Origin of the sequence: Bradyrhizobium sp. USDA 327, assembly GCF_041262065.1 — a bacterium.
In the GTDB taxonomy this organism is placed as follows: Bacteria; Pseudomonadota; Alphaproteobacteria; order Rhizobiales; family Xanthobacteraceae; genus Bradyrhizobium; species Bradyrhizobium liaoningense.
Genome location: NZ_JBGCCW010000001.1, coordinates 5,335,145 through 5,446,259, shown reverse-complemented (window position 1 = coordinate 5,446,259; position 111,115 = coordinate 5,335,145). Strand labels below are relative to the sequence as shown.

Below are 111,115 nucleotides of genomic sequence, written 5' to 3'. Positions count from 1 at the left end.
ATGATCACCGACCGGTAGGTCGGGTCGCGCTCGACCTCCTCGCCGATGCGGTTCATGGTCGAGACCGCCTCGACCGGGAATTTGCCGGCCGCCGATTCCGCCGACAGCATGATGGCGTCGGCCCCCTCGTAGACGGCCGTGGCGACGTCGGAGACCTCGGCGCGGGTCGGCACCGGCGACTGGATCATCGATTCCAGCATCTGGGTCGCGATCACCACCGGTTTGCCGGCGCGGCGCGCCATCCGCGTCATCTGCTTCTGCAGGCTCGGCACGCGCTCGAGCGGCAGTTCGACGCCGAGATCGCCGCGCGCCACCATCAGCGCGTCGGAGGCCTCGATGATGTCGGCGAGGCGATCGATCGCCTGCGGCTTCTCGATCTTGGCCATCACGGCGGCGCGGCCGCGGATCATCTTCTTGGCCTCGATGACGTCCTCGGCGCGCTGCACGAACGATAGCGCGATCCAGTCGACGCCGGTGACCAGGGCCGCCTCGAGGTCGGCGCGGTCCTTCGGCGTCATGGCGGAGACCGGCAGGTCGGTGTCGGGCAGGCTGACGCCCTTGCGGTCGCTCATCTTGCCGCCGACGACGACACGCGTCACCGCGTGCTCTTTCGAGGTCTCCTCCGCGATCAGCCGCACCTTGCCGTCGTCGAGCAGCAGCGCATGGCCCGGCCGCAGCGCCGCCAGGATCTCCGGATGCGGGAGGTGGACGCGCGTGGCATCGCCCGGCGTCTTGTCGGAATCCAGCGTGAAGGTCTGCCCGTTCTGGAGCTGGACCGCGCCTTCGGCGAAAGCGCCGAGCCTCAGCTTCGGACCCTGGAGGTCCACCAGGATGCCGATCGGCCGGCCATAGCTGCTCTCGACGTTGCGGATCGTCGCCACCAGTTCCCGCATCGTGTCATGCGGGGTGTGGCTCATGTTGATGCGGAACAGGTCGGCGCCGGCCTCGAACAGGCGGCGGATCATCGCGAGGTCAGAAGAAGCCGGTCCCAGGGTCGCGAGAATCTTGATACGGCGAAGACGCCTCATGGCTTATTTCCAGACGGGGGCGAAGGCGCTGGCGGGAGGCCAGGCGCGGCGGGGGGCGTACCACCGGGCGGACCATTGGGCAAACCGGGAACGCCGCCCGGGCCAACCGGGCCGGGCAGGCCAGGTACGCGTTGCTGCGCCGGCTGTTCGTTGGCGTCGGTCAGCTGCACCGTCCAGGCCCGCTGCTCACCGGTGTCGACTTCGAAGTAGCCGGTCCGATCATAGCCGCGCGCGAGGCAATCCTCGGTGCCGCGGATGGTGAACTCCTTGTCGCGCGAGCACATGAAGGCCTGGCCCGACCATTCGCCGCCGCGGTCATAGTCGATGGCGTAGATGTAGTAGTAGCGGGCGACCAGCGTGCCCCGGAGCAGCGTCTCACAAGAGCGCGACGAGATGTTCCACCAGCCCTCGGTGGTCCAGCCCTCGGCATCCTTGTAGCCGAGCGCAATCCCGACGCGGCTCGAAGTGTTGTTGCAGAGGCGGAAATCGGCCGAGGCCGGGCTGGCGCAAAGGCACAGCAGGGCGGCGACCAGCACCGGGACCAACCGGGCAAGCAGGCGAAGCGGGAAGCGGGGAGATTCGGCAATCATTGTCGCGGAAGCTATACCAGATCATTGACGATTTGGCGTTGGGCCGGGGCGCGCCCCGAAGCCGGGCTTTGGCCCGTTTGCGCCGCGATATGGCAAAATCTGTGACAGGACCCACCTGATCCCGTAAGGGTGACCGCTATCGGGACGGGCCCTAGGGAATACAGCCATGGCAATCGACGACAAAACCAGAACGGAGCTCGAGGCGGCGGCTTTCCGGCGCCTGGTCGACCATTTGAAGACACGGACGGACGTCCAGAACATCGATCTGATGAATCTGGCGGGCTTCTGCCGCAACTGCCTGTCCAACTGGCTCAAGGACGCCGCGGACGCCCAGGGCGTGCCCTTGAGCAAGGACGAGAGCCGGGAGGCCGTCTACGGCATGCCCTACGAGACCTGGAAGGCGAAATACCAGGGCACGGCCACGCCCGAGCAGCTCGAGACGATGAAGAAGGTCCATCCCCACGGGCATTGAACGGCCCGACCTCCATCGCCCGAGTCGCACCCAGACAACAGCTTTCTTCGCCTCGGCGCAGGAAGGTGTGGGCGCGCTGTGGACGAGCGCGATGCTTGCTTGAATGCAGCTGGCCCCAACCCTAAGGGTCTACCCAGCACGCGCGGTGAGGGATGCCGGCGTCACCTCGTTTTGCCAGTTCCATTGGGAGTACAAGATGGCCACCTCCGCCGCCGTCCGCGACGACGAGCCCGCGACGAAATTTGCCAAGGACCAGCTCAAGTCCATCATCGAGCGCATCGAGCGGCTGGAGGAAGAGAAGAAGGCGATCTCCGACGACATCCGCGACGTCTATGCCGAAAGCAAGGGTAACGGCTACGACGTCAAGGCGCTGCGCACCATCGTGCGCCTGCGCAAGCAGGACCCCAACGAGCGCGCCGAGGCCGAGACCATTCTCGAGACCTACATGCAGGCGCTGGGGATGATCTGAGGCGCATCGCCCGGGTGTTGCCGCGCAACACGCTTGGGCAGAACCTCCGCGTCTGCTAGAGTGCTCGGTGAAGGGACCGAGCGATGGATGTGCCGGGACCAGAGCGCAGGCTCGCCGCGGTCCTCGCCGCCGACATGGTCGGTTTTAGCCGGCTCATGGAGGTCGACGAGGCTGGCACTCTCGCGCGCCTCAAGACCCATCGGGTCGAACTGATCGATCCAGCCATTGCCAAGAACCGCGGCCGTATCATCAAGACGACCGGCGACGGCATGCTGGCCGAATTCCACAGCGTCGTCGATGCCGTGCTCTGTGCCGTCGAGGTTCAGCGCCGGATGGCGCGGCGCAATGCCGACGTCCCGCCGCCGCGGTGGATACAATTCCGCATCGGCATCAATCTGGGCGATGTCATCGTCGATCAGAACGACATTTTCGGCGATGGCGTCAACGTCGCGGCGCGGCTGGAGGCGCTGGCCGAGCCTGGAGGAATCTGCGCTTCAGGCGCCGTGCGCGATCAGGTCGGCGACCGGCTGGACGGGGTTCAGTTCGATGATCTCGGTGAACAGAGCGTCAAGAACATCGCTCGCCCGATCCGCGTCTTCCGCATTCGGCTGGTGGAGGGGCCTGCAGGCCTGCTCGACGGGTCGAACACTGCGCTGACGCCACCGGGTGTCTCGAAGAAGCCGTCCATCGCCGTGCTGCCATTCGCCAATATGAGTGGCGATCCGGAGCAGGAGTTCTTCGCGGACGGTCTCACCGAGGACATCATCACCGAGCTTTCACGCTTTCACGATCTGCTTGTCATCTCCCGCAACTCAACGTTCGTCTACAAGGGCAAGGCCGTAAAGGTTCAGGACATCGGCCGCGAATTCGGAGTCGACTACGTCATCGAAGGCAGCGTGCGGAAGGCCGGGGAGCGCGTTCGCGTCACCGTGCAGCTGATCGATGCAGAGACCGATCGCCATATCTGGGCCGAACGCTACGACCGCGAGCTCCAGGACATCTTTGCCATCCAGGACGAGATGACCCGCGCGATCGTGGCGACTTTGCCCGGCCGGGTAGAAGCCGCAACGCACGACCGCACCAAGCGCAAGCCGACCGACAACATGCCCGCTTACGAATGCGTGCTGGCTGCAAAGCTCCTGCATCACCGGTCAAACCGGGACGACAACGCCCAGGCGCAGACGCTGCTCAACCGCGCGCTGGCGATGGATCCGAACTATGCCCACGCTCATGCCTGGATGGCATGCGTGCTCGGCCAGTGCTGGATCTATGGCTGGTGCGCCGACCGCGAGGCGACCTTCGAGCAGGTGGCTTCGGAACTCGAGATCGCGCTGGCACTCGATGACAATGACGCGGACGTGCACCGGATTCTCGCCGCACTCAATCTGACGCGTCACGACTACGAGAAGGCCACCTATCATCAGGAGCGTGCGCTCGCCCTCAACCCGAATTACGACCTGGTGGTCGTGCAACAGGGGGAGCTCCTGACCTGGCTGGGTCTGCCGGAGGAGGGCATCGACTGGATCAGGAAAGCGATGCGTCTCAACCCCTATCATCCCGAGCGCTTCTGGAGCCACCTGGGCCGCGCCTACTATTGCGCGGAGAAATACGCTGAGGCCGCGGAGGCGTTTTCAAGGATCACACGACCCGACTATACCCATCATGCGTTCCTGGCGGCGACGTTCGCGCAGATGAAGAATGCGATCGCGGCCGGCGCTCACGCCGCGGAGGTCCTGAAGCGCGAACCAGGTTTCTCGGTGGCAGTTCATCTTGCGACGCTGCACTACAAGCGCGAACTCGACCGGCAGCGCCACGAGTCCGGCCTCATCGCGGCTGGCCTTCCGGCTTGATCGATCCGAGCGAGGGAGAGCAGAAAGAGCCTTGTCGGACCCGGGATTCAGCGCAGCGCGGCGGTGCGCACGACGAAGGACATCGTCTCGAGCTTTGCGGTCGCGCTGCCTGAAAAATTCTCGCAGGACAGGCCATGCATGGGATCGTCGGCAAAACCCATCGCAATCACGGATCGCGGCTTGACGAAATAGGCACGCAGCGCAACCGTGTCGAGCTCGCCCATCAGCGTCACCGACATCGCGCGGCTGGCGCTCGGCGACAGCATCACGATCTTGAGCCAGATGCTTTCGCCGGCCGCGGAGAGGCGGGTGGCGGTGGCGATCCTGCCGTCGATGCTCTTGCCGACCACCATGTTGATCTCCGTCGCCTGAGCCACGCTGCGGGAGGCAGCAGCGGTGCGGGCGGTGCGCGGGATCGGCGCGGAGGCTGCGACGACATTGGCGCGGTCAACCGGGGAGGCGGCCGGCGCGTAAGCCAGTGCCTGGAAGGCTGCGTTGGACACGCTCGCGGTTGCTTGCGGCTCGGTGGCGGCGGCCAGCGCCTGACGCGCCTTCAACGCTGCGACCTGAGCCGGCGTCGCCTGCTGCGGCGCGGCCGGGACATCATCCCAGAAGCCGCGGGCATTGATGATGTCGGCCGGGGTCTCCAGCTTGCCCTCAACAGACTTGCCGGTCGCCGGCTTGTCAGCCACGGGCGCGGGTTTCGGCTTGGCCGGCGCAACGACCTGCGCATCGGCCGAGGCGAGCTGGAGGGTTGCGGCGATCTGCGGCTTTGCGCGCGGCGTCGGCACCGGCTCGGCGGGCCTGGCGGCGGCTGCGACCACGGTCGGCGCGGACGGCTTCGCGGCCGTTGCGGGCGCGCCCTCGTCGTCCTCGTCGCTGCTCGCGGCGGGAGCCGGCTTGCTCCTGAACAAGGCGGCGAAGAAATTCGGCTTGCTGCCGGCGTCGTCGCCGCTGCCGCGCCGCTCGATCTCGGCCTTTGCCAGCTCATAGTTCTTCAGCGGAACGCCGTCGGTCGGCAGATGCACTGTCTTGCCGTCCGGGAAGACGCGGGCGAGCTGGTCATGCGTCATGCGCGGCCAGTGCCGGACGCTGCCGGTGTCCAGATGCACGAAGGGCGAGCCGGAGGTCGGATAGAAACCGACGCCGCCGCGCTGTAGGCGCAGGCCGGCGAAACGGATCTGCTCCAGCGGCACGCCCGGGATGTAGAAGTCCATCGCATGTCCCAGCATGTGCTGGCTGGAGCGCGCCACGCCGGAGGAGCGACGTCGGAGCATGGCGTTGGTGGCGGGGGAGCGATAGGAGGAGATGATCTGGATCGGCTGCTTGCCGTCGACGTCGCGATAGACTTCCCAGAGGATGTCGAAGAGGCGACGGTCCATGACCGTTTCATCCTGGGTGCGCCAGTCGCGCAGGAAATGGTTGAGCTGCTTCAGCGCGGCCTCGTCATAGCGGCCGTCGCGCTTGAAGGTGACGGTGATGTCTTCGCCGGAATGCGTGTGGTGGAAGGAGAGCGTCTTGGTCTCGTTCAGCGCCGCGGCGTCGTGAACCGAGCCTGCGGCGGCAAGCAGCAACACGGAGGCGAGGCCGATCCGGGATCCGGCCTTCACCCCCGCATGGGACAACGACAGCACAACGAATTTGCGTGCGAGACCAGTCAGCACGTATGAGCCCACCCAGTCGACGAGCGTTCAAAATGGACTCTCCCGCCAACCCCGTTAGCAGCGCGAAGAGGATGAACGCTTTCTTAAAGCAAGAAGGTTAATTCGAGGTTGACCTTCCCGCCCCCAAACCAAGTCAGAATACAATCCTAAGCGGTTGACTGTGGCCAAAAAAAGCCCGCTGCCCAGGCCCAGGTTGACGATGGTTAACGTTAAGCGACCCCATCCCGGGGGACGGGGTCGCTGATATCATTGCGGTATTTCCGGAAACGAGGCGCCGAGCCGGGCTCAGCGGGTAAACACCCGCTGCTGCTGCGGGCGGCGGCCGACCGGAGCCGGCGGCGGGGTGGGAGCCGCCCCGAACAGCCGCTCGAAAAAGTTCGGGCCGGACGAACCGAAGCCACCGCCATTGTTGGCCACCGCCACGCCGGAGGGCAACGTCGTCGCTGGCCGCGAATAGCTCGGCTGGGAGTGGGCGACGACGCTCTCCAGGTCCTTGCCGCGGCTGTTCTTCAGGATGTTGATCATGGTCGCATCGCGGCCGTAGATGTCCTTGCGGAATTGCAGCTTGCCGGCGTCATCCACGAACGCAGTCTGATAGGTGATGTTGACCGGGATCGGGGTCGGGAATTTCAGATCGATCTCGCTCTTGCCGTACATGCTGCGCACGCGCTCCGGCGTGTACTTCTCGTTCGGCATGGTGATGTTGAGCAGCACGGAGGCGTATTGATCCGGATTCTGCACGCGCATGCAGCCATGGCTGAATGCGCGTTCGTCCCTGGCGAACAAATGCTTGTCCGGCGTGTCGTGCTGATAGACCAGGAACTTGTTCGGGAAGTTGAAGCGGACGCGGCCGAGCGCGTTGGCTTCGCCGGGCGGCTGCGAGATGTGCACCGAGCCGTCGCGGTTCTGCTCGAGCTTGAGGCCCATGCGCTGAAGCACGGTCGGGTCCTGCTGCAGCGCCGGCAGGTATTCGTTGTAGACGATCGACGGCGGCACGTTCCAGGTCGGATTGACCGTGATGTACTTCATCGTCTCGGTGAGCAGCGGGGTGGCGTGCTGGCCCGGCTTGCCGGTGACGACGCGGGTGGTCCAGACCTGCTGGCCGCGCTGCATCACCTTCAGCGTGAAGTCGGGAATGTTGAGGATGACATAGGCATCACCCAGCGAAGGCGCGCCGAGGTCTCGCGGCAGCCAGCGCCAGCGCTCCATGTTCACCACCACCACGTCGATCTGCTTGTCGCGCTTGGGGGTGTTGAGCGCCTTGACCGTCTTGTCGTCGAGGATGCCGGTCGACTTCATCTCGGCGCCGCTCTGGAATTTGCGCACGGCCTCGGCGACCGCCGCGTCGTAGCGGGTGTCGCTGGCGTTCTCGGCGAGGCCGAGCTTGGCGCGGAGCTGCGGCACGCGCGGATCTTCGACGACGATTTCAGCGTGCTTCTTGCTGGCCGGGGTGTATTTCAGCGCCGGGCCGTCGGCGATCTCGATCACAGGGCCGTTGCCCTGGCCGCGCAGCTCGGCGAGCTTGGCTTTCAGCTCCTTGTAGAGCTTGTGCGGCGGGTTGTAGCTGTCGAGCGCTGCGGAAGCATCCGCGGCCGTCGTGACCTTGGCGAGCACCTCGTTGGGATCGACCGGATGCTCCGGATAGAGAATGTCGCCGCTGACCTGCGACCAATGCATGCGGCCGCTCTGGGCATGGCGCGCGTAGTCGAACATGCTGGCGGTGAGCTTGAGCTCGGCATCCGCCAGCGCATCGGGCGTCGTGGCGGCGGCGAAATCCGGCAACGGATAGTCGGCGGGATTGAGGCCGTCGGAGGCCGCGTCCTTCAGCCGCGCGATCACGCCCTTCGCCGCAGCGGTCGGGTTGCCGCCTTGCGTCCAGACCGGCGCGAAATCGCGTGCGCCGTAAAACTTCTCGATCGCGGCGCGCTCGTTCTTGCGGTCGAAATAGCGCGAGGTCTTGGCGCCGATGATGTCCTTGAGCTTGTCCGCGACCGGCTGGTCGGCTGCGGGCACGTTGCTCGCGGCCTTCACCGGCTCGGCGGCGGGAGCCGCTGCAGCAGGTGCCGCCGGCGTGACGGTCGCGGTGTCAGCCTTTGCAGGCTCGGTGTTTGCAGGCTCGGTTTTCGCAGTCTCGCTCTTCGGTGCTTCAGGCGCCGGCGTGGTGGCGACGTCGGACGGCCTGGTCTCGACCTTGTCCGGCGCCGGCGCGGCGTCCGCCTTGACGGACTCCTTCGCGATTTCCTTGGTGGGATCCTGCACCGTGGCGGTGGTGTCGAGCTTGATGTCGGCTGCGGTGGGGGGCGGGACGTTTGCCGGCTCGGGGCGCGGGATCGCAGCTTCGATCGCGAGTTCGGCGGCGCTGCTGCGCGCCTGGTCCTGCGCCAGCGCCGAGCTGGCGGACACCGCGAGGAAGGTCGCTGCGACCGTCATCAAGACACGGTCAAAGCCCGCACGGTGGTTCAAACAGTCACGCATTGTGTCGCACCCCTCGGGTGAGCTGTCCCCTCGTGGAACAGCTTCGTTATCGCCTATTGATGAGCTTCGGCTAAACCGCGCCGGCCTCTCGAAAGTTGCACGCCTGCACGCAACGATTCTTACGCAGACGATATACAGGCCCCGATTCTGCGGCCAGCGCTACCCGGGACAACTCACGACAAACTGACTTCAAGGCAGCCTCTTGGCAACGGATGGTGCGCTTCTGCCACGCGGTTTTCCCTCTGTCTGTCACTTCCAGGTCACGGTTCAAATCACAGTCGAATTCCGTCGTCATGCGAACGGCTTACAGCTGTCGCGCACCGTCGCGCGAACCTTCCGTTCGCACCCGGCTCAGTGCGTCTCCTCGCCGCTTTTGCCGCCATGTCCGGGAACCCCGGCCTCGTCGAGTTTGCGGTAGAGCGTTGACCGGCCGATCTTGAGGCGGCGAGCCACTTCAGACATCTGGCCGCGATAATGCGAGATCGCGAAGCGGATGATCTCGTTCTCCATGTCCTCCAGCGCGCGGACATCACCGGTCGCGGTGAGCATGGCGAGAGTTCCCACGGCGGGGAGTGGCGCGATCGGTATTTCGTTACCTGATACCACCGAAGGCATCGCCGCCGGCTCGAGCATCAGCGGAGCGGTCGGAATATCCGTGACGGGATGCGGCTGCGAGGCGAGCAGGGGGAAATCGGCAATGTCGAGCTGGTCGCCGTCGCTCATCACCACGGCGCGGTAGACCGCGTTTTCGAGCTGGCGGATGTTGCCGGGCCAGTCGAGCTGGGCCAGATGCGCGACCGCCTCGCCGCTGATGCCGGAGATCGGGCGATTCTCCTCGGCGGCAAAGCGCGCCAGGAAATGCCTGAGCAGATGCGGGATGTCCTCGCGCCGGGCACGCAGCGAGGGGATCGTCAGCGGCAGCACGTGCAGGCGATAGAACAGGTCTTCCCGGAAATGTCCCTGCTTCACCCGCTCCAGCAGCTTGCGATTTGTTGCCGAGATGATGCGGACGTCGACCTTGACCGGCTTGCGGCCGCCGACGGCCTCCACGGCACCTTCCTGGAGCGCACGCAGCAGCTTCACCTGCGCGGTCAGCGGCAGCTCGCTGACCTCGTCCAGAAACAGCGTGCCGCCATGAGCCTCGACAAACTTGCCCATGTGCCGCTCGGTGGCGCCGGTGAAGGCGCCCTTCTCGTGGCCGAACAGGATGGACTCGACGAGGTTGTCGGGAATCGCGCCGCAATTGACCGCGACGAACGGCTTGGCCTTGCGCTCGCCGCTGCCATGGATGGCGCGCGCGAACATTTCCTTGCCGACGCCGGACTCGCCCTCGATCAGCACGGGGATCGCGGAATTCGCCGCCTTCTGCGCGGCTCGCATCACCGGGGTCATTGCCTCAGCGCGCGTGATGATGTCGGAGAAAGTCAGCCGGCCCTCACGGCTGTGACGGATGCGCTGCAATTCGCCCTTGAGCGCGGACGTGTTGAGCGCGTTGCGCAAGGAGACCTGGAGCCGCTCCACGCCGACCGGCTTGACGACGAAATCGGCCGCGCCCGCGCGCATCGCCGAGATCACGTTGTCGATGCCGCCATGGGCGGTCTGCACGATGACGGGGATGCTCAGGCCGGCTTCGCGGATTTTCGCAAGTACGCCCATGCCGTCGAGGCCGGGCATCACGAGATCGAGGATGACGGCGTCGATGGCCGGTGCATCGGGGGCGGTGAGGGTGGCAATTGCGGCGTCCCCGGAGTCCACGACGACCGTCTCATAGCCGCATTTCTGCACCATGTTCTCGACCAGCCGGCGGGCTACAGCGTCGTCGTCGGCGATCAAAATACTGGCAGCCATGGTGTTCCCCGCACGCTACTACTATCTGTCTCGAATCGGGGCACTCTGGCCGAAGCCGATTAACGCATGCTTAAGCCTTGATGCCCCCGCCCGCCGTCGCGATTGTTGAACACAGGTTTTCCACACAATGACTTCGCGCTCCAAGACCGCACTCGCAAAATCTGCACTCCGCAAGCCAGCCACCAAGAAATCCGCCGCCAAGAAAAAATCCTCCGAGCCTTCGCCCGCCAAACCTTCACTCGCCAAACCTTCGCTCGCCAAGCCTTCACTTGCAAAGGCTGCGAGCAAGACCGGCAAGCTTCCGGAGTGGAACCTCGCCGATCTCTATTCCGGGATCGACGCGCCGGAAGTGGCGCGCGATCTCGAAAAGTTGGATGCCGACTGCGTCGCCTTCGAGACGGACTACAAGGGCAAGCTGGCAACAGGGACAGCAAACGAAGATGGCGGAAAATGGCTCGCTGAAGCCGTGCGACGCTATGAGGCGATCGACGATCTCGCCGGCCGTCTCGGCTCCTATGCCGGTCTCGTCCATGCCGGCGACAGCGTGGACCCTGCGATTTCAAAGTTTTACGGCGACGTGTCCGAGCGCCTGACGGCGGCGTCGACGCATCTTCTGTTCTTCGCGCTCGAGCTCAATCGGATCGATGACGATATTTTGAACCGCGCGATGCAGGCGGCCGAGCTCGCCTACTACCGTCCCTGGATCGAAGACTTGCGCAAGGAGAAGCCGTATCAGCTCGACGACAAGCTCGAGCAGCTCTTCCTGGAGAAGGCGCAGACCGGCTATTCCGCCTTCAACCGGCTGTTCGACCAGACCATCTCGGGCCTGCGCTTCAAGGTCGGCTCCAAGGAGCTCGCGATCGAGCCGACGCTCAATCTGCTGCAGGACCGCGACGGCGCCAAACGCAAGAGCGCAGCGGAAGCCCTGGCGAAGACCTTCGAGGCCAACGAGCGCACCTTTGCGCTGATCACCAACACGCTGGCCAAGGACAAGGACATCTCCGACCGCTGGCGCGGCTTCAAGGACGTCGCGGATTCCCGCCATCTCAACAACCGGGTCGAGCGCGAGGTGGTGGATGCGCTGGTCGCCTCGGTGCGCGCGGCCTATCCGAAGCTGTCGCATCGCTATTATGCGCTGAAGGCGAAGTGGTTCGGCAAGAAGCGGCTGGCCTATTGGGACCGCAACGCGCCGCTGCCGTTTGCGGCCACCGACGTCATTGCCTGGCCGGAGGCGCGAAGCATGGTGCTGACGGCCTATCGCGGCTTCTCGCCCAGGATGGCCGATATCGCCGAGCGCTTCTTCACCGATCGCTGGATCGATGCGCCGGTGCGGCCGGGCAAGGTGCCGGGGGCGTTCTCGCATCCGACCACGCCGTCGGCGCATCCCTACGTGCTGATGAACTACCAGGGCAAGCCGCGCGACGTGATGACGCTCGCGCATGAGCTTGGCCATGGCGTGCACCAGGTGCTGGCGGCGAAGAACGGCGCGTTGATGGCGCCGACGCCGCTGACGCTGGCGGAGACCGCGAGCGTGTTCGGCGAAATGCTCACGTTCAAGCGGCTGCTTGCCCAGACCAGGAATGCAAGACAGCGCCAGGCGCTGCTCGCCGGCAAGGTCGAGGACATGATCAACACCGTGGTGCGGCAGATCGCGTTCTATTCCTTCGAGCGCGCGGTCCACACCGAGCGCAAGAACGGCGAGCTCACCGCGACGCGGCTCGGCGAGATCTGGCTGTCGGTGCAGGGCGAGAGCTTAGGACCTGCGATCGAGATCAAGGCGGGCTACGAGAACTATTGGATGTACATCCCGCATTTCATCCATTCGCCGTTCTACGTCTACGCCTATGCCTTCGGCGACTGCCTCGTGAACTCGCTCTACGCCGTCTACGAGAATGCGGCCGAAGGCTTTGCCGAGCGCTATCTCGACATGCTCGCCGCCGGCGGCACCAAACACTATTCCGAGCTGCTGCGCCCATTCGGGCTCGACGCCAAGGATCCCAAATTCTGGGACGGCGGGCTCAGCGTCATCGCCGGGATGATCGACGAGCTGGAGGCGATGGGCTGAGGTAGGGCCGTAAAACATTTGTTGAACGATCGCTCGGGGTCATGTTATACAAGTGTATAACGAGGTGTGGCCATGAACGAGAATGCGGACCCCAAGGATCTGAAGAACGAGTCCACCGTGCTCCAGGTGCGCAAGATAGGCAATTCGATCGGCGTCATCTTGCCGAAGGAGCTCGCGGCTCGTCTGAATCTCAAAGAGGGCGACAAGCTGTTTCCGGTCGAGCAATCGGACGGTGGTGTCTTGCTGACGCCGCGTGATCCCGACTTCGAAAAAGCGATGGAAGTCGCGCGGCGAGGTATGAAGCGTTATCACAACGCCCTCGCCGAGCTTGCCAAATGAGCGAGCCGTTCTGGCTGACGCGTCGGATCATCATTGCGATCCATGACGAACAGCTGGCGACCCATGGCGGTGCAAGCGGTCTTCGAGACGAAGGCATGCTCGAATCCGCGCTCGATCGGCCCAGAAACAAATGGTCTTACGAGAGCGCCGATCTTCCTGAATTGGCGGCGGCATACGCTTTCGGCATCGCGCGCAATCATCCGTTCGTCGACGGCAAGAAACGCACGTCTCTGCTGGCGCTGTACACGTTTCTCGGCGTGAACGGCATCGACTTCGTCGTGCCGGAGGCAGAAGCGGCAGCCATGATCCTGTCGCTCGCTTCCGATGAGGTCAGCGAGGAGAGCCTCGCGCGCTGGATCCGCGACAATTTGGATTCCAAATGACCCGATTTGCGGGAAAACCCCGCCTTGGTGCCGTTGCCCTGTTCAAATCTTTAAGGTATCCCAGCCCGAGAATTCGACTTTCGACTGGGGACATCCATGGCTGACCATAGTGAAGTGGCGTACACCACCGCCGACGGCAATGACTACGTTGCCCACGAGCAGACCTATGAGGGCTTCATCAAGCTGGTGAAGTACGGCACGGCCTCGGTCGCGCTCATCGTGATCCTGATGGCGATCTTTCTCACCTGATCCATCGCCTGCCGCACCGCCAGCGTCGTCGGTGCCCATAAAATTTGCATTCAAGCCGGTCCCAAAACCGGTATCCAACGTTGCGGGAGTAACGCTAAGTTCGCGTGCGCGCTTTTTCCCGCGTCGCCGGAGGCCTCATGAAGATTGCCGTTGCCAAGGAAATCGATCCGTCGGAGCCGCGCGTCGCCGCTTCGCCTGACACGGTGAAGAAGTTCAAAGCGCTGGGCGCCGAGGTTGCCGTCGAGCCGAGCGCCGGTATCAAGTCGGGCCTGCCGGATTCCGAATTCACCGCGGCTGGCGCCACCATCAGTGCCGACGCGCTCAAGGAAGCGGACATCATCATCAAGGTGAAGCGCCCTGAGGCGTCCGAGCTCGCGCAGTACAAGCGCGGCGCGCTCGTCATCGCGATCATGGATCCCTACGGCAACGACGCGGCGCTCAAAGCGATGGCCGATGCCGGCATTTCCGCATTCGCCATGGAGCTGATGCCACGCATCACCCGCGCGCAGGTGATGGACGTGCTGTCCTCGCAGGCGAATCTCGCCGGCTACCGCGCCGTGATCGAGGGCGCCGAGGCCTTCGGCCGCGCCTTCCCGATGATGATGACGGCCGCCGGCACCGTGCCTGCGGCCAAAGTGTTCGTGATGGGCGTCGGCGTCGCCGGCCTCCAGGCGATCGCGACCGCGCGCCGCCTCGGCGCTGTCGTCACGGCCACGGACGTGCGTCCCGCCACCAAGGAGCAGGTCGAATCGCTCGGCGCGAAATTCCTCGCGGTCGAGGACGAGGAGTTCAAGAACGCACAGACCGCCGGCGGCTACGCCAAGGAAATGTCCAGGGAGTACCAGGCCAAGCAGGCCGCGCTCACCGCCGAGCACATCAAGAAGCAGGACATCGTGATCACGACCGCGCTGATTCCGGGCCGGCCGGCGCCGAAGCTCGTCAGCGCCGACATGGTCAGGTCGATGAAGCCGGGTTCGGTGCTGGTCGATCTCGCCGTCGAGCGCGGCGGCAATGTCGAGGGTGCGAAGCCGGGCGAGGTGGTCGATGTCGATGGCATCAAGATCGTCGGCTACACCAACGTCGCCGGCCGCGTCGCGGCTTCGGCTTCCAGCCTCTATGCCCGCAATCTGTTCTCCTTCATCGAGACCATGGTCGACAAGAAAGAGAAGAAGCTCGCCGTCAACTGGGACGACGAGCTGGTCAAGGCCACCGCGCTGACGAAAGACGGCGCCGTGATCCATCCGAACTTCCAGCCGAAGGTTTAAGGAGAGCCGCCATGGAGCATGCAGCACAGCTCGTCGACCCCTTCATCTTCCAGCTGTCGATCTTCGTCCTCGCCGTCTTCGTCGGCTATTTCGTCGTCTGGTCGGTGACGCCGGCGCTGCATACGCCGCTGATGAGCGTCACCAACGCGATCTCCTCGGTGATCGTGGTCGGCGCGCTGCTCGCGGTGGGGGTCGGCATGATTTCGAGCGGCTCGGGCTGGGCGCGCGGCTTCGGCTTCGTCGCGCTCGTCTTCGCCTGCGTGAACATCTTCGGCGGCTTCCTTGTCACCCAGCGCATGCTGGCGATGTACAAGAAGAAGTCGAAGTGAGTGGCCACCTCGGGCTGAAGGGATCAATGGGGACCTGAGATGAGCGCCAATCTCTCTGCATTCTTGTATCTCGTGGCGGGGGTGCTGTTCATCCTGTCGCTGCGCGGGCTGTCGAGCCCGGCATCGTCGCGCCAGGGCAATCTGTTCGGCATGATCGGCATGGCGATCGCGGTCGCCACCACGCTCGCGAGCCATCCGCCGGCCGACGGCGTGGCGTGGATCCTCGTCATCCTCGCGGTCGCGATCGGCGGCGGCGTCGGCGCGGTGATCGCCCGCCGCGTGCCGATGACCTCGATGCCGGAACTGGTCGCCGCCTTCCACTCGCTGGTCGGCATGGCCGCAGTGCTGGTCGCGGCCGGCGCGTTCTACGCGCCAGAGGCCTTCGGCATCGGGACCCCCGGCAACATCCATCCGCAGAGCCTGGTCGAGATGTCGCTCGGCGTCGCAATCGGCGCGCTGACCTTCACCGGCTCGGTGATCGCGTTCCTGAAGCTGTCCGCCCGCATGAGCGGCGCGCCGATCCTCCTGCCGTTCCGCCACATCATCAACATCGCGCTGGCCCTGGCGCTGGTGTTCTTCATCGTCGGCCTCGTGCTGTCAGGCAGCGCGTTCGACTTCTGGATGATCGTTGTCCTCGCGCTGGCGCTCGGCGTGCTCATGATCATCCCGATCGGCGGCGCCGACATGCCGGTCGTGATCTCGATGCTGAACTCCTATTCCGGCTGGGCCGCGGCCGGCATCGGATTCACGCTCGGCAATTCCGCGCTGATCATCACCGGCGCGCTGGTCGGCTCCTCCGGCGCGATCCTGTCCTACATCATGTGCCACGCGATGAACCGGTCCTTCATCTCGGTCATCCTCGGCGGCTTCGGCGGCGAGACCGCCGCGGCCGGTGGGGCAACCGGCGAGCAGAAGCCGGCCAAGCTCGGCTCGGCGGACGACGCAGCCTTCATCATGAAGAACGCTTCCAAGGTCATCATCGTGCCCGGTTACGGCATGGCGGTGGCCCAGGCCCAGCACGCGCTGCGCGAAATGGCGGACATGCTGAAGAAGGAAGGCGTCGAGGTGAAATACGCCATTCACCCGGTGGCCGGCCGCATGCCCGGCCACATGAACGTGCTGCTCGCCGAAGCCAATGTGCCCTATGACGAGGTGTTCGAGCTCGAGGACATCAACTCCGAATTCGCCCAGGCCGACATCGCCTTCGTGATCGGCGCCAACGACGTCACCAACCCCGCTGCCGAAGAGGACAAGTCCTCGCCGATCTACGGCATGCCGGTGCTCCAGGTCTGGAAGGCCGGCACCGTGATGTTCATCAAGCGCTCGCTCGCCTCTGGTTACGCGGGCATCGACAACCCGCTGTTCTATCGCGACAACACCATGATGCTGCTCGGCGACGCCAAGAAGGTCACCGAGAACATCGTCAAGGCGATGTAGCGCGAGGCGCGGACCGTGGCCATCAACAAGGAATGGCACCGGTCCCATCCCATGCCGCCCAACGCGGCGCGCGAGCAGCGCGTCGTCTGGCACGCTGCTCATAAGCAGGCGTGCGGCTGCCGCGATGTTCCGGCGAGCCTTCGGCCCGATGTCATGAAATTGCTGCGGAGTCGTCGCAAGCCGTAAGTCTCGATCGAGAGGCGGGCCGTGCAATGATGACCATCGTCAAGTGGATCGCCATTGCGCTGGTGACCGTCTATTGCGCCGGTCTCCTCGTGCTGTATGTCCGGCAGCGCGAGCTGCTGTTTCCGATCCCGCCCGTCGGCCGCACAGCTCCCGGTGCCGCGGGCCTTCCCGAGGCGGAAGAGCACGTGCTGACCACGTCTGACGGCGAGAGAATCGTCGTCTGGCACGTGCCGGCCAAGCCAGGTCATTCCGTGATCCTGTACTTCCCCGGCAATGGCGATTTTCTCGCCGGCGGCGTCAGCCGTTTCAAGGCGATGACCGCCGACGGCACCGGCCTCGTCGCCCTGTCCTATCGCGGCTATGCGGGCTCGAGCGGGGCACCGAGCGAACGGGGCCTGCTGCGCGATGCCGCAGCCGCCTATGCTTTCACCACTGCGCGCTATGGAGCGGAACGAATCGTCGTCTGGGGCTTTTCGCTCGGGTCGGGCGTGGCGGTTGCGCTCGCATCCGAACACCCGATCGGCAGGCTGATCCTGGAGGCGCCTTTTACCTCGACGGTCGACATCGCCGCACTGGCATTCCGGTTCGTGCCGGTTCGCCTTCTGATGCGCGACCAGTTTCGTTCCGACGAACGGATCGCGCGCGTCAAGGTGCCGCTGTTGGTGATGCATGGCACCAACGACCTTGCCATTTCGATCATGTTCGGAGAGCGTCTGTTCGCGCTTGCGCACGAACCGAAGCAGTTCGTTCGCTTTGCGGGTGGCGGACATGACAATCTCGACGCCTTCGGTGCGGTCGAAAAGGCAAGGCAATTCATTGGATCCTAAACGGCTCGTCACGCGGCTCTGGAGCCAGGCCCCTCGCCGCCATCCTGACATTGTTGCCGCATCAGGCGTGGGCCGCGACCGGGCTCGACGGCGCGGCGATGCGCTGGCCCTATGCGCTGCCCTTTGCCGGCCTGTTGCTGTCGATCGCTCTGGGGCCGCTGCTGTTCGCAAAATTCTGGCACCACCATTACGGCAAGATCGCCGCGGCCTGGTCGCTGCTGGCGCTCGCCTCGCTCGTCATCTTTGCCGGCGGCATGGCGACGCTGGCGGCGCTCGTTCACGCCGTGCTCGCCGAATATCTCGGCTTCATCGTGCTGTTGTTCTCGCTCTATGTCGTTGCCGGCGGCGTCCTCATCACCGGGGACATCAAGGCGACGCCGGCGACCAATGCCGGCATCCTCGCGCTTGGCACGTTGGGGGCGAGCGTCGTCGGCACCACGGGTGCCGCGATGATCCTGATCCGCCCCTTGATCCGCGCCAACCGCCCGCGGCGCCACAACACCCATGTCGTCATCTTCTTCATCATCCTGGTGGCCAATGTCGGCGGCGCGCTGAGCCCGCTCGGCGATCCCCCGCTCTTCGTCGGCTTCCTGCACGGCGTCGACTTCTTCTGGACCACGCGGGCCCTCTGGTTGCAGACCGCGATCGTGGCCGGACTGCTGCTCGCGATCTTCATCGCCGTCGACGTCTGGCATTTCCGGAGCGAGCCGCTCGGTGACACCGGCCCGGCGCAGCCGGTCCGCATCCGCGGCCTCGTCAATCTGGTCCTGATCGCGGCCATCGTCGCGAGCCTGCTGGCCTCGGCCATGTGGAAGCCCGGCGTAGCCTTCGACATTCTCGGCACCAAGCTGGACCTCGAGGACGTCGTCCGCAATCTGGCGCTGCTGGCCATTGCGGCGCTGTCGGTGTGGCTGACGCCGGACGAGCACAGGCAGGCCAACGGCTTCACCTGGGAGCCCATCCGTGAGGTCGCAAAGCTGTTCGCCGGCATCTTCGTCGCCATCATTCCGGTCATTGCCATGCTCAATGCCGGCCATCACGGTGCGTTCGCATGGCTGCTGTCCGCCGTGACGGGGCCGGACGGCGCGCCGCGCGAGGTCGCCTATTTCTGGTTCACGGGCCTGATGTCCGCGTTCCTCGACAATGCTCCGACCTATCTGTTGTTCTTCGAGCTCGCCGGCGGCGACCCGCAAGTGCTGATGCACGAGCTCTCGGGCACGCTTGCCTCGATCTCGATGGGGGCCGTCTACATGGGAGCGCTGACCTATATCGGCAACGCGCCGAACTTCATGGTGAGCAGCATCGCCAGCGAGAACGGCATCGAGATGCCGAGCTTCTTCGGCTATCTCCTGCGCGCGGGTATCGTGCTGATCCCCCTGTTCCTGCTGCTGACGCTGCTGCCGGTCGCCCCGATCCTGCACTGGCATTGAATCTGCCGGCCGATTTGCTACTGCTCGGCCGGCTTGCGGTGAATTTTCATCGCAGCTCGGTTTTTGGGATTGCGCATGATCTTATCGGAAGAACCGCAACACGCTTTTCCGGATCATGCTGGGACTGGAGCCGGTGGATGAGCGCGCACAATTCGATGCCCCGGTCGGCCTGGGTCTTTCCGGTGCTGGCCGTGCTGTTGTTCGCAGCCGTCAGCGCGACGGACTATGTGTTCACGCTGTCGCTCGGCGGGCTCGTCTTCGCCGTCGTCCTCCTGGTCATCCTGTTTGGTACGGTGTTCGCCGCGGTTCATCATGCCGAGGTGATCGCGGAGCGGGTCGGCGAACCCTATGGCACGCTGGTGCTGACGCTTTCGGTGACCATCATCGAGGTGGCGCTGATCACCACGATCATGCTGGGCGACAAGCCTGCCCCGGCCCTGGCCCGCGACACCGTGTTCGCCGTGGTCATGATCGTCTGCAATGGTCTCGTCGGCCTCTGCATCTTCATCGGCGGCCTGCGCTATCGCGAGCAGGGCTTCCAGCTCTCGGGGGCCAACGTCTATCTCAGCGTGCTGTTCGCGCTCGCGACCATCACGCTGATCCTGCCGAACTACACCACGACCACGCCGGGGCCGGGCTATTCGGCGGTTCAGCTCGGCTTCGTCGACGTGGTCACGCTCGCGCTGTACGGGGTGTTTCTCTACACCCAGACCGTCCTGCACAAGGACTACTTCGTTCATGAACGGGCCGAGGGCGAGGGCGGGGAGGTGCACCTGTCGGCCGGGGCGCTCGCGCTCACCGTGGCGCTGCTCCTGGTCTCGCTTCTGGCGGTGGTGCTGCTGGCGAAGAAATTCTCGCTGGTGGTCGATGCCGTCGGCGCCAGGATCGGCGCGCCGTCGGCCTTCGCCGGCCTTCTGGTCGCGCTGCTGATCCTGATGCCCGAGGGCGTCGCGGCGATCGCGGCGGCCCGCAGGAACGATCTCCAGAAGAGCATCAACCTTGCGCTCGGCTCGTCGCTGGCGACCATCGGTCTGACGATCCCCGCCGTCGGCGTCGCCACCTACGCGCTCGACAAGGAGCTCGAGCTCGGCCTCAGCGCCCAGGGCAGCGTGCTTTTGCTGCTGACCTTCTTCCTGAGCATGCTGACCTTCGGCACGGGCAGGACCAATGTCCTGTTCGGACTGGTCCATATGGTGGTATTTGCCGTCTACGTGTTCATGGTTTTCGTGCCCTGAAGTGCAAAAGGAGAGTTGCGATGCTTGCCGCCAAGTCCGAGGTTCAGATCGACAATGAGCAGGTCCGGGTGACCGAATGGCGGCTCGCCCCGGGCAGCGCCACCGGGCATCACACCCACGGGATGGATTATGTGATTGTTCCCGTCGTCGCCGGCGAGATGACCATCGTGGCGCCCAGTGGCGAACGGTCCAAGGCGCAGCTCGCGGCCGGAAAATCCTACTTCCGCAAGGCCGGCGTCCAACACGACGTACTTAACGAAACCTCAACTGAGATCGTGTTCCTTGAGATCGAGCTGAAGCCGTAAGTCCGGCGTTACCCTTTGCCATTGATCCGTCGCAGTTGATCCCTCACAATGCCCTAAAGTTCCCGCATCAGATCACGCGGGGAGTGGCCGAGAAATGCTGAAATACCTCGCTAAAATCTCGATGGATATTTTCCCCTCGGTGCTCGCGACGATCATCGGGGCGTACATCGTTAATCATTACATCAACGCAAAGCCGGCGGCCGATGCCCCCGCGGCCGTTGTTGCGCCCGCCGACGCCGGCCAGAACGGCAAGCCTGCTGATGTCGCCAACCTCCCTGCGCCCGGCGTCAAGGCCAAGGGCATCGCCGAGAAGAGCGTGACCGACAAGCCGGCAGCCGACAAGGCGGCCGATCATCAGCCGGTCGCCGAGCCCAAGGGGTCTGAGAAGGCCGCGGAGAAGGCTCCGGATGTGGCGCCGGCCGAGAGCCCGCGCGCCAAGCCATCCGCCCGTGAAAAGGCGCTCGCCAAGTCTACGCCCAGCCCGGCCGTGACCGCACCTGCCCCGGTTGCGTCGGTGGTGGAGGCCAATTCGGCGCCAGCTGCTGCCGCTCCGGCCGCAACCCCCGATGCCAACGATCTCGTACGTGCCGCGATCGAGCGCCTGCGCAAATCGCCTGAGGGCAGGTCCGCTGAGGCCAGATCTTCCGAAACCAAGCCTGCCGAGGTCAGGTCGTCCGAGGCCAAGCCAACCGAGAGGTCGGCGGAGCCTGTGGTGCGGGAAGCCGCCCGCACGCTGGAGGCGCCGCGGGTCATTGGTACGGAGCCGTCCACGGTCCGTCCGCTGCCGCCGCCGATCACGGTCTCGACGCCCTCATCCGAGGCCTACGGGAATGGCGGCTCCAATCCGCCCTACACGGCCTCAGTCGGCAGCGACGATCCGAATCGGGTGACGCCGCCGGCCGACATTCCCGTGCCGGTCATAGCGCCACCGCTCGACCTGCGTGCCGATGTTGGTGCCTCCATGCCGCGGCCGAGGAAGACCAATGTCGCCGACGAGATGCTGTCGGGCATGAAGTCGATGTTCAACTCCGTTCTGCCGAAGAGCGCCACGCCCGATTAAGACTGGCCCGCGCTGCGCCAGACCGTCAGCCGCCGACGCGGGCGAGGCCGGTGCGGGCGGCGTCATCGCGTGGACGAAGCGCGACGGCCTTGGTGTAGGACGCGGCCGCCTTGGCCCTGTCCCCCAAACGCTCATAAGCCTGTCCGCGCGTGGTCCAGACCTGGGCATTGTGCGGATCCGCCTCGGAGGCTTCATCGAGATCGGCTGCGGCCTCCTTGAGCTTGCCGATCGCGAGATAGCTGGTGGCGCGGCCGAGCAGAGGCTCGACCTTCTGCGGGTTGAGCCCGCTCGCGGCGCTGAAATCGGCGATCGCGAAGTTGTGCTGGTTATTGCCCTGGTAGATCAGGGCGCGGCCATAGAGTGCCTGCGCATTGTAGGGATCGAGCCCGACGGCGCGATTGAACTCGTCGAGCGCTGCCGCGGTCTCGCCTGACTTCGCCAGGGACTGGGCCTTTGCAGTGTGGGCCTGAGCTTCGGTGACGTTGCCGGCGCTCACCGCGCTCTCGGCAGGCGCCTCCGCCTTCGGAGTCTCCTGGGGTTTGTCCTTCTCCGGCATCAGCGATCCCAGATCGAAGGAGCAGCCGCATAGCGCGATCCCCATCAAGCCCAACGCGAGCGGCTGCTGCCAGATCCGGCGTCGCCACGGCAAGCTGCGCTGAGGGAAAGGAGAAGCCATCTACGGTTCGCTCGCGCTAGAGCAGGAGCCGGCAAAGTGTGCCGCGGTTTTCTCTCGCGACAAACGCGGAACGCGTTGGCGCGGAGATCGTGCTCAAACAACTACCTAAAGTGCGATGACCATTCATCCAATCATATCGCGCTTTAACGCCGCATCGGCAGCGCCCCGTCCCGCGAAGGCACCGCTCACAAACAATGACGCGGGCCAAGGGCCCGCGTCATCGAAAACCGAGATCTTAAAGGTTCGGCAAATCAGCGCGGTCCGCGCGGACCTGCACCGGGGCCGCCACGACCGCCGCGATCACCGCCCGGGCCTGCGCCGAACACCGGCTTCGGCTTCATCGGCAGCAGGCCTTCGCGCTGCAGCTTCTTGCGGGCCAGCTTGCGCGCACGGCGCACGGCTTCGGCCTTTTCGCGGGCCTTCTTTTCGGACGGCTTCTCGTAATGACCGCGGAGCTTCATCTCGCGGAAAATGCCCTCGCGCTGCATCTTCTTCTTCAGCGCCTTGAGAGCTTGATCGACGTTGTTATCGCGAACGAGAACCTGCACGCGGCATCCTCTTTAGGTGGATCGGATTTGAATTCTGGTAAGTCAAAGGGGATGGCAAAAAGCCGGGCGCCCTTGGCCTTGAGCGCGCGGATGTATCAGACAAAACCTTGGATGTCCACCGGCCAAGCGGGTTTTCGGGCCAAGTTCGGCCATTAAATGCGGCGAAAATACCTCTGAACGGTCCCAATTTGGGTGGTTTGGCGCCAGAAGGCGGGCCGTTTCCGGAAGTTGATCCGGAGCTGAAATCAGGGGAGATGCCACATGGACATGAAGAAATACGCCGCCGAAGCCATCGGTACTTTTTGGCTTACATTCGCCGGTTGCGGCAGCGCGGTGATCGCGGCCGGTTTCCCGCAGGTTGGCATCGGCCTGGTCGGTGTCTCTCTCGCATTCGGCTTGAGCGTCGTCACCATGGCCTATGCGATCGGGCATATCTCCGGCTGCCATCTCAATCCGGCCGTCACGGTCGGCCTTGCCGCCGGCGGCCGCTTTCCGGCCGGCCAGATCCTGCCCTATGTGATCGCCCAGGTGGCGGGCGCGGTCGTTGCCGCGTGGCTCCTCTATGTCATCGCGAGCGGGGCGCCTGGATTCGACGTCAGCAAGGGTTTTGCCTCCAACGGCTATGATGCGCATTCTCCTGGCCAGTACAGCATGATCGTGTGCTTCCTCACCGAGGTGGTGATGACCATGATGTTCCTGTTCATCATCATGGGCGCCACCCATGGCCGCGCACCGGCGGGCTTCGCACCGCTCGCGATCGGGCTCGCGCTGGTGATGATCCATCTCGTCAGCATTCCCGTCACCAACACCTCGGTGAACCCGGCGCGCAGCACGGGCCCGGCACTGTTCGTCGGCGGCTGGGCGCTGTCGCAGCTCTGGTTGTTCTGGGTTGCACCGCTGATCGGCGGCGCGCTGGGCGGGGTGGTCTATCGCTGGCTCAGCGAGGAGCCCGCCGGCGTCGTTGCGGGCGTGAAGACGGCGTGATCGCAAAACGGGATCGCGGCCAAAGCATGATCCGGAAAAGTGCGTAGCGGTTTTCCGAAAAGATCATGCTTAGACAACAACCGAAAGCGCGATGACGATTCATCCCAATCGCATCGCGCTTTAGCAGCCGCGGTCCCCTCATTCGCCCTTTGGCGGCCGGACTTCGGTGACATGGCCCATCTTGCGGCCGGGGCGCGGTGCGCCCTTGCCGTAGATGTGCACGGTCGCGCCCGGCACGCTCAGCCACCTTTCGTAATCGTTGATCTCGTCGCCGATCAGGTTGGTCATGGTGACGACTTCGCCGTGGCGCACGGGCTTGCCGAGCGGCCAGCCGGCGATGGCGCGGATGTGCTGCTCGAACTGCGAGACCGAGGCGCCATCGAGCGTCCAGTGCCCGGAATTGTGCACGCGCGGAGCGATCTCGTTGACCAGCACCTTCGGTCCGGTGCCATTGGCGAGCACGAACATCTCGACAGCGAGCACGCCGACATAGTCGAGCGCGCCTGCGATCTTGCCGGCGATGCTGCGCGCTTCCTCGGCGAGCGCATCCGGAACCGCCGCGGGCGCGCGCGATATCTTCAGGATGTGGTCGCGGTGCTCGTTCTCGGTGACGTCGAAACACTCGACCTCGCCTGCGGCCGAGCGCGCGGCGATCACGGATATCTCGCGTTCGAACGGCACGAAGGCCTCCAGGATCGCCGATTTGGTGGCGAGGCTGGTCCACACCTTGGCGATGTCGTCGCCCTCGCGGATGATGACCTGGCCCTTGCCGTCATAGCCGAAGCGGCGGGTTTTCAGCACGGCCGGAAGGCCGATCCTGGCAATCGCCTCGCGCAGGGAGGGGACGGAGGTGACGTCGGCATAGGCTGCGGTGCCGATGCCGAGCCGCGTGACGAAATCCTTCTCGGCAAGGCGGTCCTGGGTGGTCTCGAGGATCTTGCGGTTGGGCAGCACGGGGCGGCGCGCATCCAGCACCATCGCGGCCGCTGCGGGCACGTTCTCGAATTCATAGGTGATGACGTCGACGTCGTTCGCGAACAACTCGAGCGCTTCGACATCGGCATATTCGGCGCAGGTCGCGTTCAGGACGACGTCGAAGGCCGGCGAGTCCGGATCGGGCGAGAACACCTGGCAGCGCAGGCCAAGCCGGGCCGCAGCCATGGCCAGCATCCGGCCCAATTGTCCGCCGCCGAGGATTCCGATGGTGTCACCGGGCTTCAGCTTCACATGCCTGGTGTCGGTCACGCCTTGTCCTCCGGACGCTCGGCGACCGCCTCAGTTTGCGCCTTGCGCCAGGCGGCGAGGCGATCGGACAGGGCCGGGTCGGACAATGCCAGCACGGCGGCCGCCAGCAGCGCGGCGTTGATCGCACCGGCCTTGCCGATGGCGAGGGTGCCGACCGGGACACCCGCCGGCATCTGGACGATCGAATAGAGCGAATCGACGCCCTTGAGCGACTTGGATTCGACGGGAACGCCGAATACCGGGAGTTCCGTCAGCGCCGCCGCCATGCCGGGCAGATGTGCAGCCCCACCGGCGCCGGCGATGATGACCTTGTAACCGGCAGCCTTGGCGCCCTTGGCGAAAGCAAACAGCCGGTCGGGCGTGCGATGTGCCGAGACGACGCGACTGTCGGCGGCAATGCCGAGCGCATCAAGCGTGTCGGCGGCATGCCGCATCGTGTCCCAGTCCGACTGGCTTCCCATGATGATGGCGATCGGCGCGGTCATGACGTCAATTGTGCCCGGAAAAACAGAAAGATAGGCCAGATCTACGGTTCCGGCCGGCGGCTCGCAAGGCGGTGGCAAGGAGAAGGGAATCCACTATCCTGTCTTGGTGAATCCTCGCAAGCCTTCATTGAGCAGGATGCCCATGAAGAAACCAAGAAGGGCGAGCGCTGCGAAGGCCAAAAACGGCCGGAAAACCAGCGCCGGCCGATCCGCCCCCAAACGGCTGACCAAGCGTCCGGCGAAACCGCCGCGGCGCGCCGCCTCGGGCGATGGTGGGGCCAAGGAAGCCAAGGAAAACGTCAGGGCGACAATCCGGGGCCTGCGAGCCAAGCTCAAGGAGGCGCAGCTCCGGGTCGCGGAACTGGAAGCTGTGGCCGACACCGATTTCCTGCTCGAGATTCCCAACCGGCGCGGCTTCGAGCGCGAGCTTTCGCGCGCCATCGCCTATATGAAGCGCTACCGCGCCAGCGGGGCCCTGATCGTGCTCGACGTCGATCGGCTCAAGCCGATCAACGATTCGTTCGGTCATGCCGCCGGCGACGAGGTGCTCAAGGCGATCGTCGCCACGCTGACGCGACAGGTCCGTGCCTCCGACGTGGTCGGCCGGCTCGGGGGCGACGAGTTCGCCCTGCTGCTTTGGAATCTCACCGGGACCGACGCCAAGGCGAAGGCCGCGGCCTTCGAGCAGGCGATCGACGAATTGTCCTTCGTCTTTCGCGGCCAGCACGTGACCGCGGGCGCTTCCGCCGGCGTCGCGCTGCTGGGGGCGCAGTCGGACGCAGGCCGCGCCCTGGAGGAGGCGGACGCCGCCATGTACGTGCGCAAGGCGTGCCGGCGGCACGAGCCGCGGATCAGGCTGGTCAGCAGCTGAACTTACAGTGTCCCCAGATCTTCCGGCACGTTGCCGAACTTGCGCAGCAGCCTGGCGTCGCCGAATTCGCCGGTCACGGGATCGCCGCTGCGGCTGAATGCGACCGCGCCGATGTGGCCGGCACCGTGGGCCAATATCTCGGCGCGCCGCAACGCGGCGGTCGAGGTCTGGCATTCTTCGGCAGTGCCCGCGACCGGCGAGCCGTCTGCATCGATCAAAAAGGGCATTGCAACGTAGTAGGTCACATCCGACATGGCGTTGCTCCGGTTGTTGAAAATCAGGCGGCGCTGCTCTTGCTCCGCATCTTGCTGCGCGAGGTCTCCGGAATGCAGCCGGCGGAAATCGCCGCCTGCAATTCCTCCAGCTCGGCTTCCAGATATTCATTGGCCATAATCAGCGCCTTGATGGTGCTGCGCAGATTGCCGTCGCACATCGCGATCGCCTGATCGCAGGCCTGTTCATAGTGGCTGTTGTCGAGAAGGGGTGTTGCCGACATCTGCGTTGTCCTCGTGTCGTGGGCTTGGGCATTTCGGAGGTTTGGGCGCTCCGAAAATGTTCCTATTTTGTTCTTGTCGAGTCAAGCGGATTCATGTGGGCGAGCCGCAGTGCAGGCAGCGCTCACGGATCAGGCGATGATATCGGGGGTAATCTGGTCTTCGATGAACGCGATGCGGTCGCGCAACAACAGCTTGCGCTTCTTCAACCGCTGTAACCGCAATAGGTCGGGGGCGGGCGATTGATGCAATGCATCGATCGCGGCGTCCAGATCTCGGTGTTCCTGCTGCAACCGGGTGAGCTCGGCTTCGAGCTCACGCTCGTCTTCATTGGTCATGTCTGCGGTGGCCGAAAACCGATAAGCGTGAGATTAAGGCTGTGGATGCCCTGTGGAAATTATCGTCCTTGCGCGGCGTGATCGCAAGCGATCTGCGATCCTCGCTCGCCAATCTCCCGCAAGATATTTCCGCAGGCTGGTGCGACGTCGCGCAGACGCATTGATATCACGGATTTTTCCCGCGCGGTTCCCCTAGTCACGCTTCGTTACATATGAACTTTCAAAAATGACACTGCGACGACGGATACCCATCGACAGAACGAATCGCTGATGTAGACTTGCTTGTCCGGATCGAATCCTAAGGTTCAACCCTACCGAGGAGGTTTCGAATGACAATTCAGGCACATCTTGTTGAATTGGAACGGAAGCACAAACTTCTCGAAAACGAATTGCACGAAGCTCTCGTGCACCTTTCAACAGACGACCTGCAAATTGTTGAGTTGAAGCGCCGGAAGTTGATGGTCAAGGACCAGATCGAGCGTCTGAAGCACGGCGATACGCTCCACTAGCGACCCCCGTAACATCGTAGAGTTGATCACATCCTTTCACGCAGGGATGAGGGCATTCGTGCTCATCCCTGCTTCAAGCTGGCGCAAGACGTCTGTCTGGCGCCAGCTTTGTTGGGACCGTTTCTCGACGCCAACCGTCATCCACCTCGCGCGAAAACGCGCTAGATGTCTGCGAGCTCGGCGACGTGATCGGCGATCGCGAGCGACGACGTCAGTCCCGGGGATTCGATGCCGAACAGGTTGATCAGGCCTGCGACGCCGTGATCGCGCGGGCCCTGCATCAAGAAGTCCTGCGTGGCCACAGCCGGCGGCACGATCTTCGGGCGGATGCCCGAATAGCTCGGCATCAGCGCGCCATCGGGCAGCGTCGGCCAGTATTTGCGGATCGCCGGATAGAAGCGCTCGGCGCGTGACGGATCGACCTCGTAGTTGATCGTCTCGATCCATTCGACGTCGGGCCCGAAACGTGCCTGCCCCGCCATGTCCAGCGTCAGATGGACCCCTAGCCCGCCGGGCTCGGGCACCGGATAGATCAGACGCGAGAACGGCGCCTTGGCGTTGCAGCTGAAGTAATTTCCCTTGGCGAGATAGGCCGGAGGAATCCGGTCCAGCGGCATGCCGTCGACGTTGCGCGCGACATTCGTCGCCGACAGCCCCGCGGCGTTGACGAGGAGGCCGCATTGCAGCGTCATCGGCGCCTCGCCGCCGGCCTCGACCTCGATGACGCCGGCATTCGCCTTGGCGCGGATCAGCGGGGTGTGAAACGCGAAGGCCGCGCCAGCGTCCTCGGCCTCGCCGCGCAGCGAGAGCATGTAGGCGTGGCTGTCGATGATGCCCGTTGACGGTGACAGCAGCGCAGCATCGCAGGCGAGCGCCGGCTCCAGCGCCCGCGCGGCCTCGCCCGTGAGCAGCTGCATGTCGAGCACGCCATTGGCCTCGGCATGCGCCTTGATCGATTGCAGCTTCTCGGTTTCCTTCGCACTGGTCGCAACGATCAGCTTGCCGCAATTCTTGTGAGGGATGCCGCGCTCGGCGCAGTAGCGGTAGAGTGCGTGCTTGCCGCCGACGCACATGCGCGCCATCCAGCTCCCGGCGCGATAGTAGATGCCGGCATGGATCACCTCACTGTTGCGCGAGGAGGTGACGGTGCCGATGGCCTCGGCTGCCTCGAGCACGATGACCTCGCGCCCGGCCTGGGCGAGCTTCCGGGCCACCGCGAGCCCGACGACGCCGGCTCCGATGACGATGCAATCGACCCTATCCATGGTTGTGCAGAATGTCCGCTGGAAGTGCCGGTGGCATTGGAGCCGAGAACGAGGGCGCGGGCCTATTTTCCATTAAGCAAGCATTTATCATGTCAGGGCAATTGCCGCATTTCGCGTCACATTTTTCTGTTGCGCCTACAGGCGTTTACCCGATCCAAACCCGCGAGGCCAGACAATCCGACGTTGAAATCGCGGGTGGCTGATGGCTGAGAAGAACTGGCACGCGGGCAGCACGCTTCCGATTGCTGTGCAGGCCGTCGCATGCCTGGCCGGTGCGGTCACGCCTGCGCGTGCCTTTGCGCTGTCGGACAGCTTCGCCGCTCCGGGCGATCTCACCAAGCTCGATCCCAACGTGATCTGGGAAGCCCTGATCGCGGGCATCGTCGTGTGCTCGTTCCTCGCCGCGATCGCGCTGTGGATCCATTCCTCGCTGCGCCGGACCAGACGTTTGCAGTTGCGGCGCAACGCCTTCGTCTCCTCCGCCATGAACAATCTCAATCAGGGCGTGGTGATGACGGATGCGCAGCGCCGCGTCATCTTCTGCAATGACCGCTATCTTGAGATCTATGGCCTGACGCGGTCGGATGTCCGGGCCGGCATGAACGGCCGCGAGCTCCTCGCGCTTCGGCGCAAGCGCGGGGTGCTGGGCGCCTCCGACGACGAATTTTACGACAAGGCGGCAAGCGCCAATGGTCTGATCACGGAACTGCCCGACGGGCGGGCCATCCTGGTGAAGTACTTCGTGCTGCCGAACGGCGGCTCGGTGGCGACGCATCTCGACGTCAGCGAGCAGCGCAGGCTGTCGCGGCAGCTCGCCTCCACCAAGCAATTCCTGGAATCGGTGCTGGACCATGTGCCGGCCTGCGTGGCAGCCAAGAGCATCGAGGACGGTTGCTACATCTTCGCCAACAGCGCCTATGAACGGTTCTGGGGATTGTCGCGGGACTTCGCCGTGGGCAGGAAAGCGCGGGAGCTGTTTGCGCCGAGTTCGGCGTCCAGCATCGAGGCGGCCGACCGGGCGGCGCTCAATTCGCCGGATGGCCAATACCGCAATGAGTTCGAAGTCGACCGTGCCGGTGCGCGGCGGCATGGTCGCCTCGATCCGGATCGTGGTCCGCAACGAGAGCAACAAGCCCGAATTTCTGCTCATCGTGTTCGAGGACATCACCGATCGCCGCTCGCTGTCGCAGGAGTTGGAGAGCACCAAGAAGTTCCTCGAGCTCGTGGTCGACAACATCCCGGTCGCGCTGATCGTGGAACAGGTCAAGGACGGCAGCTATCTGCTCGCCAACCGCAGCGCGGAGACGATCCTCAACCGCAGGCGCGAGGAAACCACCGGCCTGACGGCTTCCGACATCTTCAATCCCAAGGAAGCCAGGCTGATCATCGCCCGCGACGAGGCCGCGATCAAGAAACGCGGGATGATCACCGAGGAGCATCCGATCTCCACCAAGGACGGCCTGCGGCTGTTCCTGACCCGCCGCGCCACCGTGCTCAATGATGCCGGCGAACCGCAATACCTGATCAAGACCCACGAGGACGTCACCGACCGCCGGCAGACCGAGTCGCGCATGGCGCACATGGCCTATCATGACGGCCTGACCGACCTGCCGAACCGCGCCGCCTTCCTCCAGGCGCTGACCCAGATGATCGAGGCCTGCGAAGGCACCGGCGAGGAGTTCGCCGTGCTCTGCGTCGACCTCGACGGGCTCAAGGAGGTCAACGACGTCTTCGGCCATGCGCTGGGCGACAAGCTCCTGATCGAGGTGGCCCATCGGCTCCAGGACTCCGCGCGCGGCGGCGTGGTGGCGCGCCTGTCCGGCGACGAGTTCGGCCTGATCATCGACGGCAAGCAGCCTGAGGCAGGCCTCGCATTGGCGCGGCAGATCGGCGAAGCCGTCGCCCGGGAGTTCCAGATCGACGGCCGGCCGGTCCGCGCCGGCATCACCACCGGCATGTCGGTCTTCCCGCACAATGGCACCGATGGCGCCTCGCTGCTTGCCAATGCCGGTGCGGCGCTGTTCCGCGCCAAGCAGAAGTCGCGCGGCACGATCAGCCTCTACCAGCCGGAGATGGACCAGCAGATCCGTGATCGCCGCGTGCTGCATCAGGACCTCTCGATGGCGGTCAAGAACGGCGAGCTCTCGCTCGCCTTCCAGCCACAGGGGATCGCGGGCCACAGCGTCGCCGAGAGCGAGATCATCGGCTTCGAGGCATTGGCGCGCTGGCAGCATCCGGTGCGCGGCCAGGTTTCGCCTGCCGAATTCATTCCGATCGCCGAGGAGAGCGGCCTGATCGTCGAGATGGGTGAGTGGATCCTGCGCGAGGCCTGCCGCGAGGCGGCGTCCTGGCCGAAGCCGCTCCAGGTCGCGGTCAATCTGTCGCCGGCGCAGTTCATGCACGGTGACGTGGTCGGACTGGTCCATTCGATCCTGATCGAGACGGGCCTTGCACCGGGCCGGCTCGAGCTCGAGATCACCGAGGGCGTGCTGATCGAAGATTTCGATCGCGGCCTTGCGCTGCTGCGCCGCCTGAAGGCGCTCGGCGTGCGCATCTCCATGGACGATTTCGGCAGCGGTTACTCCTCGCTGAGCTACCTCCAGGCGTTCCCGTTCGACAAGATCAAGATCGACCGCGGCTTCATCATTAATCTCGGGCGCAATCCGCAATCGGCGGCAATCGTGCGCGCCGTGATCGATCTCGGCCACGGCCTCGAAATGTCGATCATCGCCGAAGGCGTCGAGACGGTGGACCAGCTCGCCTTCCTCGCCAAGGAGGGATGCGACGGCGTGCAGGGCTATCTGCTCGGCAAGCCGCTGCCGATCGGGAAATATGCCGGCCTCGTCGGTCGCGCCGAAGCCATGGAGCTTGCGCTGAAGACCGGTTAGTCATGGGAGTGCTTCGCTCCCATTCGACGGCTTCATGGCGGATTACGACCTCGCGATCATCGGCGGCGGCCTGAACGGTGTCAGCCTCGCCCGCGATGCGGCGGGCCGCGGCCTGCGGGTTATCCTCTTCGAGCAGGGCGATCTCGCAGGCGCCGCGTCGTCGGCGACGCCGCGGCTGATCCATGGCGATCTCTCGGTGCTGGAGCGCCGCGGTTTTTGGCGGGTGCGCCGGGCTCTGGCCGAGCGCCGGATCTGGCTCCGGATCGCGCCGCATCTGGTCCGGCCGATGCGTTTCGTGATTCCTGCGCATGCGGACGAGCGGCCACCGTGGCTGCTGCGCGGCGCTCTGTTCCTCTATGACAGCCTCGCCAGCCGGAGCGGCCTGGCCCCATCGAAGACCCTCGACATCACCCACCATCCGGTCGGCAACGCGCTAAGGCGCCCATTCGGCACGGCGTTCGAATATTCGGACTGCGTCGTCGACGATTCCCGGCTCGTGGTGCTCACGGCGCTGGATGCGGCCGAACGTGGCGCGGCGATCCGAACTGGGGCACGCTGCGTCCGTGCCGATAGAACCGAGACCTGGCGGCTTGCGGTGGTTGATCGTGGCCACCGCCGCACAATCACGGCCCGGGCCCTGGCCAACGCCAGCGGGGCCTGGATGCCATTGGTTGCGGAGACAGTGCTGCGGCAACCGCAGCCCGCCATGGCCGCCACACAGATGAGCCAGATCATCGTGCCGCGGCTGTTCGAGTCGGACAACGTCTACGTCTTCCAGAACAACGACGGGCGGTTGATTTTCGCAAGCCCGTTCGAGCGGGAGTTCACGCTGATCGGCACCGTCACGCATGATTTCACCGGCGATCCCGCCATCGTCGCGATGACCGGAACCGACGTCAGCTATCTCTGCGAAGCGGCCAGCCGCTACTTCCGCGAGCGCATCGCTCCGGCCGACGTGGTCCGGACGGTTTCGGGCGTCAATTTAAGGCCGGCGTCCGTGCGGCGGGGTGACGGCACGACCCTGTTCCACGCGCGCCGGCGCAAGGCGCCGCTGCTCACGATGTTCGGCGGCGACGTCACCACGTCGCGCCTGCGCGCGGAGCGTGCGGTGACGAAGCTGACGACGTTCTATCCGATGTCACCGCCCTGGACCGCGGGCGCGGCGCTGCCCGGCGGCGATTTTGCCTGGGATCGCTTCGACACCGCGGTCGACCTCGCACGCGAGCGCTGGCGGTTCCTCTCGGAGCCGCAGGCGCAGCGCCTGGTTGCGGCCTATGGCTCGCGATTGCCGGCAGTGCTCGGGGACGCCAGGACCCGCGACGATCTCGGCCCTGCCTTCGGCCCCGAGCTGACCGGCGCCGAGGTGCGTCACCTGATGAGCCGCGAATGGGCGCGCTTCCCGGACGACGTCCTGTGGCGTCGTTCCAAGCTCGGCCTGACCATGCCCGCGGCGGACCGCGATGCGCTGGCAGCGTTCATGGCGGATGTGAACGATTCATCCCGAACTGGTTGAGCTAGGGACGATCGGCCGCTAGCGTGCAGCGGAATCGGGGTTGGCGGGGACCATGACGGACGAGTTGCCCAGAACAGACACCACGGCCAATGCGGCCGGTGGAGATCCGTATCCGGCCGCAGGGCAGCCGTTGCTGCGGATCGAGGGCGTCGCCAAGACGTTCGGGACGTTCCGCGCCGTGGATGGCGTCTCACTCGACATCAAGGCCGGCGAGTTCTTCGCGCTGCTCGGTCCCAGCGGCTGCGGCAAGACCACGCTCTTACGCATGCTCGCCGGCTTCGAGGCGCCGGACGAGGGGCGCATCCTGCTCGGCGGCAAGGACATCGCTCAGGCGCTGCCGCACGAGCGCCCGGTCAACATGATGTTCCAGAACTATGCGCTGTTCCCGCATCTGTCCGTGCGGGACAACATCGCCTTCGGCCTGAAGCGCGCCGGCATGCCCCGCGCCGAGATCGCCACCCGCGTGGCCGAGATGGTCGCACTGGTGAAGCTCGAAGGGCTCGAGAAACGCAAGCCGGATCAACTCTCGGGCGGCCAGCGCCAGCGCGTGGCGCTCGCCCGCGCGCTGGCGCGCCGGCCGCAACTGCTGCTGCTCGACGAGCCGCTCGCCGCCCTCGACAAGAAGCTGCGCGAGAGCACGCAAGGCGAGCTGATGGAGCTGCAGCGGCGGCTCGGCATGACCTTCATCATCGTCACCCACGATCAGGAGGAGGCGATGACGATGGCGAGCCGGATCGGCGTGATGAAGGCCGGCAAGCTCGCTCAGGTCGCGAGCCCCCGCGAGCTCTACGAGGCGCCGCGCTCGCGCTGGATCGCGGAGTTCGTCGGCGACATCAATCTGTTCGACGGCGAGTCCAAATTGCGCGATGGTCATCGTCTGGTCATCGGCACGCGTGATGCGGGTGCGCTGGTGGTGGCCGAGCCGCGCGAGCCGGTCGGAGCGGGAAGATTGGCGGTCGCGATTCGCCCCGAGAAGGTCAAGCTGTCGCGCCGCGGTCCGGTGAGCGAGGCCGGTCGTGAAACGGCGATCAACCGGCTGGACGGCGTGGTCGCGGACATCTGCTATCTCGGCGGGACCACGACTTACAAGGTGAAGCTCGACACCGGCGGGATGGTGCAGGCTTCGGTCGTCAACAGCGCACGCATCGACGTCGACGCCTACAGCCTGAACCAGCACGTCGTCGCCTGGTTCACGCCAGACGATTGCGTGGTGTTGCCGTCATGAGCTCCCGCCGCATCTTCGCGCGACCGGCGCGCTTTGCCGCGATCGCACCCTATGTCTGGATGGTGCTGTTCTTCCTGGTGCCGTTCGCCTTCGTGCTGAAGATCAGCCTGTCGCAGACGGCGATTGCACAGCCGCCCTACGCGCCGGTCTTCGACCTGACGGCGGGATGGGACGCGCTCAGGGGCGCCTTTGCCGCCCTCTCGGCCGACAATTTCAAGCTGCTCGTCTCCGACGACATCTATGTGTTTGCCTATATGCGCAGCCTCACCGTCGCGGTGACCGCGACCGCGCTGCTGCTTCTGATCGGCTATCCCATCGCCTATGGCATGGCGCGATTGCCGAAGCGCTGGCAGGCGGTGGCGATGGTGCTGGTGATCGTGCCGTTCTGGACCTCGTTCCTGATCCGCATCTATGCCTGGATCAACATCCTCCAGCATGACGGCCTGCTCAACCAGATCCTGCTGGCGCTGCATCTGGTCAGCCAGCCCGTGGTGTGGCTCTCCACCGACACCGCGATGTATGTCGGCATCGTCTATTCCTATTTGCCGTTCATGATCCTGCCGCTCTACGCCACGCTCGCCAAAATGGAGCCGGCGCTGGAGGAGGCGGCCTCCGATCTCGGCGCGCCGCCCTGGCAGGTGTTCTGGCTCGTCATCTTTCCGTTGTCGCTGCCCGGCGTCGGCGCAGGCGTGCTGCTGTGCTTCATCCCGATCGTCGGGGAATTTGTCATCCCGGATCTCCTGGCCGGCTCCAACTCGCTGATGATCGGCCAGACCCTGTGGCTCGAATTCTTCACCAACAAGGATTGGCCGGTTGCGTCCGCGGCGGCCATCGTGCTGCTGGTGGTGCTGCTGGTGCCGCTGCTGCTGTACGAACGGCTGCAGAAGCGGCAGCTCGAACCGGGGCGCTGAGGCGATGCACAAGCTCTCCCGCCTGTCCCGCTTCAACATCGCCTCGCTCGCGCTGGGGCTGGCATTCCTTTATTTGCCGATCCTGATCCTCGTCATCTATTCCTTCAATGGCTCGCGGCTGGTGACGGTGTGGGGCGGCTGGTCGCTGCGCTGGTATCACGAGTTCTTCAATGATCGCGCCATGATCGAGGCGGCCTGGATGAGCCTGCGGGTCGCGGTTGCCTCCGCGACGATCGCGACGCTGCTCGGGACGCTCGCCGCGGTGGCGCTGTCGCGCGGAGAGAGGTTCCGCGGCCGCACGTTGTTCTCCGGCATGCTCTATGCGCCGCTGGTGATGCCGGAGGTGATCACCGGCTTGTCGCTGCTGCTGCTGTTCGTCGCGCTGAACGCCGAGCGCGGCTTCTGGACGGTGACGATCGCCCATACCACGCTGACGATGTGCTTCGTCGCCGTGGTCGTGCAGTCCCGCCTCGGCTCGCTCGATCGCTCGCTGGAGGAGGCGGCGATGGACCTTGGCTGCGACCCGATGCGCGCCTTTCTCTCGGTGACGCTGCCGCTGATCGCGCCCGCGATCGTCGCGGGCTGGATGCTGGCGTTCACGCTCTCGCTCGACGATCTCGTGATCGCGAGCTTCACCACCGGCCCCGGCTCGGCAACGCTGCCGATCAGGATCTATTCGGAGGTGCGTCTCGGGGTGAAGCCGGAGATCAACGCGATCTGCACGCTGGTGATCGCCCTGATCGCGGTTGTCATCGTCGTCGCTTCGCTCGCCTCGAAACTATCGAGTTCGCAGGGCGAGAGCGCCGCGCCGCTGTAGTGTTATCGGAGAGCAACGATGAATCGTGCCGAAGAATGGCGTAAACTGGAAGAGGCTCTGACAAACCTCGTAGGCTCGATGTCGTCTCAACTCTCTATCAGAGACTGCGCGCTACTGGCGGAGTTTATCGACAATCGAGAATTTGGTGTCGCGCTGGAATGGCTGCACTCTTCAGTCGTGGAAAATCGTCTCCAGCCCTCAGCGAGCCAGAAACTTGAGGTTCAACGATTGGCGAAGATGATGGACATCGACCTGCCGTAGCGGTTGCTACGACAGGTATGTGGAATGACGTACGGCGAGATCGAGACTACGACTTCACCGCGCCCGCCGTCAGCCCGCCCACCATGTAGCGGCGGAAGGCGTAATAGACCGCGGCCGGCGGCAGCGCGTAGATGAAGCCGGTGGTCATGAGCAGCTCCCACGGCGAATCGTCGGCGGCAAGGAAGTTGCCGAGTGCGACGGGGAGGGTGATCTCGCGGTCGTTCGAGAGCAGCAGGAACGCGTAGAGATATTCGTTCCAGGCCAGCAGCACCGCATAGGTGCCGATCGCGACCAGCGAGGGCATCATCAGCGGCAAATAGACCAGGCGGAAGATCTGCAGCGTCGTGGCGCCGTCCATGACGGCGGCCTCGTCCAGCTCGACCGGCAGCTTGTCGGAGGCCTGCTTCAGCACCCAGATCGCGTAGGGACTCGCGATCGTCACCATGGCCAGGATCAGCGACCAGTGATTGTTGAGCAGGCCGTAATTGCCCATGGTTCGGTACATCGGCACGGCGAGGAACGCCGCGGGGATGAAATAAGTGAAGAGCGCGAGGTTCAACACCGTGCGCCCGCCCGGCACCTTCAGCCGCGAGATCGAGAACGCCGCCGCGGTCGCGATGAACAATGTCAGCACGCCGACGGAGACCGCGATCACGGTCGAATTCCAGAACTGAATGTAGAAGTCGCGAAGGAAGTAATGCTGCTGCTTGAACACGATCTCGAAATTGTGCAGCGTCGGGTGATCCGGCCACAGCTTGCCCGAGAACGCGTCCTCCTTCGGGGAGATCGCGAACAGGAACATGTGATAGATCGGGATCATCGTCCACAAGAAGACGGGGATGCCGATCAGCAGCAGCCGCGCTTCGGTTCCGACTTCGCGCAAGGAGGGGAGCTTCATCGCGACAACCGTTTCATCATGAAGTACACGAGCGGCAGGACGAACGGCATCGCGCAGACGATCGATGCCATGGCCAGCGAGAGCTGGTCGAGCCGGAGATAGCGGATGCCGAGCGTCGCCAGCACGTGCGTGAGGTCGGCCGGGCCGCCGCCGGTGAGCAGGTAGACGCTGTTGAAATCGCCGAGCGTCCATATCATCGAGAGCAGCGTGCAGGTGACGTAGAGCGTCTGCATCGACGGCCAGGTGATGTAGCGGAATTTCTGCCACCAGCTCGCGCCGTCCACCTCGGCGGCCTCGAACAGATCGTGCGAGATCGCGAGGCGCCCGGTGATCAGGATCAGCGTCCAGAACGGCAGCGACTTCCAGATATGTACGGCGATCGCCATGGTCAGCGCCACCGTCGGATCGTTCAGCCAGTTCGGGCCGTCATCGCCGGTCAAGGAGAAGATATAGTGGTTGATCATGCCCCATTCGGGATTGAGCATGAAGCGCACCGACAGGATGGTCGGGATCGACGGCACCGCCCAGGGCAGGATGAAGATCACCGAGAGCCACTTGATCCAGGTGCGCTGCTGGGCGAAGAAGCCGGACAGGAACAGCGCGATCAGCATCTTGATGTTGATGCCGATGACCAGGAAGATCAGCGTGTTGACCGCGGCGCGCGCAAAGATCGGATCATTGTAGAGCGCCACATAATTCGACGGGGCCCGCGCCAGCCACAACCCGTAGCAGACGGGATAGACGACGAAGGCAAGGAAAACGAGCAGATAGGGCGCGAGCAGCACGATGCCCCAGACCTGCGCCGGGGTCAGCCGCGACGACAAGGGCGGGCCGGGGATTGCCTGATCGCCAGAGAGCGTGATCGCCATTCTTTTCGGACTCTTCAAAGAGAAGCCGGCCGCGTAACGCGGCCGGTATTGTTCTTACTCCTCTCCCCGCACAGCGGGGAGAGGGAAGGTTGGCTTAACCCGCGACCTGCTTGATGCGGGCGATCAGTTCGTCGACGGCCTTGTCGACCGGAACCTTCTCGCTGACCACGCGGTTCATCGCCTTCGCCCACACGTTCTCGTTGTTGAGGATCGTGAACTTCCAGTTCTTGGTGAAATCGAACGCGGCGGTGCCGCCCTTGAACTGCGCGTAGACGGCCTTGCGGTGCTTGTCAGCCTGCCAGAACGGGCTTTCCTGGCTTTCCTTGGTCACCGGGAACCAGCGGCCGAGCGCGCCTTCGATGTAGGGACGGACGTTATCTTCCTGGAGCAGGAAGCTGATGAACTGCTTGGCCTCGGCCTTGTTCTTGGCCGCGGTGAACACCAGTCCGGTCTTGACGTCCGAGCGGTAGCGGATGGTCGAACCATCCGGCGCCTTTGGGAAGGATGCCGTGATGATGTCCTGCTCATAGGCCTTCTTGCCGGCGTCGCGCTGCTCCTGGGTGAGCGCCTGGTTCTGCGAGTCCTCGAACCACTTCGCCGCGATCGAGATCGTGAAGTTGTGAGTCATCACGATGGTCTTGTTGTGGAACGCGACGTTGTTGTCGGGATCCTTCCAGGTGGTCGAGGAGGGCGGGGTGCAGCCCTTGATGTAGGTGTCGGTATAGTCCTTCATCGCCTTGATCAGGCCGTCGCGGACCTTCGGGTCGTCGACCAGCAACTTGCCGTCGTCGTCGACCAGCTTGACGTGGTAGGCATCCATGAAGGTGTAGAACGACTGGAAGGAGTCGGTGGATTCCACGCCCATCGGCTGGCCGACGGCGTAGATGCGCTGGCCGGTGGCCTTGCGGATCGCCGGCTGCACCTTGTCGCACCAGAACGTCCAATAGCCCGTCCAGTCGTTCGGGATGTCGCTCTGCTTGAAGCCGGCCTTCTCCAGCATGTCGTTCCAGATCTGGACGTGCATGCTCTGCTGCTTCAGCGGAAAGCCGTAATAGGCCTTCTTCTTGGCGACGTCATTGTAGAGGATCGACGCATCGAGCGTGTTCTGCACGAACCGGCCCTTGATCGGCTCCATGACGTCCGTGAGATCCTCAAGCTTGCCCTCATAGGCCCACTTGCCCTGCGCCTGCACGTCGTAGGAATCGGAATAGGCGACATCGGGAACCGTGCCGGCATCGAGCGCCGCGACCGTCTTCGGAATCATGTCCTGGATCGCGTATTGCGACAATTCGACCTTGATGCCGGTCTTGGCTTCGAATTTCTTGATCGTCTCGATCAGCGCGTCGTCTTCGGAGCGATAGAAGCCCTTGCCCCACCAGACCGTGATTGTCTTCTGCTGTGCAAAGGCGGGTGCAGTGGCAGCAAAAAGCCCGGCCGCAGCGATTGCCAATGATACTGCGCCAATTACCTTGGATCTCACGTTTTTCTCCCTCAAACGGCCGGTGTTTTTAACCGGTCATATAAAACACTAGCGCAGGATGGTAGCGCAATCAACGCATCTTGTCAGACCTGGGTCGTGGGGTGTTGGGCCAGAGCAGATGCTCAACGCGTGGATCGATCCAATCGCCGCATCAATTCGGCCGGATCAACTCGCGATGGTCGGCCAACACCGGAGAGGCGCCGTCCTCAGTTGAAACTCACCTGAGTCGGACGTCAGCTTAGTTTGACTTGTTAGTTGGACTTGGCGGTCTCTTTAGAATTTTCCGCCGTCGGCGCTTCCGCCGGCGCGGGACGCTTTCCGCTTCCCGTGATGCGCTCGATCGCGGAGCGCACGGCATCGCCTCCCTTGCGGTCCTTCAGCATGTCAAGCAGCGGCGCGGAGGCCGGCGAGCGGCGGATCAGGCTTTCCGGATCGGGGAAGATCAGCGGATCGTCCCAAGGGCCCTGCACCACGAACGGCAATTCGAATCCCGAGGCGCTGTTGAGGCTCGCCACGCCTTTCATGTCGTATTCGCGCGTCGGCACCGAGGCGGTGCCGGTGAGCGTGATCTTCGCCGCCGGCCCTTCGACGCGGATGTCCTCGGCGGTGGCGATGCCGTCGGAGAATTTCACGGCGATGGTGAGATTGGTGTAGGGCGTCGAGCCGTTGCGGAAATTGCCGCCGCCCGACAGCGGCCGCCGCTCCAGCCGCTTCAGGAGCTGCTCGGCGTTGAAGCCCGCGATCGCACCGTCATGACCGGTCACGGTGGCGCTTCCGTCGAGTGACTGCACGAGGCCGAACGGGCTCGATCCGGAGGCGAGGAGTGCGACGTTGATGTTGCCGCGGCCCGACAGCTTGTTGAGGCCGAACAGTTCGGTGGCGCAGGCCTGGAGATCGACGTCGGTGAACTGGAATTGCGCCTTGATGTCGGCGACGGTGTCGGACCGCGCGATGCCGAACGAGCCCTTTGCGATCCCGCCATAGACCTGCGCCTCGCCGACCGAGAGCGCCAGCGTGCCGTTGCGCAAATTGGCGCCGATCGCGGTGCGGCCGAGCTTCGTCGGCCCGACCGTCAGCTTGGCCGCGGACAGGCGCATGTCGAGGTCGGTGGTCGACAATCCGTTGAGATCGAACAGCTGCCGGTTCCAGTCGCGCGCGCCGCTCGCGAGCAGGCGGAACGTCGAGATATAAGGCGTGAAGTCGAGCGCGTCGGCGGCGAGTGTCGCCTGCAGCGTCTGCCGGCCGTTATTGGCGTAGGTCATGACGCCCTCGGCGGCATTGCCGTCGAGCTCGACATTGACATTGGTGAGCGCGATCGAGGCGCCGACGACGTTGGCGCGCGCCTTCAGCGCGAAGCGGCCGAAGCCGCCGCTGCCGGGCTGCGGCTGCCCGGTCCAGCGCAGTGCGTTGCGCAAGGACGGGCTGTCGACGGTGAGCGTGCCTTCCATCATGGGGCTGGTGCGATTGGCGACGCTGCCGTCGAAGGCGAGCTTGAGCGGCGCGCTGGCGATCCGCGCCTTCAGGCCGGACCGGTCGCCGGAGAGGGCGGCGACGAAATCGGAAAAGCTGATCGAGCCGTCGACGCGCTCGCCGCGCCAGTCGAACTGTCCGGTCGCGGCAAAGGAGCGCGAGATCGAAGGCCAGGCCAGCGACAGGTCGATGTCCTCGAGCTTCTCGGTGGCATGCGTGGCGGCGTCCTCGTAGTCGAGCACGCCGTCCTGGATCCGGATTTCGGAGAACGAGACCTGGTTCTCGGCCCCGGGCTTCATGGTGCGCGCGATGGTCTGGATGAAGGGCGTCCAGTTGCTCTCGCCGTCCGGCTTGAGGCTGACATGGATGCGCGGACGCAGCAGCATCAGGTCTGCGATCTCGAACCGCTGCAGCAGCAGCGGCAGCAGCCGCAGATTCGCGGTGAGCACGTCGACCTGGAGCGCTGGCGTGCTGGTGCCGCCGCCCTTGAGGCCGACGTCGTGGAAGGAGATGTAGCTCGCCGGCAGCACCGAAATGTCGATGCTGCCTGCGACATTGAGCTCCAGCCCGGTGACGTCGCGGATCTGCGCTTCGACCGCCTTGCGCAGCGCGTCGCGGTTGATGAGCCAGGAGGTCGCGATCAGGGCGATCAGCGCGACGCCGAGCAGCGCCGCGATCGGCGTCCCGAGGCGCTTCATTCCTTGGGCCATGGTCAATGGCATGTCCTGATCGGGTTGGTCGTTGGAGCCAGAGGGCGGGCCGGGAAACCTGCGCGCCCACACCCAACCCCCGCAACTTGATGGGTTTTCTTGACGCTTTCAAGGCCGCTGCACGGTTATGCCCACGGCGTGGGCAGCTTCTACCACCCAGCGGCGCAGCGGAGAACCCCGTATCATTGACGGCTTCGGACGATTTCGCCTAATAATCGCCGCCAATAAGGCGCGATGCCTGCAAGCCGAAGGTTCAGTCGAGGTTTTTTGCATGAACAAGGTCTATCCCGACGCCAAGTCGGCGCTCGACGGCATTCTAAAAGACAACATGATGATCATGTCGGGTGGCTTCGGCCTCTGCGGCATTGCCGAGGAGCTGTCGGACGCGATCCGGGAGTCCGGTGTCAAGGGCCTGACGGTGGTCTCCAACAATGCCGGCGTCGACGGCATCGGCCTCAGCCGCCTTCTCGAAACCCGTCAGATCAAGAAGATGATCTCGTCCTATGTCGGCGAGAACAAGCTGTTCGCCCAGCAATTCCTCGCCGGGGAACTGGAACTCGAATTCAATCCGCAGGGCACGCTGGCCGAGCGCATCCGCGCGGGCGGCGCCGGCATTCCGGCCTTCTACACCAAGACCGGCGTCGGCACGCTGATCGCCGAAGGCAAGGAAGTGAAGGAATTCGACGGCGAGAAGTACCTGATGGAGCGCGGCCTGTTCGCCGACCTCGCCATCGTGCACGCCTGGAAGGGCGACACCGCCGGCAACCTCATCTACCGCAAGACCGCGCGCAATTTTAACCCGATGATGGCGACCGCCGCGAAGATCACGGTGGCCGAGGTCGAGCATCTGGTTCCGGCCGGTGAACTCAATCCCGACCACATTCACACGCCCGGCATCTTCGTGAAGCGCATCGTCGAGGTCGGCACGGCCAAGAAGCGCATCGAATTCCGCAACACCCGCCCGCGCCCGACGAAGGCGCCGGCGGCCGGCACTGGAGTTGAAATCTGATGGCCTGGACCCGTGAACAGATGGCCGCGCGCGCCGCGAAGGAGTTGCGTGACGGCTATTACGTCAATCTCGGCATCGGCATCCCGACGCTGGTCTCGAACTACATCCCGGACGGCATGGACGTCAGCCTGCAGAGCGAGAACGGCATGCTCGGCATGGGCCCGTTCCCGTATGAGGGCGAGGAGGACGCCGATCTCATCAACGCCGGCAAGCAGACCGTGAGCGAGCTGCCCTCGACCTCGTATTTCTCGAGCGCGGATTCCTTCGGCATGATCCGCGGCGGTCACATGGACCTGTCGATCTTGGGTGCCATGCAGGTGGCCCAGAACGGCGATCTCGCCAACTGGATGATCCCCGGCAAGATGGTCAAGGGCATGGGCGGCGCGATGGATCTCGTCGCCGGCGTCAAGCGCGTCATCGTGGTGATGGAGCATTCGGCCAAGGACGGCGCCAAGCTCCTGAAGCAGTGTAACCTGCCGCTGACCGGCGAGCGCGTGGTCGACATGGTCGTCACTGATCTGGCCGTCTTCACCATCGACAAGCATGGCAATGGCGGCATGGCGCTGATCGAGCTCGCCGACGGCGTTTCGCTCGACGAGGTCAAGGCCAAGACCGAAGCGGAATTCCGCGTCGCGCTGAAGAACACGTAAGCGGGAAACGCTGGGGCGCGCAACACAATACGGTCTGCGCGTCCTTACGATTTTGGTTCAGTGATCAGGTCGGGCGATAACAACTCGATTGGTCGAAGCACCACGGGTGCTCGGACGATGTGCCCATGCCTTCAAGCGGGACCGCTCGGCACCTCGGAGAACCGGGTCAGCCAGACAACCGGGCCGATGCTGGCAGCGATGATCAGGAGGGCCGCGAGCGCGCCGTCCTCGAAATTGCCGCGGCTTGCGAACTGGTAGATCGACGTCGACAGCGTTTCGACGTTGAGGGGCCGCAAGAGCAGCGTTGCCGGGAGCTCCTTCAGGCAGTCGACGAACATGATGATGACGGCGCCAAGCATCGCGGGCCGGAGCAACGGCAGATAGATCTGCCTCAACATGACCGCCTGGCCCGCGCCGACCGTGCGTGCGCTCTCGTCATAGTCGCGCGGAATGCTGTCGAACCCGGCCTTGATCATGCCGACCGGCACCGCCAGAAAGCGAATCATGTAGGCGATGACGACGGCCGTCCCGGAGCCGACCAGGATCAGCCCCGGCAGCGAACGTCCCGTCCAGGCAGCGATCGCGCTCAGCGCGTTGTCGACCGCCAGTACGGGGGTCAGCAGGCCGAGGGCAATCACGAGACCCGGCAGCGCGTAGCCGGTTTGCGCGATGCTCATCGCCACATATCGCAGAGGATCGGGCCGAAAGCGGTGCGCGATCGTCGTGGCGAGCGCAAGCATCAGCGCCATGAGCGTCGCGAGCGCTGCATAGGCAAACGAATGGAAGGTGTGGCGCCACAGGAGCGGGTCGAAATTTGCAAGCAGTCCGCGACCGAGAGCCTGATGCGCCAGATAGAACAGCGGCACGACGAAGCCGATCAGCACCGGCAGCACGCAGACCGCGAACGCGATCCACGCTCTTGCGCCCGAAAGCGGGGTTCGCTGCCTCACATGCGGGCTTTCGGCCGAGAATTCGGCGTTGGCGTTGCGACGGCCGTAACGCTCCATCGCGATCAGGCCGGCGACGATCGCAAGCATCAGGCATGCGAGTTGCGCCGCACCGGCGAGGCTGCCGCGGTTGAGCCAGGTGGTGAAGATCGAGACCGTCAGCGTGCGGATGCCGAGATATTCGCTGGCGCCGATGTCGTTGAGCGTTTCCAGCGCGACCAGCGCCACGCCGACCGCGAGCGCCGGCCGCGCCATCGGCAGTGAAACGCGCCAGAAAACGGTCCATCGGCCGGCCCCCAGCGTCCTAGCCGCCTCGGCGAATTCGGCAGACTGAACCTGAAACGTCGCGCGCGCCGACAGATAGACGTAAGGATAGAGCACTAGCCCGATCACGAAGATGGCGCCCGGCAGCGAGCGCAGGTTGGGCAGATGGCCGAGGGCATCGCGCAACGGCAGCCAGATTGCGAGGGTGCGGTGCACCAGGCCGAGCGGTTCGAACAGGTCGGCATAGACGTAAGCCGCAAGATAGGTCGGAATCGCCAGCGGCAGCGGCATCAGCCACAGGAGCATGCCCCGGCCGGGAAAATCGTGGCGCGATATCACCCATGCAGTGCCGGCGCCGATCAGAAGTGTGAGCGCGCCGACCCCGACGAGCAGAAGCGCGGTGTCCAGGAGGGCGGCCGGCAGCACGTAGTTGATCAGGTCGTGCCACACATCGGGCGCCGGCTGCAGAGCCAGCGAAACGATCGAGATCACGGGCGCCGCGACCAGGATCGCGGTTGCGATCGCGATTGCGGTCGCGGCGCGCCCGGCGTGGGCGCGGCCTCTCAAACGAGGCCGTGCGCCCGAAGCTTCTGCCAGTTTGAGAGACGAGGGCCGCCAGAGATCAGTTGTCAAAGCCGACCTTGTCCACCAGCGAGGCCGCAGCCTTGCGGTTGGCGGCGATCTTTGCGATCGGCAACGGATCTGGGCCGAGCTTGCCGTAGCCCGCGATGGTAGAGTTGATGGCGACACCGGCGCGAACTGGGTATTCGTAATTCTGGTCGGCATACATCTGCTGCGCCTGCTCGCTGACGAGCCACTCGATCAGCTTGATGCCGTTGGCCTTGTTGGGCGCGTGCTTGGCGAGCAGCACGCCGGAGAGGTTGACGTGGGTGCCGCCGCCCTCGAAGGTCGGCAGGATGACGCGGGTCGCCTCCGCCCACGGTTTCTTCTCGGGATCGTTGTTGATCATCAGCGCCCAGTAATAGGTGTTGCCGATGCCGATGTCGCACTTGCCAGCGGCAACGTCACGGGCGGCTTCGCGATCGCCGCCCGACGGCTTCTGCGCGAGATTGGCCTTCATGCCGCGCAGCCATTCCTCGGCCTTGGCCTCACCGTACTTGGCCGTGTAGGCCGCGAACAGGGCGTTGTTGTAGATGTGCTGGCCCGAGCGAATGCAGATCTTGCCCTTCCACTTGGGATCGGCGAGCTCCTCATAGGTGATCTTGTCCTGCTTGACGCGTTCCTTCGAGGCATAGATCACGCGCGCGCGCATGGAGATGCCGGCCCAGTGTCCGTCCGGATCGCGATACTGGGCCGGCACGACCTTGTCGACCACCTCCGACTTGATCGGCTGGGTGACGCCGGCCTGCACTGCCTCGTCGATGCGGCCGATGTCCACCGTCAGCAGCACGTCGGCCGGGCTGTTGGCGCCTTCCGCCTTCATGCGCTGCTCCAGACCGGAGCTTGCGGAGACGACATTGACCTTGATGCCCGTATCCTTGCTGAAGGCGTCGAACAGCGGTTGGATCAGCTTGGTCTCGCGATAGGTATAGACGTTGACCTCGCCATTGGCGGCTGCCTTCGACACGAAGGACGAGGTCAGGCTCAACACCGCCGCGGACGCGGCGAGGACGCGAAGATTGATCATAAGGGCTGCTCCAGGCGCGCGATTGAACGCCCGATTGAGTAGCGCAGGCGATGCGGCAACGTCAGCGACGCGATGTCGCGAGGGCTATGACTTAGAGGGATTCCATTATTGCTTTTAGATCGATTCTAATTAGTGGATTGAGACGTTGACGGGAAAACGATGCGCGCCGCTATGATTATGATCTTGCCGGCCACGTCTTGCTCAGGCGCTGCGACACGCTGAGCAGCCATGACATCTCCTCGCGCACCAGGCGGAAGCCGAGATTGGCGGGCGGCACGCCCTGAGCACAGCCGCCCGCGCGAGCGTCGCGGATGAAATCGGTGACATAGGCGCGGTGGGCACCTTCGGCGATACGCACCCCGCAGTTCACGGTCGGGCGGCCGGCATTGCCGGCCTCGTCGACACGCGAGCGCACGAAGCAGCTCGAGGTCCACTCCCAGACGTTGCCGGCGAGATCTTCGATGCCGTGCTCGTTCTGGCCGAATTTGCCGAACGGATAGGCCGTGGTGTCGGTGAGGTCGCGTTCGGATTCACGCTCATAGCGGCTGATCCAGCGTTTCGAAGGGTCGCTTGCATCGACCGGCACACCATCATCCTTGAATCTGGAGCCGGCGGCAAACGCCCATTCCTCGTCGCTCGGCAGGCGGTAATGCCGGCCGGTCTTGCGCGACAGCCAGCCTGCATAGGCTTCGGCATCGTGCCAGCTCACCTGCACTGCGGGGCGATCGGGCGCGATCGCCACGTCGCGATCGAGCGCGCGGCAGGCGCCATCCTGCACGCAAAGTCGATAGTCGGATGAGGAGACCTGATTTCGCATGATGTGCAGCGGCCGATCCATCCGCAGGGTGCGCAGCGGCGCTTCCGCCTGCTGGCCGCCGCGTGTGAAATCGCCGGCTTCGCGATATGAGAAGCTGCCGGGAGCGACCTCGACCATGGCCGGCTCGCCTCCCGCATTATGCGTCGCCATCTCGGAAACCAGAGGCGCAACGGCCAGCGGCCCCGCAAGCCCGGCCGCGCAGGCGAGCGCCAGTTTGAGCTTGAATGCGATCAGCATGGTCGTTCCCCGAAACAAGAAGGGGCCGGTGATGACCGGCCCCTTGTCGCGTCTAGTTGGTGCTGGCAGGCGGTATTTCGGCAGGCGCCTTCACCTGGGTCATCAGATCGTCGTTCCATTTGCCTTCGACCTTGAAGTGCGCGGTGGCGCCGAGATCGGCCGCCTCGATCAAATTATGCGTGACATAGGCATAGATGCCGGGCTGCTGGAATTTGTACAGCGCCGCTCCCGCCGACCCGCCGCGGATGAACCAGGTCTCGAGCCCGACCTCGGGTGCATTGCCGAACTTGCCGGTCTCCCAGACATAATCGCCATGGCCGCCGATCAGATGGGGACGGCTGTCGCGATTGGCCTGCGAATGCACGATCAGCACGTTGTCGCCGACCTTGGCGGTGAGCGCATTCTTGCCGGTGAGCGCGCCGACCTTGCCGTTGAACACGACATGGGTGGGGATCAGCTTCTTCATCACCTCTTCGGTCTCGGTGAAGGCTTCGCCGGGCGAGTCGTAGGACCTGAAATTGCCCTTCTCGTCACGCGGCACGTACATGTCCTGCTCGCCGATATAGTAGACCTTGTCGTATTTCAGCGCTCGGCCCTTGCCGTCGTTCAGCCCGTCGCGCGGCAGCACCATCACGGCACCGTTCATGCCGGAGACGACGTGCCAGGGGATCATCGGGCCGCCCGGTGCGCAATGATAGACGAACACGCCGGTCTTGGTCGCCTTCCAGCGCAGCACGACCTGTTCGCCGGGGTTGATGAGCGTGAGTTCGCCGCCGCCGAGCGCGCCGGTCGCGGAATGGAAGTCGATGTTGTGCGGCATGGTGTTGGTGGCGGGATTGATCAGCGTCAGCTCGACATAGTCACCCTCGTGCACGACCATGAGCGGTCCCGGCATCGAGCCGTTGAACGTCATCGCCTGGAAGGTGGTGCCCTTGTCGTCGATGACGACCTTCTTCTCCTCGACCGTCAGCTTGAACTCGACGATCTTGGGGCCCTGCGTCGTGGCCTGCTCGTGCGCGTGCACGAAGGGCGGAGCGACCAGCTCTACCTTCTGACGCGGCAGCTTGAGATCGCTGGCGGCGAAAGCCGGGGTCGCCAGCATCAGGGCGGTCGCGGCGGCGCTGATCAATGCGGCTCTGCGGGTGAACATCGGAAGCATCCTTCATCTGAAAAGGTTTTGATGACGGAATGCAGTGTGCGCCGATCGCGGCAAGCGTGTTTGCGCTGCAACAAGCTTCCGCCGGATTCACCTCCGCAACAGTGCTTAGGTACTCGGCGGAGCAGGATCGGTGATACCATTTCGATCGCGTCCGAAGGCGCGATGCGATGCGGATGTCGGGGCGAGCGAACAGCGGCCGGATAGCGGTGCGGACACTCTGACACACCATTGCTCGTTGCCGACGCGTTCGGCCTTTGCGGCAACTGGCGCCACGGATTGGCGAGCGTGACCGCAACCGCATCGGCGCTCAGCGGCAACTCGTTCGCATCTTCAAGTTGGATTGCGATCTCGGCAGGACCGACGTGCCCGGCAGGGACGTTGGCTATGGCCGGTCGTGTCGGCGGCGAAGGCAGGCGAGGTCAGGAGGACCGCACCGGCAAATGCGCGCCTGGATGAGATCTTGATCGAAGCCTTCGCGAAGAGGCGGCTAGAGGAGAGATATGGCAAGCCCGACCGTTCCCCAGATCGCCAGCGACAGCACGACGAAGACGGCGATTGCTGCGGCCAGGGCGCGCACCATGCCAGTGGAGGCTGGTGTGGCCGGGGCCGGCCGGAAGTCGTCGAAACGCGGGATATGGCCGCGGACGTCGAGCAGGGAGAGAATGAGTTCGAGTGCAAGAAGCCTCATGGCTAGCGCTCCGGATGGCCAAGCGAAGTGCCCTCATCATGGCCGGGAACCGGCCGCCGCGCTTTGCGCGAGCGCAAAGTCGTTTCCGCGCATCCGGGTTAATTGAACGCATTCCGTGATTTGCCGCGACGTCTGCGTGCGGCGGAAATTTACGAATGGATAAGACATGAGAGCTGATCTTGCGGCGGTCTATGGCGAGGAACGTCTGCCACGCTACACGAGCTATCCGACCGCACCGCACTTTTCGCCCGCGATCGGTCCGGACACCTATGCTCGGTGGCTGGCGGAACTGCCGGCGGGCGCCAGCGCGTCACTCTATCTGCACGTGCCGTTCTGCCGGGAGATGTGCTGGTACTGCGGCTGCCATACCCAGATCGTCCGCCGCGACGATCTCATCGCCGGCTATCAGCGGACGCTGCGCAACGAGATCGCGCTAACCGCCGAAACCATCGGCCGTCGGATCAAGGTCGAGCACATCCATTTCGGCGGCGGTACGCCGACGATCATGGCGCCGGAGGCTTTTGCCGAGTTGATGGCGACGATGCGCCAGAAATTCTTCGTGCTGCCCTCGGCCGAAATCGCGGTCGAGATCGATCCCCGCACACTGACCGCCGACATGGTCGAGGCCATGCGGCTCTCCGGCGTCAACCGCGCCAGCCTTGGCGTGCAGAGCTTCGATCCCGTGGTGCAGAGGGCGATCAACCGCGTGCAGAGCTTCGAGCAGACCGCGTCCGTGGTCAACTTGCTTCGCGACGCGGGCATCGAGGGAATCAATTTCGACCTGATCTACGGCTTGCCGCACCAGACTGTCGCCTCGTGCCTGGACACCGTGCGGCGCAGCCTCGCGCTCGCGCCCAACCGCTTCTCGGTGTTCGGCTATGCTCATGTGCCTGATTTCAAGAAGCATCAGCGCATGATCAACGAGGCCGTGCTGCCCGACGGCCTTGCGCGCCACGACCAGGCCTGCGCGATCGCGAATGCCCTGAAGGAGGCTGGTTACGTGCAGATCGGGCTCGATCATTTCGCACGGCCCGACGATTCCATGGCGGTGGCGTTCGAGCAGCGGACGCTGCGGCGCAATTTTCAAGGCTACACCACCGACAAGAGTGAAGTCCTGCTCGGCTTTGGCGCGAGCGCGATCGGACATCTGCCGCAGGGCTATGTCCAGAACGAGGTGCAGATCGGCGCCTATGCCCAAAGCATCGCCGCCGGCCGCTTCGCCACCGCGAAAGGCTACGGGCTCACCGACGACGACCGGTTGCGCGCCGACATCATCGAACGCATCATGTGCGAGTTCGGTGCCGATCTCGGCGACATCTGCGCCCGTCATGGCGCAGAGGCCGGTGCGATGCTGAGATCGGCGGCCCGTCTGAAGCCGCTGATCTCCGACGGCGTCGTGCGATTGGACGGCGACCGGCTCGCGGTCGCCAAGGATTCGCGCTTCCTGGTTCGCAGCGTCGCCGCCGCATTCGATGCGCATCTGGATCCCGGCAAGCAACTGCACAGCCGGGCGGTTTAGCTTGATTCATTCGGGGCGCGCGAAGCGCGAGCCCCGGAGTGATGGCGGCGGAACTGGCAACAGCTTGCGCTTCAACAAAGAGACTTCCGCTCGCTCCGCTATCGTCAATTCGGAACGGAGTTGTCCATGCCCTTCGGATCCGACGATCTGGTCGATGACATCATGCGCACGGCGCCGCACACGATCCGCGTGTTTCTCGCCTTCAGGATGGCCTGCGTCGGCTGTCCGATCGCGACCTTCCACACCGTGGATGATGCCTGCCGCGAACATGGCATCGACCGCGACAAATTCCTCGCTGCATTGAGCGATTGCGTGCCGGCGTGAAACGGTCTGGAATCGCGCGGGCGCGCGCGTTCCCGGAGGAGGGAGCGCTTTCGCCGTAAGCGGAAGCGCCCCTCACCCCTGTCAGCGGAGGCATCCCGGCATCGGCTCTCACGCCGCGCCGCTGTCGGCATTCCGCTCCGCCAACACGACGATCTTGTGCGGTTCGCGCAGGATGATGCGCTGGCGGCCGCTCTCCACGAGGCCTTGGCTCTCCCAGCCGCTCAGGATGCGGCTGACGGTGTGCAGCGTGGTGCCGGTCATCTGCGCGATGTCCTGGCGGCTGATCGGGAAGTCGATCTCGATGCCGTGGTCGAGTTTCCTGCCGGACTGCTTGGCGAGGCGCAGCAGCGCGTGCGCAATGCGTTGCTCGACTTGCTGGGTGGACATTTCCAGGATGCGGGTGTGACTCTCCTGAAGCCGGGTGCCGACGGTCTGGAGCGTGTTGGCGGCAAGCGCCGGAAACCGCTCGACCAACCGCGGCCAGGCCGAGGTCGGCCAGATCAGCACCACGCTATCGTCGACCGCCATCGCCGTCGCCGGATAGCGCGCGGCTCCGATCGCCATCGCGAGCCCGAATGTTTCGCCGGGGGCGACATAGCGTACCACGATCTGCTCACCGGTCGGCGTGGTCTTGGCCGCGCGGACATGACCGTGCAACAGCAGGAAGAAGGATTGCGCGTCGGCCCCCTGCTCGAAGATGGCACTGTTCTTGGAAAAGCGGGCCGAGCGGGCCTCACGCAGGATCTCGTCCAGAGCTTCCGGCGTCATCCCCGCAAACAGCGGCAAATGCGCAACCAGCGATGTGTCGACCTTGGCCATTCTGCCTCCTTGGCGCTCGGGAGTGTGATGGCACCTGCAATCGTCCTGGTGTTTGCGGTAGCGCAAAACGGGCCGGTCGGGTGGCGGTATTTTTTCAAAGAACGATCTGGATTTATTGGAGTTGATGCCATGGCTGGCGCCCGATCCCGTAACTTTGCGGGCTGGCCGCTGTTCGCGAACAGCTTTCGGCCCTTTTTCCTGCTCGCCGCGATCCAGGCGGCGCTGTCGATCCTGGCCTGGCTGCCGATCTTCTATGGCGAATTGTCCGTGAGTTCCGCATTCGGGCCACGCGACTGGCACATCCACGAGATGCTCTATGGCTTCCTGCCCGCTGTCATCACCGGGTTCCTGTTCACGGCAATCCCGAACTGGACGGGGCGGCTGCCGATCCAGGGCATGCCGCTGGGGGCGCTGCTGATGGTTTGGCTCGCCGGGCGCATCGTTGTGACGATGTCGGCCGATGTCGGCTGGGCGTTTGCGCTGATCGTCGATGCCGCCTTCCTGGCATTGGTCGTCGCCGCCGCGATGCGCGAGATCATCGCAGGCGGCAACTGGCGCAACCTGCCCGTGGTGGGGCTGGTGCTCGTTCTGCTCGCCGGCAACGTCGCCTTTCATGTCGAAACGCACGACCAGGGCGCGGCCGATGTCAGCATCCGCGTCGGCATCAGCGTGGTCATTCTGCTGATTGCGTTGATCGGTGGCCGCATCATTCCAAGCTTCACCCGCAACTGGCTGGTCAAGTTCAATCCCGGCCGACTGCCCGTGCCGTTCGGACGCTTCGACGGCGCCGTGATCGGATGCAGCGCGCTCGCGCTCGTCTCATGGATCGTGGCGCCGTCGAATGCCGTCACCGGAATTGTGATGGCACTTGTCGGCGGGCTGCACTTGGTGCGGCTTGCGCGCTGGGCCGGCGATCGGACCTTCCGCGAGCGGCTGCTCGTGATCCTGCATGTCGGCTACGTCTTCGTGCCGTTCGGTTTCATCCTGCATGCCCTGGCGGTTTTCGGTGTGCTGCCGCCAAGCGCCGGCATCCACGCCTGGATGGCGGGTGCGGCGGGAACCATGACGCTCGCAGTGATGACCCGCGCGAGTCTCGGCCACACCGGACAGGCGTTGACGGCTTCGCCGGCGATCCAGGGAATCTATGCTGCGGTCATCGTCGCGGCTCTGGCCCGGGTCGCTGCCGTCGTGTTGCCCGCGCATGGCGATGTGCTGCTGCACATCGCCGCTTGCGGCTGGATCGTCGCTTTCCTCGGATTTGCCATTGCGTTCGGTCCGCTGCTCGCCGGCAGCCGGTGGCGTGGCCTCGCCACGATGGGCGTGCCCGCTCCCGCACGCTGAACTCAAGCTGCAGTCGCCGTGGGCGGTGCCGTCACGGGTCGGACGCCCTTGCGCCATTCGGTGATGGTGCAGCCGAACCGGCTGCGGAACCAGCGCGCCATGGCACTCTGCGCGGAAAAGCCAAGTTGCATCGCGATGTCAGCCAGCGGCCGGTCGGGGTCGTCGATCAGCTGGATCACGAGATCGGCGCGTTGCGTGTCCAGGATGGCCGAGAAGCTGGTGCCCGATGCTGCGAGGCGGCGGTGGATGGTGCGGCGGGTGCAGGCGAGATGCTCGGCGACGCGCTCGACCGTGCAGTCGCCGCCGGCAAGGAGGAGACGTACGACCTCGTCGACCTTCTGCTCCCAGCTTGCGGGCCGTGTTTCGATCGCCTCGATCCGCTTGCGCAGATAGCTCGCGATCAGCGGATGCGCGCTCGGGATCCGACGTTCCATATCGTGCGCGGACAACACGATCGCGTCATCCCTCGCGTTGAAGATCACGCGGCAGCCGAAGAATTCGCGATAGCGCTTGCGATCGTGCGGCGGCGGATGATGCAGGTGCACCTCCTGCGGCCGCCAGTCGTGCCCGAACAGCGACCGGATGATGCGGTGGACGCTGCCGAGCGCCACGTCGATCGACTGCCGCGGCGCGCTCGGTTTCCGGCCGCGCAGACGCATCGTGATGGTCACGGTCTGCTTGCTGCGCGCAACGTCCAGCCGCATGCCATCGTGATGGATATGGATGAAGCGCGAGAACGCATCGATCGCCTCACCAACGGTCGCTTGTTCGCGCACGATCAAGCCGACCGCGCCGAAATTGGTCAGGCCGCCGCGCTCGGCGAGACGCAAGCCGAAGTCTTCGGCGCCGGACGCCTCCGCGGACAATTCGAGCAGACGGCGCAGGCCGGCGACGGCAATGGGCGTGTCGGGCTTGTCGAGGCAGGCCGGCGGCAGCCTGGCCTTGCGCATCATCTGCCTGGGGTCGAGCCCGACCGACCGGGCGACCTCCGGATAATAACTCAGGCTCGAGCTGCGAATGAGGTCGGTCATGCGAACCGTTCCTGCCAGCTGTTCCCGCGGATGTCCCGAAATGTAAATTTTCTGTCCCGGTCAGTCAAATCCAGGAACCGCGCGGAACATACATAGGGGAAACCGAAGCACGGGCGTGAATGCCGTGTTTACGACGGCGCGGCAGGGCGATGGAGCCCGCTACCGTCTCGGGCCCTTTGACCAAGACATTGCTGGATCGGAATCATGCCGGGAAACATGCTTTCCAAGGGTGAGATATTCGTCATCGACACCGACGCTGCCTCCCGCGAACAACTTTCGACCGCGCTCCAACAGAACGCCTACGAGGTGATCTGTTTCGCCGACGGTGCATCCCTCTTGTCCGCCGCGAGGGCGCGGATGCCGGCCTGCGTGCTGCTGGAGCTGCCGCCTGATCGGTCCGGCCTCGACGTGCTCAAGCGGCTGCGCGGGGAGAACTGTATGGCGCCCGTGCTGGTGACGTCGGCGAACGGCAGCATTGCCATGGCGGTCGACGCCATCAAGAGCGGCGCGGCCGACTTCATCGAAAAGCCGTTCCGCACCCACGACATCGTCGGCCGGATCGATGCCGCCATCGACGAATTTGCGCAACCCGGCGCGAGCCGGCGACGCTGGCTGACAGGTTGCGAGCCCTTGACCGCGCGCGAGGGCGACGTGCTCGAGCATCTCGCCGCCGGCCTCACCAACAAGGAGATCGCCCGGCGGATGCATCTGAGCGCGCGGACCGTCGAGGGCTATCGCGCCAGCATCTTGAAGAAGGCCGGCGCCCGCAACGTGACCGATCTGCTCCGGCGCATCTTCGGCCAGGGTTCGCCCACACAGGTCTGAGGCTCGGCCGCGGCCGCGCCGATGCGTTCCGCGGCCATGCTGCTGCCGCGGCTGCGCCCCACGGAAACCCCAATCGAACCAGTTCCTTTCCCGCCGCGTCTCATCACGATGGCGAGGCATTTCATCGCGCGCGTCCGGCTGGCGGCGCGGCGATACCGGCAGGAGGGACTTCATGCGCATCACCGCAAAATGGTTGGCAACCACGAGCCTGGTCCTGGTGACCGTGGCTATCGCATGGCCGTCATGGGCGGCCAACGTGGACGCCACGTCGGCGATCGACACGGTCACCGTCTATCCCGACGGCGCCACCGTCACCCGCGTCATTTCGTTGGATATCGCCTCCGGGGACTCGACGCTGGTCGCCAAGGATTTTCCGCTCTCGCTCGATCCGTCGTCCCTCCGCGTCGAAGGCGAGGCGGGCGCCAAGCTCACCATCGGCACGATCGACGCGCGGCCGCCGAGGACGGCGCAGCCAGCCAACCTCCCCGAGCTCGATAAGCGCATCGAAGCACTGAGAGATCGGCGGGCCGATCTGCAAGGTGCGATCGACTCTGCCGACGCCCGGCGTAAATTTGCGCAGCATTTTGCCGAAGCCTCCCCGGCCGGCCTCGGCGAGAAGGGCGAGGCGCGGCCGATCACCGAATGGCGCGCGGCGTTTGCGGCGGTTGCCGAGGAGATCGCGACCGCTGACACCGCAATCCGCGAAGCCACCCGAAAACAGCGCGAGATCGACCGACAGATCGCGCAATTGGAAGCCGAGCGCTCGGCCAAGCCGCCGAGCAAGCTGGAAGTGCGGATCGACGTCGCCTCGGCGGCTGCGACCAAAGCGACATTGCGGGTGACCTACGCCGTGCGCAACGCGCGCTGGGTGCCGCTCTACGACGCCCGGCTCGATACCGGCGCCAAGGATCGCAAGCCACAGCTCGAACTCGTCCGTCGCGCCGAGGTCACGCAGTCGACCGGCGAGGACTGGTCGAACGTGACGCTCGGCGTTTCCACGGTTCGCATCGGCCGCGGCGGCAGCGTTCCGGAGCTGAACTCGCTGATGGCGCAATATCCGCAAGTGCCGAAGCCCCTTGCACTCGGCAGCGCTTCGGACCTGGCGCGGCCCGCGCCAACCGCCCGCCAGCGTTCGGCGCAGTTCGAGCCCATGTCCAAGGTCGCAGAGGCGACCGAGCGCGCCGACGAGCAACAGGCCGTCGCCGAGATCGGCGATTTCCAGGCCACCTTCAAAATTCCCGGCCGCGTCAGCCTCGGCGCTGCCGAGGGTGCCAAGAGCCTGCGCATCGCTTCCATGACCGTACCGGCCGATCTCGCGGTTCGCGCGGCACCGGTGATGGATCCGACCGCCTTCCTCGAAGCCAGCTTCAAGCAGACCGACGATGCCAGTCTCTTGCCGGGCAAGGTCGCGATCTACCGCGACGGCACCTTCGTCGGCCGTGGCAAGATCACGGCGTCCGCCAAGGACGACATCGTGCGGCTCGGCTTCGGCGCCGACGACAAGGTCAGAATCGAGCGCGCCGTGCTCAAGCGCAACGAGGGCTCGGCGGGCTTGCTCGTGACGACGTCGAAGACCGACGAGCGTTCGTTCAAGACCACGATCCGCAACGGCCATGATTTCCCGATCAAGGTCGCGATCGAGGATCAGCTGCCGGTCAGCGAGAACGAGGACATCGTCGTCGAGATGCTGCCCTCGAGCACCCTGCCGACCGCGAGCAATATTCGCGACAGGCGCGGCGTGCTGGAATGGTCGTTCGACGCCAGGCCCGGCGAGGTCAAGGACATCAACTTCGCCTGGCGCATCCGCTGGCCCAAGGACAAGAGCATGGTGATCGTGCCGGCGGGGTAGATTGCTAGCCACGAACGAGGTGCGCTCCCTCTCCCGTTTGCGGGAGAGGGTTGGGGTGAGGGCTCTTTCCTCTGGGGGAGTCTTCGTTGTTGAGACACCCTCTTCCAACCCTCCCCCGCAAGCGGGGGAGGGGGCGCACCATCTTCGCGGGTTTGACTGCGGGCTAAATTCCAGTCTCAACCGCCCGCATCGATTGCGGCAATACAAACGGCACGCCATCGGTCTGACGGACGACTGCGTCGATCTCGAAGATATCGCGGATGATCTCGCGTGTGACAATCTCCGCGCGCGGCCCGTCGGCGACGAGCCGGCCGCCATTCAGCACGATCAGCCGGTTGGCGAAGCGGATCGCGAGATTGAGATCGTGCAGGATCGCGATGACGGCGGTGCCGGCCGCCGCACGGCGGCGCGCCGCTTCGACGAGGTCGATCTGGTGGCGCAGATCGAGGCTCGAGGTCGGCTCGTCCAGCAGCAAAAGCCCGGGGCCGTGCTCGGCCTCGCCGCAGGCGAGCTGCACCAGCACGCGGGCGAAATGGGCGCGCTGCTGCTCGCCGCCTGACAGCGTCGGCAATTGCCGTTCGCGGAAATGTACGAGGCCGACCTCGTCTAGGGCGGAGTCGACCAGCGGTCCAGCCTCGCGCAAGCTGCGCTCGCCTGCTCCCATCAGCACGATCTCCTCGACCGTGAACGGGAAGGTGACGTTGATGTGCTGGGACAGCATCGCGCGGCGCGCGGCAAGCTCGCGCGGCGTGAAGCTGCTGATGTCGCGCTGCTTCAGGCGCACCTCGCCTGCGCTGGGGCGAAGATCGCCGGAGAGCAGCCGCAGCAGCGTCGACTTGCCGGCGCCGTTCGGGCCGATGATGGCGACCATCTCGCCGGCCGCAACCGTCAGGTCGACGCTATCAAGCAGCGTTGCGCGGCCCGCGCGCTTGCCTAACGCTCGTGCCTCGATCACCGCGTTCATAGCGCGGTCAGTCCGCGCTGCCGCAGCAGGATGAAGAGAAAGACGGGCGCGCCGACGGCGGCGGTCAGGATGCCGATCGGCATCTCGGCCGGCGCCACGATGGTGCGCGCCAGCGTGTCGGCGCCGACCATCAGGATGGCACCCAGCAGCACCGAGGCCGGCAGCAGCAGGCGATGCGCCGGCCCGATCACGAGGCGGAGCAGATGCGGCACGACGATGCCGATGAAGCCGATGACGCCGCTGATCGACACCGCGACGCCGGTCATGGCGGAGACCATGACGATCGAGATCCGCTTCAGGCGTTCGACATCGACCCCGCCGTGGAAAGCGTCGGCCTCGCCGAGCACCAGCAGATCGAGACCGCGCGCGATGAAGACGCAGGCTGCCAGCCCGATGACGAGGATCGGCGCGAGCACGGCGGCCTTGGTCCAGGTCGCGCCGCTCATCGAGCCGAGCATCCAGAACGTGATGTCGCGCAGCTGACGGTCGTCGGCGATGAACACGAGCAGCCCGATGCCCGCGTTGGCGATCGCGGTGATGGCGACGCCGGCGAGCAGGAAGATCGCGATCGAGGTCCGCCCCGATCGGCTGGAGATGCCGTAGAGGATTGCGGTGGTCGCCAGCGATCCCGCGAAGGCCGCGAGCGGCAACAGCTCGGTCTGCAGAAAGCGCAGCGCCTCGCCGAAGCGCGAATCGGTGAAGACGATCGCGCTCGCGGCTGCCAGCGCGCCGCCGCTGGAGACGCCGACCAGGGCGGGATCGGCGAGCGGATTGCGAAACAGCCCCTGCATGATCGCGCCGGCCGCGGCAAGCAGGCCGCCGACCATCGCGGCTGCCGCGATCCGTGGAATGCGGATCGACCACAGAACGAGCTGGTCGCGGGCCATCATCGCAGTGCTTTCGCCGGCAAGGCCCAGCGCCGCAGGCAGGCGGGAGAGGGGGATACCCGCGGCGCCGACGGTCAGCGCGACGATTGCCGTCACCGCGAGCACCGCGATCAGGACAGGAATCGCGAAGGATGCGGACCGCCGTCTGGCGCTTCGTTGCGGGCTCCGTGCTTCGATCCCGACCGCCACGCTCATTGCCGGCAATTCGCCGCCGACAGGGCCGACGTGAACGCGCCGCCATGGTCGGCCAACGCCGGATAGAGCTTGACGGAGAGATCGCGCGCCGCCGCCGCCGTCCGCGGCCCGAAGCCGAGCAGATAGAGCCCGTCCATGGTGATGAAGCTCTTGTTGGCCGCAACCGGCGTCAGCGCAAAACCGGGATGAGCATAGATCGCGTCGGCCCGGAGCGACTCCCTGCCGCGCTCGATCGACAGCACGAATTCGGGCCTGGCCGCCACGATCGCCTCGTCGCCGATCATCTTGTAGCCGTCGTAATCGTCCACCGAATTGGTCGCGCCCGCGAGCTGGATGATCTCGTCGGCCGCGGTCTTGTGGCCGGCCACCATCGCCCGCCCGTTCTGAAGCGACATCACGAACATCACGCGCACCGGCTTCGTCACCTTGGCGCGCAGTGCGCGGAGCTGCGCAAGATCCGCGCCGACGGCGGCGCTCAGACATTCGGCACGCGCATCGACACCCATGGCGTGGCCGACAAGTCTTATCTTCTCGATCAGGCCTTCCTCGGAGAAGGTCTCGGGCACCAGCACCAGCGGCACCTTCGCCGTCTCCAGGATCTCCATGGTCTCGCGCGGGCCCGAGCCCTGGATCGCCAGGATCAGGGTGGGGTTGAGGCCGAGCACGCCCTCGGCGGAGATCTGGCGCATGTAGCCGACATTGGGTTTGTCGCGCAGCGCCGCCGGCGGATAGAGGCTCGTCGTATCGACGCCGACCAGCCGGCTCTCCAGCCCCAGCGCATAGAGGATCTCGGTGATGGCGCCGCCGATCGAGACGGTGCGCGCGAAGTCGTTCACCGCGACCTCGCGATTGCGCGCGTCATGCACGGTGATGCGGGCCGCGTGCGCGGCAGACGCGAGCGCGATCGTGCCGGCGAGCAGGACATGAGCGAAGGTGCGACAAAATGCCATTGCAGGTTACTTCGTCAGGATCAGCTTGTTCTGCGAGGTCAGGCGCAGGCGATAGCTGTCCTCGCCGTGCGCAATGATGATCTCGCGCCCGGCCGCAAACAGCTCGCGGCTGTCGATCCGGCCCTCCCGCATGGTGAGGGTTCTCGTTGTTGCAGAAGGGCTTCCTGCCGGCGCTGCCGCGCCGTCGCCGCTGTCTCCGGATGCTGCTGACATTGTTGTCGTGATGCGCTTTCGAAGTTTCAGATGTGTCTTGCCTTGTATAGGCGGCGCGAGGCGCATTCCAACGGCAGCAATTTTACAATCGATATAAATTGCAATCAGTTGTCATTGACCGTCAGAGTGTTGCCACGTTACCAATTATGTCAGCGGGGTACGTCCCCGCGGTTTGAGAACATCAGCCAGCCCAGTCGTTCGCGTTGCGAACGCGCGCCAGCCAAGAGACTCCAAAATTAAAGCGAAGTGCAGGCTGGGGCTGTTATGGCTGGCGAGGCTAGGTATTCGCGCGCCCTGATCTTGGGCGCGTCGGTGGCTTCAATTGCGGCATTGGTGACGGAGAGCAGTCTCGCGCAGACCGCATCGCCGCAAGCCGAAAGTGCGGCGTCGGAGCGGCCGAAGCAGGCAAAGCGCAAGCCGGCCAAGCCGCAGGTCGCGCAGCCGGCAACGCCCGCCGTCATGAATGCGCACGCGCAAGTGGGCGGTACCGCACCCGTGCAGACGCTCGATACCATCACGGTCGCCGCGACCAAGACCCCGGAGCGGGCGATCGATGCGCTCGCGCCCGTCAGCTCGATTTCGCTCGACAAGATCCAGGGGCTTCAGCCCAACCGGCTGTCGGACATCTTCTACGCCATTCCCGGCGTGTCGTTTCAGGAGCGCAGCGACGATCCCGCGACCGTCATCAACATTCGCGGCTTGCAGGATTTCGGGCGCGTCGCGGTCGTCGTCGATGGCGCGCGGCAGAACTACCAGCGCACCGGCCACAATGCCAACGGCTCCTTCTTCCTCGATCCTGAATTGATCGGCGGCGTCGACGTCGTGCGCGGCCCGACCGCCAACATCTACGGCTCCGGCGCGATCGGAGGCCTTGTCTCGTTCCGCACCAAGGACATCAACGACGTGCTGCGCCCCGGCGAGCGCTGGGGCGTCGATCTCTCGGGCTCCTACGGCTCGAACAACAATCGCGGCCTGGGCTCGGTGTTCGGCGGCGTGCGCGCCACGCCCGACGTCGATATCTTCGGCGGCGCGGTCTACCGCACGCAAGGCAATTACAAGGACGGCAACGGCACCGAGATCGGCAACACCGGCAACCAGGTCGAGGCCGGGTTGATGAAGCTCACAGTGCGGCCGGTCCTCGGTCACGAGGTCAAGTTCGGCGCCGTCTTCCAGGACTATCAATACGATATCGGCCAGTTCAACCGCGGTCCGGTGATAACGGCGGCACAGCGCGCGCTCTATCAGGGTTCGTCGGTCTACGCCTCCGATGCGAAGAATTACACCGGGACCATCACCTGGAACTATTCGCTGCCGAGCGACAATCTGTTCGACTGGCACATGTCGATCTACGGCAATCGCGTCGACAACGACCAGACCAAGACCTATCACTATTCCACGTCCGGCGGCGCCTATTGCGGGACGGGCAATTTCGGCAACAACATTTCGGGCTGTGTCGGCGACAAGCGCGGCTATGTCCTCGATACCTACGGCATCGACGTCAACAACACCACGCGATTCAACGTGGGCGACTGGCGCAACGCCGTCACCTGGGGCATCGACGCCTTCCAGGACGACGTGATCACGACCGACAGCCGCGGCAATTCCAACATCACGACGCCGAGCGGCATTCGCACCGTGTCGGGCGGTTTCCTTCAGCTGAAGCAGAACTACGGCACCTGGTTCGAGGCGGTGAGCGCGATCCGCTATGACCGCTACGACCTCGATGCCGGCAGGACCAGCGCCGGCGGCGACCGCTTCTCGCCTAAGATCACGCTCGGCGTCACGCCGGTTCCGGGCTTTCAGCCCTATGTCAGCTACGCCGAAGGCTATCGCGCGCCGTCGATCACCGAGACCGTGATCTCCGGCGCACATGCGACCGGTGGCGGACCGGCCTTCTTTCCCTGTCCAGACGGCACCGTCGGCCTGTTCTGCTTCCTGCCAAACCCGAACCTTCGTCCCGAGGTCGGCAAGAACAAGGAGGTCGGCATCAACCTGAAGTACGACAACATCTTCAGCGCCAACGACTCGTTTCGCGGCAAGATCAATCTCTTCCGCAACGATGTCAGCGACTACATCGACCTCGTCGCTTCGGCGCCGGTCGCGGTACCGCCGTTCGGTTCGTACAGCCAGTACTACCAATACCAGAACATCGCCAATGCCCGCATCGAGGGCTTCGAGGCGGAGACGATGTACGATGCCGGCAGCTGGTTCATCGGCGTCGCGGGGCACTACATCAAGGGCAAGAACGTCCAGACCAATATCGGGCTTGCGACCATCACCCCGACCAAGGTCGTCACCACCGGCGGCGTCCGCCTGCTCGATCGCACCCTGATCCTGTCGGCGCAGTGGGCGTCGTACGGCCCCAACAACGACGTGCCGGCCAACTATATCCGCTCGACCGGCTACGATCTCGTCAATCTGTACCTGACCTACAATGCGACCAGGGACATCGTGATCTCGGCCTCGATCGACAATCTCTTGAACCAGTACTACCGGCCTTACGCCATTCCCGGCAGCTCGACCGATGGCACGTCGCAGAACGACGTGCTGTGGTCGAGCCCGGGTCCGGGCAGAGTCTACAAGGCCGGAATGAAGATCCACTTTGGAGGTGCGTAAGCCGACCGGCCCCGCAGCTCCACAACCTCCGCCGGGCCGCGCTGATGCTCCAGCGCGGCTTCGGCGCGTTTTCGTCTTGATAGCAAGGAGAGACCTTTATGTTCATCGCTATGAATCGCTTTCAGGTGAAACTCGGCTCGGAAGCTGCGTTCGAAACCGTCTGGCGGACGCGGGAGTCCTATCTCGGCAGCATGGCGGGTTTCGTCGAATTCCATCTGCTCAAGGGGCCGGTCGCCGAGGACCACACGCTGTATTCCTCGCACACGGTGTGGATCGACAAGGCGGCCTTCGAGGCCTGGACGCGCTCGGAGGAATTCCGCCGCGCCCATGCGCGCGCCGACAACAAGACCGGCGAGAGCCTCTATCTTGGTCATCCCAAGTTCGAAGGGTTCGAGGTCATCATGACCGAGCGCACGGCGAGCGCGGCCGCCTAGATCGCGGCCGAGCACGAAAGGGAGCCGGACATGCCGAGCACCGATCTCAAGACGTATATGGCCGACAATCCCGGTGCGGTGATCGAGGACGTCGCGCGCGAGCGCAAGGTCACCCCGCGCGCGGTGATCGAGGCGCTGCCGTCTGCCATGATGCGCATCGGGGGCGGCGGGCACTTTGCTGCCGTCATGCAGGACATCGCGGAATGGGGCGAGGTCACCCTCATCGTGCACACGGATGATGCGATCTTCGAGTTCACGGGCCCAATTCCCGCCGGCGAGATCGGCCGCGGCTATTTCAACCTGATGCAGCCGAAGGGCCTGCACGGCCATCTCCGCCACGAGCGGTGCGCGGCCGTTGCCTTCGTCGAGCGCCCCTTCATGGGCAAGTCGTCCGCCTTCGTCGCCTTCGTCAACGCCGATGGCGGCATCATGTTCAAGGTGTTTGTCGGCCGGGACGAAACCCGGGCGCTACGCGGAGACCAGTTGGCGCGGTTTCGGCAACTTGCGGACCGGATCGCGGGCGCCCCAGAGGCCTAGCTCGTTTCAACCTGACGGGAGATCGGGATGCAGTGCAATTCCAGGCTTCGGCATGCAATCCTAGCCATCGCGCTGGCGCTCGCGCCGGCACCGGCCTTCGCGATCGACGAAGCCCTGTTGCCGCGCAATCTGTCGCCCTGGGGCATGTTCGTCAGCGCCGACATCATCGTGAAGACGGTGATGGTCGGGCTCGCCATCGCCTCGCTGGTGACGTGGACGGTGTGGCTCGCCAAGACCATCGAGCTGCGCCGCAAGGGCTCGCTCGCCTTGCAGCGGACGCGCGCCCTCGAGGGCAACATGACGCTGGCCGAGGCATCCGCAAGGGCTGGCGACGCGCGCGACGCGGTCGCCCAGCTCATCCAGTCCTGCGCCAGGGAGGCCGAGCTCTCCGGCGGCATTCTCGACGACGGCCTGCAGGAGCGGGTGGCGCTGCGGCTGGAGCGGGTCGAGGCGGCGATGTCGCGGCAGATCGCGCGCGGCACCGGCGTGCTCGCGACCATCGGCGCCACCGCGCCGTTCGTCGGCCTGTTCGGCACCGTCTGGGGCATCATGAATTCCTTCATCGGCATCTCCGAGAGCCATACCACCAGTCTTGCGGTCGTCGCGCCGGGCATTGCGGAAGCGCTGCTTGCGACCGCCCTCGGTCTCGTCGCCGCGATTCCGGCGGTCGTGATCTACAATCATCTCGTCCGCGGCATCGCCAACTACCGCGCCCTGCTCGGCGACGCCTCGGCGCAGCTCATGCTGCTGGTCAGCCGCCAGCGCGACCACGGCCATCTCCGCCTGGCGCGGGCTGCGGAGTAGGCCATGGCCACCAAGCTCGGCGCAGCCACGGGATCGCCGCTCAAGCGCGGTGACCCCAGCGATCTCGACGTCACCCACGAGATCAATGTCACGCCGTTCATCGACGTGATGCTGGTGCTCCTGATCATCTTCATGGTGGCGGCTCCGCTTGCCACCGTCGACATCGGCGTCGATCTGCCGGCCACCGCGGCCGAACCGGCGCCGCGGCCCGACAAGCCGGTCTTCGTCACCGTCAAGCCGGATCTTTCGATCGCGGTGGGTGAGGATATCGTGGGTCGCGACGCGCTCAGCGGCTCGCTCGATGCAGCCACCAAAGGCCGCAAGGACGAGCGCATTTATCTGCGCGCCGACAAGGCCGTTTCCTATGGCGACCTGATGGAGGTGATGAACACCTTGCGCAATGCCGGCTATCTCAAGGTCGCGCTGGTCGGCCTCGACGGACGCAGCTGATGGGCGCGAACGCCTTCGCCCTGCACGAGCCGCTCGGCGAGCGCGAGGGGGCGCGCTGGGGTGTCTCGGCGGCCGTGATCGTGGCGTTGCACGTGGCAGCCGCGGTGCTTGCGGCGAGCTGGCTCAAGTCGCAGCCCGAGCAGGGCGTCAGCCTGCCGGCGATCATGATCGACATGGCCCCGGTGACCTCGGCGCCGCAGCCGACGCAGGACGTCCTCGCCCCGGGGCCGGTGATGCAAGAGGCCGACGCCTCGCCGCCGGAACCCGTGCAGCAGCAGGCCGTCGAGGAGACCATCGCGCCGACGCCGCCGCAGGAGAAGCCGGAGGTCGTCGCGCCACCGAAGCAGAGGCTTGAGCCGACGCCGGCCAGGCCCGAGCCGGCGAAGACCGTGCCGGTCGAAAAGCTCGCTCCAGTGAAGCCGAAGGTGGTTCGCCGCGAGGCGAAGAAGCCGTCGGAGGCGACGCCCGCGCCGCGTACCAGCGCACCGCCGCGCGCCGAGCGCGAGGCGCCGATGGGATCCGCCATGAGTGCGGGTGCGATGGCCTCCGCGATTGCATCCTACAATCAACGCGTCCGCGCGCATCTGATGCGCTTCCACCAATATCCGTCAGGTGGGGGCGGTCAGCGCGGCGTCGCGAGGCTGAGCTTCACCCTCGGCCGTAGCGGGCAAGTCACGTCCAGCCGCCTCGGCGGCTCGTCCGGCGTCGCCGCCTTCGACGCGCAGGCCATGGCGATGATCCGCCAGGCCTCGCCGTTCCCGCCGTTTCCGGACGAGATCAGGAACGGTTCGATGAGCTTTTCGATCCCGGTGGAGTTCACGGTGAGGTAGTGTACCGCCGCCGCAAACTCGGCCGTCGTCCCAACGAAGATCGGCAATTCCGATCTCGGTCGACAACCGCTCCCTGCGGCTAGGCGTCCCGGCTTTCGCCGGGACGCCTAGCGGAGCTAGTGGCAGCTGTGGAGAGGCCGATCTGCTACTTCGCCTTCAGGAAATCCGCGACCTCGAGCAGCACGAACTCGTTGTCGTCGGCCTTGTTGGGATCGCGGCTGGAGGAGAACGGCAGGTTGTTGTCATTGCCGACGATGATATGGGTGTCGTCGACGCGATCGACGTTCTCGATGGTGAAGAACGGGAAGGGGTAGACGCCGTCGTTGAGTGGCTTCCGCGCCTTCTTGTCGGGATCCCTGATCTTCATCAGGTCGATATAGCCGATCTTGCGCACGGGCTTGCCGACATTGGCGTCGGAGAGCTCGATCTTGTAGACGCGCTTGAACTTGGCGAGGTCAGGGAAGCAGCTCTCGCCGCGGGTGCCTTGCGGGCAGGCCTTGTCGGCGGTGCCTTCGCCATTGTCGCGCTCGATGATGAGGCCAGAGGCCTGATCGATCATGTTGAAGTCGCCGATGGCGTTGCCGTTCTGCTCGAACACATACTGCCAGTAGCGGCCGGTGAACTTCTCCGCGGCGACGTCGAACTCGAGGATGCGGGCGGCTTCCTTGCCGTCGACCTTCTCCCAGTCCTTCTTCTCGGCATCCCACAGCGGTCCTTCGAGCAGGCCGTAGAGGAACTTGCCGTCTTTCGACGAGGCGAAGCCCTCATAGCCCTTGGAGCGGCGGAGATTGACATTGGTGTAGGTCGCGCCCGGCGCACCCGGCGTCGTGACGGCCCAATTGTCCGGCGAGCGCACCGGCTTGCCGTCGGCAACCGTGTCGAACACGCCGAGGATCTTGCCCGACTTGTCGGCCTTCAGGATATAGGGGCCGAACTCGTCGCCGATCCAGAAGGTGTCGCCGATGATCTGGAAGCCTTCGGTGTCGAAATCGGAGCCGGTGAGATAGCGCTTCTGGGTATCCTCATGCACGATGCGGAAGGGCACCTTCTTGTCGGGATCGTGCAGGAAGATGGTCTCCTGTCGCTCGATCTTGCCGCTCGCCCAATCCATCTTGTAGCGGTTCAGGTACAGCATCGAGTCCGGCGAGTTGGCGCGCGCGCCCATGCCGTTGTCGGTGATGACCCAGAAGCTGCCGTCGGGCATGGTCTTGATGCCCGAATGGCCCTGGAGTGGCTGGCCCTTGAACGGCAGCGACACGCCGGTGGGACGTTCGTAGGACTTGCCCATGACGGTGCCAAGCGCGTCGACCCGCTTGCCGGTGGTATATTTGCCTGCAGTCTTGAGATCGGCGGGTGCGTCAGCCGGCGCTTCGATGAACGACTCGGCCGGCATCACCACGTGGCCGGCGAGCTTGGCCGGGAATTCGCCTTCGCTCTGCGCCAGCGCAGAACTGGCGGTGAGAATGATCGTTGCGACGGTGCTGAGAAGGGTCGCGCGCATGTGCGTCTCCTGTTGGTGGACGCACGCCTTATGCGGACGGCACGTTGCAGTTTTGTGAAGCCGGGCCAAAGGCCGCAGGCCCGGCTACTTTTTGGCGGCGAGGAGATCGGAATCGGGTTCGGTGACGCGTGATCCGATCTCGTTGCGCCTCAGGAAATCTTGCGAGCGAGGAAATCGCGGATCAGGGGCGTCACCTCGTCGAACCTGTCCTCGAGCAGGAAGTGGCCGGAGTTGATGAGATGAAACTCCACCTGGGGAAGGTCGCGCTTGTAAGGATGGGCGCCGTCGGCCGGAAAGATGAAATCATTCTTGCCCCACACGATCAGCGTCGGCGGCTTGTGCTTGCGGAAGTAGGCCTGCACTGCCGGGTATAGCGGCAGATTGGTCCGGTAGTCGTAGAACATGTCCAGTTGGATCTCGTTGTTGCCGGGCCGGTCCAGCAGCGCCTGGTCATGGACCCAGTTGTCGGGCGAGATGCGGCTCACGTCGGACATGCCGTCGGTGTACTGGAATTTGGTCGTCTCCAGGGTCAGCAGCTTCATCAGCGCCTGACGGCTGCTGTCTGACCCGTCGGCCCAGTATTTCTTGATCGGATTCCAGAACTCCTTCAGTCCTTCGTCGTAGGCGTTGCCGTTCTGAACGATGAGGCCGCTGATGCGCCCGGGATGTTTGAGCGCCAGCCGCCAGCCGACTGGCGCTCCGTAGTCCATGACGTACATCGCGTAGCGCTTGACGCCAAGCTGGTCGAGCAGACCATCGACGAGCTCACCGAAACGATCGAACGTATACTTGAATGTCGCGCGCGGCGGCATGTCGCTCTGTCCGTAGCCCGGGTAGTCGGGAGCGATCACGTGGTACCGGTCGGCCAGCGCCGGAATCAGGTTGCGGAACATGTGCGACGATGTCGGAAAGCCGTGCAGCAGCAGCACCACGGGTGCATCCTTCGGCCCTGCCTCCCTGTAGAAGATCTTGATCCCGTCGACAGTCTTGGTCCGATGGTACGTGACTGGATAGCCCGCGGCTCTGGTATGATCGCGTTGCGGTTTCGCCGCGGCAGCCGGCGCAGCCGCGGCAACGGCAACTCCGGACAAGCCAAGGACGAGGTGTCGGCGATCGAGGCCGGCTGATGGGCGTGTGATGTTCTCGGTACTCATGTCGATCTCCCAGTCAAAATCGGTGATGATTGTATTCGTCAGTACCCGCAGGCCCGGCACTGCATTCTGCGATGACGTCGTCAAAGCGGCCGGTGGACTTGTGCTCGGCGGCTTATGGTTGGTGCGCCGGAGGATGCCGAAGGCAGATCCAAATCCACGCTGTCTTCGCGCGTGAGGCCGAGATGCCGGAATTGCGAGCAGCCGAATGATGTCCGGCGTTCGTCGAATGATCGTTTTCCGGCACCTTCCAGCCGTCCATTCCAAAGTCCGCAGCAAGCTTCGGGTAACCGATTGCGACCGGCGGGATCAGTCCATATGATCGAGAAGCTACTTCTCAGGTTACGGAAAGACGCGTCTGATGGACCGGCTGGAGGCGATGTCGGTGATCATCGCCGTCAATGAAACAGGAAGTTTCTCGGCAGCCTCCCGGCGCCTCAGGATGCCGGTCGCAACGGTCAGCCGAACGGTTGCCGAGCTGGAGGCACGGCTGAATGCCCAGCTGTTTCAGAGGTCGTCGCGCCAGATGACGCTGACCGATGCGGGACGATCCTATATCGAGGCCTGCAAGCGGATCATCGAGCAGGTGGACGATGCCGAGAGGGAGGTCTCCGGCGAGTACAGAAGTCCGAGGGGCGATCTCGCGGTCACGGCGCCGTGGGGACTGGGCCACATGCACCTTCTGCCGATCGCACTCGAGTTCATGGAGGCTTATCCCGAGATCGCGCTGCGGCTCGTCCTTACCGATCGCATCGTCAACACCGTCCACGAGAATGTCGATGTGTCGATTCGAATCGGCAGTCTGCCGGACAGCAACCTGATCGCGACGCGGGTCGGCTCGGTCCGGTTCGTGCTCTGCGCCAGTCCCGGATACCTCGCGAAGCGGGGACACCCGAGCGAGCCCGCCGATCTGGCGTCGCACGATTGTATCGGCGTCGACAGCCACGCGGCGCAGCAGAGCTGGAAATTCGTCAAGGACGGCAGCGAAGTCACGGTGCCGATACGGTCGAGATTGACGGTGAGCGACTCGGAAGCGGCGGTCGAAGCTGCCGTTGCAGGTGCCGGCATCACGCGCGTGATGTCCTACAAGATGGAGGCCGCGCGGCGTTCCGGCAGGCTCGTCCTCATGCTGGAGGAATTCGAGCAGGCGCTCTGGCCCGTGCATATCGTCTACGCGGAGCGAAAGCCCGCTCCGCTCAAACTCCGCGCCTTTCTTGATTGGGCCACGCCGCGCCTCAAGGCGCGGCTGGCCTAGTTCTGCTATTCCTTCACCGCGCCGGTCAGCGACGAGACGTAGTAATCCACGAACAGCGAGTAGAAGATCGCGACCGGCAGCGAGCCGAGCAGCGATCCCGCCATCAGTGCGCCCCACTGGTAGACGTCGCCGGTGACGAGCTCGGTCAGGATCGCGACCGGCACCGTCTTGTTGGCGCCGCTCTGGATGAAGGCGAGCGCGTAGATGAACTCGTTCCAGGACAGCGTGAAGGAGAAGATGCCGGCCGAGATCAGCCCGGGCACCGCGAGCGGCAGCGTGATCCGCCGCAGGATCTGCAGCCGTGTGGCACCGTCGACCAGCGCGCACTCCTCGAGCTCGTAGGGGATCGACTTGAAATAGCCGATCAGGAGCCAGGTGCAGAACGGCACCAGAAAGGTCGGATAGACCAGGATCAGGGCAAGCGGCGAGTCGAACAGGCCGAACTGCACCACGACGGTGGCAAGCGGAATGAACAGGATCGACGGCGGCACCAGATAGGCGAGATAGATGCCGAGGCCCACATAGGGGCTGCCGCGGAAGCGTAGCCGTTCGATGGAATAGGCGGCCAGCGTGCTCGCGATCAGCGACAGCGTGGTCGACCCGATCGCCACCAGCATCGTCGTCCACAGCCAGCGCGGATAGGCGGTGTTGAACAGCAGGTGCTTGATGTGCGCCAATGTCGGCGAGGAGATCCAGAACGGATTATGCTCCTTGTAATTCATCAGCTCCGCGTTCGGCTTGAACGAGGTGATCGCCATCCAGTAGAACGGGAACAGCAGGATGAGCACGAAGCAGCCGAGCGGCAGATAGATCATCATCAGCCGCCGCAGCCCGGAATCCCAGGCCATGGTGTCGGGCGCGGCTTTGGCGTCCGCGGTCGGTTGCGCGACGGTGTCAGTCATTGGCCTCTCCCTGCTGCCATTTGCGGCGCGCCAGGCCGAAATAGGAGAACAGCGTCGCGAACACCAGGAACGGGATCATCGACACCGCGATCGCCGCACCTTCGCCGAGCTCGCCGCCGGCGATGCCGCGCTGGAACGCCAGCGTTGCGAGCAGATGAGTCGAGTTGCCGGGGCCGCCGCGTGTGATGGCGTAGACGAGCTGGAAGTCGGTGAAGGTGAAGATGATCGAGAAGGTCATGACGATGGCGAGGATCGGCATCATCATCGGGAAGGTGATGTAGCGGAAGCGCTGCCAGGCGCTGGCGCCGTCGAGCATCGCGGCCTCATAGAGCGAGGGCGAGATGGTCTGCAGGCCCGCCAGCAGCGAGATCGCGACGAAGGGAATGCCGCGCCAGATATTGGCGGCGATCAGCGAGAAGCGCGCCGGCCAGGGCGAGCCGAGGAAGTCGATGTTGCTGTCGCGCCAATGCAGCACGTCGACCAGCAGGTAGGAGATGATCGAGAATTGGGGATCGTAGATCCACCAGAACGCCAGCGCCGAGAGCACGGTCGGCACGATCCAGGGCAGCAGGATGATCGCACGCAGCACGCTCTTGAACGGAAAATGGTTGTTGAGCAGCAGCGCGAGCCAGAAGCCGAGGGCAAACTTCCCGAAGGTCGCGACGGCCGTGTAGAGGACGCTGTAGAACACCGCGTTCCACCACAGGGAGTCGGTGAGCAGGTACTGGAAGTTCTCCAGGCCGACATAGACGCCACGCCGGCCGATCGTGGTGTCGGTGAAAGCGAGCCAGATGCCGAGCCCGAGCGGATAGGTCAGGAACACGGTGAGCAGCCCGATCGCGGGCGCGAGGCACATCACGATCAGGAACGGCTTGTAGTCGAACAGCCGCACCAGCCAGTTCGGCTGCCGCTGCGCGAGTTCCGGAGAAGAGAAGGTCGTCACGGACATCAGTTTGTTGTCCTGTCGTTGAAGGTCACCACACCCTCATTGCGAGGAGCTCGCGACAAGATTGCGTAGCAATTTTGCGCTGTAGCGACGAAGCAATCCAGACTGTCTCCGCGGACACGCTCTGGATTGCTTCGCTTCGCTCGCAATGACGGCCGCTACTTCTGCCGCCGGAAGTACCGCTTGCAGCGCTGCTCGGCTTCGGCGGCCGCGGCCTCCGGCGTGGCCGCTCCGGTCGCGACGGACGCGAACATCTGGATCAGCACGTAGTCGGCGCTGACGGCACCCGTCGCCGTCGAGATCGGGCCCTTGTAGCCGTCGTAATAGGTGCTGTTCATCGTGTTCTTGAACAGCTTCACCTTGGGATCCTGCGACCACACGGTGGCCTCGGCATAGGCGGCCAGCGGCTGGGACCAGTAGCCGGAGTTGGCGTTGAGCCACGGCTCGTACTGGTCCTTTTCCAGCATGTATTGCAGGAAGGCCTTGGCGGCGTTGGGGTACTGGCTGTGCTTGAACACCATCGCGTTCAGCGTCAGGCCCGCCATCGGCGAGACCTTGGCGAGGCCCTTCGGCAACAATTGATGCTCGCTGTCCTCGGCAATCGCCTTGGTCGCCGGATCGTTCTTCAGCGAGAAGTACAGCGAGACGCCGTTGGCGGTCAGGGAAATCTCCTGCGAGGAATAGGCGCGGTTGTTGCTGACGTCGTTCCACGACGTCGTGCCGGCGATGAAGGTCGGGTACAGCTGCTTCACCCAGTTCAGCGCGGCGATGGTCTCCTTGCTGTTGATGACGACGTTGCCCTCTTCGTCGAGCAGGGAGCCGTTGTGCGACCACAGCGCCCAGCTCGCAAAGCCGTTGCCGTCGCCCTTGGCGTTGCCGAGTGCGAACCCGGCCGGCTTGCCGGCCTTGTGCAGCTTCTGGCACAGGTCGAGAATGCCGGCATGGTCTTCCGGCACCTTGTCGAAGCCGACCGATTGCAGGATCGACTTGCGGTAGATCAGGGGGCCCGCGGTGGCACCGAACGGTAGTCCGATCCAGGCGTCGCTCTTGTTCTTCTTGCCGTAGCGCTGCGCCAGCGGCAGCCAGCCGCCATACCGCTTGCCGAGATAGTCGGCGACGTCGGTCAGCTCGATCAGCTTGTCGATGTAGATGTGCGGCGCATCCGAGAAGCCGATGATGATGTCGGGACCGGCGCCGGAATTGGCGGTCACCGCGGTCTGCTGGTTGATGTCTTCCCAGCCGACGAAGTCGACCTTGACCTCGACCCCGGTCTCCTTGGTGAACTTCGCCGCGTTGGCGCGGAACACGTCCTCGTCCGCCTGGACGAAGCGCACCGGGCGCAGCATGCGCAAGGATGCGCCCTTCTCGATCTCGCGTTTGGGTGCCGCCACGTCGGCGGCCTTGATATTGGATGTTTGCGCTGCAGCACCGGTGGCCGCGAGCGTTGCAGCGGACAGGCCCAGCGCCAAGGCATCACGACGTGTGATGTCGTTCCTCATGAGTACCTCCCTATGATGTTCCCTTCCCGGCGTTGATCGCCGGTGAAGGGCCGTTTCGGTCGTCGGCGCGTTCTACGCCGGCCGCCTAGCTGTTCGGGCCGCGGTCCATGCTGACGGGCTGCCAGCGGCGGAGCGCGGTATTCTGCAGCACCGACGGATTGACGCAGCTTACCGGCCACATGCCCTGGAGCACCAGTGACAATTCGTAGCCCACGCGGCGCTTGCGTGCCTCGTCAAACCGTGCCGAGGCCGAGGCGACGTGGGCTGTCAGGGTCACGTTCTCCATGCCGAGCAGCGGATTGTTGTGCGAGGGCGGTTCCTTCTCCAGCACGTCGAGGGCGGCATGCGCGATCCAGCCCTCTTGCAGCGCCTTGATCAGGCTCTCCTCGTCCACGGTGGCGCCGCGTCCCGTGTTGATGAAGATCGAGCCCTTCTTCATCTGCCGAAAATGCTTCTCCGTCAGCATGTGATGCACCTCGGGGCGGGCCGGGGCATGCATCGACACGAAGTCGGATTGCGACAGCACCTCGTTCAGCGTCGCCGGGATCACGCCGTGGTCGTAAATCAGGGTTTCCTGGATGAACGGATCATAGGCCATCATGCGCAGGCCGAACGGCGCCGCGCGCTTCGCAACTGCACGCGCGACGCGGCCGAACGAGATGAAGCCGAGCGTCTGGCCCATCAGCCTCGGGACCTTGAGCAGTGCCGGCCGGCCCTCGGCCCAGCGGCCGCTCCGCACCATCCTGTCCTGCTCGACCAGGCGACGGAAGCCCGCGAGCAGCAGCATCATGGCGTGGTCGGCGACCTCCTCGATGAAGGTGTCGGGGATGTTGGTGACGGGAATGCCGCGCGCGGTGGCGGCCTTGACGTCGACACTGTCGACGCCGACCGAGCCGAGCGTGATGACCTTGCAGCTCTCCAGCGCGTCGATGATCGACTTGGTGATCGGGATGCCCTTGGCGTAGATGGCGTCGGCATTTTTCGCGGCGGCGATGAACCCGGCCTCGTCGGCGGGCGCCTCGACGATCTCGGCGTCGATCGGATCGAGCGCCTCGCGCTCGTAGGAATAATCGCTGCCCGCGACGGTGAAGCTCGCACCCTTCGGCGTCACCACCCTGTATTTCGGCATTTTCTGCTCCCGATTTGGTTTCTTGTTGTGACCTGCCTCCGCGGGCAGGCCTGTGCGTCTTTTACGCGAAATCGGGGCGGTCGCGTACAATCCCCGGTTGTTGCCGGCGAGATAAATTGCCGGTTTTGACGGCGGCGTCCGGGCTTCTACGGAGAGGCGTAAGTAACTTGATAAGGCCTCCCACACTAGAAGTTGATTCGATTTCCGACGATCTCGTCACGCCGTGTCCCATCATTGCCGGAGCCAATCCGTGAAATTTAGCAATCTGAAGATCGCCCCGAAGCTCGGCATTCTTGTCGGCGTCGCCATGCTTGGACTGTGCGTGGCTGGAGCGCTGGCGGCGTACTTGATGCAGCGGGAGTTGCTGGATGCCCGCTTCGAGCAGACCAGGGCCATGGTTGAAATGTCGCGCAATATGGCGCTGGGCCTGCAGAAGCAGGTCGATGCCGGACAGCTGACCAAGGACGCGGCGATTGCTGAGTTCGTCCGCCGCGGCAGTTCGATGACCTATGACAACGGCTCGGGCTACATATTTGCCTACACGATGGACGGCGTCGCCGTGCTGACGCCCGACCCGAAGCAGTTCGGCACCAATCGCCTCGACATCGCAACCAATGGCCGCAAGCTTACCCGCGAGCTGCGCGACGGTATCGCCGCCAAGGGCGACGTCACGCTGCGCTATGAATATTACAGACCCGGCGAGAAGGTCGTTACCCGCAAGCTGTCCTATGCTGTGGCGATTCCCGCCTGGAACATGTTCGTCGGCACCGGGGTGTATCTCGACGATCTCGATGCCAAGCTGGCGCCGGTCGCCTGGCTGCTCGGTCTCTCCCTGGTCGGCATCATGCTCGTGGCCGGCGGCGTGGCCTGGCTGATCGGCCGCAGCATCAGCCGTCCGCTGAGCCTGCTCGGCGCCCGCATGAAGGAACTGGCCGACGGCAGGCTTGAAGGCGATATCCCCGGCCTTGGCCGGGGCGACGAAGTCGGCGCGATGGCCGCCACCGTCCAGATTTTCAAGAACAACGCGGAGAAGATCCGCGAGCTTGAGCAAACCGAGGCGGCTGCGCAGGAGCGTGCCGCGACGGAACGTCGCAATACGATGGAAGGTCTGGCCAACGACTTCGAACGCAGCGTCAACGGCATCGTCCGCTCGGTCTCCTCGGCCGCGGCCGGAATGCAGACCACCGCGCAGTCGATGACTGCAACCGCCAGCGACGCCTCGTCGCGTGCGGCGACGGTCGGCGCTGCCTCGCAAAAGGCCTCCGGCAATGTCGGCACGGTCGCGGCGGCCGCCGAAGAGCTGTCGAGCTCGGTTACGGAAATCTCCCGCCAGGTCACCCGCTCGACCGAGGTCGCGAGCCGCGCCGTCAGCGACGCCGAGCGTACCAACGCCACCGTGCAGGTGCTCTCGACCGGCGCCGAGAAGATCGGCGAAGTCGTCAAGCTGATCCATTCGATCGCCGCGCAGACCAACCTGCTCGCGCTCAACGCCACCATCGAGGCGGCACGTGCCGGTGAATCCGGCCGCGGCTTCGCGGTCGTCGCCTCCGAAGTCAAGGCGCTCGCCAACCAGACGGCGAAGGCGACCGAGGAGATCTCCGCGCAGGTCGCGGCGATGCAGACCTCGACCAGCGACGCGGTCACGGCCATCTCCGGCATCACCCAGACCATCGCCGAGATGAGCGAGATCACCGCGGGCATTTCCGCATCGATCGAGCAGCAGGGCGAGGCGACCCGCGAAATCGCCCGCAACATCCAGTCGGTCGCGGCCGGCTCGAGCGAGATCAACGCCCATATCGGCAGCGTCACCTCGGCCGCGGAAGCGACCGGCAGCGCGGCCACCGACGTGCTCTCCAACGCCCGCGAGCTGGACAACCAGTCCGGCGCGCTGCGCTCCGCCGTCGACAACTTCCTCGCCAAGGTGCGTGCGGCGTAACTCGCGGCGCAAAAACTCTACGCCGTCGTCATGCCCGGGCTTGTCCCGGGCATCCACGTTCGTGGGCACCGCGCGCGCAGACAGACGTGGATGGCCGGGACAAGCCCGGCCATAACGGAAGATGTGGAGTACGTGGCATTTGCGCGTGCCTACTGCTTCTCGATCTTCGCGTTCGTGATCAGCTTCTCCCACAGCACGAGCTGATCCTTCACGAACGCTTGGAGCTGTTCCGGCGTGCCGGAAAAGGCGTCCATGCCGAGCGTGGCGAGCTTGGCCTTGATCTCCGGATTCTCGACGATCTTCCTGATCTCCGTGTTGAGCCGGGTCACGATCTCCTTCGGCATTCCGGCCGGTCCGAAATAGCCCTGCCAGGACGAGATGTCGAAGTCGGGCACGCCGGCCTCCTGCATCGAAGGCAGGTGCGGCACCAGCGGTGACCGGTCCTTGGTGGTGACGGCGAGCGCGCGCAGGGCATTGCCGTTGACGTGGGGCAGGCCGGTCAGGATGTCGACGAACATCATCGAGACGCGGCCGCCCATGACGTCGTTGAGGGCCGGCGGCGAGCTCTTGTAGGGCACGTGCAGGAGGTCGAGCCCGGCATTGTGCGCGAAGGTCGCACCCGACACGATTGCGGACGACGAGCCCGAAGCGTAGCTCAGCTTGCCCGGATTGGCCTTGCCATAGGCGACGAGCTCGGCGACGGACTTGGCCGGCACTTCCGGATTGATGACCAGCATGAACGGCAGGTCGCCGGTGCGCGCGATCGGGGTGAAATCTTTGACCGGATCGTAAGTGAGGCTCTTGAGCAGATAGGGGTTGGCCGAATGCGTGGTGTTGGTCGTCACCAGCAGCGTGTAGCCGTCGGGAGCGGCCTTCGCGACATAGGTCGCCGCGAGCATGCCGTTGGCGCCGGCCTTGTTCTCGATCACGATGCCGACGCCGAGCGCTTGCGACAGATGCTGCGAGATCAGCCGTGTCGTGGTGTCGGTGCCGCTGCCGGCCGCGAACGGCAGCACCAGCGTGATGTTGCGGCTCGGATAGTTGTCGGCCTGAGCCGATGTTGCGGCGAGGCAAAGTACGGCTGCGCAGACGGTCCGCAGGTTTCGAATCAACGCTGAAATCATATTTGGTCGTTCCCTCTTTTTCGTTGGCGGGGAACCTAGCTTGTCCGGAGCGGATACGAAAGGTGGCTGTAGGTCGTGAACGCGTCCGTCACGCGGAATTACTTCACCGCCGAGCCCCGGCGCGATGCGATCACGACGCCGGCGAGCACCAGCACGTAGCCGATCAGGTGGAACGCTTGCAGCTTTTCGCCCAGCAGCAGGATCGCCATCGCCGAGCCGAACACCGGCACCAGATGGAAGAACGGCGCCGCCCGGTTCGGCCCGATCAGCGCCACGCCGCGGTTGAAGAAGAGGTAGGCGAGGGTGGAGGGAAAGATCAGGATGTAGCCCAGCGTCGCCAGCGTCACCAGGTCGAATTGCAGCACGCGGCCGCTTGCTGCCTCCCAGATCGCCGTCGGCAGCAGCATTGTCGCGCCGCAGCAGGTGGTGAAGGACAGGAAGGAGAGCTGATGGATCTTCGGCCGCCGCGGGATGAAGGCGGAGTAGATGCCGAACGCCACCAGCGACGAGGCGAACATGATGTCGCCCCTGTTGAAGCTGATGCTCGCAAGCGCGGAGAGATCGCCGCGGAGGATGATGATCAGCACGCCGAGAAGCGAGATCGCGATGCCGCCGAGCTGCGCGCCCGTCAGCCGCACGCCGAACAGCACCAGCGACCACAGCGCCACGAACAGGGGACCTGCCGACTGGATCAGAAGCGCGTTCAGCGCCTCGGTGTATTGCATCGCCCAGTACGAGATCGCGTTGTTGAAGGCAAAGCCGACCAGCGACAGGAACAGCATCAGCGGCAGGCTCTTGCGCAGGGCGGGCCAATCGCGCTTCAGGTGCGGCCAGGCGAACGGCAACAGGATGAGGAACACACCGAACCAGCGGATCGTGGTCACCGTCAGCGGCGGCACATGCGCGCCGACATGGCGTGCGAGCACGATGTTGCCGGCCCAGAACAGCGAGGTCAGGCTGAGCAGCAGATAAGGCTGGTTGTTGAGCCAGCTGGCCGGATTGGAGGCCGGTGGCGCGGGCGAAGCGGTCGTCATTGGCGTTGCATGCGAGCTTGCGCCGGATTGTCGTTGTGACACAAGTCACAGGGCCGCAATGCTACAATGCAGGCATGACCCGAGGAGGTGCCATTGGCGGTCAATATGTTGAATATTGTGGGCCTCGAGCAACTCGATGCGCAGGCGCCGGTGGTGATGCTGAACCTGATGCGTTTCCATGCGCGTTCGCGCGACGGCGACGGGTCCGGCTGGGATGCTTATCTTCGCTACAGCGCGATCACGGTGCCGATGATCAGGGCGCGCGGCGGCACGCTGCTCTGGACCGGCGAGGCCAAGACGGTTGCGCTCGGTCCGCACGACGGCAATGAATGGGACTTTGTGGCGCTGGTCTATTATCCGACAGTCTCGGCCTTCCTCGACATGATGACGTCGGAGGCTTACGAGCGCGAGGCCGATCCGCATCGCGTCAACGGCTGCGCCGAGCACGTCATCATCGCGACCAGCGAAGCCTACAGCAAGTTCAAGAAGTAGCTTGCGGCTAGGTCGCCTGCTTTCTTGACGCTGCGAACACGCCCGCCAGCACCAGGGCGAAGCCGATGAAGTGGAACGCCTGCGGGTGTTCGCCCAGAAACGCCATCGCCATGATCGAACCGAACACCGGCACGACGTGGAAGAACGGCGCGGCGCGGTTGGCGCCGATCAGGCGCACGCCGCGATTGAAGCAGAGATAGGCGAGCGCCGAGGGGAAAACGGCGACGTAGAACAGGGTCAGCAGGTTCGGCCCGTCGAGCTTCATGACCGGGCGCGCGGACAGTTCCCAGATCTCCAGCGGAATGAGACAGGCGGCGCCGCAGCCGAAGGTGAAGGCGAGGAACGAGAGGCCGTGCATCGGCGGCCGCTTCAGCGACAGCACCGAATAGAGCGCGAAGATCAAGAGCGCGAGGAGGAAGATCAGGTCGCCCTTGTTGAAGTCGATGTTCGACAGCGTGGTGAAATCGCCATGCAGCAGGATGGTCAGCACGCCGCACATCGACAGCAGCACACCGAAGGCCTGCGCCGCGGTGAGCCGGATGCCGAGAATGACCAGCGACCACAGCGCCACGAGCAGCGGCGCGGCCGACTGCAGCAGCAGCGTATTGAGCGCCTGGGTATGCTCCAGCGCCCAATATTGCAGCGTGTTGAAGGCGCCGATGCCGGTGACCGAGAGCGTGATCATCAGGCCGAGCTTGCCGCGGATCGCGGGCCAGTCCTGCACGAGGTGCCTGAAGGCAAACGGCAGCACCAGCAGGAAGGCGAAGAACCAGCGCAGGAACGACAGCGTGACCGGCGGGATGTGTCCGGCGGCGAGCCGCCCGACGATGGCGTTGCCGGCCCAGCACAGCGCGGTGATGCTGAGCAGCAGATAAGGCTGGTTGGCGATCCAGCTGTGTCCGGATGTTTCCGCGCTCGTGGTGTGGCCGGTGGCGGACATGTGGCTGTTGGGGCCCCGCGTGGAGTACGCCGAAGCCTCCGGCCCGGCGAGACCCGGGCCGGCTGATCACCCGGCGCTGTCCAAAGACACGGAAATCGAGGTTGCATCAATGGGGGGCGGACGCATCGCGACCATGCAGCGGCGAAGCCGGCCTCTCACGCTTTGGCCGAAGCCATCGCGCCGGCCTGGAAGGTTTCTGGATTTTCCGGGGATATCAAAGGCTTGGAGTACGCGCTGAGCCTGAAAAAAGCCCCGTTCTTGCTTGCCTAGAGGGGCTGCTTCCTTTATCCGGTTGGGCTGCCTCGCGTGCGAACGGCCTCGGCCGGGAATTGGGCTGGGCGCAGGCATGATCCCGGAAAAGTGGATCCCGGTTTTCCGTTCGGATCATGCCACTTACAGAGAAATCTTCGAAGGATTACCCGCGCATGGCCAATGTTGTCGTCGTCGGCGCCCAGTGGGGCGACGAAGGGAAGGGCAAGATCGTCGACTGGTTGTCGGAGCAGGCGGATATCGTCATCCGCTTCCAGGGCGGTCATAACGCCGGCCACACGCTGGTGATCAACGGCAAGACCTACAAGCTCGCACTGCTGCCCTCCGGCGTGCTGCGCGAGGGCAAGCTGTCGGTGATCGGCAACGGCGTCGTGTTCGACCCCACCGCCTTTCTCGACGAGGTCACCAAGCTGAGGGCGCAGGGCGTCGATGTCAGCCCTGACAACCTGCGTGTCGCGGAAAACGTCACGCTGATCCTGCCGCTGCACCGCGAGCTCGATGCGCACCGCGAATCCGCCAGCGCCGCGACCGCGATCGGCACGACGCGCCGCGGTATCGGGCCTGCCTATGAGGACAAGGTCGGCCGCCGCGCCATCCGCCTGATGGACCTCGCCGACCATCAGACGCTGCCGCACAAGATCGACCGCCTGCTGGCGCACCACAACGCGCTGCGCCGCGGCCTCAACCTGCCGGAATTCGACAGTGCGGTGATCCTGAAAGAGCTGATGGCGATGGCGCCGCAGCTGCTGCCCTATGCCGAGACGGTCTGGCGGCTGCTCGACATCAAGCGGCGCGAAGGCAAGCGCATGCTGTTCGAGGGCGCACAAGGCGCGCTGCTCGACGTCGACCACGGCACCTATCCCTACGTCACCTCGTCCAACACGGTGGCGGCGCAGGCGGCGACCGGCTCGGGCCTCGGCCCCGGCGCGGTCGGCTATGTGCTCGGACTCTGCAAGGCCTACACGACCCGCGTCGGGCAGGGCCCGTTCCCGACCGAGCAGGACAACGAGATCGGCCGCAAGATCGGCGAGCGCGGCCGCGAGTTCGGCACCAATACCGGCCGTCCCCGCCGCTGCGGCTGGTTCGATGCCGTGCTGGTCCGCCAGGCGGTTCGCACCTGCGGCATCAATGGCCTCGCGCTGACCAAGCTCGACATCCTCGACGGCTTCGATTCGATCGAGGTCTGCACCGGCTACAGGCTTGACGGCAAGGAGATCGACCATTTCCCGGCCGGCGAGGGCGCCCAGGCCCGGGTCGAGCCGATCTACGAGACCATCGAGGGCTGGAAGGAGCCGACCGCCAGCGCGCGGTCCTGGGCCGACCTGCCCGCCCAGGCCATCAAATATGTCCGGCGGATCGAGGAATTGGTGGGGTGCCCGGTCGCGCTGCTTTCCACCAGCCCAGAACGCGAAGATACTATCCTCGTGCAAAATCCGTTTGAGGCTTAACGATATCTTACCGGGACGCGCGTATAGTTGAGTAGAAATGGCTGATTACTATCCGCTGATCGCCCGCGCTATTGCCGCCTTGGACCCCAACGCTCCCGGCGAAAGCCGTCGCGCGCTCTACGAGAGGGCGCGCACGGCCCTGATCGCGCAGCTGCGGAGCGTGCAGCCGCCGCTTTCCGAATCCGAGATCACGCGCGAACGGCTGTCGCTGGAAGAGGCCGTTCGCAAGGTCGAATCGGAGGCCGCCCAGCGTGCCCGCGAGGCCTCTCGCCCGGGTGGCGGCGCCCGCTCCGGCAGCAGCGGTGATGCCTTCCGCCGGGCCAGCGCCCGCGCCGGCGAGGGTAGCGCTCCCGCACCTCAGCCGGCTCCGCCGCGCACGCGACCGGCCCCGCCGCCGCCGCGGGCCGACCGTCCGTCAATCAGCGTCGATGACCAGGGCGAGGCCCCGCGCCCGCCGCGCGCTCCCCGTTTCGACGCCCCGCGCCAGCCGGGACCGTCCGCCCCGCCGCCGACGCCGGAGCCGCCGCCCGCCGGGCGCGATCGCGCCGGCGCGCGCCGTCCGCCCGACATGGGACCCCCGCCGCCGCTGCCCCCGGCACCGGGCGTGCGCGGCTTCCGCGACATCACGGCCGATGCCAACGATCTCGGCGGCGCTGCCGCGCAGGCGAGCCGCGCTGCGCGCCGCACCTATGCCAACGTGCCCTCGCCCTCGCCGGAATTCGACCGGCTGGAGCCGAGCCTGGAAAACCGTGCCGGCGAGTCTGAGGCGCCCTCTTCCTACGAAGAGGCGATCGAGGAGGCCGAGCGCTACGCGCCGCCGTCGCCGCGCTCACGCATCGCGCCCGAGCGCGAGGCCAAGAAGCGCGTCCGCACCGGCTCGGCATTTCCGTTCAAGAGCGCGATCGCCGTTGGCATCGTCCTGATCCTGGTCGGCGCCGGCATCCTCTGGGGCAAGCAGGCCGTCCAGATCTTCAACGGCTTTTTCAAACCGTCCGCGACTCAGGTCGCGGAGACGCCGAGCCCGGCGCAGCCGCAGAGCAAGCCGAAGATTCCGGATCGCGTCGGCCAGCCCTCGGCCAGCGACCAGCCTGTCGCGCCGGTGGCGCAGAAGGTCGTGCTCTATGACGAGGATCCGTCCGACCCGAAGGGCAAGCAATATGTCGGCTCGGTGGTGTGGCGGCTCGAGCCGATCAAGGCCTCGGGCAACCAGAAGGCCGACGTCGCAGTGCGCGCCGACATCGAGATTCCCGACCGCAAATTCAAGATGACGATGTCGTTCCGCCGCAACACCGACTCCTCGCTGCCGGCGAGCCACACCGCGGAGCTGACCTTCATCCTGCCGCCGGATTTTCCGGGCGGCAGCGTCTCCAACGTGCCGGGCATCCTGATGAAGTCGAACGAGCAGGCGCGCGGCACGCCGCTCGCAGGCCTCGCGGTCAAGGTCACCGACGGCTTCTTCCTGGTCGGCCTCTCCAACGTCGACGCCGACCGCGCCCGCAACGTCCAGCTCCTGAAGGAGCGCTCCTGGTTCGACGTGCCCCTGGTCTACGCCAACCAGCGCCGCGCCATCATCGCCATCGAGAAAGGCGCCCCCGGCGAGCGCGCCTTCAACGACGCCTTCGCGCAGTGGGGCGATTGAGCCGCGCTGTTATTCCGGGGCGCGCGTAGCGCGAGCCCGGAATCCAGCTCCCTGCACGCTCGGCTGCATGACGGATTCCGGGCTCGGTGCTGCGCACCGCCCCGGAATGGCGACTGCGGCGCTACCGCGCCGCCGCTTCGCGCTTGCGCGATGCCGCGGCGGCGGCGTGCTCGCGGTCCATCACGGCGCGGCAGCCGGGGCTGACCTGCGACTTGTTCCTCACCATGCAGGCAGTGATCCGTGGAATGTCCGGGATCTCACTGGAGCACAGCCGCATCGCATCGCCGGAGCACATCTGCTGTGCTTCGGACGAGAAGGCGAGGCCGGGTGATGTCTGGAGTGCGAGGCTGGTGACGGCGAAAGCAAAGAGCGAAGCGATCGTCTGATGGCGTGTCATGCTGAATGGGTCCCCGATTTCCCTAGGGCTTGAGCCACTTGGCTTTTGGGGCGCCGCACGCGGCTTGATCTGCCGCACGTCACAGCCTTCACGCCGGGAGCTTTGGTCCCGCATGTGGTCGCTCGATCTCTTGATGCTCGAATCGAAAGTGCTGCGCCGCCCGAGCGAAGTATGCGCCATTGCCACGCGGCTGCAATGGTCAGCGCAAAGGAATTCGCAATTGTTGCGCGCGAGTCACGTCGCGCGCTCAGATCAGCCGATCGGAGGATGCGCTCGCTTGTTCCGCATCGCTCGCGCCGAGAGCGGCAGCGTGTTCCTCGACGGCGGTGACGCCCTTGGCCGTGAGCTCGAACAGATCGCCGTCCTTCATCACGTAGCCGTCGGCGATCAATTGCCCGACCTTACCCTGCCGCTCGTCGGCAAACGCAACGGATTGGCTGATGTCCCGCAGGATCGAGAGTTGTTCGTCGCGCAACATGGCATCACTCTCCGTTCGCGGGGATGGTTCCGATTCTCACATGCCGTGGCTCTGAAACACCTTGCTGCAAGCGCGCGACAGCTTGGCGCGGTTGGCCTGCAGACAGCCCTGCACGGCCATGTCGTTGCCGAGCTCCTTGCGGCAGAAGCGCGATGCGTCCCTTGAGCAGGCCTTCTGCTCCTGCGGCGTGCCCATCTGGCCTTGGGCGAAAGCGGGGACACTCGAGAGGCCGCCCAGGGTTGCCAGCATGATTGTCGCCAGAACGAGTTGAGGGGACATTGGCGGCTCCAATCTGCCAGGGTTGAGTTCAGGTCCAGCATGAACTCGTCGCCTTGCCACTTGTTCCCCTCGCGTGGAGCCCGGCTCCCCGCTGTTCAAGGTTCCCGCTGCGCTGCTATAATACTGGCGAAGGATGAGGGTGTTTGATGAAACGCTATCTGGTGTTTGCGCTGGTCGGCCCCTTCGTGGGCGGGTTCCTGCTGCTGCTGACGACGACCTACCAGTCCGGCTATTGGACCCAGACCAGCCTCGGCGAGGTCGGCAAGCTGTTCGCGGTGTTCTTCAAGACCCTGCAATACAGCTATCTGTTCGGCTTCCTGCCCGCGCTGATGATCGGCGCAGTCGACGACATCCTGATCCATATCCGCCGGATCGGTCCGGGCTTGCGGATGCTCCTGGTCGGCATGTTCGCCTTCGTCCTGGCGTCGCTCACCTACAGCTCGCGCGGGCCGGATTCGGGCGCGGTGCAGTTCATCCTGTATGGCCTCGTCGGATTCGTGCCGGCGGCGATTTCATCCTGGCTCGTGCATCGCTATGTCGAGGAGCCGCAAGCAGCGGCGGCGCCGACCTGACGCGCGGCATTCGATCGCGGCAGCAACCTCCGCCGCCGCGGCGCGTTGTCCAGAGACCATGACCATGTCCGACGACGACATCCTTGTTCCTCGCAGATCCCGTACGGGGAGCAGCTCGCGTGCGCCCTTTTCCGGCAAGCAGGCGCGCGGGCCGATCATCGACCAGGAAGGCCACGAGATCAGGCCGGAAAGCCTGGAGCAGGGATTTCGCGAGTTTCGCTTCGAGTTCGGGCAAGCGAGTCCGTTCGGCAATCTGACGCGCGAGCAGCGGATCGCGCGTATCGAGGCGATCGCGAAGCTGCTTGACGTCGCCTTCATCCTGCCCGGCACCAACATCCGCTACGGCATCGACGGGCTGATCGGCCTGATCCCCGTCGTCGGCGACATCATCACGACCGCGATCTCGCTGTGGCTGGTGCGCGAGGCCCGCGCGCTGGGCGCGCCCTGGTACATCACCGGGCGCATGCTCGGCAATGTCGCGCTCGACGGCGTGGTCGGCCTGGTGCCGTTCGCGGGCGACGCCTTCGACGTGATGTTCCGTGCCAACATGCGCAACGTGCGCCTGCTCCGCCGCTGGCTGGAGAAGCAGCCGCGGATGTAGGATCGCTCCTCTCCGCAATTGATGCATATGCTCGAACGGTCGTCATGTCATGCCCGAGCTTGTCCTGGCTTGTCCCGGGCATCCACGTTCTTTGTGCCGCGGCGCGAGGCGTGGATAGCCGGGACAAGCCCGGCCATCACGCTGTGGAAGCATGAAAGCCCCAAACGCAAAAAGCGCGACGACCTTTCGGCCATCGCGCTTTCTGCGCACATCGGAGGCTTGCGAAAAGCTTACGCCGCGTCGGCGTCGGTCTCCGCGGCCGGCGCGGGCTTGGGCCGACGGGGCAGCGGGAAGGCTTCGCTCTCGTACAGCGAGCGGATGCCGTTCTGGTCGAAGCGGGCTTCCTCGACCTGGAGATAGGCGCCGTTCAGCGAATCCGTCGGCAACTGCTCCATCGCGAACTGCACGGCTTCGGCCGCGGTGCCGAACCGGCGATAGGTGAAGCCTGCGCGCTTCTTCTTGCGGATCGCGGCGGGAAAGAGTTCGGCGGAGGTGTTGAAGTTGAACGGACGCAGTGGACGCATGGTCAAAGACCTCGTGATCTTCTCTGGGGCTTTAAGCGCGTGGGGTTGGGAGGGGCAGGAGCCGCCAAGCGGGCCCGCCGCATGTCATTCTCGTCCTCTAATATAGGCCGATTTGACAGAAATGCGACCCCTGCGACGCGAGATGATGAATCCGCGCATGGCAGCTCCGCGATCGAAATAAATCGAATTATTTCAATGGCTTAATTGGTTCACACTTTGTCAAGAAGCAGCAGCACGATCAGCACCACCAGCACGACCCCGCCGATGCCCATGCCGGAATGGCCCAGGCCATAGCCGTAGCCGCCGAACCGGCCGGACAGGCCGCCGAGCAGGTAGATGATCACCAGGATGATCAGGATGGTCCCAAGCGTCATGGCATCCTCCCTGGCGGCCGCCGAATGCGGTGATCGGCCGCACCGCCAAGGGAGAAAAGCACATCACACCGCCGGGTTCCACCGGGGAACCCGACAGCGCGCAAGCTTATTTGGGCTCGAGCTTCAGCGCTGCCGAGTTGATGCAGTAGCGCAGACCGGTCGGCCCGGGGCCGTCGGGGAAGACATGGCCGAGATGACCGCTGCATTTGGCGCAGAGCACCTCGGTGCGGATCATGCCGTGACTCGTATCCCGCTCCTCGTCGATATGGCTCTCGACCGTGGGCTGGGTGAAGCTCGGCCAGCCGCAGCCGGAATCGAACTTGGCGTCGGAAGAGAACAGCACATTGCCGCAGCCGGCGCAGACATAGGTGCCGGCGCGCTCGTCGTGCTCATATTCGCCTGAGAAGGGACGCTCGGTCGCCTTCTCGCGCAGCACGGCGTACTGCATCGGCGTGAGTTCGCGCCGCCACTGCTCTTCGCTCTTGATGACCTTGTCGGCCGTGATCTTCGTTTTGGTGTCGGGCATGGGTCTCCCGTTTCTTTCGTGATCTCGATCAGTTGGTGGCCTTGCTGGCATTCACCAGCGTCGGCTTCTCAATGTAGTTATCCGCGAACAGCTTTTTCAGGTTCTCGACCTTCGGAATGTCGTTATAGGCGATGTAGGGCTGGTTCGGGTGCAGCGTCAGATAGTCCTGGTGATAGGCCTCCGCCGGATAGAACGCCTCCAGCGCGCCGATCTTGGTCACGATCGGCTTGTTGAAGACGCGGGCCGCGTTGAGCTGGGCGATATAGGCCTCCGCCACCTTCTTCTGCTCGTCCGAGGTGGTGAAGATCGCCGAGCGATATTGCGGGCCGACGTCGGGGCCCTGGCGATTGAGCTGGGTTGGGTCGTGCACCACCGAGAAGTAGATCTGGAGGATCTTTCCGTAGGAGATCTTCTTCGGGTCGTACTTGATCTCGACCGACTCCGCGTGGCCGGTACGGCCGCTCGAGACGGTCTGGTAGTCGGCGGTCGCCTTGGTGCCGCCGGCATAGCCGGAGACCGCGTTGACGACGCCCGCGGTGTGCTGGAAGACGCCTTGCACGCCCCAGAAGCAGCCGCCGGCGACTACGGCGGTCTGGATGCCGCTCGCGGGCGCCGCGTCCAATGCGGGAGCGGGGATCACGACCGCCTCCTCCGCGGCGCGTGACGGCACGGTAAGGGCCAGCGTCAGGGCGGTGGTTGCGGCGAGCAGGAAGGCGAGGGCAGGTCGGCGCATGGCGGATCCTCTGGCAAGGGTGGGCAGTCTAAGGCGGGCCGGCGCGGGCGAATAGCCTCGCCGGCATTGTCGCTGCCAAAGATACGACTGCTCCGCCCCGCTGTTACAGGCGGCCAGACACGAGTCCGTGAGGACGCCGGCGGCCGGCGCACCGTCCCGCTCACGCCAGCGAATTGAACCAGTCGAACGCCGTCGACCGTCCGTTCAGGACGTTCGCCTCGCCATAGAGGCTCGACAGGAACGTGCCGCGATGGCTTGCGCCCTTGACCGCAACGCCCTCCGCGAAATGTCCGCCGGCGGCTATTGCGGGCCGCACCAGGCGTGGATGCAAAGCCTCGTCGGCCAGCCCGTAATAGAATCTGGTCGGGGAATCATAATCCCAGAAGGTCGAGCTGTTGGCGCCGAGGCGGCGCTGGAGGGCGCTGTTCGTATCGCTGGTGAAGCGATCGAAGAAGCCATCGACGAGGAAATCGCCGGCGGGAGGAATGCTCTTCGCGATCTCGCCCTCGAGGCTGTAATCGGACCAGTACTTCTCCGCGAACGCCTGATATTGCGACTTGATCGCCGTCTTGAACAAGCCGTTCAGCCCGTAATAGCGCCGGTAACTTCCGAGCAGGACGATCATGCAGGGCGTGATCCAGGCCGGCGGCGTCGGATACGAGCTTTCAGAGGCCGGAATAAAAGCCGCGGGGTTCGCCCAGTAGTGGAAGCTCTCGGCGAGATTGTTGAACGGGCTCTGTGTCGCCGCCGCCCGCACCTTGATGCCGCGGCGCTGCATCTCCTGTTTCAGCCACTGCGTGTTCAGCGCGCCCTGCGACCAACCGTTCAGGAACAGGGAGGACTGGCGCAGGCCCAGTGTCGGCAGCTCGAGCAGCCCCGCCTTCAGGATGTCGAGGCAGCATTGCACGGTCGCGCCCTTCACGGCATAGGCTTCGCTCCGGCCGTTGCGATAGGGGCCCTTGCCGACATAGTCGGCCGCGACGACGGCATAGCCGTTGCCGGCGAAGCGCTGCACATTGAACAAGGTCTCGATCGAATCGACATTGTCGCGCAGCTCGTATGTCCCGTCCTCCAGCCGCAGCAGGTTCGAGGGGACCTGGTCGAACGACAGGATCGTGCCGTGCTGCCATGACAAGACCGGAACAGCGCCGCGCGCGCCCGCCGGGACGGCAAGCAGGCCGCTGACCTTGACGCGTTCTCCCGTCTCCGGGATGCGCGTGAAGGTGACGATGCGCCTCAGCTCCACGTCATGGCGCGCCGCATATTTGTCTGCAAAGCTCGCCGGCAGAATATTGCCTTCGTTGAAGACGGCATAGAATTTTGCCGCCAGCGTATTGAGCCTCTCCTTCGAGATTCGCACCGATCCGCCGGGCGCCGCAAGGGCAATCCCCGGAGCCGTGATCGACAGCGCGAGCGAACCGGCTGCCGCGCTCGCCGATTTCAGGAAGTCCCGACGGCTCGCAGCGAGACTATCGAGATCGGTTTCGGGATGCTCAGGCTTTGTTGCGCGCGCCGTCATTCGCTCCACTCCAATGCGGTTTTCGTACGGATACATCGCAAAGCCTAGCGGGCAGTGAATGCATCTCGGTGAAGCCGCTCACCCGGAGATTGGCGAGTTCTACACCACCACGCTCAGCCGCTTCGCCGCCCGCGTGATGCCGGTATAGAGCCACCGCGCCCGGGACTCCTGAAACGCAAAGCTCTCGTCGAACAGCACGACATCGTCCCATTGCGAGCCCTGCGACTTGTGCACGGTCAGCACGTAGCCGTAGTCGAACTCGTCATAGGGCTTGCGCTGCTCCCAAGCGATCTGCTCGATGCCGCCCTCGAAGCAGTCGGCGCGCACCGAGACCTTCGTCACCTTGTGGCCGAAATCCTCGTCCGGCGACAGCCGCATGCTGAGAATGCGCGATTTCGAGCGCGAGGTGTTGCGCGACTTCACGCGCCACAGGCCGCCGTTGAACAGGCCCTTCTTGCGGTTGTTGCGCAGGCACACCAGCTTGTCGCCGGCGACGGGAAAGGCGTCCTCGATGTTCTGGCGCTGGCGCACCCGCATGTTGTAGGCGCGGCGGGTGTTGTTGCGCCCGACCAGGACCTGGTCGGCGCCCATGACGCGATCGGGGTCGAGCTCCTTCCGCGACACCACCTCGCTCTCGCCGTAGCGGCCGATGTCGAGCTCGCGGCCCTCGCGGACGTCCATCGACATCCGCACGATCGGATCGTCCTGGGCCTGACGGTGCACCTCGGTCAGCATCGCGTCCGGCTCGGAATTGGTGAAGAAGCCGCCGCCCTGGATCGGCGGCAGCTGCGCGGGATCGCCCAGCACGAGGAGGGGACAGTCGAACGACATCAGGTCGCGCCCGAGTTCGGCGTCGACCATCGAGCATTCGTCGATCACGATCAGCTTCGCCTTCGACGCCGGCGCGTCGTCCCATAATTCGAAGCTCGGCTGCTCCTCGCCGGATTCGCGGGCGCGGTAGATCAGCGAATGGATGGTCGAGGCGTCGTCGCAGCCCTTGTTGCGCATGACCAGAGCGGCCTTGCCGGTGAAGGCGGCGAACTTCACCTCGCCATCGACGCCGTCGGCGATGTGCCGCGCCAGCGTCGTCTTGCCGGTGCCGGCAAAGCCGAACAGGCGGAACACCGGCGGCGTGCCGTTGCGGCCCGGCTTGGCCTTGAGCCAGTCGCCGACGGCCTTGAGCGCGGCATCCTGATGCGGGGTGAAAGTGGCCATGTCTGTCTTGAGGAGTGGCGAAAAGAGGCGATTCGCCGTCCCCCAAACTAACCATTCGCCCCGCCGGTTCAAGCGCGGTCGCCCCGCAATTGCCGGTGGGGCACCCGCATGTGAGCCTTGCAAGAGGTCGTCATGCCCGGATTTGTCCCGGGCATCCACGTTCCTTGTGCCGTGTGGTTAGGCGTGGGTGGCCGGGACATAGGCGAGCGGAAGCGACGCCGTCCTTCGGACGGCTATGCCCGGCCATGACGCCGTGAGAGCTGAGGCTACTGCCAGCCGGGAACGCCGCGCATGTCGGGCAATTGGTGGGCGATGCCCTTGTGGCAGTCGATGCAGGTCTTTTCCTTGGTGAACAGGAAGCGCTGATGCGCCACCGAGGCCCGCGGCGACTGCTTGGTGATGTCCATGGAATCGGCGCTGTGGCAGTTGCGGCATTCCAGCGAATCGTTGGCCTTGAAGCGCGCCCACTCGTGCGCCGCCAATTCGAGGCGGTGATCCTGAAATTTCTCCCTCGTGTCGATCGTGCCGAAGATCTTGCCCCAGACCTCCTTGGAGGCCTGCATCTTGCGCGCGATCTTGTCGGTCCAGTTGTGCGGCACGTGGCAGTCCGGACAGGTCGCGCGCACGCCGGAGCGGTTGGAGAAGTGGATGGTCGACTTCAGCTCGGCGTAGACGTTGTCCTTCATCTCATGACAGCTGGTGCAGAACTTCTCGGTGTTGGTCAATTCCAGCGCGGTGTTGAAGCCGCCCCAGAAGATCACGCCGGCAACGAAGCCGGCGAGCACCAGGGTGCCGAGGGCGAACACCGAGCTCGGTCGTGTCAGCACCCGCCAGAGCTCCAGCGCAAAGGCCCAGCTTCGCGCGAGGAAGCCGCGCTTGGCCTTCATCCCGGCATCAGGCTCGTCAGCGGTCGTCGTCATCGGCGGCCACCCGGGCTTGCGCGCGACAGCAGCGTGTCGATGTCGATGAAATCGTTGCTGACCGGCGGATTGGCGGTGTTCTGCGGCACGTGGCATTCCGTGCAGAAGAAGCGTCGCGGCGAGACCGAGCCCAGGAACTGGCCGTCGCGGTCCATGAAATGCGTGATGGACACCATCGGCGCCTGCGATTCAGCGGTGCGCGCCCGCGCATGGCAGGACAGGCATTTGTTGCCGTTGAGATCGACCTGGTAGCCGTCGATACTGTGCGGGATGACAGGCGGCTGCTCCGGATAGTTGCGCACCTCCTTCTCGGAGGTGTTGCGGTTCGGCAGCATCGGCGGCGCCGGGCCCTCGTCGTTGAGCGGGGTCGGGCCGCGCAGGCCTGACGTCACCGTCTGCGCGGTGAGCGAGCTCGCGCTGGCTGCGATCGCGAAGGCGAGCAGGGCGATTGCGGATCGTTTCATCATGACATGTTCACCCGCTCGATGCGCACGGCGCATTTCTTGAAATCGGTTTGCAGCGAGATCGGATCGGTGGCGTCCAGCGTCACCTTGTTGATCAGCTTGGATTCGTCGAACCACGGCACGAACACCAGACCGCGCGGCGGCCGGTCGCGACCGCGAGTCTCGACGCGGGCGCGGATGAAGCCGCGGCGCGAGACCACCTTCACTTCATCCCCACGGCGGAGCTTGGCTTCCTGGGCATCGTCCGGATGCATGAAGCAGACGGCCTCGGGGAACGCCTTGTAGAGCTCGGGCACGCGGCGCGTCATGGTGCCGGAATGCCAGTGCTCCAGCACGCGGCCGGTCGAGAGCCAGTAGGGATATTCGTTGTCGGGCGATTCCGCCGGCGGTTCGTAAGGCAGCGCGAAGATGCGCGCCTTGCCGTCGGGATGGCCGTAGAACTGCACGTCGGTGCCCTGCTTGACGTAGGGGTCGCTGCCCTCGCGGAAACGCCATCTGGTTTCCTGGCCGTTGACGACAGGCCAGCGCAGGCCGCGCTCGCGGTGATAGGTGTCGAACGGCGCGAGGTCGTGGCCATGGCCGCGGCCGAACTGGGCGTATTCCTCGAACAGGCCCTTGTGCACGTAGAAGCCGAACGCCTTGGATTCGTCGTTGAGATAGCCCGGCTCGATGTCGGTGACCGGGAATTTGTCGACCTGGCCGTTCCTGTAGAGCACGTCGAACAGCGTCTTGCCGCGGACGTCGGGCTTCTTGGCGATCAGCTCCTCGGGCCAGACTTCCTCGATCTTGAAGCGCTTGGAGAACTCCATGAGCTGCCAGAGGTCGGATTTCGATTCGCCGGGCGCGGAGACGAGCTGATGCCAGAACTGGGTGCGCCGCTCGGCGTTGCCATAGGCGCCTTCCTTCTCCACCCACATCGCGGTGGGCAGGATCAGATCGGCGGCAAGCGCGGTCACCGAGGGATAGGCGTCCGAGACCACGATGAAATTGTCGGGGTTGCGGAAGCCCGGATAGGTTTCCTCGTTGATGTTGGGGCCGGCCTGAAGGTTGTTGTTGACCTGCACCCAATAGGCGTTGATCAGGCCGTCCTTCAGCATCCGGCTTTGCAGCACGGCATGTGCGCCTGGTTTGTCGGGAATGGTGCCTTCGGGCAGCCGCCAGATGTGCTCGGCGTGATCGCGATGCGCCTTGTTGGTGACGACCATGTCGGCGGGCAGGCGGTGCGAGAAGGTGCCGACCTCGCGCGCGGTGCCGCAGGCCGAGGGCTGGCCGGTCAGCGAGAACGGACTGTTGCCGGGCGAGGAGATCTTCCCGGTCAGAAGATGGATGTTGTAGACGAGGTTGTTGCACCAGACGCCGCGGGTGTGCTGGTTGAAGCCCATGGTCCAGAACGAGACCACTTTCGTCTTTGGATCGGCGTAGAGCTCGGCGAGAGCTTCGAGACGGTTGAGCGGCACGCCCGACATTTCGGCGGCCTTCTCCAGCGTGTACTCGGAGACGAACTTGACGAACTCGTCATAGCTCATGTCGGTGGCGTCGTTGGGCTTCGCCGCGCCCGTCGCCTTCTTCTGCAGCGGATGCTCGGGCCGCAGGCCGTAACCGATGTCGGTCTGGCCGCGCTTGAACACGGTATGCGCGGCGACGAAGTCCTTGTTGACGCGGCCGGTCTTGATGATGTGGTTGGCGATGGCGTTGAGGATGTAGAGATCGGTCTGCGGCTTGAACACCATGCCGATGTCGGCGAGGTCGAACGAGCGATGCTCGAAGGTCGAGAGCACGGCGACGCGAACATGCGGCGCGGAGAGCCGGCGGTCGGCCAGGCGCGTCCACAGGATCGGATGCATCTCCGCCATGTTGGAGCCCCACAGCACGAAGGCGTCGGTGGCCTCGATGTCATCGTAGCAGCCCGGGGGCTCGTCGATGCCGAAGGTCCGCATCATGCCGGCGACGGCCGAGGCCATGCAGTGCCGCGCATTGGGGTCGATGTTGTTGGTGCGGAATCCGGCCTTGAACAGCTTCGAGGCGGCGTAGCCTTCCCAGATCGTCCACTGGCCGGAGCCGAACATGGCGACGCCGTTCGGCCCGCGCTTCTTGATCGCCTCCTTCCACTTCAGCTCCATGATGTCGAAGGCTTCGGTCCAGGTGACGGGCGTGAACTCGCCGTTCTTGTCGTACTTGCCGTTCGTCTTGCGCAGCAGCGGCTGCATCAGGCGGTCGTGGCCGTACATGATCTTGGAGAGGAAGTAGCCCTTGACGCAGTTGAGGCCGCGATTGACCTCGGACTTGGTGTCGCCATGGGTGGCGACGACGCGGTTCTCCTTGGTCGCGACCATCACCGAGCAGCCGGTGCCGCAGAAGCGGCACGCGGCCTTGTCCCACTTCATTTCGCTGATGTTCCGCTCGGCGACGAGATTGGCGGCGAGCGCCGGAGCGGGCATGCCAGCGGCAGCGGCCGCGATCGCGGCCGCCTCCAGCTTCAGCATCTGGCGGCGGTCGAGCTTGGGCGATGTCATGATGGCTCTTCCTGACTCAGGCGGTTTCGATGGCGTGGAAGACGAGGGCTGCGGAATAGACGTTTGGCAGCGACTGGATGGTGTTGAGCAGGGTGCCGAGGCTGCCGGCATCGGGCGCTTCGGTCACGACGACGAGCTTGCCGCGCGCGTCGCGGCCGTAAATCTCGCAGCCGGGCAGCGCGGTGATCTCGGCTTCGAGCTCGGCGAGACGTTCGGGCCGCGCCTGCACCAGGATGCTGGCGATCTCGGCGCCCGGCGGCGCGATGATGCGATCGGCGCTGAGCACCCGGCCGGTGATCAAGGCACGGCGGTTGAGTGTGTGGGGGGCGGCCTGGGCCATGATGCCTGTCTTTCGCTTCAGGGGAATCAATGTCGAGAGGGCGGGCCGGGAGGGCCGGCAAACATCTGGTAGATCCAGACCCCGAGCCCGTAGCTGCCGACGGTTCCGACCGCGAGGACGGGCATCACGACCGCGGTCAGGAACAGGAAGGCGAAAATCTCCATGCGCTTACGGCGCACGCGCGAAGACGCGTCGTCTGGGGCCGACATATTCGGTCTCATCTGAAATGTGGGGATTGGGACGGCATCCGGGCCGTTGCCTTGCTGCACTTCTGATGCAATCGGGCCGCCGCGGCGTTGATCTGGATCAATGTGCCGGCTTGCGCGGATGTCGCAGCGCTGCGTCGCGGCGGTGCGCCTTGCCACGCACAGGTGCGGATCATTCTCCCGCACGGCGGAATTGCCGCTCCGTAGACAGCGCCGCCTCACCCACTAAGATGCGATCAACAACAATAAACGGGAGGCGTCATGAAGTTCGGCATCTTCTACGAGCTGCAACTGCCACGGCCCTGGGTGCCCGGCGACGAGCTCAGGCTCTACCAGAACGCGCTCTCGCAGATGGAGCTCGCCGACAGTCTCGGCTACGACCACGCCTGGGTCGTCGAGCATCACTTCCTCGAGGAATATTCGCACTCGCCCTCGCCGGAATCGTTCCTGGCCGCAGCGAGCCAGCGCACGAAGAACATCAGGCTCGGCCACGGCATCCTCCAGCTCACCACCAACCATCCGGCGCGTGTCGCCGAACGTGTCGCGGTGCTCGACCTGCTCTCGAATGGCCGCTGCGAATTCGGCATGGGCGAGAGCGCGTCCATCACCGAGCTCACTCCGTTCGGGCGCGACATGGAGACCAAGAAGGAGGTGTTCGAGGAGGCGGTCGCCGCGATCTTCCCGATGTTCAAGGATGCCGGTAGCGAGCACCACGGCAAGTATTTCGACATCCCCCTGCGCAACGTGGTGCCGAAGCCGGTGCAGAAGCCGCATCCGCCGCTATGGATGGCGTGCTCGCAGCTGCCGACCATCGAGCGGGCCGGCCGTCACGGTTTCGGCGCGCTCGGCTTCCAGTTCGTCAGCGCCGACGCCGCGCACGCCTGGGTGCACGCCTATTACAACGCGATGACCAAGCGGCTGCACAAGCTGGCCGACTACGAGATCAACCCGAACATGGCGCTGGTGTCGTTCTTCATGTGCGCCAAGACCGACGAGGAGGCGCGTGCGCGCGCCGACGGCGCCACCTTCTTCCAGTTCGCGCTGCGCTTCTACGGCGCCGCGCAGAACCGCCAGCGGCCCGCGCCCTACACCGTCAACATGTGGGATGAGTACAACAAGTGGAAGCGCGACAACCCGGAAGCGCAGGAGGCGAGCTTGCGCGGCGGCCTGATCGGCTCGCCCGAGACCATCCGCAGGAAGCTGAAGCGGTTCCAGTCTTCGCACATCGACCAGGTCATCCTGCTCAACCAGGCCGGCAAGAACAGCCACGAGCACATCTGCGAATCGCTCGAGCTGTTCGGCCGCGAGGTGATGCCGGAGTTCCAGGACGATCCGGCACAGGCCGAATGGAAACGAGGCGTGATGAGCGGCGAGATCGAGCTGGAAGAGATCGACACGGAGGCTTTTACGGATCGCTACGGCAAGCTCGCCATCAACGTCGCGCCGGCGAAGGCTGCGGCGGGGTAGGGCTCGCACTTGGCCGCATGGCCCCCGGCTCAGCAGCGCATCGTTGCACGCTGCGCAGAGCCGGGACCCGAGAGGCGTCGTGAACCGCCGTCTCCGGCTTTCGGCAAAATCCCGCGGCTGCTATCCTCCGCTAAAAGAACTTCGGTGGAGGAAACCAATGCGGCCCCAAGGGATGGTCTCAAATCCTGCGGCCGGCGATGTCACGCCGGCGGTGCTCGCCATCGGCCGAGCTGACTTTCCGAACATCCTCATCGACACGCTGCGCCGGCAGGCCGGGGTCGGTCATTGCATGGTGTTTGCGCTGACGCGCGCGGGCGCGGCCCGTTGTTTGCTGGACGCCGGCAACATCCCGATCGGCGGCGATCTCGGCGCCGCCTATGCCGGCCAGTTCCACGAATCCGATCCGAACCGCGATGCGCTGTTCGAGGCCGAGGGCGATGCGCCGATCATGCTCCCGTGCTTCGCCCCGCGCATGTACGGCGCGCGCTATCGCAAGATCTTCTTCAACGATTCAGGCATCGTCGACAAATGCGCGACCGCGATCTGGACCGGCGACACCTGCTTCTACGTCAACTTCTATCGCATCGCCGCGCAAGGCCGCTTCGACGACGAACAGTGCCGACGGCTTGCGGCAATCGCACCGGCGATCGCTGCGAGCGTCGCGCGCCATTTCCAGGGAAGCGCAACGCCGGACCAGACCCTCGCCGCGCTGTTCGCCACCCGCGCGCCGCTCGCCGATCTCACGCCGCGCGAGCGGGAAGTCTGCCACCGCATCCTGCTTGGCTTCAGCTCCGAAGCGATCTCGAGAGGACTCGGCATCAGCCTGCATTCGACACTGACCTATCGCAAGCGCGCCTATGAACGGCTGGGCATCTCCTCGCAGAACGAATTGTTCGCGATCGTGCTGCGGTTGCTCTCGGGGCCTCACGGACCGAACTGAGGGGACACCAGGTTCGCGATATCTGCTTTCCGAGAGCAAACGGAGCATGCAGTCTGGCCGCCATGATCGTCGTATTTTGACCCAGAGCGGACATTGAACCAGTCGAAACAGCTTCGTAGAAACAAATATTACCGGGGTCGCCATTGTTCGCGAAACTGCCCTGGAGTGACGCCAGCGATCCTCCGGAAGGCGCGGGTAAAGTGGGCAGGATCCGCGTAGCCAGAAGCGAAAGCAATTTCGATGATCTTGGAATCGGTGTTACGTAGGAGCTGCCTGGCATTTTCAAACCTGACAGCATCCACCAGCCCCGAATAAGTAAAACCGGCCCGCGAGAGCTGGCGTTGAAGGCTTCGCGCACTGATGCCCGCCATTTCTGCAATTTCAGCAAGCATTGGAGGTCGCTCGTCAAGATAGGACGGAAGCATCAGCTTTAGTACCTGGATGAAATCAAAACCGGAATGTTGGACGTGGTCGTTCAGATCGATAGAACTTTCGTTGGACCTGTTAGGAAGTGCCAGAAGCGAAACAGGCACGTCGATCCACGATGCCCCTTGACCGGACAGGAATCGAGAGGTTGGCCAAAATGACTGGCAAGCCGGACCCGGCGTGTACCGCGCTTCAAAGGCGATAGTTGCGGGAGCCCAATCCGGTCCGGCGAACTGCCGGACGATGTAAATCGGAAAAGCGTTCTGAAGCCACTGCGAATGCTCGAGATGCTGAAGCCCCTTGGTCCCGGCAAGCCTGCTGCAATAGCGCGCATGATCGTCGTGATACTCGAGCCAGTTGCTCAAGTTTGAGTCTTCAAGCGATGCCCATTTGCAGGCCTGTTGCAGCGCGACAAGCAGCGTCGGAGAATGACGGATCAAAATCCGGGTTCTTTCACTCAGGTGGCCGAAGTGTAGCGTCCTGGCAGCGTGGAATCCGAAATCCTCAATACCCTGCGACCTGCTGGCAAATGCTGCAAACTCGATCGCCGGCAAAATGGGAACGTAGTGATCGGATTTTTCCTCCAACGAAGCGGGTAGTCGAAACCTTTCCAGAAGGGAAGCGGCTGGCGTGCCAAGATTATTCAGAATGTCCACGAAGGGACTAAGGTGTTGGCAACGTGTCAAATGAATCTTCGGCACTGACTGCACCTCAAACGAAAACTTGGGAAAATACTAAGAACGCAGCTTGTCGGGCACAATCCTTCCGAGAGAATTTCAGGTTTCAGACAATCCCATTTGGCGAAAATTCTGGCGCTTGGTGGCCAGAGGGGGCTTTCATGGGGCCATAGTCTCTTGATCCGAATTCCATCGAGGGAGCATAGGCTTCGCGCCTCATACCAACCGATGAGAGCTGTCCGCTTGCCTTCATCCAAGGCGGTCCGCGCCGCCATTGTCGCATCGCTGCGGCACGGTGACGCAACCCTCGATAGAACGGCGCAAGCGCTCAAGATCAGTGGCCGTACATTGCAGCGTCACCTCGAGCGCATGGGCACAAGCCACAGCAAACTGCTCGCAGAGGTGCGTTTGCAGATCGCCTGCCACTTGCTCGCCGATTCGAGTAAGCGGTTGTCGGACATCGCAGAATCACTCGGCTATACCAACGCAAGTAGCTTCAGCCGATCTTTTGCACGTTTGATGAAAATTCAACCTGTTGTTTACCGGCGGCAGCAACAGAGCCGCGAGCATGATCGGCTGAATGCCCGCCGTCGTTCTCGCGCGATTGACCGCTAACAATTCCTGACGATTGGCGCGAAATGGCAAGACGCGCGATGTGAATTGGCGCGAAATGCAGAACGATTGCTGCGGCGGGGTCAGCGTCACCATCGCGAACGCGCTGTCCCGCCATTGATCTATACCAATTCCTGACAAGAGAAGCCGTCTTGTCTCGGCGGCGCTGCTCCAAGGCATTCTTTAATTGTTGCTGATCGAAAGAACAACCAGCCTGCAAAGGAGAAGACCATCATGACGGTTCGTCTTGCGATGATCGCGGTTTGCGCCGCTGGCTTAGTGGCTTTCCCGCACAAACTTCTGGCTCAATCGTCGGCAGAGAACAAGCGGCACATTCCGCTCGAGAAATCCATCGGTCAGGCAAAGCCGGAAGTGGTCCCGTCTCTTTTTGTCCTCAACTCGCGCGGCGCGAGCCTGAAAGAAGGGACGCTGGTGCTGACGGGAATTTCACCGAATGCGATCGTGTTTGCCGATCGGCCTGTTCGCGCCGCGGGGCACGATCTCACGTCGCGAATTGTCGAGGATTGGGGCAACGGGAGCGACAACTTCGCGAAGGATCCCCCGAACGCCACCGTGTCAGGATTCAAGAAGGACGGATCATCCGTGGTCGATGCCGTCGTCGTACTGAAATCGCCCAGGCTTGAGGGTGACAAGCTGACCTTCGATGTCGACGTACTCGAAGGCGATCTGGCTGGAGCGGATGGCCCGGCATCGGTTTTTATCGACATCATTGGCCGGCCGTTCACGCCGTTGTCTTTCGCCGGCGTCGCCCGCCGTACGGCCTGGCGCGGAGCGTTCTACCGTGGCGCTGCTTTCGCGGGAGCGGCTGCTGTGGCTGGCGCGGCAGCGTACCCTTATTACGCCCCCCGGTGCGGATACTATCCGTATCCGCCTTGTTACTGAGCAACGCGACCGGCCACGTCACGACCGCTGAGCCGACAGGTGGAAGGTCGGCCCGATCTAAGCCCAACACGAGTTCACAGGAGGGAGATCATGGAACGAACCACCATGATTGCAACATCGCTGATCGTCGTCAGCATTCAGTCAGCGCATGCGCAGACGGACCTGAGCAGTTATGCCAACGCCAGAAGGCTATCTGGATGTTCAGAAGCTGACATGCGCGCAGCTCGCCGGAACGTGACAGGGAGACGCCGATCTTCTCACTGCCTGGTATAGCGGTTGGTACAACGGCCTCGCGCGCAAGCACTACCTCGACATCAAGAAGTCCCGCGAGGCGGAGCACGAAGTGATCCAATATTGCAAGGCACATCCTGACCAGCTCATCATCGAGGCGATCGCTGTGGTCTTCAAGGATATGAGAGCGGCGCTCGGGATCAAGATGCAACCGTAATTGTGGGATTGGGCACCTTGTACGGCAGGCCGACAGTCGGAGCCGCCTGCCGATAGTTCGAAGACCATTCGATTTGCAAACAGGGAGAGAACGATGGAGATCACACGTCGCAGTCTTGCGCTTGGCGGAATGAGTCTGCTCGCCGGAGCGGGAATAGCTCAGTCGGCCGGCGCTCAGGAGGGGTCTTTCCTCGGGGTAGGTCAGGGCCTGGAGGACTTCTGGCTCGCGAGCGACGCCTACATATTCGGCTATCCGTTGGTGACGATGGAGATGACTCGTCGGGTCCTCACGAATGTTGCCGAGCCCGTCGGAACACGGGGGCCGATGGGCCATATCATCAAGCTGCGTCAATATCCGGACGCATCGTTCCGGGATGTCACGGCACCGAACGCAGACACGCTCTATACAACTTCGTTCTTTGACGTCGGAAAAGAGCCATGGGTCCTCAGCATCCCGGATATGAAGGGGCGCTATTTCCTGATGCCGATGCTGGATGGCTGGACGACGGTGTTCCAGGTGCCGGGGAAGCGCACCACCGGCACGGGCGCACAGGCCTACGCCATCACCGGGCCCGGCTGGAAAGGCAAACTGCCGGACGGGGTGAAGGAATACAAGTCGCAGACCAATATTGTGTGGTTGCTCGGCCGCATCTATTGCACGGGAACTCCGGAGGATTACGCCGCCGTGCATAAGCTGCAGGACGAGTTCAAGCTCGTGCCGCTCAGCGCCTACGGCAAGCCATACACACCGCCTCCGGGAAATGTCGATCCGTCGATCGACATGAAGACGGCTGTCCGTGAACAGGTCAATCGCATGGACGCAGTGTCGTATTTCAAGCTGCTCTGCGACCTCATGAAAACCAATCCGCCATATGCTGCAGATGCCCCCCAGTTAGCCAAATTTGCCCGGATCGGCATCGTCCCCGGCCAGGATTTCGATGAGAGCAAGCTCAAAGCGGACTTCCTCAGACGCTTGCCGGAACTATCGGTCGACAGGATCATGCTCCAGTTCAAGATCAACAAAGCTATCAAGGACGAGAATGGCTTTGCCTTCACGACGAAAGGCGGCATCTACGGCACCGACTATCTGATGCGGGCACTCATCACCGCGATCGGACTCGGCTGCAACCGTCCGCAAGACGCGGTCTACCCGACCTCGGAGAAGGATGCGGAGGGCCACAAGTACAATGGCGCAAACAAGTACGTCATGCGGTTTCCCAAGGGGCACCTGCCTCCGGCGGAAGGATTCTGGTCGCTCACAATGTATGACAGCGGCTACTTCTTCGTGAGCAATCCGATCAACCGTTACTCGGTCAGCGCACGTCAAGAACTGAAGGAAAATCCGGACGGCTCGACCGATCTCTACATCCAGAAGGAGTCCCCCGGCAAAGAAAAGGAGTCGAACTGGCTTCCGGCGCCTGCGGGAGATTTCGTACTCATGCTGCGCATGTATTGGCCGCAGGAGACTGACCCGTCGATCATCAATGGCACATGGACAGTTCCCGGCGCCAGAAAGGTTGCTTGAGAGTACGAACTAGGGTCGCCCCCCGCTCCGCGGGGGCGGATTTCTTACTTGGAGCTTAGTAGATTTCCCTGACCACGAGCTAATCTCATGCTCATCATACTGACGCTTTACCTGGTCTTGGTTTGGCTGGTCTTCTCAAAATTCAAGCTCCTTAGATTGGGGTGGGCTTCCGGCACAATCGCGGCCCTGATCGGCGCTTTCATCCTCGCGGTCTTCCTTGCGATGTTCAACTACCTCACGCCATCGGGAAGTTTCGTTGTCGGCTCGCGGGTGGGGGAGATCGCGCCCAACGTTTCCGGTCAGGTGACCAAGATTCCGGTTCTGCCCAACATGCCGGTGAAGGCGGGAACGACATTGTTCCAAATCGATCCGATGCCATTCCAGTACAAGGTCGATCAGCTTGAGGCCTCGCTGGCGGGGGCAAGGCAGCAAGTTCTCCAGCTTAGGGCGAGTTACGAACAGGCGAGCGCTAACGTCGAGGGGCTGACCAAGCAACTCGCTTATCACGACAAGCGGCTCGCCGATTACGCGCAACTGACCGGACAAGGGGCGCAAAGTGAATTTCGGTTACAGGACGCGCAGCTTCAGCAGGAGACGGCCCGATTCCAACTGCAGGCGGCCAAGGCAGCACAACAAAGCGCCAAGCTCGCTATGGACGCTGAGATCGGCGGCATCAACACGACCGTGGCTCAAGTCCAAGCTCAGCTCGAGGATGCCAAGTGGGAACTCGAGCAGACCACCGTCCGCGCGCCCGCCGACGGCTACGTGACTGCCATGGCCCTGTCAGCCGGCGACCGGGCAACGCAGGCGCGCGCCGTGATGTCGTTCGTTGTCACAAACGAGATCGCAATTCTTGGCATGTTTTCGCCCAACGGATTCCGAACCATAAAGCCGGGTGCGAAGGTCAAGCTGGTGTTCGATGACGATCCCGGCCGCATCTATAATGCGACGATCACGGCAATCCCGCAGGGTACGGGCGAAGGCCAGATTGCTGTTTCCGGAACGCTTACCCGGGCGGGTTCGATCCGGGGTGCCAGGACATATCCGGCACTTATCTCCATCCCGAAGGATACCGATCCCAGTCACCTCAAGCTGGGTATGCCCGGCACCGCGACCGTATTTGCCGATAATGCCGGTGTCATCGGACTACTCATGTCGATTCTGGTTTGGATCAGTTCTTACACCGCTTTTCTGTGAGGTTGCAGGAAAGCCCTCGATTGAGGCTGGTTTGTTGAAAAGCTTCGCGTGGACAAGAATCAACAAAAATGAGGCCAAACATGACAAACGCGCGATACGCAGTATTCTCGTCGCCGGGGCGGGAGAAGCGACCTGCGCCACGAATTGTAGCCGGATTGCTGGCGGCAGCTATTGCGTTTCTCTCGCAGCCTGCAAGCGCCGATGAGGGCGGCGTTTCCTACTGGCTTCCTGGCCGCTTTAGCAGCCTTGCTGCGACACCTCAGGTTCCCGGCTGGTCGATGGCGGCAGTCTACTATCACACCAGCGTAAGCGCATTTGGTACTGCGGCCGCCGCGAGAGAGGTTCACGTTGGCAGAATTCCCACAACAGTAAACGTCGATCTGAACTTGCGCTTGAATGGGCGGGCAGATCTTGTCCTGCTCAATCCCACGTTCACCTTCGCAACGCCGGTGCTGGGCGGGCAACTCGCCATCGGGGTAACGGGACTATTCGGGCGATCGAGCGCCGATCTTGCCGGAACGCTGACGACGGCTATTGGCCCCCTCGGGATAACGCGTGCGGGCAGTTTCGGCGACTCGATCACATCTATCGGCGATCTCTACCCGCAGGCGACACTCAAGTGGAATGCAGGCGTCCACAACTTCATGACCTATGTCACAGGAGATATCCCTGTTGGCGCTTACAGTTCGTCTCGGCTCGCCAATCTTGGCATCGGTCATGCCGCCATCGACGCCGGCGGCGGCTACACATACTTCAATCAGCAGGCCGGTTACGAATTTTCCGCCGTGGCGGGCTTCACCTACAATTTCAAGAATCCGGATACGCAATACCAGAACGGCATCGACTTCCACGTAGATTGGGGAGCCTCGCAATTTCTGTCGAAGCAGAACTTCGTCGGCCTCGTTGGTTATGCTTATCAGCAGATCACCGATGACTTCGGCCAGCATCCCGCCCTGGGAGGCTTTCGGTCGCGTGTGCTGGGCATCGGTCCGCAGGTCGGCTTCCTATTCCCCGTGGGGGACATGCAGGGATATCTGAACCTGAGAGGATATGGTGAGTTCGCTGCCGAGAATCGCCCGGCCGGCTGGAATACATGGTTGACCTTCTCAATCTCGCCGATGGCGCCGACCAGCACGGTCACGCCAACCCGGCGGCTAACGAAATAGCTGCGGGCCTCGCCAACCAATGCTGCCGGACACACCGTCAATCAGCCAGCTCTCTCACGTCATTTCGCAGGCGGCCGCACCGGCGTTTCTTCTTGGCGCACTGGCGGCCTTCATCGCCCTGCTGATATCTCGCCTGAACAGGATCATCGACAGATCGATCTATCTGAATCAGATCTCTGATCAGGATCAGGCGAGAAGCCGGCTGAAGGCAGACTTGCCCCGCCTTGTTCGGCGTGCCGCCATGATCAATCGTGCGATCTTCTGGGCCATTGTGGGAAGCATTTCGATAGGCATCGTCATCATCGTAGGCTTCGTAAGTGCATTCTTTGAGATCCGGCACGAAAGAGGCGTCGCCATCCTCTTCGTCATTTCTGTTTCAGTCTTCATCGTGTCTCTGATGGATTTCGCGCGCGAGGTTCGGATTGCGCTGAACGAATTTGACCACTACGGCTGATTTGGCACCACTCTTGTCTGTACTTGGCCCCCAAAGCCGTCGCTGACGAATGAACAAAGCATATCCGCTCCGCGGGGCAATTCAGACCTCTATTCGCTCCGCGATCAGAAGTGCGTTGTCCGCGTCGCCAGCTCAATATCGAGCGGTGCTCCCAATCTCATGTTGCCGAGCAGGAGTTCGGCGTTAACCATCGCCAACGGTTCCAGTCTGGGCGAAATCGCTTCGAAGTTTCTTAAATCTTGCTGGGTACCTCTTCCAGGCATGATGATCTGGGAGAAGACATGAGCAAGCGGGCCAGACGTGGAAAGGCGGAGACGCTCGCGCTACCGATGGCCGCGAGAGTTGCAATTGGCGCCGTGGCCGTCGCCGCGTTGGGGTACGGTTTGCTGTCTCGCCCCGCGAGCGTGCAACCGGCGCGGAAGCCGTCCGCGCAGGAAGCCCGGGCATCGTCGACTCCGGTTTACGTGTCGACGCCGGTTCAGGCATCAGCGCCGGCTCCGGCTCCAATTCCCGCCCCGGCGCCTCTGGTCGAGCCGCCGAAAGCCGCCGAAGGTCCCGGAGCACTTGTTCGGCAGGTGGTCGACTACGCCAGCCGCCAGCCGCCGGGCACCGTGATCATCGATACCAAGAACACATTCCTTTATTTCGTCCTGAACGACACGCAGGCGATGCGCTACGGCATCGGTGTCGGCCGCGAGGGCTTCACCTGGTCCGGTGAACAGACCGTGGCTCGCAAGGCGGAATGGCCGGATTGGCATCCGCCGGCGGAGATGGTCTCGCGTCAGCCTTATCTGCCGCGGTTCATGGCAGGTGGCCCCGGCAATCCGCTCGGCGCCCGGGCGATGTATCTGGGCGAGACCGAATATCGAATTCACGGCACCAACAACCCCGATACGATCGGGAAGCGGGTTTCGTCCGGCTGCATCCGGCTGACCAACGAGGACGTCGTGGACCTCTATGACCGGGTGAAGATCGGAGCCAAGGTGATCGTGCTTCCGGCAACCGCTGCCCGTCGTCCGGGAACGCCGCCCGACGCCGCCTTCCGATTGCCGGACCCGGCATCGCCGTCGAAGCGGCCCTTGGCGGCCAACGCGCAGATGCCGTCATCCGGACCGAAGATCGCCGAGGCCCGGTAACTCCAATGCCGCCCGTCCCTATCGTTAGGGACAGACGCCGGCGTCGGACCTCGCTAGTCTCCTGGAAACGAGAATCCAGGAGGGACCGCATTGAGCACGGCGCCGCGCATCGACATCGACCCGGCCGCCTTCTGGGCCGATCCCTATCCGATGCTCGCGAAGATGCGGCGAGAGGCGCCGATCGCCTTCGTGCCGCAGCTCGGCTCGACGCTGCTGACGAGCCGGGACGACATCTCGATCTCCGAGAAGCAGATCGACGTGTTCTCCTCGCACCAGCCCGCCGGCCTGATGAACCGGCTGATGGGCCACAACATGATGCGCAAGGACGGTGAGGCGCACCAGGTCGAGCGCCGCGCGATGTTTCCGACGGTCTCGCCGAAGACGGTGAAGGCGCACTGGACCGCGCAGTTCCAGGCCCATGCCGATCGCATCATCGCTTGCATCGAGCCGGGGCGGATCGATTTCATGCGCGACTTCGCGCTGCCCTTCTCCGGCGAGTGCCTGAAGTCGATCACCGGCCTCACCAATATCGGCTTTCGGGACATGGACGCGTGGTCGCAAGGCATGATCGAGGGCATCGCCAATTATGCCGGCGACCCCGAGGTCGAGGCGCGCTGCCACGCCGCGACGTCGGGCATCGATGCCGCGATCGACGACATGCTGCCGGTGATGTGCAAGCGTCCAGACCAGAGCATTCTCGGCGTGCTGCTCGCCTCGGGCATGCCGATGGAGAGCGTGCGCGCCAACGTCAAGCTCGCGATCTCGGGCGGCCAGAACGAGCCGCGCAAGGCGATCGCCGGCACGGTGTGGGCGCTGCTCACCCATCCCGGGCAACTCGATCTCGTGCGCAAGGGCGAGGTGTCCTGGCTGCAGGCCTTCGAGGAATATGCCCGCTGGATCTCGCCAATCGGCATGTCGCCGCGGCGGATCGCAAAGCCCTGGAGCATCCGCGACGTCGCCTTCGAAACCGACGAGCGCGTGTTCCTGATGTTCGGCTCCGCCAACCGCGACGAGAAGCATTTCGAGCGCGCCGATGCGTTCGACGTGAGACGAGATACGTCCAGGAGCGTTGCCTTCGGCGCCGGCCCGCATTTCTGCGCCGGCGCCTTCGCCTCCCGCGCCATGATCGCCGACGTCGCCCTGCCGACCGTGTTCGCCCGCGCGCCCCGGATCGAGATCGCTGACGACGAGCCGGTACGGATCGGCGGCTGGGCGTTCCGCGGGCTGCTCAATCTGCCGGTGAAGTGGCACTAGGCCGGTGGTGCTCGGGGCACCTAGTCCTCACACGTTCGGTGTCATCGCCCGGCTTGACCGGGCGATCCAGGGCGGATTCAAACGGTCGTCGCAACACCCTGAAGTGGAGGTTGCGATGAAAGATATAAGTCGACGTTCGGCGCGGTCAGGACGAGCGCCATTGCCATCGCCCGGCCGGCCGTCTGCGGCCGGACGCGATGAACAGAATAGATTTTGGAAGGCGATTGCCACAGGGCAGAGCAGCGAAGATGCTGCGTTTGAGGCCGGATTATCGCAACCTGTCGGAAGCAGATTGTTCCGAAAGGCAGGCGGCATGCCACCAGCGATGTTCAGATCTTCGGCCAAGCCTCTCTCCGGGCGCTATCTTTCATTGGCTGAACGCGAGGGAATTGCCCTTCTAAAAGTGCAGGGCCATTCCATACGGGAGATTGGGCGCCGCTTGGGGCGGGATGCTTCGACGGTCTCTCGTGAATTGCGGCGAAACGCGGCCACCCGCGGCGGCGGGTTGGATTATCGGGCAACAACTGCCCAATGGCATGCAGACCGATCTGCCCGCCGGCCCAAGCCGACCAAGCTTGCGCCCAACGTAGCCTTGCGCACTTATGTGGAGGACAGACTTGCCGGCAGGGTCGTAGCCCCGAGCGGAGCTTGTATTGCTGGCCCCCCCGTTCGGTGGAACGGCCGCCGGCATGGCCGGCGAAAGGATCGACGATGGGCCAAAGCCTGGAGTCCTGAGCAGATTGCCCGACGCTTGCCGATCGACTTCCCGGACGACAAGACGATGCGCATCAGCCACGAAGCCATCTATCAAGCTCTCTTCGTTCAGGGCCGTGGGGCGCTGCGCAGCGAGCTGACCGCCTGCTTGAGAACCGGGCGTGTATTGCGGATGCCCAGGGCGCGCATACGCAGGCGAGGCAAGGGCTTTGTCTCGCCGGAGATCATGATCAGTGAGCGCCCCGCTGAAGCGGCCGATCGAGCCGTGCCGGGACATTGGGAGGGAGACCTCATCCTCGGTCTTGGCAGCTCGGCGATCGGCACGTTGGTCGAACGCACGACGCGCTTCACAATGCTATTGCACCTTCCCCGGTTAGCGGGGCATGGCGAATCTCCGCGCCAGAAGAACGGACCAGCGCTTGCGGGACACGGGGCGGAAGCCGTGCGTGACGCGATCTCGCGCACCATCATCAATTTGCCCGAGGAACTACGTCGCACGCTGACTTGGGATCAAGGAGCCGAAATGGCTCAGCACGACCGCCTCAAGATCGATGCGGGCATCCAAGTCTACTTCTGCGATCCGCAAAGCCCTTGGCAGCGCGGCACTAACGAGAACACCAACGGGTTGCTGCGGCAGTACTTTCCGAAAGGCACAGACCTGAGCATCCACAGCGCCGAGGAGATATCCGCTGTAGCAGCGGCCCTCAATGCCCGACCCAGAAAGACACTGGGCTGGAAAACGCCGGCAGAAGCGCTTGACGAACTACTGTCATGAGTGAAGACAATTGGTGTTGCGACGACCGCTTGAATCCGCCCAGTACTCCGAGACGGTTGTGGTTGAATCGTTGGGCCGCGGCGTACTGGATTCCCCGCCTTCGCGGGGAATGACAGCGGAGATGGTGGAAGCTTCGCGCCCCAGTACCCCCAGTCCGCCATGGTGCCATTCTGCCACTGTATTGCCCGACGGGTCAAGTGAATTTCGCTAAATACGAAATTCGTTTCGTAACAAGACCTTGGCTACTGTGCATGGGGTTGTTTTCGCATTTTCATGGTGCTGGGGCGCCGTGCGTTCCGATTGTCACATTCGCGTGCGGAAAAATTCGCTCTGCATTCGTTCCGCGGATTGAAAGATTAATCATGCGCTGCGCCTCGCGCGCAGTGCGCGCATCGCTATTTTTCCGCACGTCTCGACACCTCCGATAAGCCGCACCATCATCCGACCAACACGAATGAATGACGGCCGCATGCGGCCGGGAGAGTGGAATGCAGCGTCGGGACTTTCTGAAACTGTCGATTGGAACTGCGGCCGTCGCCGCGTTCGCCTCGCGCGGCAACGCGCAAGGCGCGATGAAGGAGATTCGTATCGGCTACCAGAAGAACGGCGTGCTGGTCATCGCGCGCCAGCAGGCCGCCCTGGAAAAACATTTCGCCCCGCAAGGCATCGAGGTGAAGTGGATCGAATTCTCCTCGGGGCCTCCGATGATGGAGGCGATGAACGTCGGCAGCGTCGATTACGGCGCGGTCGGCGATTCCCCGCCGGTGTTCGCCCAGGCCGCGGGCGCCGCAATCGTCTATGCCGCCGGCCAGCCGATCACCAACGGCCAGGGCATCCTGGTGCCGAAGGATTCGCCCATCCGCACCATCGCTGAATTAAAAGGCAAGCGCACCGGTTTCACCAAGGGCTCCAGCGCTCACAACATCGTGGTGCAGACGCTGGAGAAGGCCGGCCTCACCTATGCCGACATCACGCCAGTCTATCTGACGCCGCCGGACGCCGGCCCTGCCTTCGCCAATGGCAGCATCGAGGCCTGGGCGATCTGGGATCCTTACTTCGCGATCGGCGAGACCAGGCAGAGCGGCCGCATCCTGATCAATGCGCGCGAGGTCACCAAGACCAATTCGTTCTACATCGCCAATCGCGACTTCGCGAGGAACCACGGCGAGATCCTGCAACAGATCGTCGACGTCACCACCGCGACCGCCCGATGGGCCGAGCACCACCGCGACGAGGTCGCGAAATCGCTCGCTGCGGTCACCGGCATTCCCCTCGACATCCAGACCATCGCAGCGAACCGCTCGTCATTCGTGGTCGGCCCCGTCACCGACGACATCGTCGCGACCCAGCAGGGCGTCGCCGACCGCTTCTACAAGCTCGGCCTGATCCCGAAGCCGATCGTGATTCGCGACATCGTGTGGCGCAACCCGGCAGCCTGATCGTGCCGACCGGCCTTCCCATCCACAAGGGTTTGAACATGAGACGTATCATTCAGCGTCTGATCGCAGCCATCGTGCTCTCGATCGGCATCGTCGCCGCCGCAGTCGGCACGACCTACGGTTAGGAGCACATCCATGAGCCAATCCAAGAGCAATATCCTCTGGTTCCTGCCGACCCATGGCGACGGGCGCTATCTCGGCACCGGCATCGGCGGCCGCGAGGTCGGCTTCAACTATCTGCGCCAGATCGCGCAGGCCGCCGATCAGCTCGGCTATTTCGGCGTGCTGATCCCGACCGGCCGGTCGTGCGAGGATTCCTGGATCGTCGCCTCGAGCGTGGCGCCGTTCACCGAGCGGCTGCGCTATCTCGTGGCGGTCCGTCCCGGCCTGCAATCGCCGAGCGTGGCGGCGCGCATGACGGCGACGCTCGATCGCATCTCGAACGGCCGGCTTCTCGTCAACGTCGTTACCGGCGGCGATCCGGTCGAGAACAAGGGCGACGGCGTCTTCCTCAGCCATGACGAGCGCTACGAGGTCACCCGCGAGTTCCTCGGCGTCTACAGCGACCTGCTCGCCGGCAAGACGGTCAATGTCGAGGGCAAGCACATCCGTGTCGAGGGCGGCAAGCTGCTGTTTCCTCCGGTGCAGTCCCCGCGGCCGCCGCTCTATTTCGGCGGATCGTCCGATGCCGGCATCGACGTCGCCGTCGACACCGTCGACAAATATCTCACCTGGGGCGAGCCGCCGGCGCAGGTCGCCGAGAAGATCGCGAAGGTGAGGGAGGTTGCCGCCGCGCGCGGCAGAAAGCTCTCCTTCGGCATTCGCCTTCACGTGATCGTCCGCGAGACCAATGAAGAGGCCTGGAGCGCTGCGAACGAGCTGATCAGGCATGTCAGCGACGAGACCATCGCGCTGGCGCAGAAGAACTTTGCCCGCATGGATTCCGTGGGCCAGCAGCGCATGGCGCAGCTCCATGGCGGCAGGCGCGACAAGCTCGAGATCGCGCCGAACCTGTGGGCCGGTGTCGGCCTCGTGCGCGGCGGCGCCGGCACGGCGCTGGTCGGCGACGCCCAGGCCGTCGCGGCG

The 111,115-nt window shown here is 64.3% G+C and carries 110 protein-coding genes and 2 pseudogenes (2 of these 112 cut by a window edge); 60 read left to right on the top strand and 52 right to left on the bottom strand.

Annotation, left to right across the window (positions count from 1 at the left end; genetic code table 11):
• A protein-coding gene (pyk, locus tag ABIA42_RS25680) for a pyruvate kinase (RefSeq protein WP_271529643.1) crosses the window boundary here: on the bottom strand, positions 1 to 1,028 show its 5' portion. It extends 409 nt beyond the left edge of the window; the window shows 1,028 of its 1,437 coding nt (coding positions 1-1,028); it begins with the start codon at positions 1,026 to 1,028; its stop codon lies off the left edge, out of view.
• Complete coding sequence (locus ABIA42_RS25675) at positions 1,025 to 1,618, bottom strand: DUF1036 domain-containing protein (protein WP_370119892.1); 594 nt, start codon at positions 1,616 to 1,618, stop codon at positions 1,025 to 1,027. Before ABIA42_RS25675 ends, pyk begins: the two co-directional genes overlap by 4 nt.
• A gap of 166 nt (positions 1,619 to 1,784) precedes the next feature.
• On the opposite strand from ABIA42_RS25675, the gene ABIA42_RS25670 reads away from it, so the two are divergent.
• The 3 genes from ABIA42_RS25670 (at position 1,785) to ABIA42_RS25660 (ending at position 4,409) form a co-directional block, all read left to right on the top strand.
• Entirely contained in the window at positions 1,785 to 2,090 is a 306-nt protein-coding gene (locus ABIA42_RS25670; protein WP_194389820.1) for a DUF1244 domain-containing protein, read from the top strand.
• A 196-nt stretch (positions 2,091 to 2,286) separates the two neighbouring features.
• Positions 2,287 to 2,559: a DUF2312 domain-containing protein gene (locus ABIA42_RS25665; RefSeq protein ID WP_008546273.1), complete on the top strand. Its 273-nt coding sequence runs from the start codon at positions 2,287 to 2,289 to the stop codon at positions 2,557 to 2,559.
• A gap of 83 nt (positions 2,560 to 2,642) precedes the next feature.
• The gene (locus tag ABIA42_RS25660; RefSeq protein ID WP_271529641.1) at positions 2,643 to 4,409 is read left to right on the top strand and encodes an adenylate/guanylate cyclase domain-containing protein; all 1,767 of its coding nucleotides are present in this window, start codon (positions 2,643 to 2,645) and stop codon (positions 4,407 to 4,409) included.
• Between the two features lie 47 nt (positions 4,410 to 4,456).
• Here the strand turns inward: ABIA42_RS25660 and ABIA42_RS25655 are convergent, their stop codons facing one another.
• From ABIA42_RS25655 to ABIA42_RS25645, 3 genes are all read right to left on the bottom strand, one after another.
• The gene (locus ABIA42_RS25655; RefSeq protein ID WP_370119896.1) at positions 4,457 to 6,073 is read right to left on the bottom strand and encodes a DUF882 domain-containing protein; all 1,617 of its coding nucleotides are present in this window, start codon (positions 6,071 to 6,073) and stop codon (positions 4,457 to 4,459) included.
• A gap of 285 nt (positions 6,074 to 6,358) precedes the next feature.
• On the bottom strand, positions 6,359 to 8,548 hold the full coding sequence (locus tag ABIA42_RS25650; RefSeq protein WP_370119899.1) for a murein L,D-transpeptidase: 2,190 nt from the start codon (positions 8,546 to 8,548) through the stop codon (positions 6,359 to 6,361).
• Positions 8,549 to 8,899: 351 nt separating this feature from the next.
• Positions 8,900 to 10,396, bottom strand: a complete 1,497-nt coding sequence (locus tag ABIA42_RS25645) for a sigma-54-dependent transcriptional regulator (RefSeq protein ID WP_370119902.1) — start codon at positions 10,394 to 10,396, stop codon at positions 8,900 to 8,902.
• Positions 10,397 to 10,523: 127 nt separating this feature from the next.
• Here ABIA42_RS25645 and ABIA42_RS25640 point away from each other — a divergent pair, with 127 nt between their 5' ends.
• From ABIA42_RS25640 to ABIA42_RS25580, 13 genes are all read left to right on the top strand, one after another.
• Positions 10,524 to 12,461 carry a M3 family oligoendopeptidase gene (locus ABIA42_RS25640; RefSeq protein WP_370119905.1) on the top strand — a complete coding sequence of 646 codons (1,938 nt, stop codon included), beginning with the start codon at positions 10,524 to 10,526 and terminating at the stop codon, positions 12,459 to 12,461.
• Between the two features lie 72 nt (positions 12,462 to 12,533).
• Complete coding sequence (locus ABIA42_RS25635; RefSeq protein WP_050994984.1) at positions 12,534 to 12,800, top strand: AbrB/MazE/SpoVT family DNA-binding domain-containing protein; 267 nt, start codon at positions 12,534 to 12,536, stop codon at positions 12,798 to 12,800.
• Positions 12,797 to 13,183, top strand: coding sequence for a type II toxin-antitoxin system death-on-curing family toxin (locus ABIA42_RS25630; RefSeq protein ID WP_370143666.1), 387 nt, complete (start codon positions 12,797 to 12,799; stop codon positions 13,181 to 13,183). The genes ABIA42_RS25635 and ABIA42_RS25630 overlap by 4 nt, the downstream gene beginning before the upstream one ends.
• 96 nt (positions 13,184 to 13,279) lie before the next feature.
• A complete protein-coding gene (locus ABIA42_RS25625) occupies positions 13,280 to 13,432 on the top strand; it encodes an aa3-type cytochrome c oxidase subunit IV (protein WP_008136857.1) in 153 nt (50 codons plus the stop codon).
• Between the two features lie 137 nt (positions 13,433 to 13,569).
• Positions 13,570 to 14,697: a Re/Si-specific NAD(P)(+) transhydrogenase subunit alpha gene (locus tag ABIA42_RS25620; RefSeq protein WP_370119911.1), complete on the top strand. Its 1,128-nt coding sequence runs from the start codon at positions 13,570 to 13,572 to the stop codon at positions 14,695 to 14,697.
• Positions 14,698 to 14,708: 11 nt separating this feature from the next.
• Positions 14,709 to 15,026, top strand: a complete 318-nt coding sequence (locus ABIA42_RS25615) for a proton-translocating transhydrogenase family protein (protein ID WP_028180801.1) — start codon at positions 14,709 to 14,711, stop codon at positions 15,024 to 15,026.
• A gap of 39 nt (positions 15,027 to 15,065) precedes the next feature.
• Complete coding sequence (locus tag ABIA42_RS25610) at positions 15,066 to 16,463, top strand: NAD(P)(+) transhydrogenase (Re/Si-specific) subunit beta (protein ID WP_370119915.1); 1,398 nt, start codon at positions 15,066 to 15,068, stop codon at positions 16,461 to 16,463.
• A 15-nt stretch (positions 16,464 to 16,478) separates the two neighbouring features.
• A complete protein-coding gene (locus tag ABIA42_RS25605) occupies positions 16,479 to 16,649 on the top strand; it encodes a hypothetical protein (RefSeq protein ID WP_370119918.1) in 171 nt (56 codons plus the stop codon).
• A 29-nt stretch (positions 16,650 to 16,678) separates the two neighbouring features.
• Positions 16,679 to 17,476, top strand: coding sequence for an alpha/beta hydrolase (locus tag ABIA42_RS25600; protein ID WP_370123925.1), 798 nt, complete (start codon positions 16,679 to 16,681; stop codon positions 17,474 to 17,476).
• Between the two features lie 98 nt (positions 17,477 to 17,574).
• Complete coding sequence (locus ABIA42_RS25595; protein WP_370157198.1) at positions 17,575 to 18,906, top strand: sodium:proton antiporter; 1,332 nt, start codon at positions 17,575 to 17,577, stop codon at positions 18,904 to 18,906.
• Positions 18,907 to 19,043: 137 nt separating this feature from the next.
• Positions 19,044 to 20,141 (top strand): calcium:proton antiporter, encoded by a 1,098-nt coding sequence (locus ABIA42_RS25590; RefSeq protein WP_370119923.1) that lies wholly within the window; start codon positions 19,044 to 19,046, stop codon positions 20,139 to 20,141.
• 20 nt (positions 20,142 to 20,161) lie between these two features.
• Entirely contained in the window at positions 20,162 to 20,446 is a 285-nt protein-coding gene (locus tag ABIA42_RS25585; protein ID WP_271529631.1) for a cupin domain-containing protein, read from the top strand.
• A 94-nt stretch (positions 20,447 to 20,540) separates the two neighbouring features.
• Positions 20,541 to 21,506, top strand: coding sequence for a hypothetical protein (locus ABIA42_RS25580; protein ID WP_271529630.1), 966 nt, complete (start codon positions 20,541 to 20,543; stop codon positions 21,504 to 21,506).
• A 25-nt stretch (positions 21,507 to 21,531) separates the two neighbouring features.
• Here ABIA42_RS25580 and ABIA42_RS25575 read toward each other — a convergent pair whose 3' ends face one another.
• Both ABIA42_RS25575 and rpsU read right to left on the bottom strand, forming a co-directional pair.
• A complete protein-coding gene (locus ABIA42_RS25575; protein ID WP_370119927.1) occupies positions 21,532 to 22,182 on the bottom strand; it encodes a tetratricopeptide repeat protein in 651 nt (216 codons plus the stop codon).
• 251 nt (positions 22,183 to 22,433) lie between these two features.
• Entirely contained in the window at positions 22,434 to 22,730 is a 297-nt protein-coding gene (gene rpsU, locus ABIA42_RS25570; protein WP_008546194.1) for a 30S ribosomal protein S21, read from the bottom strand.
• A gap of 261 nt (positions 22,731 to 22,991) precedes the next feature.
• Here rpsU and aqpZ point away from each other — a divergent pair, with 261 nt between their 5' ends.
• A complete protein-coding gene (gene aqpZ / locus ABIA42_RS25565) occupies positions 22,992 to 23,714 on the top strand; it encodes an aquaporin Z (RefSeq protein ID WP_271529628.1) in 723 nt (240 codons plus the stop codon).
• A 138-nt stretch (positions 23,715 to 23,852) separates the two neighbouring features.
• Here the strand turns inward: aqpZ and ABIA42_RS25560 are convergent, their stop codons facing one another.
• Together ABIA42_RS25560 and purE are read right to left on the bottom strand one after the other, a co-directional pair.
• Entirely contained in the window at positions 23,853 to 24,959 is a 1,107-nt protein-coding gene (locus ABIA42_RS25560; protein ID WP_370119931.1) for a 5-(carboxyamino)imidazole ribonucleotide synthase, read from the bottom strand.
• Positions 24,956 to 25,444: a 5-(carboxyamino)imidazole ribonucleotide mutase gene (gene purE / locus ABIA42_RS25555; protein ID WP_271529626.1), complete on the bottom strand. Its 489-nt coding sequence runs from the start codon at positions 25,442 to 25,444 to the stop codon at positions 24,956 to 24,958. Before purE ends, ABIA42_RS25560 begins: the two co-directional genes overlap by 4 nt.
• 142 nt (positions 25,445 to 25,586) lie before the next feature.
• On the opposite strand from purE, the gene ABIA42_RS25550 reads away from it, so the two are divergent.
• Positions 25,587 to 26,315, top strand: coding sequence for a GGDEF domain-containing protein (locus ABIA42_RS25550; RefSeq protein WP_370119934.1), 729 nt, complete (start codon positions 25,587 to 25,589; stop codon positions 26,313 to 26,315).
• Positions 26,316 to 26,317: 2 nt separating this feature from the next.
• Here ABIA42_RS25550 and ABIA42_RS25545 read toward each other — a convergent pair whose 3' ends face one another.
• The 3 genes from ABIA42_RS25545 to ABIA42_RS25535 all read right to left on the bottom strand — a co-directional run bounded on the left by ABIA42_RS25545 (position 26,318) and on the right by ABIA42_RS25535 (position 27,147).
• Positions 26,318 to 26,569: a hypothetical protein gene (locus ABIA42_RS25545; protein WP_028181614.1), complete on the bottom strand. Its 252-nt coding sequence runs from the start codon at positions 26,567 to 26,569 to the stop codon at positions 26,318 to 26,320.
• Positions 26,570 to 26,592: 23 nt separating this feature from the next.
• Positions 26,593 to 26,811, bottom strand: coding sequence for a hypothetical protein (locus tag ABIA42_RS25540; protein WP_124162847.1), 219 nt, complete (start codon positions 26,809 to 26,811; stop codon positions 26,593 to 26,595).
• A 129-nt stretch (positions 26,812 to 26,940) separates the two neighbouring features.
• Positions 26,941 to 27,147: a YdcH family protein gene (locus ABIA42_RS25535; protein WP_008546179.1), complete on the bottom strand. Its 207-nt coding sequence runs from the start codon at positions 27,145 to 27,147 to the stop codon at positions 26,941 to 26,943.
• A 329-nt stretch (positions 27,148 to 27,476) separates the two neighbouring features.
• On the opposite strand from ABIA42_RS25535, the gene ABIA42_RS25530 reads away from it, so the two are divergent.
• Positions 27,477 to 27,656, top strand: coding sequence for a YdcH family protein (locus tag ABIA42_RS25530; RefSeq protein ID WP_061880823.1), 180 nt, complete (start codon positions 27,477 to 27,479; stop codon positions 27,654 to 27,656).
• Positions 27,657 to 27,817: 161 nt separating this feature from the next.
• Here the strand turns inward: ABIA42_RS25530 and ABIA42_RS25525 are convergent, their stop codons facing one another.
• Entirely contained in the window at positions 27,818 to 28,921 is a 1,104-nt protein-coding gene (locus ABIA42_RS25525; RefSeq protein WP_370119939.1) for an NAD(P)/FAD-dependent oxidoreductase, read from the bottom strand.
• A gap of 202 nt (positions 28,922 to 29,123) precedes the next feature.
• Between ABIA42_RS25525 and ABIA42_RS25520 the strand changes: the two are divergent.
• The 6 genes and pseudogenes from ABIA42_RS25520 (at position 29,124) to ABIA42_RS25495 (ending at position 36,536) form a co-directional block, all read left to right on the top strand.
• A pseudogene (locus ABIA42_RS25520) lies at positions 29,124 to 31,809 on the top strand (EAL domain-containing protein).
• A 34-nt stretch (positions 31,810 to 31,843) separates the two neighbouring features.
• Positions 31,844 to 33,322, top strand: a complete 1,479-nt coding sequence (locus ABIA42_RS25515; protein ID WP_271529621.1) for a glycerol-3-phosphate dehydrogenase — start codon at positions 31,844 to 31,846, stop codon at positions 33,320 to 33,322.
• A 52-nt stretch (positions 33,323 to 33,374) separates the two neighbouring features.
• On the top strand, positions 33,375 to 34,547 hold the full coding sequence (locus ABIA42_RS25510) for an ABC transporter ATP-binding protein (RefSeq protein ID WP_370119945.1): 1,173 nt from the start codon (positions 33,375 to 33,377) through the stop codon (positions 34,545 to 34,547).
• Positions 34,544 to 35,458 (top strand): ABC transporter permease, encoded by a 915-nt coding sequence (locus ABIA42_RS25505; protein WP_271529619.1) that lies wholly within the window; start codon positions 34,544 to 34,546, stop codon positions 35,456 to 35,458. The genes ABIA42_RS25510 and ABIA42_RS25505 overlap by 4 nt, the downstream gene beginning before the upstream one ends.
• A 4-nt stretch (positions 35,459 to 35,462) precedes the next feature.
• Positions 35,463 to 36,275: an ABC transporter permease gene (locus tag ABIA42_RS25500; RefSeq protein WP_271529618.1), complete on the top strand. Its 813-nt coding sequence runs from the start codon at positions 35,463 to 35,465 to the stop codon at positions 36,273 to 36,275.
• Positions 36,276 to 36,293: 18 nt separating this feature from the next.
• On the top strand, positions 36,294 to 36,536 hold the full coding sequence (locus ABIA42_RS25495) for a hypothetical protein (RefSeq protein WP_271529617.1): 243 nt from the start codon (positions 36,294 to 36,296) through the stop codon (positions 36,534 to 36,536).
• 46 nt (positions 36,537 to 36,582) lie between these two features.
• Here ABIA42_RS25495 and ABIA42_RS25490 read toward each other — a convergent pair whose 3' ends face one another.
• The 4 genes from ABIA42_RS25490 to ABIA42_RS25475 all read right to left on the bottom strand — a co-directional run bounded on the left by ABIA42_RS25490 (position 36,583) and on the right by ABIA42_RS25475 (position 41,963).
• Positions 36,583 to 37,434 (bottom strand): carbohydrate ABC transporter permease, encoded by an 852-nt coding sequence (locus tag ABIA42_RS25490; RefSeq protein WP_028178649.1) that lies wholly within the window; start codon positions 37,432 to 37,434, stop codon positions 36,583 to 36,585.
• Positions 37,431 to 38,303, bottom strand: a complete 873-nt coding sequence (locus ABIA42_RS25485; RefSeq protein ID WP_194389795.1) for a carbohydrate ABC transporter permease — start codon at positions 38,301 to 38,303, stop codon at positions 37,431 to 37,433. The genes ABIA42_RS25490 and ABIA42_RS25485 overlap by 4 nt, the downstream gene beginning before the upstream one ends.
• A gap of 94 nt (positions 38,304 to 38,397) precedes the next feature.
• Positions 38,398 to 39,783: an ABC transporter substrate-binding protein gene (locus tag ABIA42_RS25480; protein WP_271529616.1), complete on the bottom strand. Its 1,386-nt coding sequence runs from the start codon at positions 39,781 to 39,783 to the stop codon at positions 38,398 to 38,400.
• A 251-nt stretch (positions 39,784 to 40,034) separates the two neighbouring features.
• Positions 40,035 to 41,963: an AsmA family protein gene (locus ABIA42_RS25475; RefSeq protein WP_370123928.1), complete on the bottom strand. Its 1,929-nt coding sequence runs from the start codon at positions 41,961 to 41,963 to the stop codon at positions 40,035 to 40,037.
• 271 nt (positions 41,964 to 42,234) lie between these two features.
• On the opposite strand from ABIA42_RS25475, the gene ABIA42_RS25470 reads away from it, so the two are divergent.
• On the top strand, positions 42,235 to 42,972 hold the full coding sequence (locus tag ABIA42_RS25470; RefSeq protein WP_271529615.1) for a CoA transferase subunit A: 738 nt from the start codon (positions 42,235 to 42,237) through the stop codon (positions 42,970 to 42,972).
• On the top strand, positions 42,972 to 43,622 hold the full coding sequence (locus ABIA42_RS25465) for a CoA transferase subunit B (RefSeq protein ID WP_271529614.1): 651 nt from the start codon (positions 42,972 to 42,974) through the stop codon (positions 43,620 to 43,622). The genes ABIA42_RS25470 and ABIA42_RS25465 overlap by 1 nt, the downstream gene beginning before the upstream one ends.
• Positions 43,623 to 43,753: 131 nt before the next feature.
• On the opposite strand, the gene ABIA42_RS25460 is transcribed toward ABIA42_RS25465, so the two are convergent.
• The 5 genes from ABIA42_RS25460 to ABIA42_RS25440 form a co-directional block, all read right to left on the bottom strand.
• Positions 43,754 to 45,400 (bottom strand): iron ABC transporter permease, encoded by a 1,647-nt coding sequence (locus ABIA42_RS25460; RefSeq protein ID WP_271529613.1) that lies wholly within the window; start codon positions 45,398 to 45,400, stop codon positions 43,754 to 43,756.
• A 55-nt stretch (positions 45,401 to 45,455) separates the two neighbouring features.
• Positions 45,456 to 46,481: a Fe(3+) ABC transporter substrate-binding protein gene (locus ABIA42_RS25455; protein WP_370119953.1), complete on the bottom strand. Its 1,026-nt coding sequence runs from the start codon at positions 46,479 to 46,481 to the stop codon at positions 45,456 to 45,458.
• A 175-nt stretch (positions 46,482 to 46,656) separates the two neighbouring features.
• Positions 46,657 to 47,535 (bottom strand): SUMF1/EgtB/PvdO family nonheme iron enzyme, encoded by an 879-nt coding sequence (locus ABIA42_RS25450; RefSeq protein ID WP_271529611.1) that lies wholly within the window; start codon positions 47,533 to 47,535, stop codon positions 46,657 to 46,659.
• A 52-nt stretch (positions 47,536 to 47,587) separates the two neighbouring features.
• Positions 47,588 to 48,685 (bottom strand): copper-containing nitrite reductase, encoded by a 1,098-nt coding sequence (nirK, locus tag ABIA42_RS25445; protein WP_370119957.1) that lies wholly within the window; start codon positions 48,683 to 48,685, stop codon positions 47,588 to 47,590.
• A gap of 496 nt (positions 48,686 to 49,181) precedes the next feature.
• Positions 49,182 to 49,382, bottom strand: coding sequence for a hypothetical protein (locus tag ABIA42_RS25440; RefSeq protein WP_271529609.1), 201 nt, complete (start codon positions 49,380 to 49,382; stop codon positions 49,182 to 49,184).
• 166 nt (positions 49,383 to 49,548) lie between these two features.
• On the opposite strand from ABIA42_RS25440, the gene hemN reads away from it, so the two are divergent.
• Together hemN and ABIA42_RS25430 are read left to right on the top strand one after the other, a co-directional pair.
• Complete coding sequence (gene hemN, locus ABIA42_RS25435; RefSeq protein ID WP_370119960.1) at positions 49,549 to 50,901, top strand: oxygen-independent coproporphyrinogen III oxidase; 1,353 nt, start codon at positions 49,549 to 49,551, stop codon at positions 50,899 to 50,901.
• A 126-nt stretch (positions 50,902 to 51,027) separates the two neighbouring features.
• Positions 51,028 to 51,225, top strand: a complete 198-nt coding sequence (locus tag ABIA42_RS25430; RefSeq protein WP_035704759.1) for a DUF1858 domain-containing protein — start codon at positions 51,028 to 51,030, stop codon at positions 51,223 to 51,225.
• A 108-nt stretch (positions 51,226 to 51,333) separates the two neighbouring features.
• Here the strand turns inward: ABIA42_RS25430 and ABIA42_RS25425 are convergent, their stop codons facing one another.
• The gene (locus ABIA42_RS25425) at positions 51,334 to 52,044 is read right to left on the bottom strand and encodes a Crp/Fnr family transcriptional regulator (RefSeq protein ID WP_370119963.1); all 711 of its coding nucleotides are present in this window, start codon (positions 52,042 to 52,044) and stop codon (positions 51,334 to 51,336) included.
• 129 nt (positions 52,045 to 52,173) lie between these two features.
• On the opposite strand from ABIA42_RS25425, the gene ABIA42_RS25420 reads away from it, so the two are divergent.
• On the top strand, positions 52,174 to 53,385 hold the full coding sequence (locus ABIA42_RS25420; protein WP_370119966.1) for an NnrS family protein: 1,212 nt from the start codon (positions 52,174 to 52,176) through the stop codon (positions 53,383 to 53,385).
• Positions 53,386 to 53,387: 2 nt separating this feature from the next.
• On the opposite strand, the gene ABIA42_RS25415 is transcribed toward ABIA42_RS25420, so the two are convergent.
• The gene (locus ABIA42_RS25415; protein WP_271529605.1) at positions 53,388 to 54,416 is read right to left on the bottom strand and encodes an AraC family transcriptional regulator; all 1,029 of its coding nucleotides are present in this window, start codon (positions 54,414 to 54,416) and stop codon (positions 53,388 to 53,390) included.
• Positions 54,417 to 54,620: 204 nt separating this feature from the next.
• Between ABIA42_RS25415 and ABIA42_RS25410 the strand changes: the two genes are divergently transcribed.
• On the top strand, positions 54,621 to 55,241 hold the full coding sequence (locus ABIA42_RS25410) for a response regulator transcription factor (protein WP_370119970.1): 621 nt from the start codon (positions 54,621 to 54,623) through the stop codon (positions 55,239 to 55,241).
• Between the two features lie 172 nt (positions 55,242 to 55,413).
• On the top strand, positions 55,414 to 57,090 hold the full coding sequence (locus ABIA42_RS25405) for a mucoidy inhibitor MuiA family protein (RefSeq protein ID WP_370143665.1): 1,677 nt from the start codon (positions 55,414 to 55,416) through the stop codon (positions 57,088 to 57,090).
• 163 nt (positions 57,091 to 57,253) lie between these two features.
• Here the strand turns inward: ABIA42_RS25405 and ABIA42_RS25400 are convergent, their stop codons facing one another.
• From ABIA42_RS25400 to ABIA42_RS25385, 4 genes are read right to left on the bottom strand one after another with little or no spacing between them, the layout of a single operon-like run.
• Entirely contained in the window at positions 57,254 to 58,054 is an 801-nt protein-coding gene (locus tag ABIA42_RS25400; protein ID WP_370119973.1) for a heme ABC transporter ATP-binding protein, read from the bottom strand.
• Positions 58,051 to 59,136 (bottom strand): FecCD family ABC transporter permease, encoded by a 1,086-nt coding sequence (locus ABIA42_RS25395; protein ID WP_370119976.1) that lies wholly within the window; start codon positions 59,134 to 59,136, stop codon positions 58,051 to 58,053. Before ABIA42_RS25395 ends, ABIA42_RS25400 begins: the two co-directional genes overlap by 4 nt.
• Positions 59,133 to 60,086 (bottom strand): hemin ABC transporter substrate-binding protein, encoded by a 954-nt coding sequence (locus ABIA42_RS25390; protein ID WP_370119979.1) that lies wholly within the window; start codon positions 60,084 to 60,086, stop codon positions 59,133 to 59,135. The genes ABIA42_RS25395 and ABIA42_RS25390 overlap by 4 nt, the downstream gene beginning before the upstream one ends.
• Positions 60,087 to 60,092: 6 nt before the next feature.
• On the bottom strand, positions 60,093 to 60,299 hold the full coding sequence (locus ABIA42_RS25385) for a hemin uptake protein HemP (protein ID WP_370119982.1): 207 nt from the start codon (positions 60,297 to 60,299) through the stop codon (positions 60,093 to 60,095).
• Positions 60,300 to 60,563: 264 nt separating this feature from the next.
• Here ABIA42_RS25385 and ABIA42_RS25380 point away from each other — a divergent pair, with 264 nt between their 5' ends.
• The 6 genes from ABIA42_RS25380 (at position 60,564) to ABIA42_RS25355 (ending at position 65,970) form a co-directional block, all read left to right on the top strand.
• Positions 60,564 to 62,915 carry a TonB-dependent hemoglobin/transferrin/lactoferrin family receptor gene (locus ABIA42_RS25380; protein WP_370119985.1) on the top strand — a complete coding sequence of 784 codons (2,352 nt, stop codon included), beginning with the start codon at positions 60,564 to 60,566 and terminating at the stop codon, positions 62,913 to 62,915.
• 98 nt (positions 62,916 to 63,013) lie between these two features.
• Positions 63,014 to 63,349 carry an antibiotic biosynthesis monooxygenase gene (locus ABIA42_RS25375; protein WP_370119987.1) on the top strand — a complete coding sequence of 112 codons (336 nt, stop codon included), beginning with the start codon at positions 63,014 to 63,016 and terminating at the stop codon, positions 63,347 to 63,349.
• A gap of 30 nt (positions 63,350 to 63,379) precedes the next feature.
• Entirely contained in the window at positions 63,380 to 63,886 is a 507-nt protein-coding gene (hutX, locus tag ABIA42_RS25370) for a heme utilization cystosolic carrier protein HutX (RefSeq protein ID WP_370119989.1), read from the top strand.
• 27 nt (positions 63,887 to 63,913) lie between these two features.
• Positions 63,914 to 64,690, top strand: a complete 777-nt coding sequence (gene exbB / locus ABIA42_RS25365; protein WP_271529594.1) for a tonB-system energizer ExbB — start codon at positions 63,914 to 63,916, stop codon at positions 64,688 to 64,690.
• A gap of 3 nt (positions 64,691 to 64,693) precedes the next feature.
• The gene (gene exbD / locus ABIA42_RS25360) at positions 64,694 to 65,140 is read left to right on the top strand and encodes a TonB system transport protein ExbD (protein WP_370119992.1); all 447 of its coding nucleotides are present in this window, start codon (positions 64,694 to 64,696) and stop codon (positions 65,138 to 65,140) included.
• A complete protein-coding gene (locus ABIA42_RS25355) occupies positions 65,140 to 65,970 on the top strand; it encodes a TonB family protein (RefSeq protein WP_370119995.1) in 831 nt (276 codons plus the stop codon). Before exbD ends, ABIA42_RS25355 begins: the two co-directional genes overlap by 1 nt.
• A gap of 145 nt (positions 65,971 to 66,115) precedes the next feature.
• On the opposite strand, the gene ABIA42_RS25350 is transcribed toward ABIA42_RS25355, so the two are convergent.
• The gene (locus ABIA42_RS25350; protein ID WP_370119998.1) at positions 66,116 to 67,471 is read right to left on the bottom strand and encodes an esterase-like activity of phytase family protein; all 1,356 of its coding nucleotides are present in this window, start codon (positions 67,469 to 67,471) and stop codon (positions 66,116 to 66,118) included.
• A gap of 149 nt (positions 67,472 to 67,620) precedes the next feature.
• Complete coding sequence (locus ABIA42_RS25345; RefSeq protein ID WP_370120000.1) at positions 67,621 to 68,625, bottom strand: alpha/beta fold hydrolase; 1,005 nt, start codon at positions 68,623 to 68,625, stop codon at positions 67,621 to 67,623.
• Positions 68,626 to 68,983: 358 nt separating this feature from the next.
• Between ABIA42_RS25345 and ABIA42_RS25340 the strand changes: the two genes are divergently transcribed.
• Positions 68,984 to 69,877, top strand: coding sequence for a LysR family transcriptional regulator (locus ABIA42_RS25340; RefSeq protein WP_370120003.1), 894 nt, complete (start codon positions 68,984 to 68,986; stop codon positions 69,875 to 69,877).
• 5 nt (positions 69,878 to 69,882) lie between these two features.
• Here the strand turns inward: ABIA42_RS25340 and ABIA42_RS25335 are convergent, their stop codons facing one another.
• The 4 genes from ABIA42_RS25335 to ABIA42_RS25320 form a co-directional block, all read right to left on the bottom strand.
• Positions 69,883 to 70,779, bottom strand: coding sequence for a carbohydrate ABC transporter permease (locus ABIA42_RS25335; protein ID WP_370120006.1), 897 nt, complete (start codon positions 70,777 to 70,779; stop codon positions 69,883 to 69,885).
• Positions 70,772 to 71,728, bottom strand: coding sequence for a carbohydrate ABC transporter permease (locus ABIA42_RS25330; RefSeq protein ID WP_271529588.1), 957 nt, complete (start codon positions 71,726 to 71,728; stop codon positions 70,772 to 70,774). The genes ABIA42_RS25335 and ABIA42_RS25330 overlap by 8 nt, the downstream gene beginning before the upstream one ends.
• A gap of 155 nt (positions 71,729 to 71,883) precedes the next feature.
• Positions 71,884 to 73,224: an ABC transporter substrate-binding protein gene (locus tag ABIA42_RS25325; RefSeq protein WP_271529587.1), complete on the bottom strand. Its 1,341-nt coding sequence runs from the start codon at positions 73,222 to 73,224 to the stop codon at positions 71,884 to 71,886.
• Between the two features lie 85 nt (positions 73,225 to 73,309).
• Positions 73,310 to 74,353 carry a C-terminal binding protein gene (locus ABIA42_RS25320; RefSeq protein ID WP_370120010.1) on the bottom strand — a complete coding sequence of 348 codons (1,044 nt, stop codon included), beginning with the start codon at positions 74,351 to 74,353 and terminating at the stop codon, positions 73,310 to 73,312.
• A 250-nt stretch (positions 74,354 to 74,603) separates the two neighbouring features.
• Between ABIA42_RS25320 and ABIA42_RS25315 the strand changes: the two genes are divergently transcribed.
• Entirely contained in the window at positions 74,604 to 76,289 is a 1,686-nt protein-coding gene (locus ABIA42_RS25315; RefSeq protein WP_271529585.1) for a methyl-accepting chemotaxis protein, read from the top strand.
• Between the two features lie 149 nt (positions 76,290 to 76,438).
• Here ABIA42_RS25315 and ABIA42_RS25310 read toward each other — a convergent pair whose 3' ends face one another.
• Both ABIA42_RS25310 and ABIA42_RS25305 read right to left on the bottom strand, forming a co-directional pair.
• Entirely contained in the window at positions 76,439 to 77,413 is a 975-nt protein-coding gene (locus ABIA42_RS25310) for a tripartite tricarboxylate transporter substrate binding protein (RefSeq protein ID WP_271529584.1), read from the bottom strand.
• Positions 77,414 to 77,511: 98 nt separating this feature from the next.
• Positions 77,512 to 78,447 carry a DMT family transporter gene (locus tag ABIA42_RS25305; RefSeq protein WP_271529583.1) on the bottom strand — a complete coding sequence of 312 codons (936 nt, stop codon included), beginning with the start codon at positions 78,445 to 78,447 and terminating at the stop codon, positions 77,512 to 77,514.
• Positions 78,448 to 78,552: 105 nt separating this feature from the next.
• On the opposite strand from ABIA42_RS25305, the gene ABIA42_RS25300 reads away from it, so the two are divergent.
• Positions 78,553 to 78,939 carry a DUF1330 domain-containing protein gene (locus ABIA42_RS25300; protein WP_271529582.1) on the top strand — a complete coding sequence of 129 codons (387 nt, stop codon included), beginning with the start codon at positions 78,553 to 78,555 and terminating at the stop codon, positions 78,937 to 78,939.
• Between the two features lie 7 nt (positions 78,940 to 78,946).
• Here the strand turns inward: ABIA42_RS25300 and ABIA42_RS25295 are convergent, their stop codons facing one another.
• The gene (locus tag ABIA42_RS25295) at positions 78,947 to 79,879 is read right to left on the bottom strand and encodes a DMT family transporter (protein WP_370120015.1); all 933 of its coding nucleotides are present in this window, start codon (positions 79,877 to 79,879) and stop codon (positions 78,947 to 78,949) included.
• A 425-nt stretch (positions 79,880 to 80,304) separates the two neighbouring features.
• Here ABIA42_RS25295 and ABIA42_RS25290 point away from each other — a divergent pair, with 425 nt between their 5' ends.
• Together ABIA42_RS25290 and ABIA42_RS25285 are read left to right on the top strand one after the other, a co-directional pair.
• Positions 80,305 to 81,597 carry an adenylosuccinate synthase gene (locus ABIA42_RS25290; RefSeq protein WP_028179315.1) on the top strand — a complete coding sequence of 431 codons (1,293 nt, stop codon included), beginning with the start codon at positions 80,305 to 80,307 and terminating at the stop codon, positions 81,595 to 81,597.
• 37 nt (positions 81,598 to 81,634) lie between these two features.
• The gene (locus tag ABIA42_RS25285; protein ID WP_370120019.1) at positions 81,635 to 83,236 is read left to right on the top strand and encodes a hypothetical protein; all 1,602 of its coding nucleotides are present in this window, start codon (positions 81,635 to 81,637) and stop codon (positions 83,234 to 83,236) included.
• A 121-nt stretch (positions 83,237 to 83,357) separates the two neighbouring features.
• On the opposite strand, the gene ABIA42_RS25280 is transcribed toward ABIA42_RS25285, so the two are convergent.
• From ABIA42_RS25280 to ABIA42_RS25270, 3 genes are all read right to left on the bottom strand, one after another.
• A complete protein-coding gene (locus ABIA42_RS25280; RefSeq protein WP_210343535.1) occupies positions 83,358 to 83,633 on the bottom strand; it encodes a hypothetical protein in 276 nt (91 codons plus the stop codon).
• Positions 83,634 to 83,880: 247 nt separating this feature from the next.
• On the bottom strand, positions 83,881 to 84,111 hold the full coding sequence (locus ABIA42_RS25275; RefSeq protein ID WP_271531166.1) for a hypothetical protein: 231 nt from the start codon (positions 84,109 to 84,111) through the stop codon (positions 83,881 to 83,883).
• Positions 84,112 to 84,147: 36 nt separating this feature from the next.
• Positions 84,148 to 84,360 carry a hypothetical protein gene (locus tag ABIA42_RS25270; RefSeq protein ID WP_370123931.1) on the bottom strand — a complete coding sequence of 71 codons (213 nt, stop codon included), beginning with the start codon at positions 84,358 to 84,360 and terminating at the stop codon, positions 84,148 to 84,150.
• 176 nt (positions 84,361 to 84,536) lie between these two features.
• Between ABIA42_RS25270 and ABIA42_RS25265 the strand changes: the two genes are divergently transcribed.
• Both ABIA42_RS25265 and ABIA42_RS25260 read left to right on the top strand, forming a co-directional pair.
• The gene (locus ABIA42_RS25265; protein ID WP_370120022.1) at positions 84,537 to 84,962 is read left to right on the top strand and encodes a DUF5413 family protein; all 426 of its coding nucleotides are present in this window, start codon (positions 84,537 to 84,539) and stop codon (positions 84,960 to 84,962) included.
• A 58-nt stretch (positions 84,963 to 85,020) separates the two neighbouring features.
• Positions 85,021 to 85,563: a DUF4112 domain-containing protein gene (locus tag ABIA42_RS25260; RefSeq protein ID WP_271531163.1), complete on the top strand. Its 543-nt coding sequence runs from the start codon at positions 85,021 to 85,023 to the stop codon at positions 85,561 to 85,563.
• A 230-nt stretch (positions 85,564 to 85,793) separates the two neighbouring features.
• Here ABIA42_RS25260 and ABIA42_RS25255 read toward each other — a convergent pair whose 3' ends face one another.
• From ABIA42_RS25255 to napE, 11 genes are all read right to left on the bottom strand, one after another.
• Complete coding sequence (locus ABIA42_RS25255) at positions 85,794 to 86,087, bottom strand: hypothetical protein (protein ID WP_027560969.1); 294 nt, start codon at positions 86,085 to 86,087, stop codon at positions 85,794 to 85,796.
• A gap of 209 nt (positions 86,088 to 86,296) precedes the next feature.
• Positions 86,297 to 86,461 carry a DUF3309 family protein gene (locus ABIA42_RS25250; RefSeq protein WP_370120026.1) on the bottom strand — a complete coding sequence of 55 codons (165 nt, stop codon included), beginning with the start codon at positions 86,459 to 86,461 and terminating at the stop codon, positions 86,297 to 86,299.
• Positions 86,462 to 86,567: 106 nt separating this feature from the next.
• Complete coding sequence (gene msrB, locus ABIA42_RS25245) at positions 86,568 to 86,987, bottom strand: peptide-methionine (R)-S-oxide reductase MsrB (protein ID WP_271531162.1); 420 nt, start codon at positions 86,985 to 86,987, stop codon at positions 86,568 to 86,570.
• A 28-nt stretch (positions 86,988 to 87,015) separates the two neighbouring features.
• Complete coding sequence (gene msrA, locus ABIA42_RS25240) at positions 87,016 to 87,720, bottom strand: peptide-methionine (S)-S-oxide reductase MsrA (protein WP_370120029.1); 705 nt, start codon at positions 87,718 to 87,720, stop codon at positions 87,016 to 87,018.
• Positions 87,721 to 87,880: 160 nt separating this feature from the next.
• On the bottom strand, positions 87,881 to 89,239 hold the full coding sequence (locus ABIA42_RS25235) for an alpha/beta hydrolase family protein (protein ID WP_370120032.1): 1,359 nt from the start codon (positions 89,237 to 89,239) through the stop codon (positions 87,881 to 87,883).
• A 99-nt stretch (positions 89,240 to 89,338) separates the two neighbouring features.
• A complete protein-coding gene (locus ABIA42_RS25230; RefSeq protein WP_319331501.1) occupies positions 89,339 to 90,454 on the bottom strand; it encodes an ATP-dependent RecD-like DNA helicase in 1,116 nt (371 codons plus the stop codon).
• 266 nt (positions 90,455 to 90,720) lie between these two features.
• Positions 90,721 to 91,374 carry a NapC/NirT family cytochrome c gene (locus tag ABIA42_RS25225; protein ID WP_271531158.1) on the bottom strand — a complete coding sequence of 218 codons (654 nt, stop codon included), beginning with the start codon at positions 91,372 to 91,374 and terminating at the stop codon, positions 90,721 to 90,723.
• Complete coding sequence (locus ABIA42_RS25220) at positions 91,371 to 91,841, bottom strand: nitrate reductase cytochrome c-type subunit (RefSeq protein ID WP_271531157.1); 471 nt, start codon at positions 91,839 to 91,841, stop codon at positions 91,371 to 91,373. Before ABIA42_RS25220 ends, ABIA42_RS25225 begins: the two co-directional genes overlap by 4 nt.
• Positions 91,838 to 94,351: a nitrate reductase catalytic subunit NapA gene (napA, locus tag ABIA42_RS25215; protein ID WP_370120037.1), complete on the bottom strand. Its 2,514-nt coding sequence runs from the start codon at positions 94,349 to 94,351 to the stop codon at positions 91,838 to 91,840. Before napA ends, ABIA42_RS25220 begins: the two co-directional genes overlap by 4 nt.
• A 16-nt stretch (positions 94,352 to 94,367) precedes the next feature.
• Positions 94,368 to 94,691, bottom strand: a complete 324-nt coding sequence (locus ABIA42_RS25210; protein WP_271531155.1) for a chaperone NapD — start codon at positions 94,689 to 94,691, stop codon at positions 94,368 to 94,370.
• Between the two features lie 26 nt (positions 94,692 to 94,717).
• Positions 94,718 to 94,900, bottom strand: coding sequence for a periplasmic nitrate reductase, NapE protein (gene napE, locus ABIA42_RS25205; protein ID WP_271531154.1), 183 nt, complete (start codon positions 94,898 to 94,900; stop codon positions 94,718 to 94,720).
• Positions 94,901 to 95,158: 258 nt separating this feature from the next.
• Between napE and ABIA42_RS25200 the strand changes: the two genes are divergently transcribed.
• Together ABIA42_RS25200 and ABIA42_RS25195 are read left to right on the top strand one after the other, a co-directional pair.
• Complete coding sequence (locus tag ABIA42_RS25200; protein ID WP_370120042.1) at positions 95,159 to 96,364, top strand: LLM class flavin-dependent oxidoreductase; 1,206 nt, start codon at positions 95,159 to 95,161, stop codon at positions 96,362 to 96,364.
• A 157-nt stretch (positions 96,365 to 96,521) separates the two neighbouring features.
• Positions 96,522 to 97,304, top strand: a complete 783-nt coding sequence (locus ABIA42_RS25195) for a helix-turn-helix transcriptional regulator (protein ID WP_370120045.1) — start codon at positions 96,522 to 96,524, stop codon at positions 97,302 to 97,304.
• Between the two features lie 128 nt (positions 97,305 to 97,432).
• Here the strand turns inward: ABIA42_RS25195 and ABIA42_RS25190 are convergent, their stop codons facing one another.
• Positions 97,433 to 98,431: a helix-turn-helix domain-containing protein gene (locus tag ABIA42_RS25190; protein ID WP_370120048.1), complete on the bottom strand. Its 999-nt coding sequence runs from the start codon at positions 98,429 to 98,431 to the stop codon at positions 97,433 to 97,435.
• A 219-nt stretch (positions 98,432 to 98,650) separates the two neighbouring features.
• Between ABIA42_RS25190 and ABIA42_RS25185 the strand changes: the two genes are divergently transcribed.
• The 13 genes and pseudogenes from ABIA42_RS25185 to ssuD form a co-directional block, all read left to right on the top strand.
• Entirely contained in the window at positions 98,651 to 99,022 is a 372-nt protein-coding gene (locus ABIA42_RS25185; RefSeq protein ID WP_271531150.1) for an AraC family transcriptional regulator, read from the top strand.
• 231 nt (positions 99,023 to 99,253) lie between these two features.
• Positions 99,254 to 99,922, top strand: coding sequence for a hypothetical protein (locus tag ABIA42_RS25180; RefSeq protein ID WP_271531149.1), 669 nt, complete (start codon positions 99,254 to 99,256; stop codon positions 99,920 to 99,922).
• Between the two features lie 105 nt (positions 99,923 to 100,027).
• A pseudogene (locus ABIA42_RS25175) lies at positions 100,028 to 100,370 on the top strand (HdeA/HdeB family chaperone).
• Between the two features lie 93 nt (positions 100,371 to 100,463).
• Positions 100,464 to 101,894 (top strand): DUF1254 domain-containing protein, encoded by a 1,431-nt coding sequence (locus tag ABIA42_RS25170; RefSeq protein WP_370120057.1) that lies wholly within the window; start codon positions 100,464 to 100,466, stop codon positions 101,892 to 101,894.
• An 87-nt stretch (positions 101,895 to 101,981) separates the two neighbouring features.
• Positions 101,982 to 103,091, top strand: coding sequence for an HlyD family secretion protein (locus ABIA42_RS25165; RefSeq protein ID WP_370120060.1), 1,110 nt, complete (start codon positions 101,982 to 101,984; stop codon positions 103,089 to 103,091).
• 80 nt (positions 103,092 to 103,171) lie between these two features.
• Positions 103,172 to 104,257, top strand: a complete 1,086-nt coding sequence (locus ABIA42_RS25160) for a transporter (protein WP_370120063.1) — start codon at positions 103,172 to 103,174, stop codon at positions 104,255 to 104,257.
• Between the two features lie 19 nt (positions 104,258 to 104,276).
• Positions 104,277 to 104,711: a DUF2721 domain-containing protein gene (locus ABIA42_RS25155; protein ID WP_271531145.1), complete on the top strand. Its 435-nt coding sequence runs from the start codon at positions 104,277 to 104,279 to the stop codon at positions 104,709 to 104,711.
• Positions 104,712 to 104,992: 281 nt separating this feature from the next.
• Positions 104,993 to 105,847, top strand: coding sequence for a L,D-transpeptidase (locus tag ABIA42_RS25150; RefSeq protein ID WP_370120066.1), 855 nt, complete (start codon positions 104,993 to 104,995; stop codon positions 105,845 to 105,847).
• Positions 105,848 to 105,937: 90 nt separating this feature from the next.
• Positions 105,938 to 107,101 carry a cytochrome P450 gene (locus ABIA42_RS25145; protein ID WP_370120069.1) on the top strand — a complete coding sequence of 388 codons (1,164 nt, stop codon included), beginning with the start codon at positions 105,938 to 105,940 and terminating at the stop codon, positions 107,099 to 107,101.
• Positions 107,102 to 107,216: 115 nt separating this feature from the next.
• Positions 107,217 to 108,590 carry an IS30 family transposase gene (locus ABIA42_RS25140; protein ID WP_370120072.1) on the top strand — a complete coding sequence of 458 codons (1,374 nt, stop codon included), beginning with the start codon at positions 107,217 to 107,219 and terminating at the stop codon, positions 108,588 to 108,590.
• Positions 108,591 to 109,078: 488 nt separating this feature from the next.
• Complete coding sequence (locus ABIA42_RS25135) at positions 109,079 to 110,029, top strand: sulfonate ABC transporter substrate-binding protein (protein ID WP_370120075.1); 951 nt, start codon at positions 109,079 to 109,081, stop codon at positions 110,027 to 110,029.
• On the top strand, positions 110,008 to 110,154 hold the full coding sequence (locus ABIA42_RS25130) for a hypothetical protein (RefSeq protein WP_271531141.1): 147 nt from the start codon (positions 110,008 to 110,010) through the stop codon (positions 110,152 to 110,154). Before ABIA42_RS25135 ends, ABIA42_RS25130 begins: the two co-directional genes overlap by 22 nt.
• A gap of 10 nt (positions 110,155 to 110,164) precedes the next feature.
• Positions 110,165 to 111,115: the 5' portion of an FMNH2-dependent alkanesulfonate monooxygenase gene (gene ssuD, locus ABIA42_RS25125; protein ID WP_370120078.1), read on the top strand. The gene runs 213 nt beyond the window's last position; the window shows 951 of its 1,164 coding nt (coding positions 1-951); it begins with the start codon at positions 110,165 to 110,167; its stop codon lies beyond the right edge, outside the window.

Bases quoted from the DNA above. Each gene is read 5' to 3' on its own strand.
- ABIA42_RS25450 (WP_271529611.1), bottom strand. From the start codon at position 47,535: ATGCTGATCGCATTCAAGCTCAAACTGGCGCTCGCCTGCGCGGCCGGG.
- ABIA42_RS25595 (WP_370157198.1), top strand. From the start codon at position 17,575: ATGCGCTGGCCCTATGCGCTGCCCTTTGCCGGCCTGTTGCTGTCGATC.
- ABIA42_RS25350 (WP_370119998.1), bottom strand. From the start codon at position 67,471: ATGCGCGCGACCCTTCTCAGCACCGTCGCAACGATCATTCTCACCGCC.
- ABIA42_RS25355 (WP_370119995.1), top strand. From the start codon at position 65,140: ATGGGCGCGAACGCCTTCGCCCTGCACGAGCCGCTCGGCGAGCGCGAG.
- ABIA42_RS25405 (WP_370143665.1), top strand. From the start codon at position 55,414: ATGCGCATCACCGCAAAATGGTTGGCAACCACGAGCCTGGTCCTGGTG.
- ABIA42_RS25375 (WP_370119987.1), top strand. From the start codon at position 63,014: ATGTTCATCGCTATGAATCGCTTTCAGGTGAAACTCGGCTCGGAAGCT.
- ABIA42_RS25210 (WP_271531155.1), bottom strand. From the start codon at position 94,691: ATGGCCCAGGCCGCCCCCCACACACTCAACCGCCGTGCCTTGATCACC.
- ABIA42_RS25585 (WP_271529631.1), top strand. From the start codon at position 20,162: ATGCTTGCCGCCAAGTCCGAGGTTCAGATCGACAATGAGCAGGTCCGG.
- ABIA42_RS25280 (WP_210343535.1), bottom strand. From the start codon at position 83,633: ATGACACGCCATCAGACGATCGCTTCGCTCTTTGCTTTCGCCGTCACC.
- ABIA42_RS25530 (WP_061880823.1), top strand. From the start codon at position 27,477: ATGACAATTCAGGCACATCTTGTTGAATTGGAACGGAAGCACAAACTT.
- ABIA42_RS25635 (WP_050994984.1), top strand. From the start codon at position 12,534: ATGAACGAGAATGCGGACCCCAAGGATCTGAAGAACGAGTCCACCGTG.
- ABIA42_RS25180 (WP_271531149.1), top strand. From the start codon at position 99,254: ATGACGGTTCGTCTTGCGATGATCGCGGTTTGCGCCGCTGGCTTAGTG.
- ABIA42_RS25495 (WP_271529617.1), top strand. From the start codon at position 36,294: ATGAATCGTGCCGAAGAATGGCGTAAACTGGAAGAGGCTCTGACAAAC.
- ABIA42_RS25380 (WP_370119985.1), top strand. From the start codon at position 60,564: ATGGCTGGCGAGGCTAGGTATTCGCGCGCCCTGATCTTGGGCGCGTCG.
- ABIA42_RS25270 (WP_370123931.1), bottom strand. From the start codon at position 84,360: ATGCTGGCAACCCTGGGCGGCCTCTCGAGTGTCCCCGCTTTCGCCCAA.
- ABIA42_RS25440 (WP_271529609.1), bottom strand. From the start codon at position 49,382: ATGAGGCTTCTTGCACTCGAACTCATTCTCTCCCTGCTCGACGTCCGC.
- ABIA42_RS25410 (WP_370119970.1), top strand. From the start codon at position 54,621: ATGCCGGGAAACATGCTTTCCAAGGGTGAGATATTCGTCATCGACACC.
- ABIA42_RS25340 (WP_370120003.1), top strand. From the start codon at position 68,984: ATGGACCGGCTGGAGGCGATGTCGGTGATCATCGCCGTCAATGAAACA.
- exbB (WP_271529594.1), top strand. From the start codon at position 63,914: ATGCAGTGCAATTCCAGGCTTCGGCATGCAATCCTAGCCATCGCGCTG.
- ABIA42_RS25150 (WP_370120066.1), top strand. From the start codon at position 104,993: ATGAGCAAGCGGGCCAGACGTGGAAAGGCGGAGACGCTCGCGCTACCG.
- ABIA42_RS25330 (WP_271529588.1), bottom strand. From the start codon at position 71,728: ATGTCCGTGACGACCTTCTCTTCTCCGGAACTCGCGCAGCGGCAGCCG.
- ABIA42_RS25525 (WP_370119939.1), bottom strand. From the start codon at position 28,921: ATGGATAGGGTCGATTGCATCGTCATCGGAGCCGGCGTCGTCGGGCTC.
- ABIA42_RS25225 (WP_271531158.1), bottom strand. From the start codon at position 91,374: ATGACGACGACCGCTGACGAGCCTGATGCCGGGATGAAGGCCAAGCGC.
- ABIA42_RS25610 (WP_370119915.1), top strand. From the start codon at position 15,066: ATGAGCGCCAATCTCTCTGCATTCTTGTATCTCGTGGCGGGGGTGCTG.
- ABIA42_RS25590 (WP_370119923.1), top strand. From the start codon at position 19,044: ATGAGCGCGCACAATTCGATGCCCCGGTCGGCCTGGGTCTTTCCGGTG.
- ABIA42_RS25535 (WP_008546179.1), bottom strand. From the start codon at position 27,147: ATGACCAATGAAGACGAGCGTGAGCTCGAAGCCGAGCTCACCCGGTTG.
- ABIA42_RS25395 (WP_370119976.1), bottom strand. From the start codon at position 59,136: ATGAGCGTGGCGGTCGGGATCGAAGCACGGAGCCCGCAACGAAGCGCC.
- ABIA42_RS25290 (WP_028179315.1), top strand. From the start codon at position 80,305: ATGGCCAATGTTGTCGTCGTCGGCGCCCAGTGGGGCGACGAAGGGAAG.
- ABIA42_RS25200 (WP_370120042.1), top strand. From the start codon at position 95,159: ATGAAGTTCGGCATCTTCTACGAGCTGCAACTGCCACGGCCCTGGGTG.
- ABIA42_RS25320 (WP_370120010.1), bottom strand. From the start codon at position 74,353: ATGCCGAAATACAGGGTGGTGACGCCGAAGGGTGCGAGCTTCACCGTC.
- ABIA42_RS25650 (WP_370119899.1), bottom strand. From the start codon at position 8,548: ATGCGTGACTGTTTGAACCACCGTGCGGGCTTTGACCGTGTCTTGATG.
- ABIA42_RS25295 (WP_370120015.1), bottom strand. From the start codon at position 79,879: ATGTCCGCCACCGGCCACACCACGAGCGCGGAAACATCCGGACACAGC.
- ABIA42_RS25220 (WP_271531157.1), bottom strand. From the start codon at position 91,841: ATGATGAAACGATCCGCAATCGCCCTGCTCGCCTTCGCGATCGCAGCC.
- ABIA42_RS25665 (WP_008546273.1), top strand. From the start codon at position 2,287: ATGGCCACCTCCGCCGCCGTCCGCGACGACGAGCCCGCGACGAAATTT.
- ABIA42_RS25630 (WP_370143666.1), top strand. From the start codon at position 12,797: ATGAGCGAGCCGTTCTGGCTGACGCGTCGGATCATCATTGCGATCCAT.
- ABIA42_RS25490 (WP_028178649.1), bottom strand. From the start codon at position 37,434: ATGAAGCTCCCCTCCTTGCGCGAAGTCGGAACCGAAGCGCGGCTGCTG.
- ABIA42_RS25335 (WP_370120006.1), bottom strand. From the start codon at position 70,779: ATGACTGACACCGTCGCGCAACCGACCGCGGACGCCAAAGCCGCGCCC.
- ABIA42_RS25305 (WP_271529583.1), bottom strand. From the start codon at position 78,447: ATGACGACCGCTTCGCCCGCGCCACCGGCCTCCAATCCGGCCAGCTGG.
- ABIA42_RS25580 (WP_271529630.1), top strand. From the start codon at position 20,541: ATGCTGAAATACCTCGCTAAAATCTCGATGGATATTTTCCCCTCGGTG.
- ABIA42_RS25615 (WP_028180801.1), top strand. From the start codon at position 14,709: ATGGAGCATGCAGCACAGCTCGTCGACCCCTTCATCTTCCAGCTGTCG.
- msrB (WP_271531162.1), bottom strand. From the start codon at position 86,987: ATGCCCGACACCAAAACGAAGATCACGGCCGACAAGGTCATCAAGAGC.
- ABIA42_RS25230 (WP_319331501.1), bottom strand. From the start codon at position 90,454: ATGGCCACTTTCACCCCGCATCAGGATGCCGCGCTCAAGGCCGTCGGC.
- ABIA42_RS25625 (WP_008136857.1), top strand. From the start codon at position 13,280: ATGGCTGACCATAGTGAAGTGGCGTACACCACCGCCGACGGCAATGAC.
- hemN (WP_370119960.1), top strand. From the start codon at position 49,549: ATGAGAGCTGATCTTGCGGCGGTCTATGGCGAGGAACGTCTGCCACGC.
- ABIA42_RS25135 (WP_370120075.1), top strand. From the start codon at position 109,079: ATGCAGCGTCGGGACTTTCTGAAACTGTCGATTGGAACTGCGGCCGTC.
- ABIA42_RS25250 (WP_370120026.1), bottom strand. From the start codon at position 86,461: ATGACGCTTGGGACCATCCTGATCATCCTGGTGATCATCTACCTGCTC.
- ABIA42_RS25500 (WP_271529618.1), top strand. From the start codon at position 35,463: ATGCACAAGCTCTCCCGCCTGTCCCGCTTCAACATCGCCTCGCTCGCG.
- hutX (WP_370119989.1), top strand. From the start codon at position 63,380: ATGCCGAGCACCGATCTCAAGACGTATATGGCCGACAATCCCGGTGCG.
- ABIA42_RS25540 (WP_124162847.1), bottom strand. From the start codon at position 26,811: ATGTCGGCAACACCCCTTCTCGACAACAGCCACTATGAACAGGCCTGC.
- nirK (WP_370119957.1), bottom strand. From the start codon at position 48,685: ATGTTCACCCGCAGAGCCGCATTGATCAGCGCCGCCGCGACCGCCCTG.
- napE (WP_271531154.1), bottom strand. From the start codon at position 94,900: ATGTCGGCCCCAGACGACGCGTCTTCGCGCGTGCGCCGTAAGCGCATG.
- napA (WP_370120037.1), bottom strand. From the start codon at position 94,351: ATGACATCGCCCAAGCTCGACCGCCGCCAGATGCTGAAGCTGGAGGCG.
- ABIA42_RS25420 (WP_370119966.1), top strand. From the start codon at position 52,174: ATGGCTGGCGCCCGATCCCGTAACTTTGCGGGCTGGCCGCTGTTCGCG.
- ABIA42_RS25275 (WP_271531166.1), bottom strand. From the start codon at position 84,111: ATGTTGCGCGACGAACAACTCTCGATCCTGCGGGACATCAGCCAATCC.
- ABIA42_RS25255 (WP_027560969.1), bottom strand. From the start codon at position 86,087: ATGCGTCCACTGCGTCCGTTCAACTTCAACACCTCCGCCGAACTCTTT.
- ABIA42_RS25325 (WP_271529587.1), bottom strand. From the start codon at position 73,224: ATGAGGAACGACATCACACGTCGTGATGCCTTGGCGCTGGGCCTGTCC.
- purE (WP_271529626.1), bottom strand. From the start codon at position 25,444: ATGACCGCGCCGATCGCCATCATCATGGGAAGCCAGTCGGACTGGGAC.
- ABIA42_RS25505 (WP_271529619.1), top strand. From the start codon at position 34,544: ATGAGCTCCCGCCGCATCTTCGCGCGACCGGCGCGCTTTGCCGCGATC.
- ABIA42_RS25640 (WP_370119905.1), top strand. From the start codon at position 10,524: ATGACTTCGCGCTCCAAGACCGCACTCGCAAAATCTGCACTCCGCAAG.
- ABIA42_RS25300 (WP_271529582.1), top strand. From the start codon at position 78,553: ATGTTGAATATTGTGGGCCTCGAGCAACTCGATGCGCAGGCGCCGGTG.
- ABIA42_RS25345 (WP_370120000.1), bottom strand. From the start codon at position 68,625: ATGAGTACCGAGAACATCACACGCCCATCAGCCGGCCTCGATCGCCGA.
- aqpZ (WP_271529628.1), top strand. From the start codon at position 22,992: ATGGACATGAAGAAATACGCCGCCGAAGCCATCGGTACTTTTTGGCTT.
- ABIA42_RS25575 (WP_370119927.1), bottom strand. From the start codon at position 22,182: ATGGCTTCTCCTTTCCCTCAGCGCAGCTTGCCGTGGCGACGCCGGATC.
- ABIA42_RS25670 (WP_194389820.1), top strand. From the start codon at position 1,785: ATGGCAATCGACGACAAAACCAGAACGGAGCTCGAGGCGGCGGCTTTC.
- ABIA42_RS25455 (WP_370119953.1), bottom strand. From the start codon at position 46,481: ATGATCAATCTTCGCGTCCTCGCCGCGTCCGCGGCGGTGTTGAGCCTG.
- ABIA42_RS25400 (WP_370119973.1), bottom strand. From the start codon at position 58,054: ATGAACGCGGTGATCGAGGCACGAGCGTTAGGCAAGCGCGCGGGCCGC.
- ABIA42_RS25600 (WP_370123925.1), top strand. From the start codon at position 16,679: ATGACCATCGTCAAGTGGATCGCCATTGCGCTGGTGACCGTCTATTGC.
- ABIA42_RS25645 (WP_370119902.1), bottom strand. From the start codon at position 10,396: ATGGCTGCCAGTATTTTGATCGCCGACGACGACGCTGTAGCCCGCCGG.
- ABIA42_RS25415 (WP_271529605.1), bottom strand. From the start codon at position 54,416: ATGACCGACCTCATTCGCAGCTCGAGCCTGAGTTATTATCCGGAGGTC.
- ABIA42_RS25620 (WP_370119911.1), top strand. From the start codon at position 13,570: ATGAAGATTGCCGTTGCCAAGGAAATCGATCCGTCGGAGCCGCGCGTC.
- ABIA42_RS25465 (WP_271529614.1), top strand. From the start codon at position 42,972: ATGGCCTGGACCCGTGAACAGATGGCCGCGCGCGCCGCGAAGGAGTTG.
- ABIA42_RS25485 (WP_194389795.1), bottom strand. From the start codon at position 38,303: ATGGCGATCACGCTCTCTGGCGATCAGGCAATCCCCGGCCCGCCCTTG.
- ABIA42_RS25475 (WP_370123928.1), bottom strand. From the start codon at position 41,963: ATGGCCCAAGGAATGAAGCGCCTCGGGACGCCGATCGCGGCGCTGCTC.
- ABIA42_RS25675 (WP_370119892.1), bottom strand. From the start codon at position 1,618: ATGATTGCCGAATCTCCCCGCTTCCCGCTTCGCCTGCTTGCCCGGTTG.
- ABIA42_RS25285 (WP_370120019.1), top strand. From the start codon at position 81,635: ATGGCTGATTACTATCCGCTGATCGCCCGCGCTATTGCCGCCTTGGAC.
- ABIA42_RS25550 (WP_370119934.1), top strand. From the start codon at position 25,587: ATGAAGAAACCAAGAAGGGCGAGCGCTGCGAAGGCCAAAAACGGCCGG.
- ABIA42_RS25385 (WP_370119982.1), bottom strand. From the start codon at position 60,299: ATGTCAGCAGCATCCGGAGACAGCGGCGACGGCGCGGCAGCGCCGGCA.
- ABIA42_RS25310 (WP_271529584.1), bottom strand. From the start codon at position 77,413: ATGATTTCAGCGTTGATTCGAAACCTGCGGACCGTCTGCGCAGCCGTA.
- ABIA42_RS25510 (WP_370119945.1), top strand. From the start codon at position 33,375: ATGACGGACGAGTTGCCCAGAACAGACACCACGGCCAATGCGGCCGGT.
- ABIA42_RS25545 (WP_028181614.1), bottom strand. From the start codon at position 26,569: ATGTCGGATGTGACCTACTACGTTGCAATGCCCTTTTTGATCGATGCA.
- ABIA42_RS25425 (WP_370119963.1), bottom strand. From the start codon at position 52,044: ATGGCCAAGGTCGACACATCGCTGGTTGCGCATTTGCCGCTGTTTGCG.
- ABIA42_RS25390 (WP_370119979.1), bottom strand. From the start codon at position 60,086: ATGGCATTTTGTCGCACCTTCGCTCATGTCCTGCTCGCCGGCACGATC.
- ABIA42_RS25165 (WP_370120060.1), top strand. From the start codon at position 101,982: ATGCTCATCATACTGACGCTTTACCTGGTCTTGGTTTGGCTGGTCTTC.
- ABIA42_RS25160 (WP_370120063.1), top strand. From the start codon at position 103,172: ATGACAAACGCGCGATACGCAGTATTCTCGTCGCCGGGGCGGGAGAAG.
- ABIA42_RS25515 (WP_271529621.1), top strand. From the start codon at position 31,844: ATGGCGGATTACGACCTCGCGATCATCGGCGGCGGCCTGAACGGTGTC.
- ABIA42_RS25155 (WP_271531145.1), top strand. From the start codon at position 104,277: ATGCTGCCGGACACACCGTCAATCAGCCAGCTCTCTCACGTCATTTCG.
- exbD (WP_370119992.1), top strand. From the start codon at position 64,694: ATGGCCACCAAGCTCGGCGCAGCCACGGGATCGCCGCTCAAGCGCGGT.
- ABIA42_RS25170 (WP_370120057.1), top strand. From the start codon at position 100,464: ATGGAGATCACACGTCGCAGTCTTGCGCTTGGCGGAATGAGTCTGCTC.
- ABIA42_RS25470 (WP_271529615.1), top strand. From the start codon at position 42,235: ATGAACAAGGTCTATCCCGACGCCAAGTCGGCGCTCGACGGCATTCTA.
- msrA (WP_370120029.1), bottom strand. From the start codon at position 87,720: ATGCGCCGACCTGCCCTCGCCTTCCTGCTCGCCGCAACCACCGCCCTG.
- ABIA42_RS25660 (WP_271529641.1), top strand. From the start codon at position 2,643: ATGGATGTGCCGGGACCAGAGCGCAGGCTCGCCGCGGTCCTCGCCGCC.
- ABIA42_RS25235 (WP_370120032.1), bottom strand. From the start codon at position 89,239: ATGACGGCGCGCGCAACAAAGCCTGAGCATCCCGAAACCGATCTCGAT.
- ABIA42_RS25195 (WP_370120045.1), top strand. From the start codon at position 96,522: ATGCGGCCCCAAGGGATGGTCTCAAATCCTGCGGCCGGCGATGTCACG.
- ABIA42_RS25140 (WP_370120072.1), top strand. From the start codon at position 107,217: ATGAAAGATATAAGTCGACGTTCGGCGCGGTCAGGACGAGCGCCATTG.
- ABIA42_RS25430 (WP_035704759.1), top strand. From the start codon at position 51,028: ATGCCCTTCGGATCCGACGATCTGGTCGATGACATCATGCGCACGGCG.
- ABIA42_RS25260 (WP_271531163.1), top strand. From the start codon at position 85,021: ATGACCATGTCCGACGACGACATCCTTGTTCCTCGCAGATCCCGTACG.
- ABIA42_RS25265 (WP_370120022.1), top strand. From the start codon at position 84,537: ATGAAACGCTATCTGGTGTTTGCGCTGGTCGGCCCCTTCGTGGGCGGG.